At 61.8% G+C, this 115343-nt stretch carries 98 protein-coding genes, 1 tRNA gene and 2 pseudogenes (2 of these 101 only partly in view); 40 read left to right on the top strand and 61 right to left on the bottom strand.

Translation table 11 applies throughout. From position 1 onward, the window contains the following. From ACFSNN_RS16740 to ACFSNN_RS16730, 3 genes are all read right to left on the bottom strand, one after another. Positions 1-93, bottom strand: the 5' end (the start) of a protein-coding gene (locus ACFSNN_RS16740; RefSeq protein ID WP_134456785.1) for a sigma-54-dependent transcriptional regulator. It extends 1308 nt beyond the left edge of the window; only the first 93 of its 1401 coding nucleotides appear in the window; its start codon is at positions 91-93; its stop codon lies off the left edge, out of view. Between the two features lie 305 nt (positions 94-398). Beyond that, positions 399-665: a hypothetical protein gene (locus ACFSNN_RS16735; protein ID WP_134456786.1), complete on the bottom strand. Its 267-nt coding sequence runs from the start codon at positions 663-665 to the stop codon at positions 399-401. Between the two features lie 46 nt (positions 666-711). Next, positions 712-1029, bottom strand: coding sequence for an ElaB/YgaM/YqjD family protein (locus ACFSNN_RS16730; protein WP_106306284.1), 318 nt, complete (start codon positions 1027-1029; stop codon positions 712-714). Positions 1030-1401: 372 nt separating this feature from the next. Here ACFSNN_RS16730 and ACFSNN_RS16725 point away from each other — a divergent pair, with 372 nt between their 5' ends. The 3 genes from ACFSNN_RS16725 to ACFSNN_RS16715 all read left to right on the top strand — a co-directional run bounded on the left by ACFSNN_RS16725 (position 1402) and on the right by ACFSNN_RS16715 (position 3964). Continuing rightward, positions 1402-2460, top strand: a complete 1059-nt coding sequence (locus ACFSNN_RS16725) for a sigma-54 interaction domain-containing protein (protein WP_134456787.1) — start codon at positions 1402-1404, stop codon at positions 2458-2460. A gap of 359 nt (positions 2461-2819) precedes the next feature. Next, positions 2820-3398 carry a hypothetical protein gene (locus ACFSNN_RS16720; protein WP_134456788.1) on the top strand — a complete coding sequence of 193 codons (579 nt, stop codon included), beginning with the start codon at positions 2820-2822 and terminating at the stop codon, positions 3396-3398. Beyond that, positions 3395-3964: a hypothetical protein gene (locus ACFSNN_RS16715; protein ID WP_134456789.1), complete on the top strand. Its 570-nt coding sequence runs from the start codon at positions 3395-3397 to the stop codon at positions 3962-3964. The genes ACFSNN_RS16720 and ACFSNN_RS16715 overlap by 4 nt, the downstream gene beginning before the upstream one ends. Positions 3965-4063: 99 nt before the next feature. On the opposite strand, the gene ACFSNN_RS16710 is transcribed toward ACFSNN_RS16715, so the two are convergent. Continuing rightward, entirely contained in the window at positions 4064-5410 is a 1347-nt protein-coding gene (locus ACFSNN_RS16710) for an ABC transporter ATP-binding protein (protein WP_134456790.1), read from the bottom strand. 20 nt (positions 5411-5430) lie between these two features. Next, positions 5431-7182, bottom strand: coding sequence for an ABC transporter permease (locus tag ACFSNN_RS16705; RefSeq protein ID WP_134456791.1), 1752 nt, complete (start codon positions 7180-7182; stop codon positions 5431-5433). Between the two features lie 708 nt (positions 7183-7890). On the opposite strand from ACFSNN_RS16705, the gene ACFSNN_RS16700 reads away from it, so the two are divergent. Then, a complete protein-coding gene (locus ACFSNN_RS16700) occupies positions 7891-9582 on the top strand; it encodes a sensor domain-containing diguanylate cyclase (protein WP_134456792.1) in 1692 nt (563 codons plus the stop codon). A gap of 178 nt (positions 9583-9760) precedes the next feature. Then, positions 9761-10027 carry a hypothetical protein gene (locus tag ACFSNN_RS16695; RefSeq protein WP_134456793.1) on the top strand — a complete coding sequence of 89 codons (267 nt, stop codon included), beginning with the start codon at positions 9761-9763 and terminating at the stop codon, positions 10025-10027. A gap of 91 nt (positions 10028-10118) precedes the next feature. Here ACFSNN_RS16695 and ACFSNN_RS16690 read toward each other — a convergent pair whose 3' ends face one another. Further along, positions 10119-11438, bottom strand: coding sequence for an ATP-binding protein (locus ACFSNN_RS16690; RefSeq protein WP_134456794.1), 1320 nt, complete (start codon positions 11436-11438; stop codon positions 10119-10121). Further along, the gene (locus ACFSNN_RS16685) at positions 11422-12147 is read right to left on the bottom strand and encodes a response regulator (RefSeq protein WP_012432166.1); all 726 of its coding nucleotides are present in this window, start codon (positions 12145-12147) and stop codon (positions 11422-11424) included. Before ACFSNN_RS16685 ends, ACFSNN_RS16690 begins: the two co-directional genes overlap by 17 nt. A gap of 220 nt (positions 12148-12367) precedes the next feature. Between ACFSNN_RS16685 and ACFSNN_RS16680 the strand changes: the two genes are divergently transcribed. Further along, on the top strand, positions 12368-12898 hold the full coding sequence (locus tag ACFSNN_RS16680) for a Spy/CpxP family protein refolding chaperone (protein WP_134456795.1): 531 nt from the start codon (positions 12368-12370) through the stop codon (positions 12896-12898). Between the two features lie 199 nt (positions 12899-13097). Here ACFSNN_RS16680 and ACFSNN_RS16675 read toward each other — a convergent pair whose 3' ends face one another. Beyond that, the gene (locus tag ACFSNN_RS16675) at positions 13098-13808 is read right to left on the bottom strand and encodes a pirin family protein (protein WP_134456796.1); all 711 of its coding nucleotides are present in this window, start codon (positions 13806-13808) and stop codon (positions 13098-13100) included. A 696-nt stretch (positions 13809-14504) separates the two neighbouring features. Between ACFSNN_RS16675 and ACFSNN_RS16670 the strand changes: the two genes are divergently transcribed. The 4 genes from ACFSNN_RS16670 (at position 14505) to ACFSNN_RS16655 (ending at position 18473) form a co-directional block, all read left to right on the top strand. Next, positions 14505-15194: an ABC transporter permease gene (locus tag ACFSNN_RS16670; protein WP_134456797.1), complete on the top strand. Its 690-nt coding sequence runs from the start codon at positions 14505-14507 to the stop codon at positions 15192-15194. After that, the gene (locus ACFSNN_RS16665; RefSeq protein ID WP_106306248.1) at positions 15191-15904 is read left to right on the top strand and encodes an ABC transporter permease; all 714 of its coding nucleotides are present in this window, start codon (positions 15191-15193) and stop codon (positions 15902-15904) included. The genes ACFSNN_RS16670 and ACFSNN_RS16665 overlap by 4 nt, the downstream gene beginning before the upstream one ends. A gap of 46 nt (positions 15905-15950) precedes the next feature. After that, positions 15951-16730, top strand: a complete 780-nt coding sequence (locus ACFSNN_RS16660) for an ABC transporter ATP-binding protein (RefSeq protein ID WP_012432161.1) — start codon at positions 15951-15953, stop codon at positions 16728-16730. A 591-nt stretch (positions 16731-17321) separates the two neighbouring features. Beyond that, a complete protein-coding gene (locus ACFSNN_RS16655) occupies positions 17322-18473 on the top strand; it encodes a porin (protein WP_134456798.1) in 1152 nt (383 codons plus the stop codon). A 256-nt stretch (positions 18474-18729) separates the two neighbouring features. Here the strand turns inward: ACFSNN_RS16655 and glnK are convergent, their stop codons facing one another. Next, the gene (glnK, locus tag ACFSNN_RS16650) at positions 18730-19068 is read right to left on the bottom strand and encodes a P-II family nitrogen regulator (protein ID WP_074763377.1); all 339 of its coding nucleotides are present in this window, start codon (positions 19066-19068) and stop codon (positions 18730-18732) included. 126 nt (positions 19069-19194) lie between these two features. Continuing rightward, positions 19195-20895, bottom strand: a complete 1701-nt coding sequence (locus tag ACFSNN_RS16645) for an NAD+ synthase (protein WP_134456799.1) — start codon at positions 20893-20895, stop codon at positions 19195-19197. Positions 20896-21038: 143 nt separating this feature from the next. On the opposite strand from ACFSNN_RS16645, the gene ACFSNN_RS16640 reads away from it, so the two are divergent. Together ACFSNN_RS16640 and ACFSNN_RS16635 are read left to right on the top strand one after the other, a co-directional pair. Then, positions 21039-22208, top strand: a complete 1170-nt coding sequence (locus ACFSNN_RS16640; protein WP_134456800.1) for a GNAT family N-acetyltransferase — start codon at positions 21039-21041, stop codon at positions 22206-22208. 8 nt (positions 22209-22216) lie between these two features. Next, entirely contained in the window at positions 22217-22546 is a 330-nt protein-coding gene (locus ACFSNN_RS16635; RefSeq protein WP_134456801.1) for a GIY-YIG nuclease family protein, read from the top strand. A 42-nt stretch (positions 22547-22588) separates the two neighbouring features. On the opposite strand, the gene ACFSNN_RS16630 is transcribed toward ACFSNN_RS16635, so the two are convergent. Then, on the bottom strand, positions 22589-24688 hold the full coding sequence (locus ACFSNN_RS16630; protein WP_134456802.1) for an FUSC family protein: 2100 nt from the start codon (positions 24686-24688) through the stop codon (positions 22589-22591). A gap of 270 nt (positions 24689-24958) precedes the next feature. Then, the gene (gene ppa / locus ACFSNN_RS16625; RefSeq protein WP_134456803.1) at positions 24959-25486 is read right to left on the bottom strand and encodes an inorganic diphosphatase; all 528 of its coding nucleotides are present in this window, start codon (positions 25484-25486) and stop codon (positions 24959-24961) included. Positions 25487-25739: 253 nt separating this feature from the next. Here ppa and ACFSNN_RS16620 point away from each other — a divergent pair, with 253 nt between their 5' ends. From ACFSNN_RS16620 to ACFSNN_RS16605, 4 genes are all read left to right on the top strand, one after another. Then, positions 25740-27179: an aldehyde dehydrogenase family protein gene (locus ACFSNN_RS16620; protein WP_134456804.1), complete on the top strand. Its 1440-nt coding sequence runs from the start codon at positions 25740-25742 to the stop codon at positions 27177-27179. A gap of 43 nt (positions 27180-27222) precedes the next feature. Further along, complete coding sequence (locus tag ACFSNN_RS16615; RefSeq protein WP_134456805.1) at positions 27223-27981, top strand: SDR family oxidoreductase; 759 nt, start codon at positions 27223-27225, stop codon at positions 27979-27981. Positions 27982-28136: 155 nt separating this feature from the next. After that, positions 28137-29456 carry an MFS transporter gene (locus ACFSNN_RS16610; protein ID WP_134456806.1) on the top strand — a complete coding sequence of 440 codons (1320 nt, stop codon included), beginning with the start codon at positions 28137-28139 and terminating at the stop codon, positions 29454-29456. Positions 29457-29703: 247 nt separating this feature from the next. Further along, complete coding sequence (locus ACFSNN_RS16605; RefSeq protein ID WP_134456807.1) at positions 29704-30111, top strand: hypothetical protein; 408 nt, start codon at positions 29704-29706, stop codon at positions 30109-30111. 200 nt (positions 30112-30311) lie between these two features. Here the strand turns inward: ACFSNN_RS16605 and ACFSNN_RS16600 are convergent, their stop codons facing one another. From ACFSNN_RS16600 to ACFSNN_RS16590, 3 genes are all read right to left on the bottom strand, one after another. Next, positions 30312-30812 (bottom strand): lysozyme inhibitor LprI family protein, encoded by a 501-nt coding sequence (locus tag ACFSNN_RS16600; protein ID WP_134456808.1) that lies wholly within the window; start codon positions 30810-30812, stop codon positions 30312-30314. Then, positions 30799-31311, bottom strand: coding sequence for a lysozyme (locus ACFSNN_RS16595; RefSeq protein ID WP_166799244.1), 513 nt, complete (start codon positions 31309-31311; stop codon positions 30799-30801). The genes ACFSNN_RS16600 and ACFSNN_RS16595 overlap by 14 nt, the downstream gene beginning before the upstream one ends. 192 nt (positions 31312-31503) lie before the next feature. Then, positions 31504-32043 (bottom strand): PAAR domain-containing protein, encoded by a 540-nt coding sequence (locus ACFSNN_RS16590; protein ID WP_208949480.1) that lies wholly within the window; start codon positions 32041-32043, stop codon positions 31504-31506. Between the two features lie 958 nt (positions 32044-33001). On the opposite strand from ACFSNN_RS16590, the gene ACFSNN_RS16585 reads away from it, so the two are divergent. Beyond that, positions 33002-33775 carry a YkgJ family cysteine cluster protein gene (locus tag ACFSNN_RS16585; protein WP_134456810.1) on the top strand — a complete coding sequence of 258 codons (774 nt, stop codon included), beginning with the start codon at positions 33002-33004 and terminating at the stop codon, positions 33773-33775. A 552-nt stretch (positions 33776-34327) separates the two neighbouring features. On the opposite strand, the gene ACFSNN_RS16580 is transcribed toward ACFSNN_RS16585, so the two are convergent. Next, positions 34328-35332, bottom strand: coding sequence for a hypothetical protein (locus ACFSNN_RS16580; RefSeq protein WP_377689123.1), 1005 nt, complete (start codon positions 35330-35332; stop codon positions 34328-34330). A gap of 314 nt (positions 35333-35646) precedes the next feature. Between ACFSNN_RS16580 and ACFSNN_RS16575 the strand changes: the two genes are divergently transcribed. Together ACFSNN_RS16575 and ACFSNN_RS16570 are read left to right on the top strand one after the other, a co-directional pair. Then, entirely contained in the window at positions 35647-36135 is a 489-nt protein-coding gene (locus ACFSNN_RS16575) for a hypothetical protein (RefSeq protein WP_134456812.1), read from the top strand. A 588-nt stretch (positions 36136-36723) separates the two neighbouring features. Further along, positions 36724-37191: a hypothetical protein gene (locus ACFSNN_RS16570; protein ID WP_134456813.1), complete on the top strand. Its 468-nt coding sequence runs from the start codon at positions 36724-36726 to the stop codon at positions 37189-37191. Positions 37192-37340: 149 nt separating this feature from the next. On the opposite strand, the gene ACFSNN_RS16565 is transcribed toward ACFSNN_RS16570, so the two are convergent. Genes ACFSNN_RS16565 through hemC form a run of 3 tightly spaced genes read right to left on the bottom strand, consistent with a single transcriptional unit; the run spans position 37341 to position 41580 of the window. After that, the gene (locus ACFSNN_RS16565) at positions 37341-38531 is read right to left on the bottom strand and encodes a heme biosynthesis protein HemY (protein ID WP_134456814.1); all 1191 of its coding nucleotides are present in this window, start codon (positions 38529-38531) and stop codon (positions 37341-37343) included. A gap of 2 nt (positions 38532-38533) precedes the next feature. Then, positions 38534-40552, bottom strand: a complete 2019-nt coding sequence (hemDX, locus tag ACFSNN_RS16560) for a fused uroporphyrinogen-III synthase HemD/membrane protein HemX (RefSeq protein WP_134456815.1) — start codon at positions 40550-40552, stop codon at positions 38534-38536. Continuing rightward, positions 40552-41580, bottom strand: coding sequence for a hydroxymethylbilane synthase (gene hemC, locus ACFSNN_RS16555; protein ID WP_134456816.1), 1029 nt, complete (start codon positions 41578-41580; stop codon positions 40552-40554). Before hemC ends, hemDX begins: the two co-directional genes overlap by 1 nt. Positions 41581-41993: 413 nt before the next feature. On the opposite strand from hemC, the gene ppc reads away from it, so the two are divergent. Further along, entirely contained in the window at positions 41994-45206 is a 3213-nt protein-coding gene (ppc, locus tag ACFSNN_RS16550) for a phosphoenolpyruvate carboxylase (protein WP_134456817.1), read from the top strand. A 123-nt stretch (positions 45207-45329) separates the two neighbouring features. Here ppc and ACFSNN_RS16545 read toward each other — a convergent pair whose 3' ends face one another. Continuing rightward, complete coding sequence (locus tag ACFSNN_RS16545) at positions 45330-46082, bottom strand: class I SAM-dependent methyltransferase (RefSeq protein WP_134456818.1); 753 nt, start codon at positions 46080-46082, stop codon at positions 45330-45332. Positions 46083-46235: 153 nt separating this feature from the next. Between ACFSNN_RS16545 and ACFSNN_RS16540 the strand changes: the two genes are divergently transcribed. From ACFSNN_RS16540 to ACFSNN_RS16520, 5 genes are all read left to right on the top strand, one after another. Then, positions 46236-47048, top strand: a complete 813-nt coding sequence (locus ACFSNN_RS16540) for a helix-turn-helix transcriptional regulator (RefSeq protein WP_134458950.1) — start codon at positions 46236-46238, stop codon at positions 47046-47048. Positions 47049-47207: 159 nt separating this feature from the next. Next, positions 47208-48614: an argininosuccinate lyase gene (gene argH / locus ACFSNN_RS16535; RefSeq protein ID WP_012432112.1), complete on the top strand. Its 1407-nt coding sequence runs from the start codon at positions 47208-47210 to the stop codon at positions 48612-48614. Positions 48615-49065: 451 nt separating this feature from the next. Further along, positions 49066-49524, top strand: coding sequence for an energy transducer TonB family protein (locus ACFSNN_RS16530; RefSeq protein WP_244322762.1), 459 nt, complete (start codon positions 49066-49068; stop codon positions 49522-49524). A gap of 512 nt (positions 49525-50036) precedes the next feature. Continuing rightward, positions 50037-51344, top strand: coding sequence for an MFS transporter (locus tag ACFSNN_RS16525; protein WP_134456820.1), 1308 nt, complete (start codon positions 50037-50039; stop codon positions 51342-51344). Positions 51345-51559: 215 nt separating this feature from the next. Next, positions 51560-51739, top strand: a complete 180-nt coding sequence (locus ACFSNN_RS16520; protein WP_134456821.1) for a hypothetical protein — start codon at positions 51560-51562, stop codon at positions 51737-51739. 53 nt (positions 51740-51792) lie between these two features. Here ACFSNN_RS16520 and ACFSNN_RS16515 read toward each other — a convergent pair whose 3' ends face one another. Beyond that, on the bottom strand, positions 51793-51927 hold the full coding sequence (locus ACFSNN_RS16515; protein ID WP_012432108.1) for a hypothetical protein: 135 nt from the start codon (positions 51925-51927) through the stop codon (positions 51793-51795). A 711-nt stretch (positions 51928-52638) separates the two neighbouring features. Next, positions 52639-53643, bottom strand: a complete 1005-nt coding sequence (gene waaC, locus ACFSNN_RS16510) for a lipopolysaccharide heptosyltransferase I (protein WP_134456822.1) — start codon at positions 53641-53643, stop codon at positions 52639-52641. Between the two features lie 211 nt (positions 53644-53854). Between waaC and ACFSNN_RS16505 the strand changes: the two genes are divergently transcribed. Further along, a complete protein-coding gene (locus ACFSNN_RS16505) occupies positions 53855-55276 on the top strand; it encodes a chloride channel protein (RefSeq protein ID WP_134456823.1) in 1422 nt (473 codons plus the stop codon). Positions 55277-55524: 248 nt separating this feature from the next. Here the strand turns inward: ACFSNN_RS16505 and ACFSNN_RS16500 are convergent, their stop codons facing one another. The 6 genes from ACFSNN_RS16500 to map form a co-directional block, all read right to left on the bottom strand. Beyond that, positions 55525-55836 carry a YXWGXW repeat-containing protein gene (locus tag ACFSNN_RS16500; RefSeq protein ID WP_134456824.1) on the bottom strand — a complete coding sequence of 104 codons (312 nt, stop codon included), beginning with the start codon at positions 55834-55836 and terminating at the stop codon, positions 55525-55527. A 320-nt stretch (positions 55837-56156) separates the two neighbouring features. After that, positions 56157-56411 carry a cell division topological specificity factor MinE gene (gene minE, locus ACFSNN_RS16495; protein ID WP_012432104.1) on the bottom strand — a complete coding sequence of 85 codons (255 nt, stop codon included), beginning with the start codon at positions 56409-56411 and terminating at the stop codon, positions 56157-56159. A gap of 14 nt (positions 56412-56425) precedes the next feature. After that, positions 56426-57241 carry a septum site-determining protein MinD gene (minD, locus tag ACFSNN_RS16490; protein ID WP_007175863.1) on the bottom strand — a complete coding sequence of 272 codons (816 nt, stop codon included), beginning with the start codon at positions 57239-57241 and terminating at the stop codon, positions 56426-56428. Positions 57242-57344: 103 nt separating this feature from the next. Continuing rightward, positions 57345-58199 (bottom strand): septum site-determining protein MinC, encoded by an 855-nt coding sequence (minC, locus tag ACFSNN_RS16485; protein WP_134456825.1) that lies wholly within the window; start codon positions 58197-58199, stop codon positions 57345-57347. Between the two features lie 222 nt (positions 58200-58421). Next, positions 58422-58955 (bottom strand): GNAT family N-acetyltransferase, encoded by a 534-nt coding sequence (locus ACFSNN_RS16480; protein WP_134456826.1) that lies wholly within the window; start codon positions 58953-58955, stop codon positions 58422-58424. Between the two features lie 199 nt (positions 58956-59154). Beyond that, positions 59155-59940, bottom strand: a complete 786-nt coding sequence (gene map, locus ACFSNN_RS16475; protein ID WP_134456827.1) for a type I methionyl aminopeptidase — start codon at positions 59938-59940, stop codon at positions 59155-59157. Positions 59941-60342: 402 nt separating this feature from the next. On the opposite strand from map, the gene ACFSNN_RS16470 reads away from it, so the two are divergent. Continuing rightward, positions 60343-61320, top strand: coding sequence for a ferritin-like domain-containing protein (locus tag ACFSNN_RS16470; protein WP_134456828.1), 978 nt, complete (start codon positions 60343-60345; stop codon positions 61318-61320). A gap of 514 nt (positions 61321-61834) precedes the next feature. On the opposite strand, the gene ACFSNN_RS16465 is transcribed toward ACFSNN_RS16470, so the two are convergent. The 5 genes from ACFSNN_RS16465 to ACFSNN_RS16445 form a co-directional block, all read right to left on the bottom strand. Beyond that, entirely contained in the window at positions 61835-62347 is a 513-nt protein-coding gene (locus ACFSNN_RS16465; RefSeq protein ID WP_134456829.1) for a chalcone isomerase family protein, read from the bottom strand. A 1-nt stretch (position 62348) separates the two neighbouring features. Further along, on the bottom strand, positions 62349-63560 hold the full coding sequence (locus tag ACFSNN_RS16460) for an SAM-dependent methyltransferase (RefSeq protein WP_134456830.1): 1212 nt from the start codon (positions 63558-63560) through the stop codon (positions 62349-62351). A gap of 12 nt (positions 63561-63572) precedes the next feature. Continuing rightward, positions 63573-64436 (bottom strand): DUF1365 domain-containing protein, encoded by an 864-nt coding sequence (locus tag ACFSNN_RS16455; protein ID WP_377689122.1) that lies wholly within the window; start codon positions 64434-64436, stop codon positions 63573-63575. Next, complete coding sequence (locus tag ACFSNN_RS16450; protein ID WP_134456831.1) at positions 64421-65722, bottom strand: NAD(P)/FAD-dependent oxidoreductase; 1302 nt, start codon at positions 65720-65722, stop codon at positions 64421-64423. The genes ACFSNN_RS16455 and ACFSNN_RS16450 overlap by 16 nt, the downstream gene beginning before the upstream one ends. Before the next feature lie 641 nt (positions 65723-66363). Continuing rightward, positions 66364-66642 carry an RtcB family protein gene (locus ACFSNN_RS16445; RefSeq protein WP_166799245.1) on the bottom strand — a complete coding sequence of 93 codons (279 nt, stop codon included), beginning with the start codon at positions 66640-66642 and terminating at the stop codon, positions 66364-66366. Between the two features lie 340 nt (positions 66643-66982). Here ACFSNN_RS16445 and ACFSNN_RS16440 point away from each other — a divergent pair, with 340 nt between their 5' ends. Then, positions 66983-67621: an alkyl hydroperoxide reductase subunit F family protein gene (locus tag ACFSNN_RS16440; protein WP_134456833.1), complete on the top strand. Its 639-nt coding sequence runs from the start codon at positions 66983-66985 to the stop codon at positions 67619-67621. 196 nt (positions 67622-67817) lie between these two features. Here the strand turns inward: ACFSNN_RS16440 and ACFSNN_RS16435 are convergent, their stop codons facing one another. From ACFSNN_RS16435 to ACFSNN_RS16400, 8 genes and pseudogenes are all read right to left on the bottom strand, one after another. Beyond that, positions 67818-68768, bottom strand: coding sequence for an AraC family transcriptional regulator (locus tag ACFSNN_RS16435; RefSeq protein ID WP_134456834.1), 951 nt, complete (start codon positions 68766-68768; stop codon positions 67818-67820). 99 nt (positions 68769-68867) lie between these two features. Beyond that, positions 68868-69109, bottom strand: a pseudogene (locus ACFSNN_RS16430) (MarR family winged helix-turn-helix transcriptional regulator); the annotation flags it as partial. A gap of 60 nt (positions 69110-69169) precedes the next feature. Beyond that, positions 69170-69562: a VOC family protein gene (locus ACFSNN_RS16425; RefSeq protein ID WP_134456835.1), complete on the bottom strand. Its 393-nt coding sequence runs from the start codon at positions 69560-69562 to the stop codon at positions 69170-69172. Between the two features lie 143 nt (positions 69563-69705). Then, positions 69706-70152, bottom strand: a complete 447-nt coding sequence (locus tag ACFSNN_RS16420; protein WP_134456836.1) for an OsmC family protein — start codon at positions 70150-70152, stop codon at positions 69706-69708. A 142-nt stretch (positions 70153-70294) separates the two neighbouring features. Further along, positions 70295-70741, bottom strand: coding sequence for an OsmC family protein (locus tag ACFSNN_RS16415; protein WP_134456837.1), 447 nt, complete (start codon positions 70739-70741; stop codon positions 70295-70297). Between the two features lie 556 nt (positions 70742-71297). After that, positions 71298-71388, bottom strand: a tRNA-Ser gene (locus ACFSNN_RS16410). Between the two features lie 205 nt (positions 71389-71593). Continuing rightward, complete coding sequence (gene serS / locus ACFSNN_RS16405; RefSeq protein WP_134456838.1) at positions 71594-72889, bottom strand: serine--tRNA ligase; 1296 nt, start codon at positions 72887-72889, stop codon at positions 71594-71596. Positions 72890-73158: 269 nt separating this feature from the next. Beyond that, positions 73159-74472 carry a replication-associated recombination protein A gene (locus ACFSNN_RS16400; protein WP_134456839.1) on the bottom strand — a complete coding sequence of 438 codons (1314 nt, stop codon included), beginning with the start codon at positions 74470-74472 and terminating at the stop codon, positions 73159-73161. A gap of 370 nt (positions 74473-74842) precedes the next feature. Between ACFSNN_RS16400 and cytX the strand changes: the two genes are divergently transcribed. Beyond that, the gene (gene cytX, locus ACFSNN_RS16395) at positions 74843-76159 is read left to right on the top strand and encodes a putative hydroxymethylpyrimidine transporter CytX (RefSeq protein ID WP_134456840.1); all 1317 of its coding nucleotides are present in this window, start codon (positions 74843-74845) and stop codon (positions 76157-76159) included. Positions 76160-76241: 82 nt separating this feature from the next. Here the strand turns inward: cytX and speB are convergent, their stop codons facing one another. Then, complete coding sequence (gene speB, locus ACFSNN_RS16390; protein ID WP_134456841.1) at positions 76242-77231, bottom strand: agmatinase; 990 nt, start codon at positions 77229-77231, stop codon at positions 76242-76244. A gap of 171 nt (positions 77232-77402) precedes the next feature. Here speB and ACFSNN_RS16385 point away from each other — a divergent pair, with 171 nt between their 5' ends. Further along, positions 77403-78323, top strand: a complete 921-nt coding sequence (locus tag ACFSNN_RS16385) for a LysR family transcriptional regulator (RefSeq protein ID WP_134456842.1) — start codon at positions 77403-77405, stop codon at positions 78321-78323. 80 nt (positions 78324-78403) lie between these two features. Here the strand turns inward: ACFSNN_RS16385 and lolA are convergent, their stop codons facing one another. Further along, a complete protein-coding gene (gene lolA / locus ACFSNN_RS16380; protein WP_134456843.1) occupies positions 78404-79138 on the bottom strand; it encodes an outer membrane lipoprotein chaperone LolA in 735 nt (244 codons plus the stop codon). A gap of 363 nt (positions 79139-79501) precedes the next feature. After that, positions 79502-81814 (bottom strand): DNA translocase FtsK, encoded by a 2313-nt coding sequence (locus ACFSNN_RS16375; RefSeq protein ID WP_132375652.1) that lies wholly within the window; start codon positions 81812-81814, stop codon positions 79502-79504. A gap of 345 nt (positions 81815-82159) precedes the next feature. Between ACFSNN_RS16375 and trxB the strand changes: the two genes are divergently transcribed. The 3 genes from trxB to ACFSNN_RS16360 all read left to right on the top strand — a co-directional run bounded on the left by trxB (position 82160) and on the right by ACFSNN_RS16360 (position 84724). Continuing rightward, positions 82160-83161 (top strand): thioredoxin-disulfide reductase, encoded by a 1002-nt coding sequence (trxB, locus tag ACFSNN_RS16370; protein WP_134456844.1) that lies wholly within the window; start codon positions 82160-82162, stop codon positions 83159-83161. 170 nt (positions 83162-83331) lie between these two features. Continuing rightward, positions 83332-84090 (top strand): Smr/MutS family protein, encoded by a 759-nt coding sequence (locus ACFSNN_RS16365; protein ID WP_134456845.1) that lies wholly within the window; start codon positions 83332-83334, stop codon positions 84088-84090. Between the two features lie 13 nt (positions 84091-84103). After that, the gene (locus tag ACFSNN_RS16360; protein WP_134458954.1) at positions 84104-84724 is read left to right on the top strand and encodes a trimeric intracellular cation channel family protein; all 621 of its coding nucleotides are present in this window, start codon (positions 84104-84106) and stop codon (positions 84722-84724) included. A 67-nt stretch (positions 84725-84791) separates the two neighbouring features. Here the strand turns inward: ACFSNN_RS16360 and fliD are convergent, their stop codons facing one another. After that, entirely contained in the window at positions 84792-86300 is a 1509-nt protein-coding gene (gene fliD, locus ACFSNN_RS16355) for a flagellar filament capping protein FliD (protein ID WP_134456846.1), read from the bottom strand. 277 nt (positions 86301-86577) lie between these two features. Between fliD and ACFSNN_RS16350 the strand changes: the two genes are divergently transcribed. Together ACFSNN_RS16350 and ACFSNN_RS16345 are read left to right on the top strand one after the other, a co-directional pair. Further along, positions 86578-87237, top strand: a complete 660-nt coding sequence (locus ACFSNN_RS16350; protein ID WP_134456847.1) for a glutathione S-transferase family protein — start codon at positions 86578-86580, stop codon at positions 87235-87237. Between the two features lie 136 nt (positions 87238-87373). After that, the gene (locus ACFSNN_RS16345) at positions 87374-88291 is read left to right on the top strand and encodes a LysR family transcriptional regulator (protein ID WP_134456848.1); all 918 of its coding nucleotides are present in this window, start codon (positions 87374-87376) and stop codon (positions 88289-88291) included. Between the two features lie 81 nt (positions 88292-88372). On the opposite strand, the gene ACFSNN_RS16340 is transcribed toward ACFSNN_RS16345, so the two are convergent. The 4 genes from ACFSNN_RS16340 to ACFSNN_RS16325 all read right to left on the bottom strand — a co-directional run bounded on the left by ACFSNN_RS16340 (position 88373) and on the right by ACFSNN_RS16325 (position 92821). Then, entirely contained in the window at positions 88373-89488 is a 1116-nt protein-coding gene (locus ACFSNN_RS16340) for an ABC transporter ATP-binding protein (protein ID WP_134456849.1), read from the bottom strand. A 100-nt stretch (positions 89489-89588) separates the two neighbouring features. Continuing rightward, positions 89589-90446 (bottom strand): carbohydrate ABC transporter permease, encoded by an 858-nt coding sequence (locus ACFSNN_RS16335; RefSeq protein WP_007175884.1) that lies wholly within the window; start codon positions 90444-90446, stop codon positions 89589-89591. Next, positions 90436-91374: a carbohydrate ABC transporter permease gene (locus tag ACFSNN_RS16330; RefSeq protein ID WP_134456850.1), complete on the bottom strand. Its 939-nt coding sequence runs from the start codon at positions 91372-91374 to the stop codon at positions 90436-90438. Before ACFSNN_RS16330 ends, ACFSNN_RS16335 begins: the two co-directional genes overlap by 11 nt. Before the next feature lie 199 nt (positions 91375-91573). Next, entirely contained in the window at positions 91574-92821 is a 1248-nt protein-coding gene (locus ACFSNN_RS16325; protein ID WP_134456851.1) for an ABC transporter substrate-binding protein, read from the bottom strand. A gap of 545 nt (positions 92822-93366) precedes the next feature. On the opposite strand from ACFSNN_RS16325, the gene zwf reads away from it, so the two are divergent. From zwf to ACFSNN_RS16305, 4 genes are all read left to right on the top strand, one after another. Next, entirely contained in the window at positions 93367-94830 is a 1464-nt protein-coding gene (gene zwf, locus ACFSNN_RS16320; RefSeq protein WP_134456852.1) for a glucose-6-phosphate dehydrogenase, read from the top strand. A gap of 180 nt (positions 94831-95010) precedes the next feature. Then, a complete protein-coding gene (pgl, locus tag ACFSNN_RS16315; RefSeq protein WP_134456853.1) occupies positions 95011-95715 on the top strand; it encodes a 6-phosphogluconolactonase in 705 nt (234 codons plus the stop codon). Then, positions 95693-97609 (top strand): bifunctional transcriptional regulator/glucokinase, encoded by a 1917-nt coding sequence (locus tag ACFSNN_RS16310; RefSeq protein ID WP_106306061.1) that lies wholly within the window; start codon positions 95693-95695, stop codon positions 97607-97609. Before pgl ends, ACFSNN_RS16310 begins: the two co-directional genes overlap by 23 nt. 749 nt (positions 97610-98358) lie before the next feature. Next, entirely contained in the window at positions 98359-100032 is a 1674-nt protein-coding gene (locus tag ACFSNN_RS16305; RefSeq protein WP_134456854.1) for an alkaline phosphatase family protein, read from the top strand. Here ACFSNN_RS16305 and ACFSNN_RS16300 read toward each other — a convergent pair. From ACFSNN_RS16300 to ACFSNN_RS16255, 10 genes and pseudogenes are all read right to left on the bottom strand, one after another. Continuing rightward, complete coding sequence (locus ACFSNN_RS16300) at positions 100029-100454, bottom strand: type I restriction endonuclease (protein ID WP_244322763.1); 426 nt, start codon at positions 100452-100454, stop codon at positions 100029-100031. The two genes, ACFSNN_RS16305 and ACFSNN_RS16300, sit on opposite strands and share 4 nt — an antisense overlap. A 130-nt stretch (positions 100455-100584) precedes the next feature. Then, the gene (gene tssG, locus ACFSNN_RS16295) at positions 100585-101667 is read right to left on the bottom strand and encodes a type VI secretion system baseplate subunit TssG (RefSeq protein WP_134456855.1); all 1083 of its coding nucleotides are present in this window, start codon (positions 101665-101667) and stop codon (positions 100585-100587) included. A gap of 30 nt (positions 101668-101697) precedes the next feature. Continuing rightward, positions 101698-101949: a hypothetical protein gene (locus tag ACFSNN_RS16290; RefSeq protein WP_134456856.1), complete on the bottom strand. Its 252-nt coding sequence runs from the start codon at positions 101947-101949 to the stop codon at positions 101698-101700. A gap of 171 nt (positions 101950-102120) precedes the next feature. Next, a complete protein-coding gene (locus ACFSNN_RS16285) occupies positions 102121-102573 on the bottom strand; it encodes a hypothetical protein (RefSeq protein WP_134456857.1) in 453 nt (150 codons plus the stop codon). Positions 102574-102798: 225 nt separating this feature from the next. Then, positions 102799-103080: a PAAR domain-containing protein gene (locus tag ACFSNN_RS16280; protein ID WP_134456858.1), complete on the bottom strand. Its 282-nt coding sequence runs from the start codon at positions 103078-103080 to the stop codon at positions 102799-102801. A 72-nt stretch (positions 103081-103152) separates the two neighbouring features. Next, positions 103153-103971, bottom strand: a complete 819-nt coding sequence (locus tag ACFSNN_RS16275; RefSeq protein ID WP_134456859.1) for a lysozyme inhibitor LprI family protein — start codon at positions 103969-103971, stop codon at positions 103153-103155. Positions 103972-103979: 8 nt separating this feature from the next. Next, positions 103980-105695, bottom strand: coding sequence for a glycoside hydrolase family protein (locus tag ACFSNN_RS16270; RefSeq protein ID WP_134456860.1), 1716 nt, complete (start codon positions 105693-105695; stop codon positions 103980-103982). 27 nt (positions 105696-105722) lie between these two features. Further along, positions 105723-108497, bottom strand: a complete 2775-nt coding sequence (locus ACFSNN_RS16265; RefSeq protein WP_377689313.1) for a type VI secretion system Vgr family protein — start codon at positions 108495-108497, stop codon at positions 105723-105725. 12 nt (positions 108498-108509) lie between these two features. Further along, on the bottom strand, positions 108510-110450 hold the full coding sequence (tssF, locus tag ACFSNN_RS16260; RefSeq protein WP_377689311.1) for a type VI secretion system baseplate subunit TssF: 1941 nt from the start codon (positions 110448-110450) through the stop codon (positions 108510-108512). 589 nt (positions 110451-111039) lie between these two features. Beyond that, positions 111040-111449, bottom strand: a pseudogene (locus tag ACFSNN_RS16255) (transposase); the annotation flags it as partial. A gap of 354 nt (positions 111450-111803) precedes the next feature. Between ACFSNN_RS16255 and ACFSNN_RS16250 the strand changes: the two are divergent. Continuing rightward, on the top strand, positions 111804-112730 hold the full coding sequence (locus ACFSNN_RS16250) for a bestrophin family protein (RefSeq protein ID WP_134456861.1): 927 nt from the start codon (positions 111804-111806) through the stop codon (positions 112728-112730). A 39-nt stretch (positions 112731-112769) separates the two neighbouring features. On the opposite strand, the gene ACFSNN_RS16245 is transcribed toward ACFSNN_RS16250, so the two are convergent. Continuing rightward, positions 112770-113522 carry a lysozyme inhibitor LprI family protein gene (locus ACFSNN_RS16245; protein ID WP_244322850.1) on the bottom strand — a complete coding sequence of 251 codons (753 nt, stop codon included), beginning with the start codon at positions 113520-113522 and terminating at the stop codon, positions 112770-112772. Positions 113523-113524: 2 nt separating this feature from the next. Further along, positions 113525-115343, bottom strand: the 3' portion of a protein-coding gene (locus tag ACFSNN_RS16240; protein WP_134456862.1) for an arginine/lysine/ornithine decarboxylase. It continues 467 nt past the right edge of the window; the window shows 1819 of its 2286 coding nt (coding positions 468-2286); its start codon lies off the right edge, out of view — the gene reads right to left on this strand; it ends in the stop codon at positions 113525-113527.

Here is a 115343-nt window from a genome sequence, read left to right as displayed (position 1 = left end):
CGCGGTGGCGGTGGTCAGGCCGTCTTCCCCGATGATGGCGGAAAGTGCCTCGCGGGTACCGGCATCGTCATCGACAATCAGTACATGTGGCATCGCGTCTCGAAAGCCTGCAAGCGTAGGTATGGGAAAACATGCAAACGCGCATGTTGAAATGCGTGCCGTCGACCTGCGCTTCGCCGTTGCCGCGGGCTCTAATGTGAGCACCCACCAACTCTAACCCAACGCGCCAAGCCAACGACTTGATTCAATCTTGCAACAATATGAGGGCAAACCCACCCGCCCCCACCGCTATTGTTGTTTATTTACCTATTATAAGGCTTTATTGAGACAAATTAGCAAGGCATGCCGGGCGCCGCCCGTCACTGCGGCGAGCCGGCGATGCAGTGCAGACAAACTGCTCAACTACGCGGGAAGGGCCATGCGCCGCCGTTGTCATTCGGGTAAGCGGAGCCGTTGGCGCCATGCGCGCTTGGGCCCGTCTCACCCCCCGTGCTCGCCTGATTGGCCGTCGGCGCCGCGACCGCGCCGCCCTCGTTTTCCCAACGGCCCAACTCGCGCGCCACGGGAATTTGCGCGGCGCGGTTGCGCTGCTGCACGTAGCGCACTGCCAGAAAGCCGCCGAGCGCCATCAGCGCGCCGAAGATGCCGATTTTGGGTCGTGCCATCGTGAACTCCTTGTCGTCATGAAGCGGATTAAGTCCGGGACGCGCCTCAACGCGCGGTCAGCACGCCGAGTACAAAGCCGACACCCGCGGCGATGCCGATCGAACGCCACGGGTTCTGCCGCACGTAGCGTTCGGTATTGACGGTGGCGGCCCGATAACGCCGCTGCGCGTTTTCCTGCGCATCGCCAAGCGCCGATTGCAGGGTTTCGACATGCGTGCCGAGTTTGTCGCGCAGCACGCCGACGCCCTCGCCCGGCACATTGGCAGCAAGGCGCAGCATTTCTTCCGAGTCCTTCAGCAGCACCCGCAGATCCTCGACAATCTTCTGGCCGCCGAGTGCAAGCTGTTGCGTGGTGTCAGTCATCATTCACTCCTGGTCTGAGTTCGGCGTTGCGTGTGCGTTCCGGCGAGTGCGCATAACGCTGCAAATTGGCGAACGGCGATCGCCGCCCGAGCGCAACATACGCTATGCAATCGCGAGAAAAAGTACACGCGTGTCGGATGGATTTTGCAAACGCCGTGCCCGGTAAATTTGCCTTCCCCGCCGCAAGCAAACACCAAGCCAGGCACTTTCGACCGAACGTGCGCTAACGTGTTTTTTCAACCCTCAGATCGTTTGCCGAAAACGGTGCCAAAGTGGTTAAATCATTGTTTGAGAGATAGCGAGCTCGCTGGTTAATCTCGTTCCAGGCCTGCGCGCCGTAACAACAAACTCATTTGCACAGGACCCCCGTTTATGGCGTCAATCGACCTCGCCTCGCCCACCGTGTCCGGCGGAGGTAATGCTTCGGCAATGGCGAAGCAGCGCGTCGCGGACGGCATCGTGGGACTCAAATCGTACGGCTTGCTGTATGGCTCGTCGCCGGTGATGCTGGATTTGTATCAGCAGATCGAACGCGTCGCGGGTACTGACGCGACCGCGCTGATCATCGGCGAATCCGGCACGGGCAAAGAGCTGATTGCCCGCACGATTCACGATCAAAGCAACCGCAAGGAAGCGCCATTCGTCGCCGTGAATTGCGGCGCGATTCCCGACGAGCTCATCGAAGCCGAACTGTTCGGCCACGAGAAAGGCAGCTTCACGGGCGCGGTCCAAGGCCGCGTCGGCTACTTCGAACACGCGAACGGCGGCACGCTGTTCCTCGACGAAATTACCGAGATGGCGCCGGTGCGCCAGGTCAAACTGCTGCGTGCGCTGGAAACCGGCACGTTCTACCGGGTCGGCGGCAATGACCTGATCAGCGGCAACGTGCGCGTGATCGCCGCCACCAATCGTGACCCCGCAATCGCAGTGAAGGAAAACGGCCTGCGTGAGGACCTCATGTACCGGCTCGCGGTTTTTCCGCTGCGCGCGCCGCCGCTGCGCGAGCGCGAGAACGACCGCGAACTGCTCGCGCAACACTTCCTTGCGCTGCTGAATCAGCAGGAAGGCACGAGCAAAAGCTTCAGCAAGCGTTCGATCGAAACGCTGCGCACCTGGTCATGGCCGGGCAACGTGCGCGAGTTGAAGAACGCGGTCTATCGCGCGTTCATTCTCGCGGAGAAGATCGTGGAGCTGCCGCATCCGCATCTCGCGTCGCGCGTGAAAAAACCGATGACACAGGGCGACGCGATGAGCGTATGGATCGGCACGCCGCTCGCCGACGCGCAAAAGCAGATCATTCTCGGCACGCTCAAATATTGCGGCGGCGACAAACGGCGCGCGGCCAAAGCGCTCGGCGTGAGTCTCAAGACCTTGTACAACCGCTTGAGCGCTTACGGCGACGAAAGCGCCGAAGACGAACCCGAGCAATAAACTCATGCCGTGGCGCTTGTGGAGTGGCACGGCGTGCGTGCTTGCCTCGCGTGCCTGAATGATCGGGCGCATGCGGGCTTCAGCGGCTAACCGGCCGCTGCTGCAAAAAGCCGTCTTCCAGCGCCTTCAAACGCAGACCGAATCCGTTCGCACCGCCAATCAAATAGGCTCTGCTCAAACAGAAACCCCTTTGTCTCGCACCATCTTTTGCAATTGCTTGCATTTTCCCTCTGCCAATTACAAATAGCATCCTGCAAAATGCGGCACACGCATTGCTAGGTGGGGAACGCGTGTTACTCGTTCGCGCAGCGATTATTCGAGCGTGAACGAAAGGCACTTGCAGGAGCAGAGACAGGGAAATGCAAAAAAGTATGGTGTGGGCCGAATGGGCAAAACGAACAGCCAGGCGTGGACGTCCCAATGCAACGGCGCTCGTTGCTCTTGCTGTGGCGATCTCGTCGGCGCTGAGCGGCTGTAGCTCGCTCTATTCAGAAGGCGCCACCGCCGGCGCCGGTATCGCAGGCGCCGCACTCGCGGCGAAAGTCACCAGCAACGCGGCCGTCGCGACCGGCATCGGTCTCGGCGCAGTCGCCGCGGCACGTGCCGGCGTGCAGTATTCGGAGCGCGTGGTTCACACGAATACGCAGGACGGCATCGCCAAAATCGCCGGGCCGCTCGATGTCGGCGCAATCGCGCCATGGAGCGTGACCCATTCGATGCCGATCGAAGACGACGAGCATGGCCGCGTCACCGTCAGCCGCACGATCAGCGCGGGCGCGCTCGACTGCAAGGAAATCGTCTTCTCCGTCGATCAGGCGGCCACCAAGAACGTGCCGGCAAGCAGCGCGTTTTACGTGGCATCGATTTGCCGCGACGGCGACAACTGGAAGTGGGCGTCGGCCGAACCCGCCACGGAACGCTGGGGCGCGCTGCAATGACGGCGCGTTCGCATACGGCTGCCCTCACGGCGCGCCGCCCTCGCCTCGCTGCCTGGTCCGGCAACCGGCTGCGGCTCGTGCTGGCCGGCGCGCTCTGCGTCGGCGCGAGCGTGCTGACGAGCGGCTGCTCGTCGGTCGGCGCGGCGAGCGGCGCGGCAGCGGGCGTCGCGTCGGGGCTGGTGACATCCAATCCGGCCATCGGCATCGGCGTCGGCATTGCCGTGCAGGCCGCGACCGACGAGGCCGTTGGCCGCTACATGCGCACCATGCACACCGATCAGCAGAACATGATCGCCGCGTTGGCGGGCGCCATGCCGGTCGGCGAGACGCGTCCGTGGGCGGTCAAGCATACGTTACCGATCGAGAACGGCCACGGCCAGGTGCGCGTGACGCGCGCCTTCGGTTCGGCCCTCGCGCTTTGCAAGGAATTCGTCTTCTCGGTGCAGGACGGCGACGGCCCGAACGCGCATGAGGACTGGTACACGGCGAGCGCGTGTCAGCAGGACAAGGGCTGGAAGTGGGCGTCGGCGGAACCGGCCGTCACGCGTTGGGGCAGTCTGCAATAACTGCACGGCAATGAAAAAACGGCAGGGTCGCCCCTGCCGTTTTTGCTTTGAGCCGGCTTTGCGCGTCTTGATCGATACAAACGCGCAGCGTCCCCTCGCTTAAGACTCCACGTCTTCCAGACTGAAGATTTCGGTCTGGTCGTTGTACGAGAAGATCTCGCCATAACGGCCCCAGTTGATGACCGCGTCGAGCGTCTCTTCCGCGGCGCTGTCCGACAGAAAATCCTCCAGCTCCTGCTCGAAGCGCACGCGCGGCGCGCGATGCCCCGGCCGTTCGTTGAGCACCTTCTTGATTCGCGCGGCGAGCGGCACGTGACGCAGCAGATGTTCAGCGAACATCATCTTGCGTTCCTGAGTGCCGAACTCGGAGAACACACGCGCCGGCGGCGTCAGGAAAATGTCGCCCTCGCGGATATCCGCGAAACCGAGATGTTGCAGCACTTCGGCGACCGGGAACAGATCGTCGACCTCCAGATGCAGCGAGCGGGCGATTTCCGGCATGTCCGCGCGACCATGGTACGGCGCGGCGGCCAGCGTTTCGATCAGACCGGCCATCAGGTTGGTCGACACATGCGGCAGCCAGCTGTGCAGCTCGAGGCCCTTCTTGGTCTTTTCGTCGGTCTGACGCGCGGTCATCTTCGCGTAGATGTCGTCCACCAGCTTGCGGAACGCCGGATCGAGGCGATTACGCGGATGCTTGAACGGCACCTTGATCTCGGCGATCACGCGCCCCGGGTTCGACGACAACACCAGAATGCGGTCGCACATGAAGACCGCTTCCTCGATATTGTGCGTGACGATCAGCACGGCCTTGATCGGCATGCGGCCTTGCGTCCACAGATCGAGCAGGTCGGTACGCAGCGTTTCGGCGGTCAGCACGTCGAGCGCGGAAAACGGCTCGTCCATCAGCAGCAGCGTGGGGTCCACCACCAGCGCGCGTGCAAAGCCGACGCGCTGGCGCATGCCGCCCGACAGTTCGCGCGGGTAAGCGTTTTCGAAGCCGTCCAGACCGATCAGGTCGATCGCCGCCAGCGCGCGCGTGCGCCGTTCGCTGGCGCCGACGCCTTGCGCCTCGAGACCCGCTTCCACGTTTTGCAGCACGGTCAGCCACGGGAACAGCGCGAAAGTCTGGAACACCATCGCGACACCCTTGGCGGGGCCGTCGAGCGGCTTGCCCATATAGGTGACTTCGCCGTCGGTCGGCTCGATCAGACCGGCGATGATGCGCAACAGCGTCGACTTGCCCGAGCCCGACCGGCCCAGCAATCCGACAATCTCGCCTTCGCGCAGCGACAGGTTGGCGTCGTCGAGGACGAGCAGTTCGCCCTGCGACTTGTTGAACCCGCGGCACACGTCCTTGACGCGCAGGATCTCTTCGCCGAGGCGCGGCGGCTTCGGCGGGGTCTGGATCGGCGCGGCGGTCATAGCAGCTTTAGGATTTTGCATCGCGTTTGGCCTTCGTTTCTTCAATCAAGCCGGAGCTTGGCTTCGGCATAGGCGTACATCGGACGCCACAGCAGGCGGTTGAACAGGGTCACGAACAGGGACATCACGGCGATGCCCACGATGATCTTCGGATAGTCGCCCGCGGCGGTGGATTGCGCGATATAGGCGCCCAATCCGTGCGCGGCCACCTTGGTGTCGCCCCACTGCACGAATTCCGCGACGATGCTCGCGTTCCACGCGCCGCCCGACGCAGTGATCGCGCCCGTGACGTAGTACGGGAAAATGCCCGGCAGAATCGCCTGGCGCCACCATTGCCAGCCGCGGATGTGGAAGTTCTTGGCCGCCTCGCGATAGTCGTTCGGATACGACGTCGCGCCGGCGATCACGTTGAACAGGATATACCACTGGGTACCGAGCACGATCAGCGGCGACAGCCAGATGTCCGGGTTCAGATGGAAGCGCACGATCGCGATCACGAACACCGGGAACAGCAGGTTGGCCGGGAACGCGGCGAGAAACTGCGCGAGCGGCTGAATCTTCTCGGCAAGCGCCGGGCGCAAGCCGATCAGTACGCCGACCGGCACCCAGATCACGGAGGCGATCGCGATCAGCACAACCACGCGCAGCAGCGTGATCAGCCCGAGCACGAACACGTGCCAGACTTCATCCAGCGACACGCCGGTGCGCACATAGATCACGACGCGATACACCACGTAGACGGTCGCGAGCAGCACCAGTGTCGCCCACACCATATCGCCGACGCGCGAACTCTTCTGCATCTGCGGGATCTGGAAGCGCGGTCCCTGGAACGCCGGCAGACGGAACGGCACGCGCGCGGCCTTGGCGAACATCCAGCCGAGCGGCACCAGCAAGCGGTGGATCAGGCGGGTGCGGCGAATCAGATCGAGCAGCCATGATTCCGGCGCGTCGCCCGAACTGGTGTTTTCCATGCGGAACTTGTCGGCCCACGCGACAAGCGGGCGGAACAGGAACTGGTCGTAGGCAAGAATCACGACCGTCATGGCGAGGATCACCCAGCCGATCGCGTGCAGGTTCTTATCCGAGATTGCCTGCGCGAGATAGGCGCCGATGCCTGGCAGGATGATCGTTCTGTTGCCGACCGTGATCGCCTCGGAGGCGACCACGAAGAACCAGCCGCCCGACATCGACATCATCATGTTCCAGATGAGGCCCGGCATCGAGAACGGGACTTCCAGCTTCCAGAAGCGCTGCCATGAAGTCAGGTGAAAGCCGCGCGAGACCTCGTCCAGATCGCGCGGCACCGTGCGCAGCGACTGATAGAAGCTGAACGTCATGTTCCAAGCCTGGCTCGTGAAGATCGCGAAGATCGCCGCGAGTTCGGCGCCGAGCACGCGGCCCGGGAACAGCGCCAAAAAGAACGTGACCGTAAACGAAATGTAGCCCAGCACCGGCACCGACTGCAGGATGTCGAGAATCGGCACCAGCACCAGACCCGCGCGGCGGCTCTTGGCGGCGAGCGTGCCGTACACCAGCGTGAAGATCAGCGAGGCCACCATCGCCGCGAGCATGCGGAGCGTAGTGCGCATCGCATATTCAGGCAGGTTCGCCGGATCGAGCGAGATGGCTTGAGTCTTGAGCGTCGACATGGGCGCCAAGGTCTCGTGAAAGCCGATCGCCGCCATGGCGATCACACAGATGATCAGCGGGAAGGCGACGAAGTCCCAACGATTGGGCAGCACCCGCCATGCCGATGCATTGGCGGTGCGCTTCAGGTTGAAGCTGAAGTCCATCAGATACCCTCCCCGTCGAACCAGGCGTTCAAGAACAGCAAGGAGGCCGCGGCTTCGGCGCGGCGGTCTGAAGATCGGTCCGGAAAGCGGAAATCAGGCATGGCAAAACGCGTGGGCGCGGTAAATCGTTAGCGTTGGAGACACGTGAACCGGTGACGGATGTGTCATGGACGAAGCGCCCAGGACCGCAACCGTCAAGCCAGACTCCTGTCGCCGCAGGCGCCGCCCGTAAGGGCTGGCGAGCTTTCCTTGTTTTGGACGGCACGACACTACACCATCCTATGTTTCAGGCACAACCTTTCGCGGCAAATAGCGGTAAATAGCGGAGAACCCCCTTTCAACGCCCTTGGGTCTGCATGCGCCGAGCTTGCGCCGATCTTTTATCGTGGCGCGCCGGCCGCATCTTCGACCCTCGCGGCGGCTGCCGCGATGGCCAGGAACTGACCGGACAAACCCGAACCACCGTCAAGAATCCGGCCGGGCTGCCGTTAAGAACCTGATGGGCGCGGTGGACGCAGTTCGCATTCCCGCAATAAGGGTGGCGTCTGGCCCCATGACGGTTAAAATCAGGAGACGACGCCTGTTATCGGATTATCCCGGGCCACAGCGACGGCGTATTGCCGACCGCTTCCACAGCGGTGAAACTGCGCGAGCGCGCTGCCACGATTGAGCTAGTTGCATGTCACAGCCAGACGGATCAGAGGGTCGATGAACAGGACAACCTTGCGCCAGGCAACCGGGCCGGTCAGCTTCATGCTGATCGTCCTGGTTTGCTGGTTCGTGGCCGGCATGGTTGCGGACCGGATGGTACAGCAAGAGCTGGACGCAGCCCTGCGTGCGCAGCGGCAAATGTCCACCTCGATCGTGGACAACATGGCGGAGGTGATCGCCAGCGACCTTGCGATGTCTCGCGCCATCCCCGCCACCATGGCCGAAATGGACGTGGTCCAGCGCGCTCTGGTGCAATCCCAGAATTATGCCGTGAAGAGTGAAGTGACGGAACCCGTCCTGCGCGCCGCCTTGCTGAAAGACGCGCAGATGACCGCCGTGAGCAATTTCCTGCACGACGCGCAAGGCTTCTCCGGGCTCGACCAGATCTGGCTCGTCAACGCCAACGGTGTGTGCGTCGCCTCGAGCAATTCCATCAACAATCCGCTCGCGGCGGAGCGCTCTTTCGTCGGCACCGACATGCGCGTGCGCGGCTATCTGACGAACGCGCTGCTCGGTGCGTTCTCCGAAGCCTATGGGGTCGGCCGCTCGAGCGGCGAGCCCGGCATCTTCATCGCCGCGCCGGCTTACGCGGACGGCCTGCTGGTCGGCGTGGTCGTCGCCAAGGTCGGCATCGCGCGGCTGCGCCACTGGGTCGCGCACGCCGGCACCTTCGTCGCCGACGACAACGGCGTCATCATCATGGCGCACAACAGCGAGCTCGAAGGCCGCGCGCTGCCGAACTCGCGCGTCACGCACATGACGGCGGCCGAACGCAAGACCATCTATCTGCGCGACCAGATTCCCGACATCCAGATCAGCGTGGACTCGCAAGTACGCGAACAGGCGCCGTGGGTGCCGTCCGCCGTGGCCGGGCAACTGTTCGGCATGTCCGAGCGGCTCGTGCCGTCGCTCTATCAGACGCGCGGCGGCCTGAACTCGGGACTGTCGGCACATCTGGTCGATCCGCTCGTGGCCTGGCCGGAACTGCTGCGCAATCACAAGCGCGATCATTTGCTGGTGTTTCTGACGCTGGCCGGCACGGTCGCGCTGGCGTGGGTGATCACGGTGTCTTATGTGCGCGAGCGGCGCCACCATCGCGCCACGCGCGATCTCGCTGAACAACTGCAATCCGCCAACACGCTGCTGTCGGCCGAAGCGCGCCACGACGCGCTGACCGGCGCGCTGTCGCGGCGCTACTTCCTCGACCTGCTGCGCCATGAGATCGAACGCGCGCATGCGGGCAACGAACCGTTGTGCATGGCGATCGCCGACCTCGACCACTTCAAGCAGATCAACGACCGCTTTGGCCACGCCGCCGGCGACCGCGCGCTCGAACATTTCGTCGATACCTGCCGCGCCGAACTGCGCGGCGCCGACGCGATCGGCCGCTTGGGCGGCGAAGAGTTCGGTCTGCTGCTGCCGGCCACGGATCTCGCCGGCGGCCACGAAGTCGTCGAACGCTTGCGGCTGCGCCTGAAGGCCATGCCTTCGCCGAAGTTGCCGGCATCGGTGGGCTTGAGCGTGAGCATCGGCATTACCGAACTCTCGCCCGACGATCTGCCCGAGCGGATCATGAGCCGCGCCGACATGGCGCTGTACGCGGCGAAATCGGGCGGCCGCGATCGCACCGAGGCCTTGCCGCCCGACGACACCGCCCCGCCGGCCCGCACGGTGGCCAACGTCTGGTAATGCGTCCGGCAGACGCCGGACTCCGGCGTTTCAAGTGAAGCGCATACGGTGCGCAAACAGCGCGCAATCACGCCGCAAGCTGACGCAAGGCAAGAGCCGCCCTCGGGCATTCCTGACGAAGCAGGTATCATCGACCCTGATATCGAGGTTGCCGCTACCGCTTTAACGGGAGATTCGCATGAAGGGAAATTTGGTCATCGTCTGCCGCGATCAGGATGCTGACGCGTTCGACCATCTGCTGGCTGAATACGGCGCGTTTCAGACGCGTTTGTCGTCTACCACGTGGTATCTGAAACTGGACGTCGCGCCGGAACTCATTCAGGAAGAGATCCTGGCGCGTCTCGGCAAATACACCACGCACTATATTTTCGAAGCCGAAACGGTGACGTGGAATACGGTGGATAGCGAAGCGGCGAACGCGCTGAATACGTTGTTCTCGGACTAGCGCGCCGGCTGCCGGCCGCGTCTTGCGAATCTTGCGTTCGGATCTCAAGACGCGGCACGGACTGCCAAAGCCCGCGCCGCGCATCCACCTATCAACCCCAAGCGTTCTCCGAGGCCGCCGCGACCCGCGGCAACACTTCGAGCGGAAAGCTCATCAAGACTCGCAACCCACGGCCGCCGTGGTTGCCGATCTCCCACTCTCCTCCCGCACGCCGCACCAGCCGCTCGACAATGGCGAGCCCGAGGCCGCTATGGCCGTTGCCGCCGCGCGCGGGATCGAGCCGCACGAACGGCCGGCTGGCGTTGATCAGATCCTGGGCCGCGATGCCGCTGCCGCTGTCGCTCACCGACAAAGTGAAGCCTTGCGCGGTACGCTCCGTGGCCACGACGACCGGCGGCGCGCCATAGGCATGCGCGTTGTCGAGCAGATTCGACAGAATCCGGTCGAGCGTGGCGGCGGGCAACAGGAACGCCGGCCCCGCGTTGAGTTCGGTCTGCACGGTGGGGGTACCGGAGGCCACCGCGCGATAGCTGCGTACGATCCGCTCGCACTGCGCGTCCACCTCGACCGCCTCGCTGCGATCGGCGCCGTCATGCGCGAACACCAGAAACTGTTCGACGATATGCGTCATGGAATCGACGTCGCGCACCACGCCATCGCGCATCTTCACTTCGTCCATCATTTCGGCGCGCAGCCGCAAACGCGCGAGCGGCGTTTTCAGATCGTGCGCCACACCCGCCAGCATCACGGCGCGGTCGTTCTCCGTGCGCGCCACTTCCTGGACCATCTGATTGAAGCCGTGCGTGAGTTGACGCAACTCGCGCGGCCCGCGCTCCGGCACCGGCGGCACCGGCTGACCGCGGCCGAAACGCGCCACCGCCTGGGCGAGCGAGCGCAATGGTTGCTGTAGGGCCCACGCGGCGAACAGCGCCGCCATTACCGCGAACGAGAAGATGATGGCAAGCCACAGCACCGTGCGATCGAGCGAGCGCGGCGTGCGCAACGGCTGCACCGGCACGACGATCCAGCTTTTGTCGGAGGGCGCGCGCACCCATAGCGTGGGCGGGCGGCCCGGCTGGCCGACGCGCACTTGAGTGCCGGACGGCATGCGGTCGCGCGCGTCTTCGACGAAACGTTCGAGCGGCGGCGGCAAGTCCGCGACCTCCGGCGGCACTTCCGGGCTCGCCGGATCGACCAGTTTGACGCGCGACGGCAAGGGCTGGTCCGGCGACCGGGCGACGTGCTGACGCACCGCGTCGACGAGGAAAGTGGCTTCTTCGACCGCGTAGCGCGTTTGCAGTTGACTGCGCTCGAGGCGCATGAGCGCGTACCACGCGAAATGCGACAGCAGCAGCACCGCGACGACTAGCAGCGCCAGCCGTCCGAACAGCGAATCAATGGGCCGGCGCATGCTGTTCGCCGTCGGGCACGAACACGTAGCCGCGGCCGCGCACTGTTTGAATGAAGCGCGGCGTGGACGGGTCGGTTTCGAGAATGCGGCGCAGGCGCCAGACCTGCACGTCGATGCCGCGGTCGGTGCCGTCGTATTCCGGGCCGTGCAGCAGTTCGAGCAGGCGCTCGCGCGTGAGCGTGCGCATGGGGTGATTGACGAAAATCTTCAGCAGCGCGAATTCGCTGCCCGACAACGTGAGCGGCTTGTCTTCCAGATGCAGCGTGCGCGACTGGAAGTCCAGCGTGAAGCGGCCGAAGTTGAACGGCTCGCGCTGTTCCGGCGCCGCCGCCGAGGGCAGCGTGCGACGGCGGCGCAGCACGGCCTGCACGCGCGCCAGCAATTCGCGCGGATTGAACGGCTTGCCGAGGTAGTCGTCCGCGCCGAGTTCCAGCCCGACGATACGGTCGACGTCGTCCGCCCGCGCCGTGAGCATGATCACCGGGATGTCGTCGCCCGACGCGCGCAGCTTGCGCAGCGCGGTGAGCCCGTCAACGCCCGGCATCATCAGGTCGAGCACGATCAGGTCCGGGCGCTCGCGTTCGAGCCTGCGCTCGAGCGAGCCCGCGTCGTGCAGCACCGAAACCTCGATGCCCTGGCGGGCCAGATAGTCGCGGAGCAGATCGCGCAATTCGACGTCGTCGTCGACAACAAGTATTTGAGTAGCCATGGGATGAAGTTTAACGCGCAGCAGGAAGGGTTTTCGATTTCAAACCGGCCCCAAGGGTTACCGGGTGTTACGGTGAAAGGTGTGCGTAATCCCCCGTAATAGCCGCATCCTGCCACGTAACACAGCGATCTGCGCACTTCTCTACGCTGTGTCTTACCGAATGCAGGCCGTTCACTTTAACCGGTTGCATCGTCGGCTATTCCATTACAGGGAGTCTCACATGTCTACCAAAAAGATCTCGCGCGTTCTCGCCGTTGCCGCCACTGCTCTCGCCATCGGGGCGGGCGCTGCCTATGCCGCACAACCCAATGCCGACCACGGCGGCCCTGGCGGCTGGCACGGCCACTTCATGAAGGAACTGACGCAACTGCACGATCAACTGAAGCTGAACGCGGATCAGGAAAAGCAGTGGCAAGCCGCGCTCGACACCATGAAGCAGAACCACGAAGCCATGCGCGCCAATCATGAGCAGATCAAGAACCAGTTCAAGGCCGCGCAGCAGCAGCCGATCCTGGACCTGAACGCCATGGCCGCCGCGCACCAGCAGGTCGAACAGAAAGACGCACAACTGCGTCAACAAACCTCGGATGCGTGGCTCAAGTTCTATAACGGCCTGAACGACCAGCAGAAGACCACCGTCAGCACCGCCCTCAAGCAGCGCTTTGCGAAGATGGAGTCGCGTCATGAAAAGATGCGCGAGCACTGGGAGCATCGCAAGGGCGCGGCATCGGCACCGGCGGCCAATCAGTAAGCGGCTCGGTGTAGATGCACAGACGGCTCGCGCGACCGTCTGTGCTGCTGAATGCGAAAACGCCACGGAGGCTTGCCCTCCGTGGCGTTTTTTCTACCGCGCGACACGCTGCGCGCGGACTGCCGTGATGCATGCGTGAAGCGTGCTCGTTGCGGCTTCAACTATTCATTCAGTGAAAGCGCGACCGAGCGACGACGGCTCAACCGTTGAGCTGCCCCAGATCGAACAGCAGCACTTCGGCATTCTCGCCCCTCTCAAGCGTGACGGTATCCGTGTCGCTGAGCTTGGCGGCGTCGCCTGCACGGAGCGCTTTGCCGTTCACCGTCAGCGCGCCGCGCGCCACATGCACATACGTCAGACGTCCTTTGGGCTGCGCGAACGTCGCCGTTTCTTCGCCGTCGATCAGCGCCGCGTAGATCGACGCGTCCGCATGGATCGTCACCGAACCGTCGCGGCCGTCGGGCGAAGCGACCACGCGCAGGCGGCCGCGCTTGTCGGCGGCGTCAAAACGTTTTTCCTCGTAGCTCGGCTGGTCGCCTGCGCGCTGCGGAATCACCCAGATCTGCAACAGGTGCGCGGACTCGTCCTGCGACGCGTTGAACTCGCTGTGCTGCACACCCGTGCCGGCGCTCATGCGCTGCACGTCGCCGGGACGGATCGTCGAGCCGTTGCCCATGCTGTCGCGGTGGGCCAGCGCGCCTTCGAGCACATAAGTGACGATTTCCATGTCGCGATGGCCGTGCGTGCCGAAGCCCTCGCCGCCGGCGATACGGTCTTCGTTGATGACCCGCAGCGGGCCGAAATGCACATGCTGGGGATCGCGATAGTCGGCAAACGAGAAGCTGTGATACGAGTCGAGCCAGCCGTGGTTGGCGTGACCGCGTTCTTCGGAGCGGCGAATCTCGAACATGGAAGGACTCCTGGTGAGTAAATAGCGATGCCGAGAATGTATGGGCATGGCCCGCACTAAACAATCCGCGCGGGTGCACCGGATCGTTTCATAAATCCGCGCAATCTGGCGTGGTGAAAAAACGCGGCAACGTCGCGCTCGCACAACGCCCGCGCATGCGAGTTTGCCGCCGCCGGCGTCCCGGACTGGCGCCTCGTCCCTGTTCGGGTAAAATACCGCCCTTTTCGAGATTGCGTGGGCGCCGAAGGCGCGCCGGCGGGTCCGGCATGACGGGCTGCCATGGGTTGGCCGCCGGTTTCAGACCCGCGCCAGACTGCTTCAAGACAGCGAATGGACGTGTCCCGCTTCGAAGCCGAAACCCTGAGCGGCGCGACAATTTTGACCGCCTAGAATAGCGACGGCCAATCGAGTCCAGGCCCTGAATCGAGGAAACACAGGCAGCACCCACGAAACTCGGGGCTCGCCCGCATGGGCTTTCGCGAGGCTTCGTAATACAGTCGGCAGTAGATTCACCCGCAGTTTCACAACAAGAGTCGAAAAGCGCGCTGCAAGACCGGTAACGGCCATGCAGTCATGATTTGCACAGCGGTGCGCTGTGCGCCGCAGGTCACTGCGAGCCTAGGCTCGCGGCAAACGCGGCGCAGAGTTGGCCGCGTCTTTCGCGGTGTGTCGCAAACACATCGTCAAGGACCCCCCATGTTCCTTCAAGGCTACGGCCCGCTGCTCCTCAACGGCACCTGGCAAACCGTCAAACTGGCGGTGTTGTCGCTGGCGTTCGCTTTCGTGCTGGGCCTGCTCGGCGCGGCGGCGAAACTGTCGAAAAACCGTTTCTCCTACGGCGTCGGCACCGTCTACACCACGCTTGTGCGCGGCGTGCCCGACCTGGTGCTGATGCTGCTGCTGTTCTATAGCATCCAGATCTGGCTGAACAACCTGACCGACTTGCTCGGCTGGGAGCAGATCGACATCGATCCTTTCGTGGCCGGCGTCGCGGTGCTCGGCTTCATTTATGGCGCGTACTTCACCGAGACCTTCCGCGGCGCGTTTCTCGCGGTGCCGCGCGGCCAGCTCGAAGCCGGCGCCGCCTACGGCATGACCGGCTGGCAGGTGTTCTCGCGCGTGATGTTCCCGCAAATGATGCGCTTCGCGCTGCCTGGCATCGGCAACAACTGGCAGGTGATGGTGAAGGCCACCGCGCTGGTGTCGATCATCGGTCTCGCGGACGTGGTCAAAGCTTCGCAGGACGCGGGCAAGGGCACCTTGCGGTTCTTCTTCTTCACCCTGTTCGCGGGGGCGATCTATCTCGTCATCACCACAGTGTCCAACTTCGTGCTGATGTACCTCGAAAAGCGTTACTCGACCGGCGTACGAAAGGCGGATCTATGATCGAGATCATTCAGGAATACTGGCGCAATTATCTCTACACCGACGGCTACCGCCTCACCGGTGTGGTGATCACGCTGTGGCTGCTGGTGGTGTCGATCGGGCTCGGCTTCTGCCTGTCGATTCCGCTCGCGGTGGCGCGCGTGTCGAAGAAAAAGTGGCTCTCCACGCTGGTGTGGCTCTATACGTATGTGTTCCGCGGCACGCCGTTGTATGTGCAACTACTGCTTTGCTACACCGGCTTGTACAGCCTCGAGATCATCCGCAATCACGAACTCACCAATGCGTTCTTCCGCGACGGCATGCATTGCACGCTGCTCGCCTTCACGCTGAACACCTGCGCGTACACCACCGAGATTTTCGCCGGCGCGATCAAGGCGACGCCGTACGGCGAGATCGAAGCGGCGCGTGCGTACGGCATGTCGTCGTTCACGCTGTACCGGCGCGTGATTCTGCCGTCGGCCCTGCGCCGCGCATTGCCCTACTACAGCAATGAAGTGATCCTGATGCTGCACGCCACCACCGTCGCGTTCACCGCGACCGTGCCGGACATCCTCAAGATCGCGCGCGATGTGAACTCCGCGACATATCAGTCGTTCAACGCGTTCGGCATCGCCGCCCTGCTCTATCTGTGCATTTCTTTCGCGCTCGTGTGGCTGTTCCGCCGCGCCGAGCGCCGCTGGCTCGCTTACCTGCGGCCGCAAGGCAAGTAACCCAAGGCACCGCGCCCTCAGCAAGTAAGCACGCCCAAGGATCCTGATGAACAACAAGAAGCAGAAGCTCTTCGTCGACGAGCTTCACAAACAGTATGGCGACAACGAAGTGCTCAAGGGCGTGTCGCTCAAGGCGAACGCCGGCGACGTGATCAGCGTGATCGGCTCGTCCGGTTCGGGCAAGAGCACGATGCTTCGCTGCATCAACTTTCTCGAGCAGCCGAACTCGGGACGCATCTTCGTCGACGGTGAAGAAGTGCGCACGCAGATCGGCAAGAACGGCGCGCTGCGCGTGTCGGACCCGAAGCAGTTGCAGCGCGTGCGCACCAGGCTGTCGATGGTGTTTCAGCACTTCAACCTGTGGTCGCACATGAACGTGCTCGAGAACATCATCGAGGCGCCGGTCAACGTGCTGGGTCTGAAGCGCAAGGAAGCCGAAGACCGCGCGCGTGAATATCTGGAAAAGGTCGGGCTCGCGCCGCGCCTGGAGAAACAGTATCCGTCGCATCTGTCGGGCGGCCAGCAGCAGCGGGTGGCGATCGCACGCGCGCTGGCCATGCATCCGGATGTGATGCTGTTCGACGAACCGACTTCCGCGCTCGACCCCGAGCTGGTCGGCGAAGTGCTCAAGGTCATGCAGACGCTCGCCGAAGAAGGCCGCACAATGATCGTCGTCACGCATGAAATGGCTTTCGCGCGCAACGTGTCGAATCACGTGATGTTTCTGCATCAAGGCCGCGTGGAAGAAGAAGGCCACCCCGACGAAGTCTTCAGGAACACGAAGAGCGACCGGCTCAAGCAGTTCCTCTCCGGCAGCCTCAAATAACAACTGAGGCACAGCCCGCTATTTGGGTTGTAGTGAAAGTAGTATTACAAGGCGCTTACCAGCGCCTTTTTTTGTTTCGCTCACCTGCGCATTCCGTCGATTTCGGCCGCGAAAACCGCGCCCCGCAAGCCTCCCACCCCCGCTTATCCGCCCTACTCTGCCGCATTTGAAGCGTCAATAGTGGCAATCCTTAACGTTACCCGCGCCGATCCGTGATTCCCTTGTCGCATAAGGGTTTCCGCGTTTTTCGAAGCGGTTGCAACAGGTCGTCGCGCACATTGTTATTGCAATTTGGAGACATCGATCAAGGCAGGTACTAATTTCTTCTCCCAGTTCAGGGTATTTTTGATAAATTAGTAACCAAAGTAGCAAAACAAAGTTCATTAAAAGTAGTTTCACTTCAAAGCACAGAGGAGAACCGGTCGGCGAGGGATCGGCATGACGACCAGATAGCCCCAAGGCTACACGTCACGGCAGGAAACCCAATCCACCCGCTAATCTCCCTGGTACCGATTTCTGTTCGGCGCAAATCGCGGCCGAGCACCATTCGCAGTACTGGGTTTCACTTTTTGACAGGGTATGGAGGAGAAGATGAAGAAAGCTTTGCTCGCCGCTGCGCTGATGACAGCCGGTGTTGTTGCGCACGCCCAAAGCAGCGTGACGCTGTACGGCCGCCTTGACGCCGGTATCGAATACATGTCGGGCGTTCCGCAAGGCTCGAACCTGGCTGGCTCGGCAACGGGCAGCACGAGCCGCTGGCGCGCGGAAAGCGGCGACTGGGGTACCAGCCTGTGGGGCTTGAAGGGCGTTGAGGACATCGGTGGCGGCAACAAGGTCCTGTTCCAGTTGGAAGGCTCCTTCAACACCATGACGGGTGCAGGCCCTGGCGGCGGCGGTCTCTTCAATCGTTGGGCAACGGTCGGCCTGTCGAACGACGCATACGGTACGTTCACGATGGGCCGCATGCTGTACATCTCGAACGGCGTGTGGGACTTCGACCCGTTCGGTCAATCGAACTGGTCGTCGGCGTCGCTGGTGCGTGGCCGCAACTGGCCGCAATCGAGCAACAACTTCGCGTACCAGTCGCCGAAGATCGCAGGCTTTGACTTCTACGGTCAATACGCGCTGTCGAATGCAACGAGCTGGAACGGCAACGGCACGACCGCTCAAGGTCGCGAAGCTGGCGCACAGATCACGTACACGAACTCGCTGTTCCAGATCCGCGGTCTGTACGACGAAATCCGCAACCCGGCTAACGGCGTGCTGTACGGCCCGAACGCAAGCACGGTCAACCCGGGCAACATCGGCAACGGCGTATTCGCGGCATCGCGTGAATACTCGGCTCTCGTGAACGTGTTCCTGGGCCAGTTCAAGATTCAGGCTGCTTACCAGGCAGTCCGTTCGGCAGGTGCTCAAGGCGTTCTGCCGGGCCAGCCGACGACTCTGGATCACGAATGGGGCGGTGTGACGTGGCAAGCAACGCCGGCAGCGGCGCTGATTGCAGCGGTCTACCACGTGAACGGCAACAATGGTTCAGGCAACGCGACGATCTACACGGTCGGCGGTTCGTACAACCTGTCCAAGCGCACGTTGCTGGACCTCCAGGTCGCTCAGACGCGTAACAGCAAGACGGCTAACTACGGCCTGAATGCCAACAACGCTGGCACGTCCACGGCGACGGACAACCCGCTGCCGGGTCACAACCAGACTGGCGTGTACGCAGGTATTCAACACTCGTTCTAATCGAACGGTGTTCCCCAAAGGAATTTCCTTCGGGGTGTAATCAAGAGTTCTTCAAGAGAATCTTTTTCACGCTGCTGCGAGAGGCGCGTATCGGTGCGATGTCCGAAAGGGTATCGCACCGTTTTTTATTTGAGCGCACGGTTTTGCCGCTGCCTGAGCGCACCGGCGCGGTGCATTCATGGCTGATGTCGTGCAGTTGACTACGTTGGCAAATTCCGCCGCTCGATTTCTGCTTAAGACAACGAACTCAGCAGCGTCAAACCGCTGCTTCGTTTTCTTCACCGGTACGAATGCGGATCACGCGCTCGACTTCCGCGACGAAAATCTTGCCGTCGCCGATCTTGCCCGTGCGCGCCGCGCCGATGATCGCATCGATCACCTGGTCGCACTGATTGTCCGCCACCACGACTTCGATCTTCACTTTCGGCAGAAAGTCGACCACATACTCTGCACCACGATAGAGCTCGGTATGGCCTTTTTGCCGGCCAAAGCCTTTGACCTCGGTCACGGTCAGCCCGGTGAGGCCGACTTCAGCGAGCGCCTCGCGCACTTCGTCGAGTTTGAACGGTTTGATGACTGCAGTGATGCGCTTCATGGCGAACCTCGTCTCGTGTCTGGAAGAGTGAAAGGGAAATGGATGATTTTTATTCTACGCCGCGCCGGATGCGTTGCGGCAATCCGGCGCGCGCTTCGGGTAAGTCCGCAGCGGTTCGCTTAAAGCTCACTCCACCAGTTCGGTGTAGCGCGACGTGATCGGATAACGCCAGTCGCGCCCGAACGCGCGATGCGTCACGCGAATGCCGATCGGCGCCTGACGCCGCTTGTATTCGTTGATCTTGATGAGGCGCGTGACGCGTTTGACGTCGTCGACCGCATAGCCTGCCGCGATGATTTCGGCGAGCGAGCGGTCCTCTTCCATGTACATGCGCATGATCGCGTCGAGCACGTCGTATTCCGGCAAGCTGTCCTGATCGGTCTGGTTCTCGCGCAGTTCCGCCGACGGCGCGCGCGTCAGAATGCGCTCGGGAATGACGTCCTGTTTGTCGAAGGTAGTTGCCTGGTTGCGGTAGTGGCACAAGCGGTAGACGAGCGTTTTTGCAATGTCCTTGATGACCGCGAAGCCGCCGGCCATGTCGCCGTACAACGTGCAGTAGCCCACGGCCATTTCGCTCTTGTTGCCGGTGGTCAGCACGATCGAGCCGAACTTGTTCGACAGCGCCATCAGCAAGGTGCCGCGAATGCGCGCCTGAATGTTTTCTTCGGTGGCGTCTTCGGCGCGGCCGGCGAATTCTTCCGCGAGCGAGCTGCGGAACGCGTCGAACATCGGCGCGATCGCGATTTCGTCGTAGCGCACGCCGACGCGGCGCGCCATGTCGGCGGCATCCGTGGTGGAAATATCCGCTGTGTAGCGCGACGGCATCATCACCGCGCGCACGCGGTCCGCGCCGAGCGCGTCGCACGCGACGGCCAGCACCAGCGCCGAATCCACGCCGCCCGACAGGCCGATCAAAGCGCCCGGGAAACCGTTCTTGTTGATGTAGTCGCGCACGCCCATCACGAGCGCGGCGTAAACCTGCGCCTCGATCGACTGCTCCTGCGCGATTGGCGCGGGCAACGGCTTGCCGTCTTCGAATTCGACGACCGCGGTCGCTTCCTCGAACTGCGCCATCTTGGCGACCAGTTCGCCCTCTGCGTCGAGCACGAACGAGCCGCCGTCGAACACCAGTTCGTCCTGCGCGCCGACCATGTTCACGTAGACCATCGGCAATCCGGTCTCGCGAATCCGCGCGCGCAGAATGTCGAAGCGCACCGCTTCCTTGTTCAGGTGATACGGCGAGCCGTTCGGAATGAGCACCACTTGCGCGCCCGCCGCCTTCGCCATTTGCGCTGCCGACGCATGCCATGCGTCCTCGCAAATCACCACGCCGTACTTCACGCCATCGAGTTCGAACACGAACGGCTGCGGGTCCGACGCGAAATAGCGCTTCTCGTCGAACACCTCGGTGTTGGGCAAATCCTGCTTGCGATACGTGCCGCGCACTTCTCCGTCGACGATCAGCGAGGCCGCGTTGAAAGTATCGACCGGCGGCACGCCGCGCTCGATCGGCGCGTTTGCATTACCATGGCCGTGCGCCGCATTGTGCGTGATGTCGCGCAGCGGATGGCCGACGATCACATGCAGGCCGGCGAACGGCTTGAGTTGCGTGGCGAGGTCGGCCAGCGCCGCCGCGCTCGCGGCATAGAACGCGGGACGCAGCAGCAGATCTTCGGGCGGATAACCGGACAGCGCGAGTTCAGGCGCGATCAGCAGCTTCGCACCATCGTTGTGCGCGGCGCGCGCGGCAGCGACGATCTTCGCGACGTTGCCGGCGAAGTCGCCGACGGTGACATTGATTTGAGCAAGAGCGATTCGGGTCTTCATGGCAGGATCGACAGGCAAGCCGGCGTGGCTTGCGAGTACCGCGGCTGGTTAGCTCGACGGAATGGACAAATCGGATAAACGAACGGCGTGGCGCCTGATTACCACTAGCGCGCCGCGCCGCTCATTGGGAACAGTCACACAGATTGAACCAGGAACGCTTTGATTATCGCACGGGCATTCTGGCGTCGCCCTCCGAGGTAGACGCCGCCGAATGGAATGCCCTGCTCGCGCAGCAGTCGCAGCCCACGCCGTTTCTGCGGCATGAGTTTTTGAGCGCCTTGCATGCGACCCGCTGTGCGGTCGCGGATACCGGCTGGGCGCCGCAATTCGTCACGTTGAGCGACCCGCGCACGGACAAGCTCGTGGCCGCCGCGCCCGTGTATCTGAAAGGGCACTCATACGGCGAGTACGTGTTCGACTGGGCATGGGCCGACGCCTACAAGCGCAACGGCTTGCCGTATTACCCGAAGCTGTTGTGCGCGGTGCCGTTCACGCCGGTGCAAGGCAACCGGTTGCTGTCAGCGGATACGCATGCGCTCAGGCACCTGGCCGCGACGCTGATGGCGTTCGCCGAACAGGCCGACGTGTCGTCGCTGCACGTGCTGTTCCCCACCGAAACGGAAGCCGCAGCGCTCACCGACATGGGCATGATGCAACGCGAAGGCGTGCAGTTTCATTGGCTCAACGACGGCTATCGCGACTTCGACGATTTCCTCTCCACGCTCGAACAGAAGAAGCGCAAGAACATTCGCGCCGAGCGTCGTAAAGTGCAGGAGGCCGGCGTGACGATGCGCCGGATCCGCGGCGAAGACATTCAGGACGCGGACTGGCGTTTCTTCAGCAAGTGCTATCGGCAGACGTACCGCGAGCACTTTTCGAGTCCGTATCTGAACCTGGATTTCTTCCGCATGATCGGCGCGTCGATGCCCGAGAACCTGCTGCTCGTCATCGCCGAATACGAAGGCAAGCCGATCGCAAGTTCGCTGGTGGTGTATCAGCGCGACGCGAAAACCGGCGGCACGCTGTATGGCCGCTATTGGGGCGCGCTGGAACACGTGCCGTGTTTGCATTTCGAAACGGCGTACTATCAGCCGCTCGAATTCTGCATCGAGGAAAAGCTCGGCGCGTTCGAAGGCGGTGCCCAGGGCGAGCACAAGATGGCGCGCGGCTTTCTGCCCACGGTCACGCGCTCGGCGCACTGGCTCGCGCATCCCGCGTTCGCCGATGCGGTCGGCCACTTTCTCGACAACGAAAAGAACAGCATCCACGCGTATGTGGATGAGCTGCGCGAACACAATCCGTTCAAAGACTGAGCGCATTCATGGCCTGGTTTCTTTATCTGCTCGAATGCTCGGACGGCAGCGTTTATACCGGCATCGCCGTCGATGTGCAGGCGCGCTTCGACAAACACGTCAGCGGCGAAGGCGCGCGTTATACGCGTTCGCGCAAGCCGGTGCAGGTTCTGGCGTCGTTCGAATTGACGGACCGGTCTACTGCTTCGCGCGCGGAATATTGGGTCAAGCGGTTGTCGGCTTCCGAGAAGCGGGCGCTCGCCGCGGGACTGCGCACGCTCGAATCGGTGATGCCTTTGCCTGAACCCGAACCGGCTGTCGACGAAGAACAAGCTGAAGAACAAACCGGCGAGTCCTGACAACGCTTCAGCTTCGCCCTTCTTCCTGGCACCGCCGCGTAACTATCCCCTCGCCTCACGCATCCGCTCGTTGAGCAGCCGATGCATCAGCGCAAGCTCGCCCACCGCATCGGCTTCCAATGAAGTCAGCCGCTCTCGCGCGGGGAGCCCAAGGCGCACCGGCCGCAAGGTGCGGCTCAACGCGGCGTCGATGTCCGCGCTCACGGTCGTGATCCACGCGCCGAGTTCATCGTGCATGTCGCGCCGGTTCGTACTCAGACGCAGTTGCGTCGCGGTGCCGGCCATTCTTCGCAACAGGCTCAGCACGGTGAGCGTGACGGTGTCGACCATCGAGTCTTCAAGTTTTTCGAGGCGCATCCGGCCGATGGCTTCCTCCGCGTTATTGCTGCCCAGACCCGCGGCGCGGCGCAAGCGCTCCATCTCTTTCTCGCTGCGGCGAGGCGATGCCAGCGCGGCTCTCAGATAAGCGAGATTGGCGCGGACCGCCTCGCTCAAATACGCGCGATAGTCGATCTTTTCGCGCGTCGGCCAGAGATAGAACGTGGCCAGCAGCGCCAACACGCAACCGAGCACGTTGTTGCCGAGCCGCGTGAGCGCATAGGCGAATTCGCTGGCGCCCGGCGTCGCGAAGTCGGCGACCAGCACGAAGGTCGGCGTGAGAAACAGCACGAAGAGGCTGTAGCTCACGGGACGCAGCGCCATGGTCGCCATCACCAGCGGAAACACCGCGAGCGAAATGCCGAGCGGCGAATGGATCGCATAACCGATCGCCGCCGCCAGCACGCCGCCCACGATGCTGCCCGCCGCGCGCTCGATACTGCGCGGCCAGGTCGCGGCGATCGACGGTTGCAGGATCAGCAGCGTCGCCATGGTGGCCCAGTAGCCGAACGGCAGACCGAGTGCGCGGATCACGAGAAAGCCCGTGGTGGTCGTCACGCCGACGCGGGCCGCATGCCGCAAGCCGACAGACTCGATCGACAGGTTGGCCTTGAAGGTGGACCAGACGCGTGTGAAAAGCCGCGCGGCGCTGTCGCGCCAGCCTTCGGGCTCTGCATGCACCGGCGTGAAGTCGACGAGTTCGAAATCGGACTTCAGCGTCACCGGTTCCATCAAGGCGGTTTCGAGGCGCCGCGCAAAACGCCGCAAACGCAGTTGCAAATCGGCGAGACGGGCCCACTGTGCGTCGTTGGCGGCCGCGCCGATGCCGCGCAGCACGTCGCCCATGACCGTCAGCAGCCGGGCCGCGCGCTTCGCGCGCCATGCGTCGTCGGGCACTCGTTCACATGCGCCCGAGACGGCGATCAGATACGCGAACAACGCTTCGCTGTCGGTCAGCAAGCCGAGCAGCGTGTCGTAGGTTTCGCGGCCGCCCGTTCTCGACGCCGGCACACGCGCCAGCACTTTGCGCGAGCGCTCCAGCGCGGCGCGGGCATCGGCGCGAAATTTTGCGGCATGCGTGGCCCATTCGCCGCGTGCCGCGCGTCGTTCGAGCAGCCGCGCGCTGTCCACGGCGATATCAGCGAGACGCAGATACACGGCGCGCAACGACGAGCGACTCGTGCCGAATGGATGAATGCGCCAGACCGTCAGACTCAGCGCCACGGCAAACAGACATCCGATCAGGTAGATGCCGAGAAACGCCATGCCTTGCCGAACGCTGTGCATCGGCCGGTCGACCATCACGACGCATGCGGTGGCCGCGAGAATCGTCACCTGCGAAGTGGCCGCGCCCCAGATCCTGCCGAATGCGCCGAGTGTCGTGAACACTAGCACCGCAAGCGCGGCGAACACGGCGCCTGCTCCGGAAGCGTAAGCCGTCAGGCCGCCGCACAGCGTGGACAGCACCGCGAAGCCCATCATCGACGCAAAGCGGGCGCGGTTGGAGCCGCCCGCATCGGCGAGGCAGGTCCAGAACGCGCCGATCGCCGCCCACGCGAAGGCCGGTTCGTGCAGCACATTGCCGAGCGCGAGCATGGCCGTCGACGCACAAGCCGCTCGCAAGCCTTCGGAGAGACTCGCTTCGCTGGTCGAAAACGACACCATCCATACCGGCCGCTTGCGGTAAATCGCGCTGACGACGGCATACAGCCAGTTCGACCAGCGTTGCGATGAAGACGACGGGTTGGACTTGCGATTCAGCATCCGAAAGATGGGCTCCAGGGAACGCGGATTGGCGCTGCGTCGGCGCAGCGCGCCGGCCGGCGGCAGGCACGCGTATGCAGGCGGCCAATAATACGGGTTTACGCGTAGATATAAAAATGGCTTCGGTTCATCCTGTCGATGCACTGCGTCTATGCGTCCACGCTCCCGGACTAGGCGGCGCGCACCGGCCTCATGTTTCGACTAGCCATGAAAAAACCGCGCGGCCTTTGCAGGCTCGCGCGGTTTTCTATTCACCAGGTGTGACGCAGCTTACTTCTTGTAGTTCGCCGCGCCTTCGGTGATTTCCTTGTGCGCGGCTTCGATGTCCGCCCAGCCCTCGACCTTCACCCACTTACCCTTCTCGAGCGCCTTGTATTGCTCGAAGAAGTGCTTGATCTGGTCTTTCAGATGCGCCGGGACGTCGTCGATCGACTTCAGGTTGGCGGTCATCGGGCAGACCTTGTCGTGCGGTACTGCGACCAGTTTCGCGTCCACGCCGGATTCGTCGGTCATTTGCAGCATGCCGAGTGCGCGGGCACGCACCACGGAGCCGGCCAGCAGCGGGAACGGCGTGATCACCAGCACGTCGACCGGGTCGCCGTCGCCCGACAGCGTTTGCGGAATGTAGCCGTAGTTCGCCGGATAGCGCATGCCCGTGCTGATGAAACGATCGACGTGGAGCAGGCCCGTTTCCTTGTCGGCTTCGTACTTCACCGGATCGCTTTGCGCCGGGATTTCGATGATGACGTTGAAATCTTGCGGAAGGTCTTTGCCTGCGGGGACGTTATTGAAGCTCATGAGCGCTCTCTGGTCGGGATGGAATTCGGAACACGGCGCGCGGCGCGCTCGCTCGAACGGGATGCAACGTGAAACTCGCCTCGAGCAGCGGCGCTGCGGCCGGACAGTGCTGAATGCGCCATTATAGCCAATCGGCCAATGGCATCCGTCGTTGGATCGGGGCGATAATCGTCTGGCGTCTCTCGATTGTGCCTCTCGTTTGTGAACACCACGTCACCGCAGCGCGGTGCTCGTGACACCTCAAGGAGCATGCATGGAAGAAGCCCGGCATTTCATCGGCGGCGAATGGTCCGCTGCATCAGGCGGCGAGACGATCGCCGTACTCGATCCCTCGGACGGCCAGCCCTTCACCCAACTCGCGCGCGGCACCGCGGCGGATATCGACGCCGCCGTGCACGCCGCGCGCCGCGCGTTCGAAGGCCCCTGGGGTCAAGCCAGCGCCGCCGAACGCGGCCGCATCCTGTACCGGCTGTCCATGCTGGTTGCCGCGCGGCAGGAAGAACTCGCCCAACTCGAAGCGCGCGACACCGGCAAGCCGCTCAAGCAGGCGCGCGCCGATTCGGCCGCCCTCGCCCGCTATTTCGAGTTTTACGCCGGCGCGGCGGATAAGTTGCACGGCGAAACGCTGCCTTACCAGACCGGCTATACGGTGCTGACGATTCGCGAGCCGCACGGCGTAACCGGCCATATCGTGCCGTGGAATTACCCCATGCAGATTTTCGGGCGCAGCGTGGGTGCGGCGCTCGCCACCGGCAATGCCTGCGTCGTCAAACCGGCAGAGGATGCGTGTCTCTCCGTGTTGCGCGTCGCCGAACTTGCTGCCGAGGCGGGTTTGCCGGCCGGCGCGCTGAATATCGTCACGGGCTTCGGCCACGAAGCGGGCGCGGCGCTTGCGCGTCATCCGGGCATCGATCACATCTCGTTCACCGGCTCGCCGGATACCGGCAAGCTCGTCACGCAAATGGCCGCCGAGAATCACGTGCCGGTCACGCTGGAACTCGGCGGCAAGTCGCCGCAAATCGTTTTCGCCGATGCGGACCTCGACGCGGCGCTGCCCGTGCTGGTGTCGGCGATCGTGCAGAACGCCGGACAGACCTGCTCGGCGGGTAGCCGCGTGTTGATCGACCGGGCCATTTACGAGCCCTTGCTCGACCGGCTGAGCAGCGCGTTTCATGCGTTGCGCGTCGGCCCTTCGCAGGCCGACCTCGACTGCGGGCCGCTGATCAGCGCGAAACAGCAGCGGCGCGTGTGGGATTTCCTCTCGGATGCGCAGCACGACGGCATCGCCATGGCGGCGCACGGCGAGGTGATTCCCGAAGCGCCGGAAAGCGGCTTCTATCAGGCGCCGACGCTGCTGCGCGACGTGCCCGCGAGCCACCGCCTCGCGCGCGACGAAGTATTCGGCCCCGTGCTCGCCGCCATGTCGTTCAGCGACGAAGACGAAGCTTTGAAGCTTGCCAACGGCACGTCGTTCGGTCTCGTCGCCGGCATCTGGACACGCGACGGCGCACGGCAGATGCGGCTCGCGCGCCGCCTGCGCTCCGGCCAGGTGTTCATCAACAACTATGGCGCGGGCGGCGGCGTCGAATTGCCGTTCGGCGGCGTCAAGCATTCGGGCCATGGGCGTGAGAAGGGCTTTGAAGCGCTGTATGGCTTCACGGTGCTCAAGACCATTGCAATCAAGCACGGTTAGTCAGGTACGCGCATCACCATCCACAACACACAGCGGAGACATCATGCGGTTGACAGGTAAAACAGCCATCGTCACAGGTGGCGGCTCGGGTTTCGGTGAAGGCATTGCGAAGACCTACGCGCGCGAAGGCGCGAACGTGGTGGTCAACGATCTGAACGGTCCGGCCGCCGAGCGCGTAGCGAGCGAAATCGCGTTGGCCGGCGGCAAGGCGATCGCGGTGGCGGGCAACGTCGCTCATCGTGAAGACTGGCAGACGCTGCGCGAGGCCGCGCTCGAAGACTTCGGCAGCGTGCAGATCGTCGTCAACAACGCGGGCACCACGCATCGCAACAAGCCGGTGATGGATGTGACGGAAGCCGAATTCGACCGCGTCTATGCGGTGAACGTGAAAAGCATCTACTGGAGCGTGCAGGAATTCGTGCCGTATTTCCGCGAGCAAGGCGGCGGCTGCTTCATCAATATTGCGTCCACGGCGGGTGTGCGGCCGCGCCCCGGGCTCGTTTGGTACAACGGCAGCAAAGGCGCGGTGATTATCGCGAGCAAGTCGCTGGCGGTCGAGCTGGGTCCGGACCGCATACGCGTGAACTGCGTGAATCCGGTGATCGGCGAGACGGCGCTGCTGTCCGAATTCATGGGCGTGGAAGATACGCCGGAAAATCGCCAGCGCTTTCTTGCCGGCATTCCGCTTGGGCGTTTCTCGACGCCGCAGGACATCGCCAACGCCGCGCTTTATCTGGCTTCGGACGAGGCGGAGTTCATCACCGGCGTGTGTCTGGAAGTGGACGGCGGGCGCTGCGTGTAGCGCCGCGCCGTATCTGGTGCGCGAGGGTTTCGTGCGCAGCGGCCCTCGCCGCAGTCAGTGTTTTCCCCGGGTATCGATTCGTCATGCAGACGACGCAGCGCGGATAGAATCGATCGACGGCGGTACTTCAATTCCACAAGAAAAGAGGAGACACCATGGCTAGTCCCGCAAATCCGCTCCACCATCCCGGCGCGGGTGCGCCGCCTTCCACTTTCGAAGAGGCCACCTACCGCAAAGTCAGTTGGCGGCTCGCGCCGCTTCTCATGCTTTGTTACGTGGTCGCGTATCTTGATCGCGTCAACGTCGGTTTCGCCAAGCTGCAAATGACCAGCGATCTTGGGCTGAGCGATGCGGTGTACGGTTTCGGCGCCGGAATTTTCTTTGTCGGCTATTTCATCTTCGAGATTCCGAGCAATGTGATTCTGCATAAGGTCGGCGCGCGGGTGTGGATCGCGCGGATCATGGTGTCGTGGGGCGTGATCTCCATGCTGACCATGTTCGTCACTACGCCGACGATGTTTTATGTGATGCGCTTTCTGCTTGGTCTGGCTGAGGCGGGGTTCTTTCCTGGGATCATTCTTTATCTCACGTACTGGTATCCGGCGCATCGGCGCGGGCGTATGACTACGTGGTTTATGACGGCGATTGCGTTGTCGGGTGTGATCGGCGGGCCGGTGTCGGGTTATATCCTGAAGACCTTTAACGGCTTGAACGGATGGCATGGCTGGCAGTGGCTGTTTCTGCTCGAAGGGATTCCTTCGGTGATCGTGGGGATCATGGTTTTTGCCATGCTGGACGATAGGATTTCGAAGGCGAAGTGGCTGACTAAGGAAGAGCAACAGTTGCTTGAGCGGCATGTTTCCGCGGAAGAGGCGACCAAGCATGACATGCCGATTCGGCAGGTGCTGACGAGTGGGCGTGTGTTGATGCTTAGTCTTACGTACTTCTCGTTTGTGATGGGGTTGTATGGGGTGAGCTTCTGGTTGCCGACGATTATTAAGGCTACTGGGGTGACGGATGCTTTCATGATCGGGTTGCTTTCGGCGATTCCGTTCGCGGGGGCTGTGCTGGCGATGGTGTTTGTGTCGCGGAGCGCGGACCGGAAGCGGGAGCGGCGCTGGCATATTGCGCTGCCGGCGTTTGCGGGGGCGGTTGGGTTGGTGCTTTCTGTGGTTTGGGCGCATAACACTGTGTTGGCGATGGCTTCGCTTACGCTCGCGACTATGGGCATTCTCACTACCCTGCCGTTGTTTTGGAGTTTGCCTACGGCGATTCTGGCGGGGACCGGTGCGGCGGCCGGGATTGCGATGATTAATTCGATTGGGAATTTGGCGGGGTTTTTGAGTCCGTATGCGGTGGGGTGGCTCAAGCAGGCGACGGCTGCGAATGATTCGGGGATGTATATGCTGGCGGCGTTTATGGTGCTTGGGGGTTTGCTGGCGATTAGTGCGCCGGCGAAGATGGTTAATAAGTGACGAGCGACGCGCGAGCCTCGGCAATCATGCAGTGCTGAGGCTTTTCGGAGGTTGCCAAGAAGCGACCTCTTGGCCGCCGAGCATGTTGATTTCGAGGGATGCTGGCTGACTACTGCCGGGGGCGAGCGGCTGTAGTCGGCCAGTTTCTGCCGTTCGGCATTGCTGGCCGGATCGTCGTCAATTACCATCGAATTCTTTCAATCTGCCTGCTCCTGGCGGGATAGTTGCGAGCAAAGGTAGAGGACGAATGCCGACGAACGACACGGTCGCACTTATCGTAGATCCTGATTTCAGCGCTCGTATTCAAGAGGTGGCCGCCAGAGTGCGACATACATGGGTCGTTGCTACTCCTGCGAATGTTGCCGTTGCCGAGCAAATCTGGAGAGCGTCGCCAAACCCGCCCGGGCTCAACATGGAAGGCGGCGTTACCACGTTCATTCAATATGGGGTGGATCGAGAAAGCTGGTGCGACACAATCTTGGATTCTGTCGACGATCACCACAATTGTCACTCGAACAATCCGGGTTATTTGATCCTAGAGGTCTATGGCGTATCGCTTACTGAGCGACTGCGGTCTGCGCTCGTCGAGTTCGGGTTCTCGGTTTTTACGCCAAAGGATTGTGGTTTTTGCGCGCGCAAGCTCCAACCTGCTTGAGAGAGAGGGAGACCCGTGAACGGCCGCTTTGGGAAGCTGCGGCTGACCGCTGTGGGTCGATTTCGGTCCCCGCCCTTCCCACTCCCGGATACTCGCAAGACCACTATCGGAGGGAGCACTAGAAGTCACAAAGGTCCGTCAGATTACCTTGCGAAGTCCCCCGCCGAAGCGGGGAACACTCCCGACACCGTTGCACGTCGTCAGTCTTTCACGCTGTCCAGATCATCTAACCTTCCTTTCGTGATACGCGCCATGCAATCCCAGAACGACATATAACGCATTGACGCCTCTCCTAATGAGTACGTTTCGGCGTAGCACTGGTTGTCACGAAACTCGATCCATGCGTTTTGGCCTTTCTCGAAATACGGCGATGCTATAGGGTCGTCCTCGGCTTTCAGTTCGGCATCACCCTTTTTAAAACCATCTTCCAATGATTTAATTTTCGACCTTAGTTTCGCAAAAATTATTTCATAGTCCCTTTGACTGCACGCAGCAATGTCAGCGGTTGATGCGTGTTCACCCGTCTGGCAAAGATGATCAACCTCTTTGTGCGATTTTCCAGAAAAATACACCGATGATGGCGTAGCCTTTCTATAATCAAACTCAACGGAGTAGATCGTTTTTCCAGGTGCAGTGGAATGAAAAAACAAAGGGACCAGAACCATCAAAACTGACGCAGCAGATTTTCTAATGTGTCGCATCGTATACACCCTCAGCAAATATTCTGGCCTCCGACCTACGGCGCGGACGCAGCCTCGTACCACAACGGAAGTCCTTTATGGAATCAGGTACATTTTCATAGTCGCCTTGGTTCACTATCCTCGCCAGTTCGTCAGCGGCTTGACCCGGCCCGGAATTAAAGATAACGCTCACTAGCGCATCGTATTCACGTTGATACAATGGTACGTGTATCTTTGCATTCAACGCGCCGTCCATTCTCCGCAAATCTTTCTTCAGAAATTCCCGTGCGCGCTCAACGGTTATTGTCTGGCCGACCTGCAGGTTGCCCCCCGGCAGAACAAGGTGGCCGCATCCCACCGTGGGATTGCCAGCACTATCGGCGTACACCAACACAATAAAACCTTCGGATACCGGCACGTCTATATGCGAATGATCTTGAAAAAAATCCGCGTCATACCGTTCATTCTGCCACTTTCCCACTCGGCAATGAAACTTAATATTTGAATTGACGCTGCCCAAGGCTTGCAGAGTCTATCCGTTTGTACCTGTACGCAGGAATTCGGATTCGTGTTTGTTGTTGCAGTTGCAAGTGGTTGCGCCATTAAGCCTCCTGCATATGTCCAAGATAAATATGGATCGAGCGCGCATTATTAGTCGGATGGCTCTCAATTGTTGTATCGCCGTCTCTGAGAGCAAGTCTCTTAGACATGCTCAACCCTTGTGTCCGAGATAGAGCAAGATGTTTTGTGCCCCGTCTGTTTTGTATCGCATCGTGCGTCCCGCGCTGTCCGTTATACCGTGCGCTACCGAGCCGGACGGAAAGCGAACGGTGTAATAGCTGTTTGCAAGCGCACGCCCGCGCGCGTCGCGCAGCGTGAACTGTTCATCATGCCGTGAAGCGTGGTTCGACCCTGCGGCGAGTAACGCGGCGGCGGTTGCATTAGCGGCGTGATGTTCGGCTTCGTCATCGCACCATGATTCGCCCGCGAGTCTCGCGACGATCCGAGGTGGCGTTGCGCAGTTGCACAGAACGATGTCGCTGTCGGCGGCCGTCTCGCCCATGAAGTTGATGCGGCGTGGCCCTCCGGCCTTAGCAATAATGCCGATGCTTTTACACTGCTCGCAGTACGCGGCACCTCCTATAAGTGCGACTTGATGGCCTCCGTCGCCCCATGTACACATCGAGCCTGCGTAATGCAGGATTTGCCCGCCCGTACTGAGTTGATCGCCAACCACCGCGATTCGGCGCATGATGTCGTGCTCTCCTCGTGGCCGAGATAGATTGCGAATGGGTACAACCTGCCATTACATTCCTGCTGATCCGACATTTGAAAGTCCTTACTTTTATACGAACGCAACCGGCCGCGACGCAACCGGCACCCGGCGACAATTACGGCTTTAACTCGTCAACCATCTTTAGTCGACACCCGAAGAAGCCAGTATCGGATTGCTCCGAAAAATGAATGGCCTATGCGATGCGCATAAACTCACTACTTCAAGTTAATTCCGGGCGTTACATACCTGTCGCTGGATGATTAATCCGCGAGACTTTCATCTTCTTCATTGCTAAGTTCTCGCAGCTCGGCTACTTCTTCGTACCGCGATTCGTAGTCGTCAGTGCTCGCCTTGAGCGTGACGTCGTGTACGTTTGTCGCGCGAATTCCCGGATGGAGATGCCGTCGGCCACGATGCAAAGAGTTTTCAAAATCTGTAGCTACGGGAAAGACGCGGTGCCCAATTCCCCGCGGCTTTGACGGGCCGGCAAAGTATCTTAGGAGCGCGACCGGCAAGCCAAAGAGTTGCATGGCCGGCGTTCGCGCGTGCCTATTGAATTCCCAGATGCCATGGGGAGCCTGGGCGTGGTGCCCAGCGCGACGGCACAATCGCGCCGACATCAGGGATGTCTACCAAGATCATGGAGAAGCATCGCCGAACGGGTGAACAAACGCGAAGTTGATTGCCACCGTGCGGCCCGAGAATTCGCACAACTATGTGCAAATTTTTGTCGGGTGCTTCCGCTCTCGTGCGAACCCGGCTGACATCTGAAAAAAAAACGTCTTGCCTGTAAGAACGGCCACCTTCGAACGACTAATCCCAATTGATTGTGCTTGCCGGTAGCCACGCTTCGAGGGCGGACGCCCTCGTGCGTGCCTACCGGTCGTCAAGCTGGACAACCGGAACGCGTCGCGTGACGCAAGGGCTATTGGGCATGGATATCGATTTTGAGTGCACGATGTGTGGCAAGTGTTGTCACGATCTGCGTCTGCCGTTGACCGTGACGGAGGCGGTTGCATGGCTGCAGCGTGGCAACGATGTGCAGATTCTCTGCGAGGCGCTGCCGTGGCCCACAGAGCCGCCTGCAGAAAATCTCGTGGCAGCGCATAAACGTCGTCGTTCGTTTGCCGCGATGAGCGGGTCGTTGTCGACGAGGGTCCTGGTAACTCTGGCGGCCGGGTATGCGGGCCCTTGCCCGAATCTCCAACCAGACATGCGCTGCGGTATCTATGAACAGAGGCCGTTGGTGTGTCGCATCTATCCGGCGGAAATCAATCCATTCATCGAACTGGAACCAGCGCACAAGGCCTGTCCGCCCGACGCGTGGACACCCGGGTTGCCGTCGCTGCTGCGCGCAGGCAAGCTGGTGGATGAGGGCATGCTGGCGCTGATCCAGCAGTCACGTGATGCCGACGTGAACGATCTCCCAATCAAGCAGCAAGTGTGCGCGTTGTTGGGCATCGATCAGGCTGCGGTATCGAATGAAGGCTTTGTCGCGCATTCGCCTGATCGCTTCGACTTGCTCGCAGCGCTGCATCGGGCCAGCGACGAACGCGGCATGCCGGAGCTGCCGCAGACGTGGCGTTTCATATCCAACCGCAGACCCACTGTTGACGCGCTTGTTTCGGTCGGAGCGGTCGCTTCTCTCGTCAATGCAGACAGTAGTGTGGGCTTCGCATACTTGGGGTATTTCGCAGCATCCGAGTAAAGGCCGCTTCCGGCAATTTATACGCGTTGAGCGATTGGGCCCGCGATTCGACATCGCCCGAGTCGGCGGGCGCGGTTTTGGGAGGACGGGTTGAAGCCGACGTCATACCATCGCGTAACCGAGCCGCCCACGTATCCTCCGTGGGCGTTCCCAACCGCCGACGACCTTACTTCCAACTTCACGATGTGAATGGCCGTTGCGCACGCGAAGCTGCTGTCGGCGTGGTACCCGGTTCATCGTCCGCCGTGGGTCGGCTGCTGTCCTCTGCTTGACGCGCGGCTTTGGAGTCCTGCGTGCAGCGGCGTCGGGCAGAGTTCGGCCATGAGCGGCCGATCGAGGTGGTTGTCCAGTTTGAGTAGTCCAGTTCTCGTCCGCCCTTGCTGAATGGCCGGTCTCGGGCGAGCGAATTCCGGGTGGCACTGCTTCAACCCGGCCATGAAAAGACACCCGTCGAGGGCGTTCCCCGGACGCTCAGATGGCGGCTCACCGTCAGCAAGCAGTCGCACAAGGGTCGGCAGCTCGGAATGTGCTGACATTCAAGTGCTCTCGCGGTTACTTAAACGGATCATCGGTTGAACTCACCGATACATCGATGTACGTTGTTTCGCCACGCGTCGTACATGTTATCGTCCGCGTGGATTTTGAAGATCCAAGCGTGTAGGCCCCCAAATCGCTTTTGACCGGTGTAAGACCATCTACTGTACATCTGGCGTCGAGGTAAAACCGATCCAACGACTGTGCTGCGAGCGAGGCGTGATGATCACTGTTAACTTCTAGTAGGCCTCCATTCGCAAAAAATTTGGGCTTGTCCTCATCTTCGATATTCAACACGACACCATGACCGTCGTCTGGAGCGATCATGTTCCAGTCCAATTGCCGAGTCTGGTAGCTTCTGGACAGCGGACTAAATTTTATTTCGAAGTAACCATCAGGAACATGAACCCGCGCACCATCAGGTGCGGGTGAATATTGAAAGAACGGTGTTTCTTCTTCCTCGCCAGAGGCGTTTCCTAAAACATGGTGGAATATTCCAATTTGTTCTATTCGATTATTTTGAAACCCGTACATCTGTGTTTCCGGGAAAGAAGCGCCGCTGATAATTTCTTGAAATATTAGCGGACCTACTGCATACGTGGAGAACAGCGCCGTTCCTCCTGCGATTCCGTTGAAGGATCGTATTGGCTGAAGATTAAAGCCTTGCCCTCTTAACAAGAGGGCATGAGTAACCGGGTTGTCATTTTTATTGCATCCATTGATTTCATTTTTTTGCGAATACAATACTAGTATATCTGTGGAGACGTGATCTCGATCCAAATCCATTAGACTCGTTCCCCTAAGACAAACTGACGTTTGATGGTAATCTTCGACGGCCCTGAGGCCAAGCCAATCACGAATTACTGGCACTCTATATATCGTCTCTATCGCTGCCTTGTCAAATCCATGGTCTTGAACTCTCTTAGAAACGTCGTTGATTTGGTCTTCAAATTTAAGCAGAAAGCCTAGCAATGCAGAAACGGAAATCGCAAGTGCAATTATTTTTCCTTTGAAAGTATTCAAGAACGACTGCATCATGGCCTCGATCGAGAATCGAACTACTAGGGTTGTTAAGCGAAATGTAGACGATCAATGGCAAAAGGATGGGAAGAGGAACTACCTATAAGAGAATTGATTCTTAATGTGGGCAAAGCAACAGACAAGTTTGTTCAAATCGACCTTTCACGCGGCTTTCCACCAACCAGACCTGGTCGGTATAGCCCTTCTTATCGCTTCTTAGTGACGCTTAAATGCGCCATCGTGATACTCCCCAACAATATTGACAGGGCGAATCCACCCGTTGGATCATGCGTGGCACAGAACAAACAGGCCCGGCAATGGAAGAGACGCAATCCAAGATGTGGTTCAGTGGTGTCGCGGTGCTCCCATATCTCGTTTTGGCGGGGCTGTACACGTGGCTAATCCACGGCCACCGCAAAGATTTCATGGCTGCTGCCGTCGTGCTCATCGGTGGGCGCATACTTTATGCCGTGCTGGACAGCATTACGTCGTCGATTGCATGGCGCGTCTACGCCCGCAAGCGGACGACTGCCAAGATGCGCAAGCTGTTCGAGGACGAGGGCTTACCCATGCGCAGATATCCGGCCGAAACGTTGTCCCTTTATCTCCTTCGGATCGAGAACGATCAAGACGAACATCCCTATCCCGTGACGGTGAAATGCGCAGCGCGCGAGCTATCCACCCTGATCGAGCAAGCCAAGCACGACGGACTGGTGAAAGGCGCCCGCATGGAACGAGCGATTACTGACGCCTACGACCGGCACACAATCAGTAGCACCGTCCAGAACCCGTTGGGTGTCAATTAACAGATTGTGTATGCATGGCGACTACAATCCATTACCTCATCTCGACTATCCGACTTGCGGCGCTCTTGCAGATATTTGCCACGGTGATTTGCCGGGACGTTGAGGGGCAAATGCAGTCCTCCGAAATCTGTCCGCGTTTTACCAATCCGGGAAACTCACAGGGCCGGTATCGAATGAAGCGCCACAGGTCACAAGCGCCAGTCAGTCGCCTGCAAAATCGAGGTGGAAATGGGCCAGGTACGCACGATCACCCTGTCGCCCTACTAGCCCTTATCCCTTCAGCCAATCCCAACATTTACCCCCAAGACCAAATCCGAGATAGACCCACTCCCGTATAATTATCAAGTCTTCGGGAGACACCCGTTGACCAGGTTTAGCAGCCTGACCGTTACGTCCGCATTCCCACCCAGGTGGGGATGCGTCTACCTCTGCACGTCTATATTTCTATGGGCGGGCTGTGGTGGGGGAGCCGCGAGGCTCGCCGGTTTGACGTAACGCCGGTCTGCTAACCCTGCCACGTGCCCGCTCACCCCTTCCCCAAAAGATGCGTGTCCGGGCGACCCAAAGAAGCAACAGGGAGATCGCACCATGACCAGGTCCGTCAAAAATCAACCAGCTTCGCGTCCGCCAGTCGACGCACTCCAGTACGAAAAGCTAGCCCTCTCCGCGTTCGATTTATGCGACCGACAAGTAAGTCACCTGGAAACTCTGATCACACTCGCATCCTCAATAGTTAGAAATCCTGCAATTACCCACGAAGAAAGAAAGCGTCACCGGACGCTGCTCGAATTGCTGGTAGACACGGCCGAGCAGTACCAGCAGGAACTCGAATCCGACCGCGAGTTGTTCCAGGTGATTGCACTCGACGCGAAGGGCATCCCGCGCAGCCGCATCACAGCGCAGCACGCGACGAACCTGCTGGCTGAAGCATCGCAAAGAGCAAAAGCGCTCAACGAAGAATCAAACGCTTCGCGCCGCAAAAAACCGTCCACGAAAAGCGCGATGATCAAGTTGTCCTCCACCACCGCGCAACAACCATCCCCTGCACCGCACTAAGCGATCAAATCAAGCACCAACAAAACAGGCCCAGCGTGAAGCATGAATAAAAAAATGGCCGCAGCATCCGCTGCGGCCATCGCCTCATCAACCAGCAATCTCAAGCTCTCAAAACAGCACGCCAACAACAAACGCGCCGCTCAAAAAACTCAAACAATATTCATCGCCAACGCACTTTCCCGATAATGCTGGCTAGCCTTATCCGCATCGCCAAGCTGTTCATGCAACCGCGCCAACGCACGATGCGAACGAATCTTCAGCGTCTCGTTATCCGCGAGTTTCAGCGCGCGCTCAAGGAACGACTGCGCCTTACCCCACAACTGCTGATGCAGACACAAACGCCCCAACGCGAACATCAAGTCCGCATCTTCCGGCCGATCCTTCTGCCACCCTTCAGCCTTCTGAATCAGCGGCAACGCGTCGCCGCCAGCCGTATCCGGATATCGACGCAGCAAGCGCGCATCCCAGTTCTGCGCGAGCGCTTCCTCGACGATCTTGCGCGCTTCCTGCGGACGATTCAGCGCGACCAGCAACTCCGCGGCAAGATCCGCGAGACGCGGCGAATGACGCTCAGTAGCCGACAACGAATTCCACAACTCCAGCAGCGCATCGGCATTGTGACGCCGGTCACGCAGCAGGTTTTCCGCCGCGAGCTGGCGCAAACGCACCGCCACCGCCGGATGAATCGCCTCACGCTTTTCCAGCGTCTTGACGAGCTTGAGCACTTCGCCCCAGTTCTTCAACTGCTGCTGCGCGCGTAACATGATCTGCTGCGCGTGAATCCGCCGCCCACCCTGTGATTGCATTTGCGTCAGCGCGGTCAATGCGCCGTCCGCGTCACGGCCGTCAGCGCGCATATCGGCGGTGGCCATCAGGCGTGCATCCTGCCAGTCGGCCTCATTGATCTGCGAAAGCCACTCGTCACGCCGCGCATATTCATGCATACGATGCGCCGCCGTAGCCGCGATCAAACCCGCCGCGCCCTTGTTGTCGCCATTCGCGAGCGCATCCTTGGCGGCTTTCTCAGCGCGCGAAAAACGCCCGGCGTACAGATTGCCGATCGCATCACGCAGCGCCGCATGCGCTTTCGCAACGCGCGAGCGAGCGCGATAAGCAGCCACACGCTGCGGCATGCGCCAGATATTGCGGAAGATGCGCAGCAGCGCATACATCAGGATGAACAGCACCACCAACCCAACCACGAACAGATTCAGCGATATATCAACGCGATACGGCGGATAGATCAACAGCACCTGTCCCATGTCGAAGCGCCCGACCACCGCCAGCACCACCGCGATGACGAACAGCAACGCAAGCCATAGAAGTCCCCGGATCGCCATGATTAACCTCGGCTCCGGTATTGATTGACGGCCTGCAGGCTCGTGTTCAGATTCGGCAATTCAACCGCGGCCGAGCCCGCCTCCACCTGCTTGACGAGATCGGTCACGGTCTGCGTTTTCTTCGACGAGTTGTCGAAGTAACGCGTGAGCGCATTCTGCGCCGCCTGAAGGTCGGACTTCAGCGTGGTCTCGTTGCGCGAGAGCAAGGCGAGACGCGCCGACAGCAAACGCAGCTTGAGATTCTCGCGCACGAAGTAGCCCTGATCGGGCGTGACCAGCATCGCGTCGGCGTTGTCGATGCGGCGCACCTGCACGAGGCTCGTCAACTGCTGGCCGATACCGGTGCTCACTTCACGCCACCACACTTTCCACCGCGGCTCGCCGGTGGCCGCGGCCACCTTGGCCGTGTCGGCCCAGGTCGCGGCTTGCGGCGTGGCGTGGGCGATCGGTGCTTCGCCCGAAAGCGGCAGCTTGTCGACCTGGTCGATCGCGTTGTCGAGCTTGATGGCCATGCCCGTGAGATCGGTGGAAGGCGCGGCCTTCAGCTTGTCGATGTCCTGCGCGATGGCCTTGCGCACGGCGACCGCTTGCGGGCTATCTGATGCAGCGAGACGCGTGTCGGCGCTTTGCAGCGCGAACAGCGCGAGCTGCGTGTTGCCGGTGAGCTGCAACTGCTGGCTGGCGGCGGAGAGCATCTGGCCGACTTCGGCGAGCGTCCAGTCGTCGCGATTGCGCGCGAGATCCGCGTATTGCTGTTGCAGCGCCTGCTGCGAGGTTTGCGCATCGGCAAGCTTGCCTTCGAGTTGCGCAACCTGCGAATCCGACTGATGCACCGTGGCGAGCGCCTGCTCCGTCTTGATGCGCAGTTCGTTGGTCTGCGTGTCGTTGGCTTGCTGGCGCTGCACGAGCTGCTGCTCCGTGCGCTCCACCTTGCGATTGAGCGCATAGCCGCCCACGCCCGCGGCACAAGCAATGATCACGACGACAAACCACAGCAGCGGTCCGCTCGCGCTATGGCGCTTTTGCGCTTCGTAGGGCGTGAAGGGTTGATTCGGCGGCAACGCAGTGGTCGCGGCCGGCTGGGGTGAAGCGTTCGTGGATGCGTTCGTTTCAGTCATGCGTGATTTAGCCGGTGAATGAGCCGGGTTGGACGATACCGGTTGGACGACGGCCGGGACGGCGGCAATCAAGGCACGGGCAATGCGCTCATCGCCCGCGCCGGACACCGTCATGCTATCAAAACCCAATGCCCGCGCGGTCTGCGCGATACGGGGATGCGGCGTGACGAGCGCGGCGCGTTTGAGCTGCGCGATCTCGTCGGCGGTGAGGTGGTCGTGCGCCAGTTCGTTCAGATTGCGCACGCCTTCGGAACTGGTGAGCAGCCACGCGTGCGGCACGCCCGCGAGCAACTCGTGCACGCGCGCCCAGGCGCCGATCGACGGCTCCGGCACGAGGCGCCGGTATGCCGCGACCGTGTCGACTTCAGCGCCGGCTTCGCGCAGACGCTCGGCGAGCCATTCGCGTCCGCCGTCGCCGCGCACGATCAGCACGCGCTTGCCTTCGAGACTGGTCGCTCCGAGCGCTGTATCGATCGCGGCGAACAGACCTTCGGAATCAAAGCGCGCGGTGTCTTCATCCGAACCGGACGGCGGGCTGATCACGTTGTACGCCGGTGCGGCGACGCCATGGCGCGCGAGCGCCTGCACGCTGCCCGGCCCGACCACGCCGATCGGCAACGCATGCGGCCAGATCGAGTCGCTCTGAGCGAAGGCATGATCGACGGCATTCGGCGATACGAACACAACGAGCGCATAGCGTTCGAGCGAGGCCAACGCGGCGCGCAACGGCGCGTCGTCGGTGACGGGCGCGATGTCGATCAGCGGAAAGTCGAGCGTGGCGATGCCCGCGGCGGCGAGCCGCGCGATCAGTTCGTTCGACTGACCGGCCGGTCGCGTAATCACGACCGTGAACGCCGCCTTGTCGACGGGTGAAGGAGTGTTGCCTGGGATATCGGCCGCCATCACTCGCCGGTCGCCGCGCTGTCGGCCGCGCCGTCTTCCGCTGCGCCCTGCTTCGCCGCGGCGGGACCGCTGGCGCTGCTGAGCGCACGCACGATGTCCATCGCGCCCTGCTGTTCGAGCGCGCTTGCCACTTCCTTACCGAGCGCGACCGCGCGTTCGACGCTAGGCGCCGGCGCCGAGGCCTGCGCGCTCAGCACGCGCTGCCCGTCAGGCGTGGCGACGATGCCACGCAGATGCAGCGCGCCGTCGCGCCATGTGGCATAGGCGGCGAGCGGCACTTCGCAACTGCCGCCGAGCGCACGCGACACCATGCGCTCCGCTTCGACGGCGGCTGCGGTGTGGTCATGATGCAACGGTGCGAGCCATGCCGCGAGGTCCGCGCGGTCGGCGCGAATCTCGATGCCGAGCGCACCCTGACCTGCTGCGGGCAAGCTGTCTTCGGGATCGAGCAGCGCGCGGATGCGCTCGCCCAGACCCAGACGCTTCAGGCCGGCCGCGGCCAGAATGATCGCCGCGTAATCGCCGCGATCGAGTTTCGACAGACGCGTGTCCAGATTGCCGCGCAACGGCCGCACTTCGAGATGCGGATAACGCATGCGCAGCATGGCCTCGCGGCGCAGGCTGGAAGTGCCGACCACGGCGCCTGCGGGCAACGCGGCGAGCGAATCGTAATCATTGGAGACCAGCGCGTCGCGCGGATCTTCGCGCTCCATGATGGTGGACAGCGCAAAGCCTGCGGGCAACTCCATCGGCACGTCTTTGAGCGAGTGCACGGCGAGGTCGGCGCGGCCGTCGGCGAGAGCGGCTTCGAGTTCCTTCACGAAGAGGCCCTTACCACCAACCTTCGACAAAGTGCGATCGAGAATTTGATCGCCACGTGTTGTCATTCCGAGGATTTTTACGTCACAAGATGGATATAATTTGTGCAGCGCACATCGCACATGCTCCGCTTGCCACATGGCTAGGCGGCTTTCTCGCGACGCAATCACAAGCGTGTGGGGTGGCGTGGAAAACGTCTCGGTGTTCATTAGCTTGCTGATCGAATGACGGGATGTAATAACGAACAATGTTAGCACGCGCCCTTGCGTCTCAAGACGCGGCCAGGCGCCGTGCTGAAGCGGTATCGATGGAGGAGACGGGCTTCGCGCGGCGCGCGCCTGCCCTATCCCGGCATGTTCACGCACGGTCGTTCGCGCACCGCGCCGCCGCATGCGGGATGATGCGGTGCGGCTTGACCTGGCTCAGGTGCCGCACGCGCCTCGAACGAGTGTCGTGCAAAACGCGCGGCACCGGTCAGGCGCGCAGTCTTCTCTCAGGCGTATCGCCATCGGCGCATACCGTTTCGCGCAGTTCCCTTGCAGTTCACGTTGCAGTTCATAGTGCAGTTCCGCAGTAGCAGTTCATCACTCAACAGACCCTGGCTTCCCTGAGGAAACCCATCGTGACGTCTTCCGGATCGGCGCGCCCTGCCCGCCGCAACACTGCATTGCCCAACGCTCGCGCGGCCGACGCCGCCCAGCCCGCCGCTTCTGCCGCCTCGGCTACAACCGCCGCCAAGTCCACATCGGCCAAACGCGCCGGCAAACCCGCTCAGGCCGCTCACGCCGCCAAAGCCGGCAAGGCCGCCAAAACCTCCACGCCTGTCAAGACGGACAAGGCCGTGAAAGCAGTCAAGACGGGTAAGACGACGCAAGCCGCAGCCACCGTCAAGGCGCAGAAAACGGCCAAGGCCGGTTCCGCGAAGATCAAGGTCGTCGCCGAAGCGCCGCAAGCGCCCGCACTGCAGGCCGTGGCGGACGAATCGCCCGCGTCCGCAACCGCAGCCGCGCCGAGGGGCAATGGCCGCACGCGCGAGGACAAGGACCATCCGCTGTTTCAAGACATTCGCTATCTCGGGCGCCTGCTCGGCGACGTGCTGCGCGAACAGGAAGGCGACGCGGTGTTCGACGTCGTCGAAACGATCCGCCAGAACGCCGTGCGCTTTCGCCGCGAAGACGACAGCGCCGCCGCGCAAACGCTCGACAAGAAACTGCGCTCGCTGAGCCCTGAACAAACGGTCAGCGTGGTGCGCGCGTTCAGCTACTTCTCGCATCTCGCGAACATTGCCGAAGACCGCCACCGCAACCGCCGTCACCGGATTCACGCACTGGCCGGTTCGACCTCGCAGCCGGGCACGATTGCCCATGCGCTCGAACGGCTGGTCGAAGCCAACGCGGCCGCTACGCCGGTCCTGCAGCAGTTCTTCAACGACGCGCTGATCGTGCCGGTGCTCACCGCGCACCCGACCGAAGTGCAACGCAAGAGCATTCTCGACGCGCAGCACGACGTCGCGCGTCTACTCGCCGAACGCGATCAGCAGTTGACCGAGCGCGAACGCGCGCACAACGAGGCAATGCTGCGCGCCCGCGTCACGTCGCTGTGGCAAACGCGCATGTTGCGCGATTCGCGCCTCTCCGTGGCCGACGAAATCGAGAACGCGCTGTCGTACTACCGCGCCACTTTCCTCACTGAAATTCCGGCGCTCTACGCCGATATCGAAGAAGCGCTCACCGAGCACGGCATCGACGCGCGCCTGCCGCCGTTCTTCCAGATGGGCAGCTGGATCGGCGGCGACCGCGACGGCAATCCGAACGTCACGGCCGAGACGCTCGAAAACGCGATCACCCGCCAGGCCGCGGTGATCTTCGAGCACTACATGGAGCAGGTGCATAAGCTCGGCGCGGAGTTGTCGGTGTCGAACCTGCTGGCCGGCGCCAGCGAAGCCCTGAAGGAACTCGCCGCCGCCTCGCCCGACCAGTCGCCGCACCGCACCGACGAGCCGTATCGCCGCGCGTTGATCGGCATGTACACGCGGCTCGCCGCGAGCGCGCGCGTGCGCCTCGGCGAAGGCAGCGTGCCGGTGCGCAGCGCGGGCCGCGGCGCGGCGCCGATCCGTGCCAAGCCGTACGGCGACTCGTCCGAATTCGTGCGCGACCTGCACGTGCTGATCGATTCGCTCGCCGAGCATCATGGCGCGCCGCTCGCCGCACCGCGTCTGTCGCCGCTCGCGCGCGCCGCCGAAGTGTTCGGCTTCCATCTGGCGAGCATCGACTTGCGCCAGAGCTCCGACATTCACGAAGCGGTGATCGCCGAACTGCTCAAGCGCGCCGGCGTCGAGGACGACTACGCGGCGCTCACGGAAGAAGACAAGCTCAAGGTCCTGCTGGCCGAACTGGCGCAGCCGCGTTCGTTGCGCCTGCCGTACGCGGACTACTCCGACCTCGTGAAGAGCGAGCTCGGCGTGCTGGAGGAAGCGCGCATCACGCGTGAGAAATTCGGCGCGCGCGCGGTGCGCAACTACATCATCTCGCACACGGAGACCGTGAGCGATCTGGTCGAAGTGATGTTGCTGCAAAAGGAAACCGGCCTGCTGCGCGGACGTCTGGGCGATGCGAACGATCCGGCGCAAGCGGGCCTGATGGTGATCCCGCTGTTCGAGACGATCCCCGACTTGCGCAACGCGCCGCACATCATGCGCGACCTGATCGCGCTGCCGGGCGTCGACGCGCTGATAGAACATCAGGGCAACGAGCAGGAAGTCATGCTCGGCTATTCGGACAGCAACAAGGACGGCGGGTTCCTCACGTCGAACTGGGAGTTGTACCGCGCCGAACTCGCGCTGGTGTCGCTTTTCAACGAACGCGGCGTGACGCTACGTCTGTTCCATGGACGCGGAGGCACCGTGGGCCGTGGCGGCGGTCCGACTTATCAGGCGATTCTGTCGCAGCCGCCGGGCACCGTCGACGGCCAGATCCGTTTGACCGAGCAAGGCGAAGTGATCGCGAGCAAGTTCGGCAATCCGGAGATCGGCCGACGCAATCTGGAAACGGTGGTCGCCGCCACGCTCGAAGCATCCTTGCTGCCGCACGGCATTGCCCCGGCGCAACTGCCCGCCTTCGAAGAAACCATGCAGCAGTTGTCGGACGCGGCGATGGCGTCCTACCGTGCGCTGGTCTACGAAACGCCGGGCTTCAAGGAGTATTTCTTCGAGTCGACGCCGATCGCGGAGATCGCCGAGTTGAATATCGGCAGCCGTCCGGCCTCGCGCAAACTGCAGGACCCGAAGCAACGCAAGATCGAAGATCTGCGCGCGATTCCGTGGGGCTTCTCGTGGGGTCAATGCCGTTTGCTGCTGACAGGCTGGTACGGTTTCGGCAGCGCGGTGGCCGCGCATCTGGACAGCGCGCCGACCGACGCCGAACGCAAGAACCGTCTCGCGCTGCTGAAAAAAATGCACAAGACGTGGCCGTTCTTCGCCAACCTGCTGTCGAACATGGACATGGTTCTGGCAAAGACCGACCTCGCGGTCGCTTCGCGCTACGCCGCGCTCGTGTCCGACAAGAAGCTGCGCAAGCACGTGTTCGAGCGGATCGTCGCGGAATGGGAGCGCACGTCGAAGGTGTTGTCGGAGATTACGGGCAAGAACGAACGGCTCGCGGAGAACCCGCTGCTCGCGCGTTCGATCAAGAACCGCTTCCCGTATCTCGATCCGCTGAATCACTTGCAGGTGGAGTTGCTCAAGCGTCACCGCGCGGGCGACACCAACGCGCGCGTGCGGCGCGGGATTCATTTGAGCATCAACGGGATTGCGGCGGGGCTGCGCAATACGGGTTAAACACGCAAGCGGTTCACGGCGGCCAACTGAGCGCGCACATTGCGGCGCGCCTGGTCGGCTGCGGTATTTTGGCTAACCGCACAATCAGCCGGGCGCGACGCTGTTCGTCGCGCCCGGTTTTTTTCATTGCGCTTCGATCATCAACGCGTCGAGCTTGAATGAGCCGTCTTCCTGCACGTCGAAATATTGACGGACTTCGTCCGGCGAATTCGCCCACATCGAGCGGATCGCCACCACGCGCGGCTCCGGCGTGCGCATGCGTGCCACCCACGAGCTGAACTCGATATCGATGCGCCAACGCTCGCGAATCGACGCCTTGAACCCCGCCGCGGCAAATAACGCGAGCCACTCGTCGGCGCGGTAATCGCGGATATGCGAGCCGTCGCGCAGCAACTCGATGGCCTGAATATGCGTGTCGAGCAGCGGATGATCGATGCCGGCGATATCGATGAACAACACCTTGCCACCCGGCTTGAGCACACGCCGCACTTCGGCGAGCGCGGGCGGCACGTCGTGCCAGTGATGCGCGCTCATCCGGCTGATCACCCAGTCGAACGAATGATCGGCGAACGGCAGCACTTCGGCCGCGCCTTGCTGCGTGCGGATATTGGCAAGACCGCGCTCCTTCGCGGCGCCGTCCACCGTCGCCAGCATTTGCGGCGCGATGTCATAGGCGACCACTTCTCGCGCGTGCGGCGCGACCGCGAAGCTCGCATGGCCCGCGCCGCAACCCATGTCGAGCACCGTCGCATCCGGCGTCGCCGCGATCGATTCGGCCAGCGCGCGCAGATCGGCGCCGGTGGCATGGGTCGGGCTCGTCAAATAGGCGGCGGCGGTCGAGCCGAATGCGTCGGCGACCTGATCGTGATGCTTCATGGGAGGCTCCGGTTATGTATTTGGGGCACGCTGGAAGCGCGTGGCGCAGTTCCAGCCGCTACAATAGAGCCGGCCGTGTACCAGTACAAGTTAAGCAATTATTCTGGTATCGCCATTACCTCCCTCCCTTCGTCGACCTACCGCCCGCTCAGCATGACCACGCCGTCTTCCGCCGACAACCCGCCGCCGCTCGACGCCACCCCGGCCCGCGCGCTCGGCGACTTCATCCGCGCTCACCGTGAGCGGCTCTCGCCGCAAGCGGTCGGCTTGCCGCCGGGTCCGCGCCGCCGTACGCCAGGCTTACGGCGCGAGGAAGTCGCGCAACTGTGCGGCGTGAGTCCGACCTGGTACACGTGGATCGAACAGGGGCGCCCGGTCTCCGCTTCCGCCGACGCGCTCGCGCGCATCGCGGTCGCGTTGCAACTGTCGCGCGCCGAGCGGGCGTATCTGTTTGAACTGGCCGCCCAGCGCGACCCGGCGGAGCCCGATCCGGCCGCCGCCGACGCGCCCGCCACCCTGCTGGAAACCGTGCAGCTCGTGAGCGCGCCGGCCTATGTGCTCGACCGCCAATGGAATGCGCTCGCGTGGAACGAGCGTGCCACGGACCTGTTCGTCGGCTGGCTGGACGGCGCGCACGACCGCAATCTGCTGCGCTACACCTTCACGGAAGCGGCCGCGCGCGAGCTGATCGTCGATTGGGAAACACGCGCGCGGCGGCTTGCCGCCGAATTCCGCGCCGACTCGATCCGCCATCTGAACGACGCGCCCACCCGCGCGCTGATCGACTCGCTCACCGCCGCGAGCGACGCGTTCGCGCGCTTCTGGGCCTCGCAGGACGTGGGCGGCCGCGAAGGCGGACGGCGCGAGTTCAACCATCCGCGCGACGGCCGCATCGTGTATGACCAGATCACGTTCAAACCCGCGCATCGCGAAGATCTGAAGCTGGTGGTGCTGGTGCGCGAGTAGGCGACGGGAGACAGCCGCGGCGCACGGCGTCTTTAAGCCTCCCGGCCAGTGTTAAAATCCCTGTCTTTCCTCGCTTCGGCGTCACCTTTGCACGGCATGTGCATTCGCGTCGTCAGCCTCTTCACCGCTCGCTCAACTGCCGCTTAACTGCCCAACACCATGACGTCCCAACTGCACAAAAAAGGCGAAGCCTGGTCGGCTCGCTTCTCGGAGCCGATGTCGGAGCTCGTCAAACGCTACACGTCGTCGGTTTTCTTCGACAAGCGTCTGGCGCTCGTCGACATCGAAGGGTCGCTCGCGCACGCCTCGATGCTGGCCGCGCAAAAGATCATCGCCGCCGACGACCTCGCCGCGATCCAACGCGGCATGGCGCAGATCAAGGGCGAAATCGAGCGAGGCGAGTTCGAGTGGCAACTCGATCTGGAAGACGTCCACCTGAACATCGAAGCGCGCCTGACCGCGCTGATCGGCGACGCCGGCAAGCGCCTTCACACCGGCCGCTCGCGTAACGACCAGGTCGCGACGGATATCCGTTTGTGGCTGCGCGGCGAGATCGACCGGATCGGCGGCTTGCTGACCGAATTGCGCACCGCGCTGCTCGACATGGCGGAGAAGAACGCCTCGACCATCATGCCGGGCTTCACGCATTTGCAAGTGGCGCAGCCGGTCACGTTCGGGCATCACCTGCTCGCCTACGTCGAAATGTTCTCGCGCGACGCCGAGCGCATGATCGACTGCCGCAAACGTGTGAACCGTCTGCCGCTCGGCGCGGCCGCGCTCGCCGGCACCAGCTATCCGATCGACCGCCACGCGGTGGCGAAGACGCTGGGCTTCGACGGCATCTGCGCGAACTCGCTCGACGCCGTGTCCGACCGCGACTTCGCGATCGAATTCACGGCGGCCTCGGCGCTCGTCATGACGCACGTCTCGCGCTTCTCCGAAGAACTCGTGCTGTGGATGAGCCCGCGCGTCGGCTTTATCGATCTGGCGGACCGCTTCTGCACCGGCTCGTCGATCATGCCGCAGAAGAAGAACCCGGACGTGCCCGAACTCGCGCGCGGCAAGACCGGCCGCGTGAACGGCCATCTGATCGCCCTGCTCACGCTCATGAAAGGCCAGCCGCTCGCGTACAACAAGGACAATCAGGAAGACAAGGAGCCGCTGTTCGACACCGTCGATACGGTTGCGGATACGCTGCGCATCTTCGCTGAAATGGTCGCCGGTATTTCGGTGAAGCCGCAAGCGATGCGCGACGCCGCGCTGCAAGGCTTCTCCACGGCAACCGATCTGGCCGACTACCTGGTCAAGCGCGGCCTGCCGTTCCGCGACGCGCACGAAGCGGTGGCGTTGGCGGTGCGCGTCTGCGCGGATCGCGGCTGCGATCTGGCGGATCTGACGCTCGAGGAAATGCGCAAGGAGCTGCCGAATGTCGCGCATCTGATCGGCGAGGACGTGTTCTCGTATCTGACGCTGGAAGGTTCGGTGGCGAGCCGCAATCATCCGGGCGGCACGGCGCCGGAACAGGTGCTCGCGGCGGTGAAGGCGGCACGTGCGGCGCTGAAGTAAGCGGACGCACGGCGTGCGGTGAGCGCGCATTACGCGCTCATCTCATACTTGGCGCCTGCACGCAGCTTGCGGATAGAAAGGCGAACTCGTTGTCGGGTTCGCCTTTTGTTTTCGCGTCGCACGTACTTGCGCGAACCGCGCCGCACAAAGAAAAAGCCCGCGCGAAGCGGGCTAAATGAAAGACTTCCACCGATGCCTCTCGAAAGAGACCATCGAAGTGTAGGCGTGTTTTTCACCGTCAACCAATTCGCTCATATTTCAGCCTATTACAGACGGTTGGACCACATACAGCGGGCGAACGCTAATTGCTTCCTGGCGGATTTTGACTACCATCAAATCACGCCCTGTCCTTGCTGTTTCCCCGACCATGTTCACTCGCACGCGTCACCTTCGCCATTGCAACGAACGCGGCGTTTGCAGCGTCGGCGTAGGGCCCGCGCACGTGCGCGGCATGCTCCTCGTCGTCGGCCTGGTTATCGGCATGGGCATGGCGGGCTGCACCATCACACCGCCGCCGCGCGCGAGCGTACCGACGCCCGCTGCCGCCATCAGCAGCGCGACGCTCGATCAGTACCGCGATGCCGTGGCCAAACGCATCCTCGAACGCAATCCGTCTTATGTGCTGCGCGGCACGCCGCAAGCGATGCTGCGCTCGCTGGTTGTGGTCTCGTTCACGGTGGATAGCAATGGCCGTGTGCTGGAGTCGTCGGTGTATCGCACCAACGGCGACGACGAAGCCGAAAGCACCGCGCTCGCCAGCTTGCGGCGCGCCGCGCCGCTGCCGCAGCCGCCCGGCAAATTGCTGAACGGCCGTGGCCAGCTCGAGCTATTCGAAGACTGGCTGTTCAACGACAACGGCAAGTTCCAGCTTCGCGAGTTCGCCTCGCCGCAAGCGCAGACCATCGATTGAGCGCGCTTCGTTTCGCGCAAAGCGCGAGGCAAACCTGGCGCCGCCTTGCTGCGTCGCGGCCGCGCTCGCTATAATTTTTCGATTCCCTGCGCCGGAGCCTTCCGGCATGGCTCACGCCACCTGCTCACCCGCGGGCGCGGCATGAGCCCGATTGCAGCGCCGCCGCGCCATCCGCGAGCGCCGCCTGCTTGATGCATGAAGCGGCCCGCCGTTGCCCTGATCCCAAAACATCACGGCTTCGCGCCGCGCCGGCCGCTGCGCCTTACCTCGCACGCCGCAAGCGTAAGCCTCCCGCCTGGTTATTGCCCTGGTATGGCCGCTTTCGCGGGCGAACTTCGCCGGCTGCCGTTGTAAGCTGTTGCTTCGTTGTTTGCGTCGCCGGCGTCCCACGAGCCGCCACCGGCCCGCCGACAAAGCGAAACGCACGAATTTGAACAAAGATGCCGTCTCCACACGCACCACCGGCTCACGAACCGGGCGCCCGGCGGCATCACGACATTTGGAGACCCTGCATGTCCACTTCGCCGATTTCCGCGGCCCAGCCCAATGCGGCCGGGCAGAACAAGAGTTCGCGGATCATCTTCGCGAGCTTTATCGGCACCGCGATCGAGTTCTACGATTTCTATGTCTATGCGACCGCCGCGGCGCTCGTCATCGGACCGGTGTTTTTCCCGCATGGCTCGGCGACGGCGCAGGCCTTGTCGGCCTTCGTCACGTTCGGCATCGCCTTCGTGGCGCGGCCGATCGGCTCATTCCTGTTCGGCCACTTCGGCGACCGGATCGGCCGTAAATCGACGCTGGTGGCGTCGCTGCTGGTGATGGGCGTGTCCACCACGCTGATCGGTTTCGTGCCGGGCTACGACTCGATCGGCAGCCTCGCGCCGGTCCTGTTGTGCATCTTGCGCTTCGGCCAGGGCATCGGCCTCGGCGGCGAATGGGGCGGCGCCGCGCTGCTCGCCACCGAGAACGCGCCGGCCGGCAAACGCGGCTGGTTCGGCATGTTCCCGCAACTCGGGCCGTCGATCGGCTTTCTGGCGTCCAACGGCCTGTTCTTCGCGCTGGCGCTTTCGTTGAGCGACGAGCAATTTCGTAGCTGGGGCTGGCGGGTGCCGTTCCTCGTGAGCGCGGTGCTGGTCGCGCTCGGTTTGTACGTGCGCCTGAAAATCGCCGAGACGCCGGCGTTCCAGGCGGCGATCGAACGTCAGGAACGCGTGAAGGTGCCGATCGCCACGCTGCTGTCGCAGCACTGGGTGCCGACCCTGCTCGGCGCGCTCGCGATGGTGGTCTGCTACACGCTGTTCTACAACGCCACCACGTTTTCGCTGTCGTACGGCGTCTCCGTGTTGCATATTCCGCGGCCGACTTTCCTCGGACTGCTGTGCATCGCCGTCGTGTTCATGGCGCTCGCCACGCCGCTGTCGGCGTGGGCCGCCGACCGCTATGGGCGCAAGCCGGTGCTGATGGTCGGCATCATCGCGGCGATCCTGTCGGGCTTCACGATGGCGCCGCTGCTCGGCAGCGGACAGACGTCGCTGGTGCTGCTGTTCCTCGTCATCGAACTGTTCCTGATGGGCGTGACCTTCGCGCCGATGGGCGCGCTGCTGCCGGAATTGTTCCCCACCAACGTGCGCTATACCGGTGCCGGTGTGTCGTACAACCTCGGTGGGATTCTCGGCGCCTCCGTTGCGCCGTATATCGCGCAGATGCTCGCCGCGCGCGGCGGGCTGCCGTGGGTGGGCGCGTATGTATCGATCGCCGCGGCCGTCAGCATGATCGGCGTGCTGTGCATGCGTGAAACGCGCGATACGCAGTTGATGTAACGAAAGGCGCCGACCCCGGCGCCTTTTCTCTTCGCTCTTCGCTCGATGCCTATGCCGCCCGGCGCGATTCTCACGTCGCGGCGGCAGAGGTCACCTCCCCGCCGCTTCACGCCCTGCGCTTGCCGAGCATTCCTGAGTAAATCCCCTGCCTTGCACGTCTTTTTGACATGCCTATACTCGATTTAAATAACCCTTCAAATAGCGGGGAGGCAGGGATGAACATTCATCTTCACAACGCGGACATTGTGATGATCATTGCGCTGGCGCTGCTCTGTTCGCTATTGCTTGCATTGCGCTTTCGTCCGGCGACATGGAAAGGCATCGTGGTGGAAGCGCTGGCGGCGAATGCCGCTGCCATCGCAGCGGTCATCGCGTTCGAAATGCTGGTGGCCTGACGCGGACGGGTGTCGCAGCGCCATTGCAGACGCCGCGGCCTCAGTCGGTTGGATTACCGGTAGTAGTAGCCGCCGTGGTGGTAATAGCCACCGCCGCCGTAGTAGCCCGGCGCGGGCGCGACGATACAACCACCAAGTGCCGTTGCGAGCAGCGTGCCTGCGATCAGGCTGAGGATCAAGCGTTTCATCGTTATTCTCCATCGAGTCAGATTCATTCGAGCCGAAACCCCGAATGACTCGATTGAACACGACGGCGCCTTGCGCGAGCGTTGCGATTTGTAAGGGAAGATCACCAAGGTGTTACATGATCGACGCGCGCAACACACTGCGCTTCAGGCGCGATCATGCCGAATTCACATCCGAGGAAGACACCGCCTATACTGGTTTGAACGTGCCGGTCCGGCGCGTGCCTTACTGGCGGCGCATACGCGGTGCAAGGTGAATCCGCCGGACAACCTGCCTACGAATGCATGCTGCGCGCAGTCGCCTTATGACGGCGCGAAAAAATGCGTGGATAGCCAACCAGGCACTCAACGAAAAGCGACAGATTTAACAGGCGTGTAATGCGCGGCGCCTGTTTGAATCGGCGGCTATGGGGAAGCCGATGTGCTGCACGAAACCGTGCGGACATTCGCACCCTATCCCGCAGATGATCAGAAGTGAAACCCGGCCGGTCGCCAAGGCGGCGGTCGTCGCTTCGACACCGGGCGTGTCCGAGATGCCACCGCTCGGTGCGTGGTCCAGTATGTTGATTGCAACGATTCCTCTCCGCCCGCTGTTCCCCGACACGGGCGTTTTCGGAGGCGTTACGAGGCAGCGCTCAGTGGTTTGAGCGGACTGCGCGTCGCGCCTCTTTTCTTTTCAAGCAAACGATTGCGCAAGACTTCGGGACGCCGCGTTCAGACGGCAGTGGAGCCGTGCTGCACCGTGACGTCGTGCGCCTCGGTGTGAACGTAGTCGATCGCCTCGAGCGCGGCGCTGATGGGCGGCACCGACTGGCCGTCGCCGATGGAAATGGAGCGGTATGGCGATTCAATGCCGTAATGCGACGGCGGGGTCGCCACGAAGATCATGACGGTGCGCTTCTGCAGCGCGTGCGCAAGATGGACGAAGCCCGTGTCGGTGCCGACCACGAGCGAGCACGCGTCGATCATCTGCGCGATTTCGGTCACGCTCATTTTCGGCAGGACGGTTGCGCCCGGCAATTGCGATGCGATCTGCTCCGCTTCGAGCCGCTCGCCTTCCGAGCCCCACGGCAGCACCAGTTGAAAACCGCGCTGCGCGAGTTCGCGGCCGATCGCCACCCAATGGCCCACCGGCCACTTCTTGTCGTCTTTCGAGGTGGCGTGAAAGAACGCCGCGACCGGTGCGCCGTTCGACTCGAACGGGAGACTGGCGGGCTCCGGCAAGCGCAGATTGAACACCGCCGGGCCTTCTATCTCGTAGCCCAGTGCCTCGCCCGCGCTGATACGCATGCCATGCCACGCATTGCATTTCGGACGCGGGCCGAATCGCCCGGTATAAGCGAAGGCCGCGCCCCGCTCGCCGAGATCCGGAGCCAGGTAGCCGATACGCCGCGACGAGCGCGCCAGAAACGCAATGATCGCGCTCTTGTACACGCCTTGAATGTCGAGGATGAAATCGTAGCGATAGGCACGCAATTCAGCGATCGACGCCCAGATCGATTTGAAATCGGCCCAGCGGCGCGCTTTCTTGAAGCGGCGCAGCGGCGCGCACAGCACGCGGTCCACGTTCTCGCTCCAGTGCACGACTTCGGCGAATGCTTCGTCGGCGGCCCAATCCACCTGAACGCCGGGAAACGCGCGCTTGATATCGGCGACCACTGGCAGGGCCTGCACGATATCACCAAGCGAAGTGACCTTGACGATAAGGACTCGCTTCATTGAGGACCTATGAGTTGTTCGAACATCAAAGCATTTTAGCCGACCAAACCGATAATCTTTGCCGAATCGCGCAGCGCGCCGTTCGGTCATTAATACAGGGGTTGTTCCAACGGCTTACACGCCGCCCTTTTACATCATTTCAAAATACTTTCATACGGATTTACGGGGCCGGCGCGCCTTATACTTCTGCCTTTGCGCCCCCCGTACACTCATGTCCCGGTCCATTCCGATCCGATCTTCCGCCGTCGTTCGACGCGCGCGGCGACTGTGGCGCCAATACGGCGTCTTCTGGCTTGGCGCGATCGCAGTCGGGCTAACCGCGGTGCTGTACGCGAGACTGATCGACTGGGGTTACAACGAATTTCGCACCGTGCAGCAACAGCATGTGTGGGCGCCGCTGATCATCACCCCCGCGGTCACGGCACTCGCCGTCTGGCTCACCCGCAAGTTCTTCCGCGGCGCCGAAGGCAGCGGCATTCCGCAGGTCATCGCCACGCTTCATTCCCGGACGAGCGCATACGGTTCGCGGCTGCTGACCTTCCGGATTCTGTTCGGCAAGATCGCCGTGTCGTTTCTGGCGATTCTCGGCGGTCTCACCATCGGCCGCGAGGGGCCGACCGTGCAGGTCGGCGCCGCCTTGATGTTCAATCTGCGGCGGCTGTATCCCCGCTCGAACGCGCTGATCGAACGGCAACTCGTGCTGGCCGGCGCGGCAGCGGGCTTGTCCGCGGCGTTCAATACGCCGCTTGCCGGCATCGTGTTCGCGATCGAGGAATTGACGCGCAGCTTCGAAGCGCGCGCAAGCGGCGTGCTGATTACCGCGATCATCATCGCCGGCGTGATCGCGCTCGGCCTGAATGGCAACTACACGTATTTCGGGACGATCCAGATCGGTGCGCACTTTCCCAACGTGCTGGCGCTGGCGGTGCTGCTCACGGCGGTCGTCACCGGCCTCGCTGGCGGTCTGTTCGGCTGGCTGCTGCTGAATACCGCGCGCTGGATTCCGGCGCCGCTGCGTCAATTGCATAGCGAGCGGCCGGTCGCGTTCGCCGCGCTGTGCGGTTTCGTGATCGCGGGGGTCGGCCTGATTTCGGGCGGCACGACCTTCGGCAGCGGCTACGCCGAAGCGCGCGGCTTGCTCGACGGCCACGCGCAGTTGTCGGTGTTTTATCCGTTCCTGAAGATGATTTCGATGGTCGGTTCTTATTTGCCGGGCATCCCGGGCGGCATCTTCGCGCCGTCGCTATCGATCGGCGCGGGCTTCGGCGATCTGCTGCACCGGGTGTTCCAATCGATGGATCTGCCGATGCTGATCGCCCTCGGCATGGTCGGCTATCTGGCCGCCGTCACGCAGTCGCCGATTACATCGTTCGTGATCGTGATGGAGATGATCAACGGCCACGCATTGGTGATCTCGCTGATGGCCACCGCATTGATTTCGAGCCGCGTATCGCGCCTCCTTACGCCGCCGCTGTATGAGTCGCTGGCCGCGCGCTATACGACCCCGTTGCCGCAACCCGCGCCCGCACCGACGCCGGAAGTGCCCGAGGTCGAGGCGCCCGTCCCGGCCTCGGAGAACGTCGACGGTGAGCCGCTCGCCGACGCCCCCAACGGCAACGCACCACGTCAGTAGACGACGACGGCCGGCGCTCGCAGATACACCGGCCGCGCCGGCACGACGACGCAGCCGGCCAGCATGACCGCCAGCACGGCGATCAGAAGCAGATTCTTTTTCATCACATGGTTTCCTGAAGCACGCGCAGACGAGCGCCACGCAGAATGCGTGCGCGGCGTATGCATGTGTCTGTGCCTGTCGAAATGGAAGCAGCGGCACGCACAGCATTCACCGTGTCGTGCCGCGCATTGCCAACGCTCGTGGCGTTACGCCCAGTGGCCTTCAACCCAGTGATAATTCGGGCCGTGCGCGACCCAGTGTCCCGGCACCCAGTGATAGCCGACACGCTCGGCTTGCCAGTGACCGCCGATCCACACATAGCGGCCATGATCCCAGCGCCAGTGACCGCGATCCCACACGTAGCCGACGCGCGACGCGGGCACCGCTTCGTAGCGCACCGGCGGCGGCGCGGACGGCGCGATCACGACGACTTCCGCGGCCGAAGCCGATGCCACGGCAGCTGCGCCGGCGGCGAGCAATACGGTGTTGGCAAGCAGCAAACGCAAGGTCTTGTTCATGTTATCCCTCTGTAGATGGACACCGAAGGCGGCGTTATCCGTTTAATGCGCGAGGGGACGCAGCGGCTGACCGTGGACGTGTAACGCCACACGCTGAAGTGCAACGGATTATTTCGACGTGCAGCCGACGCGCGCGAGAAAGCCCATTCAACCAGACACGAGCACGCACACAGAGGAAGGTGGGAACAACGAAAAACGAAGCGGCACAACAGTGCGGCGCACTCGCGCGCCGCCCCGCATCACGTCATCTCGACGCAACGCGGCGAAGCGCGCAGCACGTCATATGAAACCGGCCGCGAGAGGACGCAGACCCTGGACGATCAGGCCTGCGGTATTTCGATCTTGACCTCGAGCACTTCGAGATCGTCCTGACGTTCGAGGCTCACGCGAATATCGTCATGGGAAATCTTCACGTACTTCGAGATCACGGCCACCAGTTCGCGTTGCAACGCAGGCAGATAATCGGCAGGCGCATGGCCGCCGGCGCGCTCATGCGCGATGATCAACTGCAGGCGCTCCTTCGCTACCGATGCGGACTTCTTCTTCTCGCCCAGCAAAAACGAAAGAATCGACATTACGTGCGCTCCCCTTACTTGGTGCCGAAGAGGCGCTGCAGCAGCCCGGGCTTCTGGTAGTCGGTAAAGCGAAGCGACTTCTGCTCGCCGAGGAAACGCGACACGACGTCTTTGTAGGCTTCGGCCACATCGGTGCCGTCCAGATGCACCGCCGGCAAGCCCTGATTCGACGCATGCAGCACCGCTTCCGATTCCGGAATCACGCCGATCAGGTCGATGCGCAGAATTTCCTGGATATCGGTCAGCGACAGCATTTCGCCTTCGCTGACGCGCTTCGGGTTGTAGCGGGTGATGAGCAGATGTTCCTTGATCGGCTCCTTGCCTTCGATCGCGCGCTTGGTCTTCGACGACAGAATGCCGAGGATGCGGTCCGAGTCGCGCACCGACGAGACTTCCGGATTCGTCACGATCAGCGCTTCGTCGGCGAAATGCATGGCGAGCAGCGCGCCCGATTCGATACCGGCCGGCGAATCGCACACGATGTATTCGAAGTCCATCGCGATCAGATCGTTGATGACCTTCTCGACGCCTTCCATGGTCAGCGCGTCTTTATCGCGGGTTTGCGAGGCCGGCAGGATGAACAGGTTCTCGCACTTCTTGTCCTTGATGAGCGCCTGGTTCAGATTGGCTTCGCCCTGGATCACGTTGATCAGGTCGTACACCACGCGGCGTTCACAACCCATGATGAGGTCGAGGTTACGCAGGCCGACGTCGAAGTCGATCACGGCGGTTTTGCTGCCACGCAGAGCGAGGGCCGATGCAAAACTCGCGCTCGTGGTCGTCTTGCCCACGCCACCCTTGCCCGAAGTCACCACAATGATTTTTGCCATTACCCTTACCTTGTGTTCGTCAAATGCGTCAATTATGTGCGGCCATATTTGCCGTGAAACGCCGCGTGCATCGGGTTGATCGACGCAGCGCGCTTCGCGTCGCTTAGGTAAGCCGCAGCGGTTCGATCATCAACTTTTCTTCTTCGAGCCAGATCTGCACGGGCTTGCCGAGCACGTCGGCCGGCAGCGGGTTCTCAGTCGTTCGATAGATGCCCGCGATCGAGATGAGTTCCGGCTCGAGACACGTGCAGAAAATGCGCGCGTCGTGATTGCCCTGCACGCCGGCCAATGCCCGGCCGCGCAGCGGCGCGTAAATATGGATGTTGCCTTCCGCGATCACTTCCGCGCCGTAGCTCACGAGGCCGAGCACGACCAGGTCGCCCTTGGCGTAAATGCGCTGACCGGAGCGCAACGGCTTGTCGACCACCATGGTTTGCGACGAGGTGGCCAGACGCACAGGCTCCGCGGCGGGAGCCGGCTCGACGGCTGCGGCCGTGGCCGGCGTGCCGTTTTCCGGTGTGCCGGCGGCGAGCTCGAACAGATCGGAAGGCGGCGTGGCCGTCGCGGCGGTGACTGCCGGCGCTGTAGCGGCGGCATTGGCGCTGTCTTCGTCCGCGGATTTGGCGGCGTTCGTGGCGCCACGGCGGTCGCGGGCTTCGAGCAGCGGCAACTGCGACTCGGCCGCCCACGTCTGCTGCGGGTTGGCGACCACGCCAACGGGGCGCATGCGCACGCTGTCGAGCAATTGCGCGATGTCGGCGAGCGGCACGCGTTCGTTCTCGGCGAGACGGCGCACGTCGATGGCGACGACGTCGTTAGCGAAAAACTCCGGGGTCGCCTCGAAGCGCCGGGTCAGTTCGGCACGCATGGCGTCGAGGTCGGTTGTCTTGACCACGAACAGGAGCGTGTCGACAGAGCCGCTGCGAAGTTCGAAAAAGGGCGATTTCTTGGGCGACATAGCGTTCGGCAAAAAATTTTGCGTATTTTACAGGCGTCGACGCGCGCGGCCAGCTTTTTTGCCGGGAGAACGGGCCGCCGCGATCACGACGCGGCCCAACGCAGGCAACGCGACGGCCTCGCCGTGGCCATTCGGGCCGCGCGTCGCGCCGATGATCCGGCGACAGACGCTGAAGAGACGCGGAAGGGAATCGAGCGGCAGACTGTTGCGCCGCTCGCGAGATCACTGCTGAAACACCTGAGACGTGCTCGGCACGTGGCGCACCAGCAGGCTTTCGGCCTGGTCCGGCGCGCGCGTGACGCGACGGTGCTCGCCGGTCGGACCGAAGCCGAGCGCCTCGTAAAAGCGCATGGCATTGCGATTGGCGTCGGCGACCCACGCGTAGATTTCCGTGGCGCCTTCGTTCGCGAGCCAGGCGGCCGCCGAATCGACCAGCAACTCGCCGCCCCGCAGATGACGCACGGCCGGCGCCACCCACAGTTCGCAAACGAATGCGCGGCGCGCCGCGCTGTCGTCGAAGTACGCTTCGATCAGTCCCGCCGGATGGCCCTCGGTGTAGAGGATGAACGTGGTGAAGGTGAAGGAAACCGCATGATCCGCGGCGGTGGCGTCGAAACTGGCGGCGTCAGCCGACAACGCGTCCTCGAGCGTGGCGCCGAAGGCATACGGTGCCTCCCGCAGCGACGCAGTACGGAGTTCGCGGAAAACAGCGCCCTGATCAGCGGCGATACGGCGAACGGTCAATGACGGACTCATGCAGACGAAAACCCCTTGAAACCCTAAGGCGTAGCTTTAACCGAACCGGCGCGAGAGTCAAATCATTCTTTACCGGAATGTGGCATGCGCCGCAGGAAGTCTCCTCGGGAGACGACATGCGAAGCGTATCCAGACTCAGCAGCATGTTGCGCGCCCACCGCCAGCGCAAGCGGCCGGACGCGGTACGCGCCACGCAGGATCACGGCGCTTCGTAGCTGCCGGTGCCGTCCGGCCACGGTGTCAGGAGTTCATAGCCGTCGTCGGTCACGGCGATCATGTGTTCCCATTGCGCCGACAGCGAACGGTCTTTGGTGACCACCGTCCAGCCGTCGCGCTGCACCGCCGTGCCGGCGCGGCCCGCGTTGATCATCGGCTCGATCGTGAAGACCATGCCCGGCTTCAGACGCACGCCCTGCCCCGGCTGGCCGTAGTGCAGCACTTGCGGATCTTCGTGATAGACCTTGCCGATGCCGTGCCCGCAATAGTCGCGCACGATCGAGAAGCCGTCGCGCTGCGCGACCTTTTGAATCGCATGGCCCACGTCGCCGAGCGTCGCGCCCGGCTTCACTTCGCGGATGCCGGCAAGCATCGCTTCATAGGTCGTGTCGATCAGCTGGCGCGCCACCGTGCTCGGCTGGCCGACGCAATACATGCGGCTCGTATCGCCGAAGTAGCCATCCTTGATAATCGCGACGTCGATATTGACGATGTCGCCATCTTTCAGGACCTCCGCGCGATTCGGGATGCCGTGGCACACCACCGAGTTGACCGAGGTGCAAACCGTCTTCGGAAAACCCAGATAGCCGACATTTGCCGGAATCGACTTTTGCGTATTGACAATGTAGTCGTTGCACAGTGCGTCCAGCTCGTCGGTGGAGACGCCGGCCTTGACGTGCTCGCCGATCATTGCCAGCACATCGGCCGCGAGGCGGCCGGAAATGCGCAGCTTGGCGATGTCGTCGGGAGTCTTGTAGGTAATAGCCATGAATTCGGTCGATATGGGTCGAATGGGAGGTCGATGTTCAATCGATCGGCCAATTGTACAGAGGATCGCAGCCGAGCCTGTGCGAGCCGCGCCAAACTTGCCGGACTGAACGGTCTGCGGCAGCCTCGGTCGGCATGCTCGACCGACTCCTCGCATGCAGCGCAATCGATGCTGCGCACGCCGACGGAAATCTTTTGCGAGGGCTGCATCTAGCAGAGTTCTCGCCCCGTAAAGGCGAATGAGGACTCGCTCTTCTCCCTTGATCATCTGGTTCTTTTCAGAAGAACGGAGGCCTCTTTGCGTCCGCGATTTTGCGTTTTTACAGCGCGAGAGAAACAGATGTACGCGCGAATACGCCGCGAATCCGCGGCATCGGCAGCGAACCATTTGAGGAGCATCGCCATGTCGGAGTCCAGCACTAAATCAGCATCCCTTATTGATGCATTCGATCGGCGCGCCACGCGCCGCCTGCAACGCAGACAGTTTTTTCGCAACGCCGGCGGCCTGGGTCTGGGACTCGTCGGCGGCACGCTGATCAGCGCGTGCGGCGGCGGTTCGGTTTCGAACGTATCGGCCCAGAGCGCGCCGACCGACGCGGAGATTTTGAATTTCGCGCTGAATCTGGAGTACCTCGAATCGCAGTTCTATACGTACGCGACGACCGGCGCCGGGCTCGCAGCGAGCATGACCGCCGGCGCCGGCACGATGGGCGCGGTGATTCCCGGGCAGCAGGTGCCCTTCCAGGATCCGGTGGTGAAGGCCTATGCCAACGAGATCGCCAATGACGAGCGCGAGCACGTCACCTTCCTGCGCAGCGCGCTGGGTTCGGCCGCGGTGGCCATGCCCGCGATCGATATCGGCGGCACGGATCCGAACGGCGCGTTTTCGAACGCGGCGCGCGCCGCGGGTCTCGTGCCTGCCGGCACCGCGTTCAATCCGTATGCGAACGACAACAACTTCCTGCTCGGCGCATACATCTTCGAAGACGTCGGCGTGACGGCTTATAAAGGCGCCTCGCCGCTCATCACCAACAAGACGTTCCTCGAAGCGGCGGCCGGCATTCTTGCGGCCGAGGCGTATCACGCCGGTCTGGTGCGCACGGTGCTGTACTCGAAAGGCATCGACATGACGAGTCTCGTCGCCGCAGCCAACGCGATTTCGGCTGCACGCAACAGCCTCGATCACAACGGCCACGACGATCAGGGCATCACCGGCGCGGCCGCCGGCACGTCCAACATCGTGCCGCTCGACAACAATGGGCTCGCATTCAGCCGCAACTACAGCAACGTCCTCAACATCGTCTATCTGACGAGTTCAGCGGCGGTCAAAGGCGGCTTCTTCCCGAACGGTGTGAACGGTTCGCTGAACATGAGTGCGTGAGCTGAGTTATCGGTGGCGTCAGTTGCACCGGCAACGGGACGCCGCGATGACGCTCGCGCTGAACCCGTTGACCGGCCGTCATGCGCATATTGCGTTGAGCGCTTGACGACGTACAGGAGCCGCCATGAGCGAAGCGATAAGCCAGAGCGCCGTGCGAGCAGACTCTATCCGAGGAGACCTGTTTCGTTCACCTCGCGCGGCGATTCTCGGCACGGTCGCAGTGCTGGCGCTCAATCTCATTCTGCTGCAGACGGTGGCGCGCAAGGCAACGTCTATCAGATGCGCAGGCAGCGGGCGAAAGCAGCGGTTGTGTCGTGCGATGGCTCGGTATCCGCATCAGCGCCCATTGCTGATACCGATTGCCAGAAGCAACAAGGCAATCTGGGCCACAGCGAATAAGCGTCGCAAAGCGCGTCGCGGGTCAGCGGCGACGCTGCCAGCGCTTTGTACGCACCTGATTCACGTGCTCGACTCGGTGCCCAACGGCAGACCTTCGCAACGCGTCGCGAACGAACTACCGCACCATGCCAAGCAATTGCTTGCGCAAAGTAGGCGCGCGTGTCGAGGGATCGAGCCAGATGCCGAAGAATGCGCGCGCGAAGGCAGGATCGTCGAACTCGCCAGTCATATGCTCGCCGGCGTAAAAACGCACGCCCTTGTCCGGCAGATACACCGCGCTCAACTGGTCGCCAGGGCTGACATCCACGAAGGCCTGCAGCATATCCGCGCGCCAGCGCGCCAGCGTGTCGTCCGGAATCGGCGCGCCCGCCAGACGCTTGATCTCGCTGATACCCGTGTCCGCAAGGCGCTCGCGTTTGATGCCGCGCGCGTACACGATGTGCAGCGCGAAGCGGGCGTCGTAATCGACCGGCACGCGTTCGCTCCACATCTGCGCGCGATAGAGCCGGAAGCCGAGCACGCTGAAATCACCTTCGCCGACGAGTTGCGCGGACTGGACGTCGTCGCGCCAGTCCGCGCAAGCGGTGCTCACCCACAACACCAGGACGAGAGCGACGAACGCCCGCACGTCAGTCCGCCTGCGAAAGCACGAACTGCATGACGTCCGTGCGCCCTTCGTCGAAGCCGGCTTCGCAATACGCCAGATACAGCCGCCACGTGCGCACGAAAATCTCGTCGAAACCCTGCGCGCAGATCGTATCCAGTTGCGCTTCGAATGCGCCGCGCCAGCGACGCAAGGTCTCCGCGTAATCGCGGCCGAACGCCAGCGACCTGCGCGCCGTGAGCTTGCCGCGCCGCGCGGCCTCCGCAAAACGCTGCGGGCTCGGCAACATGCCGCCCGGAAAAATGAACTCGCGAATGAAGTCGCTCGTCGCTCGATAAGCGGCAAAGTGCGAGTCGTCGATCGTGATGGTTTGCACTAGCGCGCGAGCGCCCGGTCGCAGACGTTCGCGCAGAATCCGAAAGTACGTCGGCCAGAATTTTTCGCCGACGGCCTCGAACATTTCAATCGATACGACGGCGTCGTACTGGCCGGTCAGGCTGCGATAGTCGCGCAGTTCGAGTTGCACGCGCTCGCTCAGGCCCGCTTCGTTCACACGCTGCCGGGCGAATTCGAGTTGTGCCGGCGAGATCGTCACGCCATGCACGTGAATGCCCAGACGCGCCGCATGCAGCGCAAACGCGCCCCACCCGCAGCCAATTTCCAGAATGTGCATGCCTCCGCGCAAACCGAGCGTATCGATGATGCGCTGATACTTCGCGTGCTGCGCGTCTTCGAGCGATCGATGGAAATTGCCGTCGAACACCGCGCTCGAATAGGTGAACGTCGCGTCGAGCCACTGCGCGTAAAACAGGTTGCCGATGTCGTAGTGCGCATGAATGTTGCGCCGGCTGCCCGAGCGCGTGTTCGGCCTCAGCTTGTGACGCAGTCCGTACCAGAGTTGCGCGAGCCAGCCGCCATACACCGTGCGTTGCAGAGCGCGCTCGTTGCGGATCGCGACGCGCAGCAGCGCGGCCAGATCCGGTGTATCGACCCAGAAAGAGCGCCATGCGTCAGCGAAACCAATATCGCCTTTGCGCAGAATCGCGCCGCACGCGCGCCAGTCACGCATTTCCAGACGCGCGCCGGGCGCCGCGTGCGGATCGCCGAACACGCGCTGCTGGCCGTCGGGCGTGATGAGGACCAGATGCCCTACCTGGATCCGCTCGAGCAAGGACAGAAACAGACGGCCTGACGCGGGGGCGGTTTGGTGCCCGCTCAGGGTTCTTGAAAGCGCCATGGCTGGATCTCCTCAATCGGACGAAATGGGGCGCGCGGCGGCGGATGGTTTGGCGGCTGCGGCGTGGTGGGTGGACGCGTCGCCGGTGCGGGCCGGCGCGGGGTTTTTGCCGTGGAACGGCGCTTTCTTGAGGGCGAGGCGCAAGGCCTGCCAGTGAATTCTCGCGACGACGCCCACGGTCAGGAGCGGCTGACGCAGCAGCGCGGCGAACGCGGCCGCACGCGTGAGCGGCGTGAGGCGGCCACCGAGCGCGGTGCGAATCAGCAGACCGTCGGCGTCGTGATAGTCGATGGAGACCGACGCGCTACCGGGCGCTTCAGTGACGCGAAAGGTGTAGCCGCCTTCCACACGGCAAAACGGCGACACGTGCAGCACTTTGCGGCACATGAGCCGCGTACTTGCCGTGATCGGCGCGTTGCCGTTTGCGCTGAGCAGATAGCTGTGGCGCTCGCCGAACGTGTTGCGCACTTCGGCCAGCAGCGCGCGCAATTGGCCATCGCGGTCGTGACAGAACCAGAAACTAATCGGATTGAACGCGTAGCCGAACACGCGCGGGAAAGCTTGCAGCCAGATCCGGCCGTTCGCTTCTTCAATGCCCGCGGCATGTAGTTGCTCGCGCATCCATGTGGCGAGGTCGCTGCCGTCGCGCGGGCCGTGGTCGCGTCGATACAGACAGAGCGGTCGCCAGCGGTCGATGCCGAACCAGCCGTTATCGAGCAAGGCCAGCCGATCAAGGTCGCATCGCACGTAAAACACGGGGTACGTGAAGCGATGATGCTTCGGCCGCAGACGTTCGTGCATCACCTTGCCGGTCAGAAGCCAGGCGGCTGGCTCTGCGCCGGCTTTGTCGCTCGACAGATTCATAGCCTGGCCCATGCCGGCGATGCGTCGAAATCGGCGGCGACGCGCAGCGCCGATTTCAGACCATCCTCGTGAAAACCGTAGCCTGTCCATGCGCCCGCGAACCACGTGCGGCGCTTGCCTTGCAGCGATGGCAGACGATGCTGCGCGTCGATGGCGGCCAGATCGAACAGCGGATGATCGTAGACGAAGCGGCGCAGTTCGGTGCCCGGCGCCGGCTGGGTCACCGGGTTGAGCGTGACGACGAGCGGCGTCCTGAACGGCAGCGGCTGCAACTGATTGACCAGATAACTGACGCACACCGGATGCGTGCCGTCGACACTGCGGCTGCCCAGATAATTCCACGCCGACCACACGCGCTGACGGCGCGGCAGCAGATTCGTATCCGTATGCAGCACCGCGACGTTCGGTTGATAGCGCACGGCGGCGAGCACGCCGCGCTCGTCCTGATCGGCGTCTTGCAGCAGCCGCAGCGTGGTCGGTGCGTGAGTGGCGAGCACCAGCGCGTCGAAGCGCTCGGTGCCGTGGTCAGTGAACACGTCGACGCCATCGGCGTCACGCCGCACGCCGCGCACTGCCGTGCCGATGCGAACGTCGTCGAGCGTGCTGGTTAGACGCTTCACATACTCGCGGCCGCCGCCGACCACGGTCCGCCACTGCGGCCGGCGATTCACTTGCAGCAGTGCGTGGTTCAGGCAGAAGCGCAGGAAAGTCGTGGCCGGGAACGCGAGGATATCGGCGGTAGCGCTCGACCAGATCGCGGCGGCCATCGGCAGCAGATATTGACGCTGGAACGCGCCGCCGTAGCCGCCTTCCGTCAGCAGTTCGCCCATCGACGCGCGCGTTTCAATTGCCAGTTCGAGGTTGCGTTGCGCGCTGCCGTTAAACCGCACGATGTCGCGCAGCATGCCGATGAAAGTCGGCGAAAACAGGTTGCGGCGCTGCGCAAACACGGTGTTCAGACTGGTGCCGGCCCATTCGAGACGGCCTTCGTCGAGCGAGACGGAGAAGGTCATGTCGCTCGGATGCGATTGCACGCCCAGTTCGGCGAATAGCGCAACCAGGTTTGGATACGTGCGTTCGTTGAACACCAGAAAACCGGTGTCGACGGGATGCGTGTGGCCGTCGAGCGTGACGTCCACGGTATTGGTGTGGCCGCCCAGGTACGCAGCCGATTCGAACAGTGTGACCCGATGGTGGCGCGCCAGCAGATACGCGCTGGCCAAACCCGAGATGCCGGCGCCGATGACCGCGACCCGCGAGCCGCGCGGTAGTGGTGAGGTCGGTGCGGAATGGGGCATGGGCGCGTCTCCTTGAGCTGGGGACACGCGTTGAATTCAAGAGGTGTGACGAGGGTTGCGGTCCTTGAGGGGATTTACGCAGCGCGGATCTGTTTGGATGCAGCAAGCCGGCATTGTGCTGACTCTGACGCTGACAGGTGACTGCACTGTTCGACGAACAGTCCGAAGTCGCATCGCGTCAGATAAGGGTTTGCGGGCTTCGAATCCCTCCGCTCCGCCCATTTCTCCGCCATACGCCATTACGTACCAAGGCTTTCCGGTCGGCTCGGGCAGCAAAAAGTACCCGACTTTTTGCCGCCCTGCAGCGCCTCTGAATCCATCGCCCGGTACCCATTCAGCCGGCTATCGGGAAGCCGCCGAAGACAAAAATGCCTGGAGACATGGAGAAAGATGGAACTATCAGGCTGAAAGCCTTGCTGCATAAGGGTTTTGCTATCCCCACGAGCGTCTCCAAAACACATATTTTCCTGGAGTCAGTTTGGAGACACTTGGGCCGGTTGTCAGCATGCATCGTTGGCGCCGTGTTCGCCCGGCATCGGGTCGCCGATGTTGCCGATCGTTCATGTACGCCGCACTGGGACATTACGGCGCACGAGAATCGCCGCGCTGCCGCAGATTGATAGCTTTCTCTATCAGCGGACTCACACTCTCGACCCATTGCGCTCGTTTAGAAACTCTGGACGACAGCGGTCGCTCTCCAACCAAAGCAGCCGTACAGCCGGTTTCTTCGGCGGCAGCCTCAACATACGAGTCAGACAGGCAATTACCTGGGGCAATGCTTGTTCGTCGATGGTGAATTGTTTGCCGATAGTCGCGCGCACCGCGTCGATCACGGCATCCAGGATGAACCAGACGCCGTCGTGTTCGCCGAGACATACCTCGATGAAGTGATTGCCGCTGCCGAGCGTTCCCACATGCACACGGTTGCTCGGGCGCACGTGGGAAGGATACTTGTCGATGAGGCGCTGAAAACTGGGCGTCAGCAGCTTCCAGGCATCTTCGACGAGCGGCCCCCACCGGGCGGGCAGTCGGCAGCCAGAGCAACCGCGGGGTGCAGTTCATGCTGCTGACACTGCCGCCGTGCGGGCATTGAGAGGCTATGTGCGATAGCGCACCAAAGCGCGCCGACGTTAGAGGAGAGCACGGCCCGGTATCCATCTTGATCCCGATGGCCGATCGGCGCTGCACGTTCTGCTCAGATTTATTTCGGTTCCCGCACTTCTTCACCTAACCTTATGAAGGTCGTTAGGGAATCGAACCATGTTAAGCGTCACTCTCAGATCACAGCTGCAGACATATCTGCGAAATATCCGCAGACCTGTCGAATTGATCGTTTCGCAGGGCGGTAGTCAAGAATCGTCCGAGATGCTGACGATGTTGAACGAAATCGCGTCCTTGACAGATCTGGTGACGGTAATCGAGGAGCAGCAAGGCGACGAACGCAAGCCATCATTTTCAATCAGGCAGACGGGAGCAAAACCCGGGATTCAGTTTGCTGCCACTCCGACAGGGCCTGAATTTTCGTCCCTTGTCCTTGCAATACTGCAGGTTGGAGGGCATCCCGTGATAGCGGACCGTAAGACTATGGAACAGATTCGAACGCTAGAAAGTAACTACTATTTCGAAACCTATATTTCGCTGTCTTGCGCAAGCTGTGTTGACGTTGTGCAAGCGCTTAACATGATGACGGTGACCAATCCGAAGATTCACAACATTACGATCGACGGGAGGCTTTTTCAGAATGAGGTGTCAGCGCGCGATATTAGCGTTGTGCCGACGATCTACCTGAATGGCGAGTTATTTGGCGAGGGGCGCAGCAACTTTGAGGAGCTCGGCGCGCGACTTTACGACATCGAAATGAGCATGAGAGCGGCACTTCACGCGGCGGGCAAGCCGTAGCACTGCCCTGCAGGATATCTCGGTGGCGAGCAGCCGCGGCAAATCCGCCAGCGGGGGTGCCGTTCTCCGAAACGCTGACAGTCCGCAACGCGTCGACGTCAGTCGACCGCGTTGCGCTGTTGTCGGTCAACAGGCGCTCGTCACATCAATCTCATTCCAAATAGCGACTACTTGATCATCGACGAAACATTGCCCCTTAAACCTTGGGGTGCTGCCGCCAGTCGCCGGGCGTCACGCCCATCCGCTGAGTAAATACGCGCCGAAATGCAGACACCGATTGATATCCGACCAGTTCGGCCACTGCCTCGGTTGACGAAGTGGATTTTCGCAGAGCATTTGCCGCTGCGCTCATTCGAATATCGGTCAGCAGATCCATCGCGGAGCGGCCAAGAGTGGCCTGGAAATGACGCCTGAAGGTGGCGCGCGACATGCTGCAAAGGCTGGCCAGTTCAGGAAGGGTCCATGCTCGTGCTGGATCGCTGAACATGGCAGCGGCCGCAGGCGCGAGCCGTGGGTGGGCGGCCAGAGCGAGTACCCCCGTGCGTGCCTGACCGGCCTCACCGGCCGCTCGCAGCGTCAACGCAAACAGCGCGGACGACAGCGCGTTCAGCACGGCGCCGCTGCCTACCTCGTTGTCCATCGCTTCAGCCCGCATGAGCGCGACCAGCCGGCTCAACCGTTCAGCTTGCGGCAAGGCTTGTGTGGCCGTGTCGATAGCTTCGGTGCGAACCACGAGTTCCAGCGGGAGGTAGCTTCGAATCAACCGGTCATGAGGCGGCGCGACGATAAATCGTCCGCACAACATATCGAATGCCTCGCCATCTCCGCTACTTTCGTTGACAAGGAGACTGCCTGAGGTGCGAACCCTGGTCGGCGCTGCTGTGACGCCACTGCCGTCGCGCAGCGCGTGCGCCGACCCTTGGGGCAGTAAAGCGATGTCGCCTGGCCGCACCAGGTAGGTTGCGCCGTTATCCGAGTTCTCGAATACGGCCCTGCCGGCCAGTACGACGTGGTACGGCATTTCCTGCGCCCCGGCCTGGGCATATTCGAGCGCCCACGGCACTCGCATTGCACAGCGAACGTCCACTGTCCCTGCGATGGTCACGAGTTCCATGAAACGGGTTAGCCAGTCGGTCTGATCTTGCATATCGGACCTCCTTTCTGATGCTACACCAGCCATCTCGGAGAGCTTCGTCTTCAGGGCTTTTCGCACAAGTATTCGCCGCCTTTTTGTCGGGAGGATTTTCATCCTGACGCTCGTCTTTGGCATCGATCTGCCTTTCCACATACCCCCTCACGTCGAGCTTCTTTGGCATCGGCGTGAGCGTATTCGATTCGAGAAAAAAGCTTTTCGCCCAGTCCGCCGATACTCTGATTGTCTGCCTCTCACAGCGCAACGATCGTGATGTACTGCGTGTAAGTTATTCCAAGTGCGTCCGGTATCGGCTTGTATGCCTGACCGAACGCAAGATTCGCCGAGTAGATCACAAGGCACGGGTATTCGGAGAGCTTGAGATTTGCGCGTGCCCGTGGATCGAGGACTTCATTTCAGTCAGGCGTGCGATACAGAGCGCCAAGCTTGTTGCCGTCCGGATCGCGCAGATAGGCGAGATAGAGCGTGCCATACGCCGTCTCACGAACCCCGGGCGGCGCTTCAGCCGAAGCTCCGCCATTGGCGACCCCGGCGGCATGCCACCGGTCGACCTGTTCGGTTGACCGGCAGGTAAAGCCGATTGTTCCACCGTTGGCGGAAGTAGCCGGCTGACCATTGAGCGGTTGGGTGATGATGAAAAGCACCGTGTCGGCGCGATAGACGTAGCGCCGGCGCTGATCGTTGTCATCGGCGAGGCCTTCGCCATAACCGAGCGGGCCTAGCACCGCATCGTAAAAGCGTTTCGCTGTCTTCAGGTCGTTGGTGCCGACCACTACATGGCTAAACATTGTGCCCATCCTGCTGATTAAATAAACGACGACCCGTCCGATCGTGCGCCCGCCGCGCACCAGGAGCGACAATGCGCGGCGGCTCCGCTGGAGGAAGTCACGGTCAAGCGGTGTATGAAGAGGGTATAGCGCGCCTCAACCAATCACGCGGTAACGATATTCGTGACGACGCCAATATTGCCGCGCACCGACTTTGAGTACGGGCAAATCTGGTGAGCCAGGTGAGCGATCGACTCGACAACTTCCGGTTCGACGCCTGGCACACGTACAGTGAACTCGGCACCGAGGATCCAGGCGGCACCGGTCTGCCCGATGTTAACCTTCAGGTCGATGGAATAATCGGACGGCAGCGTTACCTTTTTTAGTTGGGCCGCCATTCCGAATACGGTGGTGTAACAGGCCGACCAGGCGCCGGCAAACAATTGCTCCGCTCGCGGGTGCGGCTCGGTGGCGACGAATTCGAGGCTTTCAACACCGGGCGCCGTAAGTTTGAGGTCATAGACACCAAAGTCTCCGCGCTTCGCATCTGGATTGCGATTGACCGTGGCGCGTGTGTTGCCTGAGGCGAGGACTTTTTCGATCTTTTCCATGATGAATTCCTTTATAACGATGAATAGCAATTTTTTTAATCGTATACGATTACATCGTACGCGACTAATATGAGGGCAAAGAGGCCTCTCGTTGAACCAATGCTTCACAAGGCAGTGATTGGGGTCCGCACGTGTCGTCCGATCAGACCGTAACCACGTTCAGACCGACATCGATGTTGCCATTTACAGCCTTCGAATAAGGGCAGATCTGATGAGCGAGATGTGCGATCGCCCCGACGGTTTCCAATGCCAGGCCCGGTGCGCGGACGGTGAATTGCGCGCCGAGGCAAAAGCCTTTACCCACTGAACCAATGCTGACCTGGATGTCGATGGAATAGTCCGACGGAAGCGTGACCTTCTTCATTGAGGCGGCAATCTCGAACGCGCTGATGTAACAGGCCGACCAGGCGCCCGAAAACAGCTGTTCAGCCCTCGGGTGCAACTCCGTGCCGATGAACTCGTGGCTTTCACCGCCGAAAGCGGACAGTTCGAGGTTGAGGACGCCGTGCTCACCGCGTTGGATATCGGGGTCGTGATTGAACGTAGCATGGCTATTGCCTGAAAAAAGCACTTTTTCGATCGTGGTCATGTGGAACTCCTTCGATGCGTGGATAGGAGTCGCCACTTTAATTTCAGGCGCGACGCTCGCCGAGTCGCGAACGGTTCAAAGGCGTGCTCGAAAGGATCAATCCGTGAGCGGTCGTGCCTGTTCCACGCTTTGCCGACGACACCTCGGCCCTCGTCGACGGCGAAGACATATTGGGACTACCTCGAAATACAGTTCTTGTGGGTGCACGAAGACCACCGTGAAGCAGGTCTAGGATCAGGTTTGATGTCAGAGGCATTGGCGCGGCCGTCTTGCGAGACGTCTTTAAGAGCGCAGACACGCAGCGTATGCCAATTCGCCCAAGTGCCTTGCGCGGCAGTGATTTGAACCGCTGCTGCCAGCGGCATGGCTTCATACAGACTGACGAAGCGAGATGGAACATCTACTACGTGCGCCATCCGAACCGGAGCGATGCACGAAACGGCTAACGCGCAGTAGACGACCCAAAATGCGCGAAACTGTTTTGATAGTCGATTCATGAACCGAAAAACAAAAAACCCCGCAAGCCATTAACTTTACGGGGTTCTTTGAACAAATTTGGCGGAAAGGGTGGGATTCGAACCCACGGTACGGGAAAACCGTACGCCTGATTTCGAGTCAGGTACATTCGACCACTCTGCCACCTTTCCGGGTCTACTGAATCGCCGTGACTGCCGCCTCATCAGTACCAAGCGGGTCGATTGCTTGGGAGAAAAAGATTATAAAACAGCCTATTTCGGTTTGCCAAGCCCCTCGACCCAAAAAACTTCGGAAACGCCTGGCGCGCCGCACGTGTCTTGACGCGACATCAGCAGAGGATCGACGCAATTACGATCCCGTCGCTCATGGAGCCGCTCATCCAGCCGCCACTGCCAGCCGTTCAATGCCGCCCAGATACGGACGCAACGCCGCCGGCACGGTGACCGAACCATCGGCGTTCTGGAAGTTCTCGAGCACCGCCACGAGCGTACGCCCCACGGCCAGACCCGAGCCGTTCAGCGTGTGCACCAGTTCCGGCTTGCCCTGCGCATTGCGATAACGTGCCTGCATGCGGCGAGCCTGGAACGACTCCGTGTTCGAGCAGCTCGAGATTTCGCGATACGTATTCTGCGCCGGCACCCACACTTCCAGGTCGTACGTCTTGGCCGCGGAGAAGCCCATGTCGCCCGTGCACAGCGTGATCACGCGGTACGGCAACTCCAGCTTCTGCAGGATCGTCTCCGCGTGGCCGACCATCTCTTCCAGCGCGGCGTACGACGTTTCCGGCGCGACAATCTGCACCATCTCGACCTTGTCGAATTGATGCTGGCGGATCAGGCCGCGCGTGTCGCGGCCATACGAGCCCGCTTCCGAGCGGAAGCACGGCGAATGCGCGGTCAGCTTGATCGGCAACGCGTCCGCTTCGAGGATGCTGTCGCGCACCGTGTTCGTCAGCGAAATCTCCGATGTGGAGATCAGATACTGCGTGACCGTGTTCTCATCGCCGCCCTTCTCGACGCGGAACATGTCGTCGGCGAACTTGGGCAGCTGGCCGGTACCGTACAGAATTTCCGGATTGACGATGTACGGCGTGTAGACCTCCGTATAGCCGTGCTGCTGCGTGTGCGTGTCGATCATGAACTGCGCGAGGGCGCGATGCAGCCGCGCAATCTGGCCGCGCAACATGGTGAAACGCGCGCCCGAGAGCTTCGCGCCGGTCTCGAAGTCGAGGCCGAGCGGCGTGCCGACATCGACGTGATCCTTCACCTCGAAATCGAACTGGCGCGGCGTGCCCCAGCGCCGCACTTCGACGTTGCCGGTTTCATCCTCGCCCATCGGCACGCTGTCATGCGGCAGATTCGGCACGCCTTGCAGCAGTTCCGACAAACGCTTCTGGATGTCGTCAAGCCTGGCCGCCGACGCCTTCATCTCGTCGCCGATACCGCCCACTTCGGCCATCACCGCCGAGGTGTCCTCGCCCTTGCCCTTCATCGCGCCGATCTGCTTGGACAGGCTGTTGCGGCGCGCCTGCATTTCTTCGGTACGGGTCTGGGTCTCGCGGCGTTCCGCTTCGAGCGCGGCGAAGGCCGCCACGTCGAGGGTATAGCCGCGGTCGGCGAGGCGTTTGGCGACGCCGTCGAGGTCTTTGCGCAGCAGCTGAATGTCGAGCATGGGATGGGGCGGGTGTTCGTTGTATGAAGGTGGGATTTTAGCGCACCGGCGTAGGCGGCCGGTGCGTTAGATAGCCGGCGTGTGCGGAATGCCGACATGGCGCGCGCTAAGGCTCGCAGCGAGGCGCACGGCGACACGTGAAACAAGGCGTGCATCGAAGCACAAAGCGAAGCGCAAAACGAGGCGTACAGCCGGGCGCAAAACAAGGCCCGCAACGAGGCGCGAAACCAAGCGCGAAGCAAGCCGCAGCCCAAGAACCACCGCCAAACCTAACCCTTCTTCGCCTTGTTCTCGCTGCGCCACTGCGCATCGAGCTCCGCCAGACGCGCCATCTTGTCGCCGATCTTGCCTTCGAGACCACGCGGCGTCGGCTCGTACCAGCGCGGATCGCGCATGTTGTCCGGCAGATACGTTTCGCCGGCCGCGTAGGCATCTGGCTCGTCATGTGCGTAGCGATACTCGTGACCGTAGCCGAGTTCCTTCATCAGCTTGGTCGGCGCGTTGCGCAGATGCACCGGCACGCCGCGCGACTGGTCCTTGCTCACGAAGCGCCGCGCCTCGTTATACGCGTTGTACCCCGCGTTCGACTTCGGCGCGACCGCCAGATAGATGGTCGCCTGCGCCAGCGCCAGTTCGCCCTCGGGCGTGCCCAGGCGCTCATAAGTTTCGGCGGCATCGAGCGCGATGCGCGCGGCGCGCGGATCGGCGAGACCGATGTCTTCCCACGCCATGCGCACGATCCGGCGCGCCAGATAACGCGGGTCCGCGCCGCCGTCGAGCATGCGGCAAAACCAGTACAGCGCCCCGTCCGGGCTGCTGCCGCGCACGGATTTATGCAGCGCGCTGATCTGGTCGTAAAATGCGTCGCCGCCTTTGTCGAAGCGGCGCAGATTTTCGGCCAGCGCGCTGCCGAGCAAGGCGCCGTCGATCTCGGTGGTCTTTTGCTGCGAAGCCGCCCGTGCGACGATTTCGAGATTGTTCAACAGCTTGCGGCCGTCGCCGTCGGCGGAACCGATTAGCGCGTCGCGGGCTTCGTCGGTGAACGTGAGGCCGCCGAGTTCCTGCTGCGCGCGCTCGAGCAACTCGCGCTGCTCTTCGTCGGTGAGGCTTTTCAGCACGTAGACGGCGGCACGCGAGAGCAATGCGCTGTTCACCTCGAACGACGGATTCTCGGTCGTCGCGCCGACGAACACGAACAGCCCTGATTCGACATGCGGCAAGAACGCGTCTTGCTGGCTCTTGTTGAAGCGATGCACTTCGTCGACGAACACGAGCGTCTGATGCCCGTTCGCGCGATGAATCTGCGCGGTCTCGACCGCCTCGCGGATATCCTTCACGCCCGAGAGCACCGCGGAGAGCGCGATAAACTCCGCGTGAAACGCGTCGGCCATAAGCCGGGCGAGCGTGGTTTTACCGACGCCGGGCGGGCCCCAGAGGATCATCGAGTGGGCTTCGCCGGATTCGAACGCGACCCGCAACGGCTTGTTCGGGCCAAGCAGGTGCTTCTGGCCGATCACTTCGTCGATATTGCGGGGCCGCAGGCGTTCGGCGAGCGGAACATTGGCACGGGTTTCTTCAAACATGACGTTTTGGGGATAATCTCGGCTTTTCCGGACGCGGTCCGTGTGAAAGCGGCGTACTGCCGGTGAGCCACGCCAGCACGTGAAGGTGCGGGCAACGTCCTGCATTATGACAGTGACGGCGCCCGGGCAAGAATCGCCCGGCGTCTGGACGAGGGACGCGCGGCGTGCCGGGAACGATACAGGCGGGCCGAATCCGGTAATCGGTGAAGCAATCGGACGAGGCAGGCAACCCATGACCTAACCGCGGACATAACGGCAGACACAATCGTCGGCGCAGCTTCGCAGCCGGATTGGCAACCGCGTCGGCAACTGAGTCGCCAAACGAGTTTGTAAATAAGTCGGCAAGCACTATCAACAGGGACAAGACCAGATGGCACAAGATCCACTCGCCGGCGACGCCGGTTCCACCTACGCACCGCTCACGCCGGTGCCCGACGCGCGTCGCGCGTTCCGCACCGGCGACGCGTTCGCGCTCTGGTTCTCGCTCGGCATCGGCCTGCTGGTCGCGCAAGCGGGCGCCCTGCTGGTGCCGGGATTGTCGCTGCCGCATGCGCTGCTGGCCATCGTGATCGGCAGCGTGATCGGCGTAGTGCTGCTGGCGCTGGCCGGCGTGATCGGCACGGATACGGGGCTCGCGGCCATGTCGTCGCTGCGGCCGACGCTCGGCGTGCGCGGCGCATCGGTGCCCGCCGTGCTGAACGCGGTGCAACTGGTCGGCTGGGGCTCGTTCGAGGTGATCGTGATGCGCGATTCCGCCGACGCCCTCGCCAGGCAGGCCTTCGGCCTCTCCATGCCGCTCATCTGGACGGTGATCTTCGGCTTGCTCGCGACGCTTCTGGCGATCAGCGGCCCGCTCTCGTTCGTGCGGCGCTTTCTGCGTACGTGGGGCATCTGGCTGCTGCTCGCGGGCGCGGCGTGGCTCACGTGGAATCTGCTCGCCAAGCACGATCTGAACGCGTTGATGCAGCGTCCGGGCACGGGCGAGATGTCGTTCGGCGGCGCGATCGATCTGGTGGTGGCCATGCCGCTGTCGTGGCTGCCGCTGATCGCCGACTACACGCGCTTCGGCCGCAAGCCCGGCGAAACCTTCCGCGGCACGCTGCTCGGCTACGGCATCGCGAACATCTGGTTTTACGCGCTCGGCGCGGTCTACGGACTCGCGGCGGGCGGCGGCGACGCGCTGTTGACCGGCGCACTGGCGCAAGCCGGCGGCGGCCTCGCGCTGCTGCTGATCCTGATCGATGAAGTCGACAACGCGTTCGCGGACATCCACTCGGCCGCGGTGTCGACCGGCACGTTCTGGACGCGCGGCAGCGTGCCCATTTTGTCGGCGGCGTTCGGCGCGCTGTGCACGCTGATCGCCCTTGCCGTGCCGATGGCGAAGTATCAGAACTTCCTGCTGCTGATCGGCTCGGTGTTCGCGCCGCTGTTCGGCGTGGTGCTGGTGGATCACTTCATCGTGCGCAAGCGCCGTATCGAAGCCGCCGCGCTCGCCGACGTGCGCGGCCGTTATGGCTTCTCAGGCGGCTGGCATCTGAGCGCGTTCCTTGCGTGGGCGATCGGTATCGTCGCATACCAGGTGATCAATCAATGGCTGCCGAATCTCGGCGCGACCTTGCCCGCGCTGGTGATCGGCGCGGTGTGTTATCTGGTGTTCGTGTCGGCGCGCAAGACGGCGTATGCGTGAGGCTCAATTGAGTTGAGCATCAGCGTCACGTAAACGCAGAAAGGCCTGCAAATGCAGGCCTTTTCTCATCGCTCGAATCGTTTTAGCGCGTGGACGCCCGATACTCGACTCCCGGCAGAACGCACAGCAATTCGAACGCGAGATTCGCGCCGAGCAGCGCGGTCGTGCCGAACGGATCGTAAGGCGGCGCGACCTCGACCAGATCGCAGCCGACGATATTCAGCCCACGCGAGCCGCGAATGATTTCCAACGCCTGCGGCACCGTCAAACCGGCGATCTCCGGCGTGCCTGTACCCGGCGCAAAAGCCGGATCGATCCCGTCGATGTCGAACGTGATGTACACCGGGCCGTCGCCCATGCGCTCGCGGATGCGCGCCATCAACGGCACGAGCGACTGGTTCCAGCACGCTTCGGCCTGCACGACTTCGAAGCCCTGATCGCGGCACCAGTCGAAGTCTTCCGCCGCGTAACCCGTGCCGCGCAAACCGATCTGCACGACCCGATCGCAATCGAGCAAGCCCTCTTCCACCGCGCGGCGGAACGGCGTGCCGTGCGCGATCTTCTCGCCCATCATGGTGTCGTTGACGTCGGCGTGGGCGTCGACGTGAATCAGGCCGACCTTGCCGTGCTTGCGATGAATCGCGCGCAGGATCGGCAGCGCGATGGTGTGATCGCCGCCCAGCGTGATCGGTTTGCAATCGTGCTGAAGAATTTCATCGTACGCGCTTTCGATGCGCTTGATCGAATCGTGCAGGTTATACGGATTGATCGCGACGTCGCCGAGATCGGCCACGCGCAGCGAATCGAACGGCGCGGCGCGCGTCGCCATGTTGTACGGGCGCAGCAGTACCGATTCGCTGCGGATCTGGCGCGGCCCGAAGCGCGCGCCAGTGCGGTTCGAGGTGCCGAGGTCGAACGGTACGCCGACGAAGCAGGCGTCGAAGCCTTCGGCCGAGCCGACGTTCGGCAGCCGCATCATCGTCGCGATGCCGCCGCAGCGGGGCATGGCGTTGCCGGACAGCGGTTGCGGCCGTTCGCCGGCTTCTGGGGAAATGAAGGAGGAGGTATTCATCGTGTCTCGGCAATGAAAAGAGGGGCAGCAAGCAAAAACGTGCACACCGGCCGAGGAGAAGCATCAGAAGCGCACCTTGCCGGGCGAATCTCGATTCTTGAGCAGTTTCCCAGAAGTTAAAATACCGACGGAATAAACTTCACATTGATCTTCAACGATGTATCCTGACGTATGTTCTCCCAACTCACCGATCTCGACCTGCGGCTGATCCGCGTATTTCTCGCCATTGTCGATGCGGGTGGCGTCTCGCCGGCCCAGGCGACGCTCAACGTCGGCCAGTCGACCATCAGCACGCAACTCGCCACGCTGGAAACCCGCCTCGGCTACCGGCTGTGCGAACGCGGCCGCGGCGGCTTCAGCCTGACCGCGCGCGGCGAACAGTTCATCGACGCGGCGCGCGCCCTGCTGTCCGCCGTCGATACCTTCGGCATGCAGGCGCGCAACGTCGGCCGCAAGCTGGTCGGCACGCTCGATATAGGCATGATAGGCCACACGCCGGTGTCGGCGAGCGCGCGCATCAGCGACGCGATCGGCCGGTTCCGGGCGCGCGATCAGTCGGTGCGGTTTTCGATTCTGGTGCGCTCGCCGGGCGAACTGGAGGAGTTGCTGCTGAACGGGCGGATTCAGATCGGTATTGGCTATTTCTGGCATCGCGTGCCGTCGCTCGAATACACCGAGGTGTTCGCGGAAGACCAGTTCGCGTATTGCGCGAAAGGTCATCCGCTGTTCGAACAGGCGGGCGATGTGCCGCCCGTCGAAGCCGCGCAACACGAATGGGCGTGGCGCAGTTATCCGCTACCCGAAGCCGAAAGTTCGACCACGCCGCAGAACGTCACCGCCGTCGCGGACAACATGGAAGCGGTCGCAATGCTGGTGCTTTCCGGGCATCACCTCGGTTATCTGCCGGGGCATTTCGCGGCGCCGTTCGTCAAGCAAGGGCTGCTCGCCGCGCTGAATCCCGCGCAGATGCGTTACCGCGTCGCGTTTCATATGGTCACGCGGGCGCGGCAGCATCGAACGGATATCGTCGAAGCGTTTATCGACGATATGAAGGCCGCGCATCCGGTGCAGGTGCTGGAAGTGGACGAATAGTGGACAACTCACGCGCGCAATGAAAAAGCCGCGCTCACGGCGCGGCTTCTGTGCGAATAGCACACCAACTACGTAACGGCTTATCCGTTGATCACGTCCGCGCCCTTCGGCACCGTGAACTTGAACGCATCGGCCGGCAGCGGCGGATTCTTCTGAATGTTCGAGAAGGTCAGCAGCGTCACGTTGCCGAACACGTCGTGCAATTCCATTGCTTCGAGATTGCCGTCCTTGAAGCCGATTCCCACGCGTTGGAACTGCGTGTCTTTCGCCTTCGGCGTGAGTTCAAGCCAGTCGATGCCGGCCTTCACACCCGCATCGCGCAGCGTGAAGTTCTTGTCGAGATCGTTGCTGCCGAACAGGATCGCGGCCGGGCTCGCACCGAGTGCGCCGCCGAGGCTGCGCACCGTCACCTGATTCAGATCCTTGTCGTAGACGTAGAGCTTGTCGCCGTCTGCTTGCAGCAACTGGGCATACGGTTTCTCGTATTGCCAGATGAATTTGCCGGGACGCGCGAACGTGAAGGTGCCGCTCGACGTGCCGGTTTTGCCCGCCCCCTGGGTCGACAACGTGCCGCTCGCGCCTTGCGCCTTGCTCGGCGCCCGCACTTCCTGCTGGACGAAGGTGCCGCGCGCCGAATGCACTTGCGCGACGAACGCCTTCAGTTGCTCGGTGCCGCTAGCGAACGCCTGCGACGCGAACAGCACCGACGCGCCGATTGCCACGCTGCCTACCCCGCGCACCAAGGTGCGGGCGAACTGGCCGATTCGGCCGGATTGAGCATTCTCTCGAGCGTACTGCTGCGCGAATAGCTGCATGTAGTTTTCTCCCTTGATTGAATTCGTTGAGCGGTCGTGACCGCTTGCTCGTGCATTGGCAGTGTCTGCGTGCCCATATTGGCGGGGGCCTCACGCGATCTCAGCGAGCCCGCTACCCATTGGCGCTGTACTCAGGCCTGCCATGAGCAGCTTAGCCACCCCGCCTTAAACGAGCCTTAGGGTAGCGACCGGCCCTTCGATGCCGCAAAGCATGGCTCGCCAAATGAGACTTTCGACGGCGGTAGCAACGCCTCGACGCCACAAAGCGCTGCGTGGCTTGCCTTCGGTTGCGGTAAAGAAGCGCCAACGTCTCGCAGCCGACGGCGCACTCGCCGCCGCGCTGCGAACTCGCTGCCCTTCGCTCTATTCCGCTTCCCGCGCAGGCGCCAGAATCTCGCGATTGCCGTTCGACGACATCGCCGACACCACGCCCGAGTTTTCCATCTGCTCGAGCAACCGGGCCGCGCGGTTATAGCCGATGCGTAAATGCCGCTGCACCAGCGAGATCGACGCACGGCGATTCTTCAGCACCACATCGACCGCCTGGTCGTATAGCGGGTCCGACTCGCCGTCACCCGATCCGGTTCCTCCGGCGCCCGCGGAGCCTTCGTCGCCCTCGCCCGTCACGCCGCCTTCGAGAATGCCCTCGATATAGTTCGGCTCGCCCTGTTCCTTGAGCTTGTCGACGACGCGATGCACTTCCTCGTCCGACACGAACGCGCCGTGCACGCGCACCGGCAAGCCGCTGCCCGGCGGCAGATACAGCATGTCACCCATGCCAAGCAGCGATTCCGCGCCCTGCTGGTCGAGAATCGTGCGCGAGTCGATCTTGGACGACACCTGGAAAGCCATCCGCGTCGGCACGTTGGCCTTGATGAGGCCGGTGATCACATCCACCGACGGACGCTGCGTCGCGAGAATCAGATGAATGCCGGCCGCACGCGCTTTCTGCGCGATCCGCGCGATCAATTCTTCGACCTTCTTGCCGACCACCATCATCAGGTCGGCCAGTTCGTCGATCACCACGACGATGTTCGGCAGGCGCGTGAGCGGCTCCGGATCGTCTGGCGTGAGGCTGAACGGATTCGGCAGTTTTTCTTCGCGCTTGGCAGCTTCGTCGATCTTGTTGTTATAGCCGGCGAGGTTACGGACGCCGAGCTTGCTCATGAGTTTGTAGCGGCGTTCCATCTCGGCCACCGCCCAGTTGAGCGCGTGACCGGCCTGGCGCATGTCCGTCACCACCGGACACAGCAGATGCGGAATGCCTTCGTAGACGCTCATTTCGAGCATCTTCGGATCGATCAGGATCATGCGGACCTGCTCGGCGCTCGCCTTGTAGAGCAGCGACAGGATCATCGCGTTGATACCGACCGACTTGCCCGAGCCCGTCGTACCGGCCACCAGCAAGTGCGGCATCTTCGCGAGGTCGGCGCACACCGGCTTGCCGCCGATGTCTTTACCAAGACCCATGGTGAGCGGCGACGCCGCATCCGCATAAACCGCCGAGCCGAGAATCTCGGAGAGACTCACCGTCTGACGACGCTGGTTCGGCAACTCCAACGCCATGAAATTCTTGCCCGGAATGGTTTCGACCACGCGAATCGACACAAGCGACAGCGAACGCGCGAGGTCCTTGGCAAGACCCACGATCTGGCTGCCTTTCACGCCGGTGGCCGGCTCGATCTCATAACGCGTGACCACTGGGCCGGGATACGCCGCGACCACGCTCACTTCGACGCCGAAGTCCTTGAGCTTTTTCTCGATCAGCCGCGAGGTGAATTCCAGCGTATCCGCCGAGATGGTTTCCTGCGCGACGGGCGCGGCATCGAGCAGCGAGATGGGCGGCAAGGTGGAATCGCCCGGCAGGTCCGTGAAGAGCGGCACTTGCCGCTCCTTCTCGACGCGCTCCGACTTGGCCGGCGTGACGACCGGCGGCACGATCATGACCGGCTCGTGCTCCTCGATCCGCACGCGGCCCTTCTCGACCTTGCCCTCGCGCTTGACCGCAGCCGCTTCGCCCAGCTTGCGGTCACGGCCGGCCTCACGGCGCAGCTTGGCAAACGTCACCGCGGAAATGATCGATTCGCCGACCTTTTCCGACACCGACAGCCACGAAAAACGGAAATACAGCGACAAGCCGATGCCGAGCACGATCAGGAGCGCCAGTGTGCCGCCCGTGAAACCCAGCGCATGCGACACGCCGCGCGCAACCGCCTCGCCGATCACACCGCCCGGCGCACGCGGCAACTGCACCTTCAGCGACCACATGCGCAGCGCCTCGATGCCGTCGCAGGCCAGCAGGACCAGCATGAACGCGAACGCGTCGGCGAGCCAGCTTTCGCGCGGCACGTCTTCCTGCTCTTCTTCGTGGCGGGTGATGCGTTTGTAGTTCGCGGAAATATGGCGGCCGAGCAGCACGATCCACCAGTAAGCGGACAGGCCGAACAGCAGCAGCAGAATGTCGGACGTCCACGCGCCGACGCGTCCCGCCCAGTTGGCGATATGGTCGACCTGCGCGGCGTGGGTCCAGCTCGGATCGCGGCGGCTGTAGCTGACGAGCGCCATGAGCAGGAAAACGCCAAGCGCCACCTGCAGGATCCAGCGGATTTCGGTGAAAAGGCGCGACATGCGGTGCGGCAATGCCTGCGCGCTCGCGGAATAGGGAGCTTTTGCCATTGATCCTGTTGCGTGTGTGCCCGGTGTGTGCCCGGCTCCCGGCCTGAGTCGTGGTTAAGCCTCGCCCAGCGCGGCTTCGGGCCCGATCCCGGCTTCCGGGAACTTCGATCCGGCCTATTGTAAACGCAGTGTCCCGCGCGAGGCTGTAAATGACGGTAACTTGGCCGTTTGGCCACAGAAAGCCGTTGCGCGGCCCGCCGCCGACGCTATCGGCGTGATCGGAAAGCTTCATGGAGCAGGCCGGCGCCCCGCCCTTTATAATGTCGCGCTGATACCCATCTACAGTTTCAGCTCAAGTCGCGCGGCCTCGCATGGGCGAGCCGGGCGCCGTAAAAGGATTCGATCATGCCTGCAACTTCCACGAAACACGCCAAGGTTCTGATTCTCGGTTCCGGTCCCGCCGGCTACACGGCCGCGGTGTACGCGGCGCGCGCCAACCTCGCGCCGGTGCTCGTCACGGGTCTGGCCCAAGGCGGTCAGCTCATGACCACGACCGACGTCGAAAACTGGCCGGCGGACCCCAACGGCGTGCAAGGCCCGGAACTGATGACGCGCTTCCTGGAGCACGCCGAGCGCTTCAATACCGAAATCATTTTCGACCATATCCATACGGCCAAGCTGGATGAGAAGCCGATTCGCCTGATCGGCGACTCGGGCGAATACACCTGCGATTCGCTGATCATCTCGACCGGCGCATCGGCGCAGTATCTCGGCTTGCCGTCGGAAGAGGCGTTCATGGGCAAGGGCGTGTCGGCTTGCGCCACCTGCGACGGGTTCTTCTACAAGCAACAACATGTGGCCGTGATCGGCGGCGGCAATACTGCGGTCGAGGAAGCGCTTTATCTTTCCGGCATTGCCAAGAAAGTGACCGTGATCCATCGCCGCGACAAGTTCCGCGCCGAGCCGATCCTGATCGACCGTTTGCTGGCGAAGGAAAAAGAAGGCCTGGTCGAAATCAAGTGGGACAGCACGCTCGACGAAGTCACCGGCGACCAGACCGGCGTGACCGGTCTGCGTATCAAGAACACGAAAACGGGTGCCACCGAAGACATCGCGCTGCAAGGCATTTTCGTCGCGATCGGCCATAAGCCGAACACGGACATTTTCGCGGGCCAGCTGGAGATGAAGAACGGCTACATCATCACCAAGGGCGGCCTGAACGGTTTTGCTACCGCGACCAGCGTAGCCGGCGTGTTCGCTGCGGGCGACGTGCAGGACCACGTGTACCGTCAGGCAATCACCAGCGCCGGCACGGGCTGTATGGCCGCGCTCGATGCGCAACGCTATCTGGAAACCATCGACGAGATGGCCGGCGAGCACGCAATGAGCCAGGAAGCCGAGCGCTAATCGCCCGCGCCAGCCTGCGATCCGAAGCGCGACGGTAAAATGGCGGCAGGGCATGGCCCGGCCGTCAGCTTGAAAGAAGGCCGCGGCTGCCAAGCCGGCGGCCTTTTTGCATTCCGGTCGCAAGAAACCGTCGCGCGACCGATCTACTTTTTCTGCGTGTCTTACCCCATATGCCGAAGAACCAGCCCCATCCGAGCGAACCGAAGCGCGCGCGTGCCGTCGCGCGGCCCGCGCCCGAACCGGCTGCTCCCGCCGCCAAGCCGAAGCTCGATCCGGCGGCCGGGCTCGCCGGCCTCGGTGCATTGCGCGACGCGCTCAAAGTCGACACGCAACGGCGTGAACGCGAACGGGTAGCCGCGGCGGCCGCGCAGCGCGAAGCCTCGGCGGACGCCGATCTGTTTCGCCGCGAGATCGGGGCGGTTGCACCGCTCGCCGTGCCGCCGCGCGCTACGCTGCCGCGCAATCCTCCGCCGCCGCTGCCGGTGCAAACCAAACTCGACGAAGAAGCCGTGCTGCACGAAGCGATCTCCGACGAGTTCGACCCGGAGATCCTCCTCGAAACCGACGAGACGCTGTCCTACTGCCGCCCCGGCGTGAGTCAGGAAGTCGTGCGCAAACTGCGGCGCGGCGACTGGATCGTGCAGGCGCAAATCGACCTGCACGGCATGCGGCGCGAGGAGGCGCGCGAGGCGCTGGCGGAGTTCATCCGCGAGTCGGTGAAGCGCGGCTTGCGGTGTTTGCGCGTGATTCACGGCAAGGGCCTGGGATCGATCGGCAAGGAACCGGTACTGAAGGGCAAAGTCCGCGCGTGGCTCGTGCAGAAGTCCGAGGTCATCGCGTTCTGCCAGGCGCGTCCGCACGACGGCGGCGCCGGCGCGGTGGTCGTGCTGTTGCAGCCGGGCGCATTGCCGGCTCACGCCAAAGCCTGACGGAGCCACGGTGATCCATCCGAGGCTGACGCTCGCACTGACCATCATGGAGGCGCTGGCGATTTTCGCGTACGCCATTTCCGGTTTTATCGAAGCCAGAACCCGCCGGCTCGACGCCGTGGGAACGTTTCTGGTGGCGATCGCCACGGCCTTCGGCGGCGGCACGTTGCGCGACGTGCTGCTGGAGCGGCGGCCCTTCTACTGGGTCGAGCATCAAGATTATCTGATCGCGATCTTCGTGATGTCGCTGTTCGCGCCGACGCTTCTGAAAATGACGTCGCGGCTCTTTTCCGAGCGCGTTCTGCTGGTGGCGGATGCGATCGGGCTGGGGCTGTTCAGCATAGGAGGCACGTCGATCGCGCACGACGCGCAGATGCCGTGGTTCACCTCGGTGATGATGGGCGTGCTGACAGGCGTTTTCGGCGGCGTGATCCGCGACGTGTTGTGCAACGAAGTGCCGCTGATCCTGCGCGACTCGCGGCCGTATGCCACGTGTGCGTTCGTTGGCTGCTGGCTGTATGTGCTGCTGGATTACGTCGATTTCGACACGGTTTATAGCGTGCTGATCGCCACCGCCTTCATCCTGCTCGCACGGCTCGCGACATTCCGGTTCAATGTGCGCTTGCCGCATTGACCACATGAAGCGCCAAACGGCGGCGCATTGCCCTCTGACAGGCAACGCGCCCGCCGGCTCATTCGAACTACTTGTTGGTCGCCAGCGCGCCCGCGCTCTTCGAGCCGCCGAATAGCGCCGTCAGATAGGCCGAGTTGTTGTTCATGGTCGCCATCAACGTGTTCAGCGCGGTGAATTGGCTCTGATACTGCTTCGTCAATTGCGTGGCGTAGTCGCTCAGCTTGGTCTGCTGTGCGGTGACGCTCTTCAGGTCGGCGTTGAGCGCGTTGTTGCGCGTGTCGATAATGCCGCCCGTCCGCGTGAACTCGTCGATGCTCTTGTTCAATTTCGCGCCGACGCCGTCGGTCGAGTTGAACAACGCGGCAACTTGCGCCGGGCTGGTGTTGAGCGCGGTCGTCAGTTTGGCGTTGTCGACGACCAGCGTACCGTCGGCGGGATCGCCCTTCAGCGTGATGCCGATGTGCCCGAGGCTCACTACGGAGGTGCCCTTACCCACGCCGCCGGCGACGATCGACGCCAGCGCGTTCTTGACCGTCACCAGCGTCGAATCGCCAAGCAATGCGCCGCCCGTCTTCGACGATTTGTCGTACGAGGACAACTTGCCGATCGTGGTGACCACCGTGTTGTAAAGGTTGGCGAAGTTCGTGATGGCCGTGTTCTGCGCGGTGGTGTCGGGCGCGATGGTCAGCGTTTGCGGATTGCCGACCGACGCGCTCGACAGATTCAGCGTGACGCCGGCAATCGCATCAGTGACGGCGTTGTTGGCACTGCGCGCCGCGATTCCGCCGATGGTCAGCAACGCGTCCTGCGCCACTTCGCTCTGACGCCACGCATTGCCGGCGTCCGACGACACGATCGTGGACGCTCCGCCGTTCGCGCCGGGTGTCGAGGTCACGCCGAGGCTCGACAGGCCCGCGTCGTTCTGCACGTTGCTGGTGGCCACGTTGATCGTGTTGGCCGAGCCGGTGGTGGCCGAGCGCAGCACGAGGTGAGCGCCGCCGGTGCCGGTCACGATCGTCGCAGTCACGCCCGGATTGTTGGACGCCTTGTTGATCGCGCTCGCGATGCCGCTCAACGTGTTGTTGGTGCTGTCGATGGAGACGTCCATCGACTTGCCGCCGACCGAGATCGTCAACGTGCCGGTGCCGAGTTGCGTCGTTGCGCCGAACGCCGCCGACGCAAGACTCTGCGACGAGGCGATCTGCGTCACGTCGATCGCATAGCTGCCGGCCACCGCGCCGGGGCCCGCTTTCGGGTCAAGGCCCTTGCCGCTCGCGGTGGCCGCGAAGGTGGACAAGGTGGTCCCGTCCGACAGATTCTTGATCGCCGCCTGCAAGGCGGACAGCGCCGAAGTGAGCGCGCCGTACGCGGACAATGTGGTGTTGTCGCTGGTCTGCCTGGCCTGCAGCGACGCCGCCTGACCTGCCGTTTTGGCGTTGACGAGCGCCGAGACCAGGGACGACACATCCATCGACGAATTGCCGGTCGAACCGCTGATAATGGATTGCGCTGCTTGCTGGACCTGGCTTTGCGCGTTGGCCGTCGCGCTATTCACCGAGGACGTGATGCCGGACATGTGAAGCTCCCCGTACGTCGAATTTTTCGTTATTCGTTAAGCGACGTCCCGGGCTGCTTCTGTTGCGCGATTTATCCGGCTACGTCGGCGTCTCTTACAAAGTTTTCAAATGTTACACCATCTTTCTTCATAGTTTTGTGACGTTTTAACGTAGCGAATATTGGTTAGAGCAAGTGTCGTGGTTGTCGATTTGCGCGGCTCCCGCTCGTCGTGGGATAAAACGGCTGCTCCGGCCGTTCTCGTGCCACAGCAATCACCAACCCCCAAGGTGAAGATGATGCCCCTGAAGCTCTACGCCCATCCCTTCTCGTCCTACTGCCAGAAGGCTTTGACCGCGCTCTACGAAAACGGCACGCCGTTCGAGCTGCGCCTCCTGGCGCACGACGACTCGCAAGTCATGGCCGAGTTCGCCGCGCTGTGGCCGATCAGGCGCTTCCCGGTGCTGGTCGACGGCAGCCGGACCGTGATGGAGGCGAGCATCATCATCGAATATCTGGGCCTGTATCACCCCGGCCCGGTGTCGCTGCTGCCGGCCGACGCCCGCGCCGCGCTGGAAGTGCGCAGCATGGACCGCTTCTTCGACAACTACATTTCGACGCCGCAGCAAAAGATCGTCTACGACAGCATGCGCCCCGAGGCGGAGCGCGACCCGCACGCCGTCGCCGACGCGCGCGCCATGCTCGACACCGCGTACGGCTGGCTGGACAAGGTGATGGCGAAACGCGAATGGGCCGCCGGCGACGCCTTCAGTCTCGCTGATTGCGGCGCCGCGCCGTTCCTGTTTTACGCCGACTGGACGCACGCCATCGGCCCGGCGTTCCCGCACGTGCTCGCCTACCGCAAGCGCCTGCTGGCGCGGCCGTCGTTTGCCCGCGCGGTGGACGAAGCGCGCCCGTATCGCGCGTACTTTCCACTCGGCGCGCCGGACCGCGATTGAGGGCTGCGGCGCGGCCGTTTCGCGCAAAAAACGGTCGACCGCGCCACGCCAGCCCTAACGGTTTGCGACAACAATTTTCCCAACCTATACACTTCACTTCGAAACCTACTTCCGCCAATCAACCTTAAGGCAAAACATGGACCGTTTCGAAGCCATGGAGATATTTACGCGTGTGGTCGAGGCGAACAGCTTCACCAAAGTATCCGAGTCGCTCGACCTGCCCCGCGCCAAAGTCAGCCGTACCATCCAGGCGCTGGAGGAACACGTCGGCGTGCGTCTGTTGAATCGTTCGACGCGCCAGGTCAGTGTCACCGAAGACGGCGCGCTGTTCTACGAACGCTGCGTGCGCATCCTCGCCGAAGTCACCGACGCCGAATCGTCGCTGTCGAACAAGCGTGAGAATCCGGCGGGCACGATCCGCGTGGACACGTCCGGCACGCTGGCGCGCGCGCTGCTGCTGCCCGCGCTCGACGATTTCTACCGGCAGTATCCCGAGATCGATGTGCGGCTCGGCCTCGCCGACCGTAACATCGATCTGATTCAGGACGGCGTGGATTGCGTGATCCGCATGGGCACGCCGGAAGAGTCGAGTCTCGTCGCGCGGCGGATCGGCCAGGCGCGGATTGTCACGTGCGCGTCGCCGGCGTATCTGGAGAAATACGGCGAGCCGACCACGCTCGAAGAATTGAGCGAGCACCGCGCGGTCAACTACGTGTCGGCGCGCACCGGCAGAACGTTCCCGTTCGAATATCAAGTGGACGGCGAGATCGCCAAAGTGTCGCTTAAAAGCGTGCTCGCGGTGAACGACGGCTCGGTCTATATCGGTGCGGCCGCGCTCGGGCACGGCATCATTCAGCCGTCGCGCTTCATGGTCGCCGACCTGATCGCGCAAGGCGCGCTGAAGGAAATCCTCACGGGCTACACGAGCCCCAGTACGCCACTTTCTGTGCTGTATGCGCATCGCCGCAATCTGAGTTCGCGGCTGCGTGCTTTCATTGAGTGGGTGACCGAACTGGCGCGCAACAATCCGGATCTGCGCATTACCGAGCAGTAAAACGAAGCGCGCAAAACCAAAAAACCCCATGCGTTGCGAAACGCATGGGGTTTTCTGTTCTATTGCGGCAAAACTTCGCGATCAGGCAATCCGCTCTTCGTTCGTCGGATCGAACAGCACCGCCTTCGACGTGTCGAACAACAGCGTCGTGTTTGCCAGCGGTTGCGGATTCGACGCCGGGTGCACGCGGCTCACGATGCGCTTGCCGTTGACCTGCGCGAACACCAGCGTGTCCGGCCCGGTCGGCTCGATCACGTCGACCTTCACTTCGATCGGCTGCAGCTTCGCGTTGTCGCCATGCGCGCCGCGCGCGTCGGTGATCCGCTCCGGGCGCAGGCCGAGAATCACCTCACGGCCGACGTGCGACTTCACCTTCGCCGAATCGAACGGCAGGTTCAGTGCCGTGCGCGCAACGCCCGTATCCAGTTCGAGCGCGACGCCCGCGCCCTGCTCGACCAGCTTGCCCTGGATGAAGTTCATCGGCGGCGCGCCGATGAAGCCGGCCACGAACAGGTTCGACGGCGAGTCGTAGATTTCCTGCGGCGCGCCGAACTGCTGCACGATGCCGTCTTTCATGACCGCGATACGGTCGCCGAGCGTCATCGCTTCGATCTGATCGTGCGTCACGTAGACGATCGTCGTGCCGAGGCGTTGGTGCAGCAGCTTGATTTCCGAACGCATCTCGATACGCAGCTTCGCGTCGAGGTTCGACAGCGGTTCGTCGAACAGGAACATGACCGGATCGCGCGCGAGTGCTCGGCCCATGGCCACGCGCTGACGCTGGCCGCCGGACAGTTGACCCGGCTTGCGGTCGAGCAGATGCGTGATCTGCAGCGTGTTCGACACGCGGTCGACGATCTGCGTCTGCTCGTTCTTCGGCACCTTGCGGATGTTCAGGCCGAACGAGATGTTCTCGCGCACCGTCATGGACGGATACAGCGCATACGACTGGAACACCATCGCGATATCGCGATCTTTCGGCGACAGGTTGTTCACCGTCTTGCCGTCGATCTGGATCTCGCCCTTGGTCACGGTTTCGAGGCCGGCAATCATATTGAGCAGCGTCGACTTGCCGCAGCCCGAACCGCCGACCAGAATCAGGAACTGGCCGTCTTCGATGTCGATGTTGACACCCTTCAGGACCGGCACCCCGTTCGGGTAAGTCTTGTACACGTCACGGATGGAAAGGCTTGCCATGCTGTGAATCCTCTTTGTCTCTGGTACTGCTTGAAAACGTCTTCGGGTGACGGCGGCGCATCATGATGCGCCGCCGCGCTCGGATGGTTTAGCCTGGCGTTTAGCCCTTCACTGCGCCCGCGGTCAGACCGCGCACGAAATAGCGTCCGGCGATGATGTACACCAGCAGCGTGGGCAACGCGGCGATGATCGCGCCGGCCATGTCCACGTTGTATTCCTTCACGCCGGTCGAGGTGTTCACGAGGTTGTTCAGCGCCACCGTGATCGGCATGGAATCGACGCCGGAGAACACGATACCGAACAGGAAGTCATTCCAGATCTGCGTGAATTGCCAGATCAGGCACACCATGAAAATCGGCAGCGAGACCGGCAGCAGAATCTTCGTGAAGATCGTGAAGAAACCCGCGCCGTCGATACGCGCCGCTTTCACGAGTTCAGCCGGAATGCTGACGTAGAAGTTGCGGAAGAACATCGTGGTGAAGGCGATACCGTAGATCACGTGCACGACCACCAGGCCGGTGGTCGTGTTCGACAGGCCGAGGAAGCCTTCGAAGCGCGCCATCGGCAGCAGGATCGCCTGGAACGGAATGAAGCAGCCGACCAGGATCATCGTGAAGATCGGATCCGCACCACGAAAGCGCCAGTGCGTGAGCACATAGCCGTTGAACGCGCCGATGATCGACGAGATCAGCACGGCGGGAATCACCATCCGCACCGAGTTCATGAAGAACGGCTGCATACCGTCGCAACGCACGCCCGTGCAGGCGCCGCTCCATGCCTTGATCCACGGGTCGACGGTCCAGTGGGTAGGCGGCGTGAGCAGGTTGCCCGTGCGCAGTTGATCGATGTCCTTGAACGACGTGGACAGCATCACGTACAGCGGGAACAGGAAATACAGGGCGAACAGAATCAAGGCCGCATAAATGACGGCACGGCTGATCGTCATCTTAGGCTGCATTGCGGGTGCTCCTCGATTCCAGATACATGAGCGGCACGAGCACGGCCACGACGGTGGCGAGCATCATCATCGACGATGCCGCGCCGACGCCCAGCTGCCCGCGATTGAACGAAAACGTGTACATGAAAATAGCCGGCAGCGACGACGACGTGCCCGGACCGCCCGCGGTCAACGCAACGACCAGGTCGAAGGTCTTGATCGTGATGTGGCAGAGAATCAGCAGCACGGAGAAGAACACCGGACGCATGCTCGGAATCACGATCTTGCGATAGATGGTGGGCAAGCCCGCGCCGTCCATCTGCGCGGCCTTGAAGATTTCACCGTCCACGCCGCGCAAGCCCGCGAGGAACAGCGCCATCACGAAGCCAGTGGATTGCCAGACGGCCGCGATCACCACGCAGAAAATCGCCTTGTCCGGGTCGCCCAGCCAGCTGAACGAGAAGCTCGTCCAGCCCCAGTCGTGGAACACCTTTTCGAGGCCGATGCTCGGCGTCATGATCCATTGCCACGCCGTACCCGTCACGATGAACGAGAGCGCCATCGGGTACAGGAACACGGCGCGCAGCGCGCCTTCGTTGCGGATCTGCTGATCGAGCAGGATCGCGAGGAACAAACCGAGACCGATACAGATACCGATGAACGGGATGCCGAACCAGCCGAGGTTGGCAGCCGACGTCCAGAACACGTCGTTATCGAACAGTTCGCGATAACGATCCAGACCGACAAATTCATAACGTGGCATCAGTCGCGAATTGGACAGCGACAGATAGCCGGTAATGGCGATAAAGCCATACACGAAGATCAGGCTGATCACGACGCTGGGTGCGAGCACCAGCTTCGGAATCCAGCGATCGGCAAGGGCCGCCATCGGCGACGCGCGGCGGGTCACGGTGGCCGTTTTCCCGTTTCCGCTGATAGAAGCAGTCACTACTCGACTCCTGCTGAAACTGTGCCGCCGGGACCTTCACGCTGAAAAACGCGAGGCCGTAACGACATAGGGGTGACTCTATGAACCAGGGTGAAGCCGCCTGCCATGCAACGAGTAAAACCCCGGCAATCAGCGACACGAAGCGCGCGCCCGACGCCCGTTGCTGAACCGCCGGGCGCGCCGCTTCGTTTGTCTCAACTTACTTGGTCTTCGCTGCCTTCGCGAGCGCGGCAACTGCGCTCTTCGAATCCTGCTGCGAGTTCATGAACTTCGTGACCACGTCCGAGATCGCGCCGGCTGCTGCATCCGGTTGCGCCATGCCGTGTGCCAGCGAAGGCACATAGCCGCCCGACTTGATCGCGACTTGTTCATCCGCGTACGACTTCTTCGCGCAGTCGTCGAACTTGGCCATCGACACGCCCAGACGAACCGGGATGGAACCCTTGTTCAGGCTGAACTGTTCCTGGAAGTCCGGCGACATGATCGTCTTCGCCAGCGCGAGTTGACCCGGCGTGGCCGCCTTCTGGCCTTTCTGCTGGAAGAACACGAACGAGTCGACGTTGAACGTGTAGGACTTTTCGGTGCCCGGCACAGCGGCGCAGATGTAGTCCGAGCCCGACTTCTTGCCGGCGTTGGCGAATTCGCCCTTTGCCCAGTCGCCCATGAACTGCATGCCGGCCTTGCCGTTGATGACCATGGCCGTTGCCAGGTTCCAGTCACGGCCCGTGCGGCCCGCGTCGAAGTAGCCCTGGATCTTGCGGACCGTGTCGAACACGCCGACCATCTTGTCCGAAGTCAGCGTCTTCTCGTCGAGGTCGACCAGCGCCTTCTTGTAGAAGTCCGAGCCTTGCGACAGCACGACGTCCTCCCACAGCGTCAGGTCTTGCCACGGCTGGCCACCCATCGCGATCGGCTGGATGCCGGCGGCTTTCATCTTGTCGGCCACGGCGAAGAACTCAGGCCACGTGGTCGGCGCCTTGCCGCCCGCCTTGTCCAGCGCTGCCTTGTTGATGTACAGCCAGTTCACGCGGTGCACCGAGAACGGCGCGGCAACATAGTGACCGTCGGCGTGCATGATCTTGTCGATTTCCGGCGGCAGGTTCTTCTTCCAGTCGCCAGCGGCCGCGTCGATCGGCACCAGCACGCCTTGCGACGCCCAGTCCTGGATCAGCGGACCCTTGATCTGCGCAGCGCTCGGTGCGTTGCCCGAGATCACCTGCGTCTTGAGTGCCGTCATGGCAGCCGCGCCCGCGCCACCCGCAACCGCGAAGTCCTTCCACGTGTAACCCTGCTTCGTCATGTCGTCCTTGAGGACGCCGACGGCTTTCGATTCGCCGCCCGAAGTCCACCAGTGCAACACTTCGATCGACTCGGCGGCTTGCACGGCCGAGACGCCACACATCAGACCTGCGGCGCACAAAGCGCCCATGATCGCGCGAAATTTCATTGCTTATCTCCTCCAGACACCTGAACAAAAAACAAATGGCCCCTGATGTCGCCAGGGTGCTGTGGTTGGTTCAAACAGGCAAAACACTGGGCGATCGAGCACGGTCGGGCGCATGCGCTAGGCATGTGCCGGCGGACCAATGTCCGGCCGCTGGAAGCTCAAGAGATGAGTGGTTCGGGATGCAACTGACTGTCTCCTCTTTTGATTTTTGCCTGCCCGCGTTTCGCGCGGCAGACTCGAGGTGCCTTGCACGTCAACCTGGTGCCGACCATTACGGAAAGCCGCTCAACTCCCCGGCTTTCCGTAAAGGCCGCCGGGGCATGCTGGCACGTGCCGACACGCAATGTCCGTTAACATGCAGGGGACGCCTGCCGATTCGGGAAAACGCGCATCTTGACGCTTAGCGCACGCTTTTTTCATCGAATTAGCGCTACCTCTTGATTTGGATTGTAGTTAAACTACAATTCAGTGTCAAAAAATATTTTATCGGACTACGGTCGCGCTTTTGCTCAACTTCCGCGGCCCCAGGACATCGACGGAGACTCATGCAAACCGATTCAAGCTTCACCTTCGTTCTCTTCGGCGGCACCGGCGATCTGTCGATGCGCAAGATCCTGCCCGCACTGTTTGAAGCGCACCGTGCAGGCGGCATGCTGGCCGACAGCGGCAAAATCGTCGCGGTGGCGCGGCATGCAACGAATCGCGGCGAGTACATCCAGTGGGTCAACGAGCACGTCAAACCGCATGTGTCGAAGAACGGTGTGGATGAAGCGGCATGGGCGAGCTTTCTGGAGCGCATCGAGTTCGTGAATATCGACCTCGGCAAAGCGGAAGACTTCGTGCATTTGCGCGACGCCATCCAGGACTTGCCCGGTATCCGCGTGTTCTATCTGGCAACGGGTCCGTCGCTGTTCGTGCCGATCTGCCATGCGCTGGCATCGGTCGGGCTGAACGTGAATTCGCGCATCGTGCTGGAAAAGCCGCTCGGCTACGACCTCAAGTCGTCGAATGCAATCAATGATGCGGTCGGCGAAATCTTCGCTGAAGAACAGATCTATCGGATCGACCACTACCTCGGTAAAGAACCGGTGCAGAACCTGCTGGCGCTGCGCTTCGGCAATGCGCTGTTCGAACCGTTGTGGCGCCGCGAGTGGGTCGAGAGCATTCAGATCACCATTGCCGAAGAACTCGGCGTGGAAGCGCGCGGCGACTTCTACGACAATACCGGCGCATTGCGCGACATGGTGCAGAACCATTTGCTGCAACTGCTTTCCATCGTGGCGATGGAACCGCCGCACTCCATGGATTCGGATTCGGTGCGCGACGAAAAGCTGCGCGTGCTGCGCGCCTTGAAGCCCATCGATCCGCGCGATATCGGCAAGGTTGCGGTGCGCGGGCAGTATCATTCGGGCGTGATCCGCGGCACTGCCGTGCCGGCGTATGCAACGGAGCCCGGCGTGAAGCCTGAAAGCGCGACCGAGACGTTTGTCGCGCTGAAGGTCGAGATCGAAAACTGGCGTTGGGCCGGCGTGCCGTTTTTCCTGCGCACCGGCAAGCGCCTCGCCGATCGCGTCGCCGAGATCGTGGTGAACTTTCGTGCGGTGCCGCATTCGGCGCTCGGCGCTTCCGCGTTGCGCGCCGGCGCGAATCGTCTGGTGATCCGCCTGCAGCCGAATGAAACCATTCGCCTCTACTGCCTCGCGAAGCAGCCCGGTGAAGGCATGAACCTCGCCAGCGTCCACCTCGACCTCGCGTTCGACCAGTTCTTCCGCGAAGGACAGATGGAGGCGTATCAGCGGTTGCTGCTCGACGTCATCAACGGCCGGCTCGCGCTGTTTGTGCGGCGCGACGAGCAGGAAGCCGCGTGGCGCTGGGTCGAACCGATCCTGAACGAATGGAAGGCGTCGAACAAGCCGCCCAAACCGTACGCATCGGGCACGTGGGGACCGGCTGCATCGAGCGCGATGCTCGCGCAGCACGGCACCTGCTGGCTTGAAGAAGAGAATTGAATCACGGCGGCACGTCGTATTGAATGGAATATGACGTGGCGCCCGTAAGACCCACCGACGAACTGAACGGAATGGCGCCGGTATGACGAGGGCGCCTGCAGGTCATCCATCTTGCAGGCATCGCGTAAGAGCAGTACGGCAGATTCCGCAGATCACACAAAAAAGCAGCACGGAGGAGAAGTGATCGAGCTTCACGCTTTCGACGATCAACGCGCCCAATCCGACGCGTTGGCGAAAGCGGTCGGCGACGCGTTGCATGCGTCGCTCGCCGCACAGGCCGCCGGTTCCGCCACCGCGCGCCCCGCAATGCTTGCAGTGTCCGGCGGCAGCAGTCCGCGCCCGTTCCTGCAGACCTTGTCCACGCAGACCTTCGATTGGGCGCGCATTGCCGTGACGCTGGTCGACGACCGCTGGGTGCCGGAGACGGATAGCGCGAGCAACTCGCAGCTGGTGCACGCCACGCTGTTGCAGAACGCCGCGAAGGATACGACCTTCTGGGCGCTCGTGGACACCACGCAAGATCTCAACGCGCATGTCGCCGCGCTGAACGCCGACGCGCGTTTTAGCAACGTGCCCGACGTCGCGATTCTCGGCATGGGGGAAGATGGCCACACCGCGTCGATCTTCGCCGACTCGCCCGAATGGGATCATGCGATCACCACCACCGAACGCTTCGTCGCCGTGCATCCCGGCAGCGCGCCGCATGCGCGCGTGAGCTGGTCGATGTCCGCGCTGAAGGAAGTCAAGCATCTGTTCTTGCTGATCGCAGGACCGCGCAAGATGGACGTGCTCAATGCCGCGTCCGCTTCGCTACAAAAAAATGCCATCTCGCAGTTGGCAAACGACAAGGGAGTGAGACTCGATGTCTACTGGTGTGCAAACTAAGGCTGTTCCGGGCGCGGGCCAGCACGCCGATGGACCGAGGCTGCTGGCCGACATCGGCGGCACCAATGCGCGCTTCGCGCTGGAGACGAGCCCGGGCGAAATCGGCTCGGTGAAGGTCTACCCGTGCGCGGACTATCCGGGCGTTGCCGAAGTCATCAAGAAGTATCTGAAGGACACGAAGATCGGCCGCGTGAATCATGCGGCGATTGCGATTGCGAACCCGGTCGACGGCGATCAGGTGAGCATGACGAATCACGACTGGAGCTTTTCGATCGAGGCCACGCGCCGCGCGCTGGGTTTCGACACGCTGCTGGTGGTAAATGACTTTACCGCGCTGGCGATGGCGTTGCCTGGCTTGACTGACGCGCAGCGCGTGCAGGTGGGTGCCGGCGCACGTCGGCCGAATAGTGTGATCGGTTTGCTCGGTCCGGGCACCGGCATGGGCGTGTCCGGTTTGATTCCCGCTGATGATCGTTGGATCGCGCTCGGTAGCGAAGGGGGGCATGCCACTTTTGCGCCGGCCGACGAACGCGAAGATATCGTGTTGCAGTACGCGCGCAAGAAGTGGTCGCACGTGTCGTTTGAGCGCGTCGCGGCGGGGCCGGGTATTGAAGTGATCTATCGCGCGCTTGCGGGTCGCGACAAGAAGCGCGTGGCGGCGAATGTCGACACGATCGAGATCGTCAAGCGTGCGCTGGAAGGCGAGCCGTTGGCGGCCGAATCCGTCGATGTGTTCTGCGGCATTCTCGGCACGTTCGCGGGCAATATTGCGGTGACGCTTGGGGCGTTGGGCGGGATCTATATCGGCGGTGGTGTCGTGCCGCGGCTTGGCGAGTTCTTCTCGCGCTCGTCGTTTCGCAAGCGCTTCGAGGCTAAAGGCCGGTTCGAGGCTTATCTGCAGAACGTACCGACGTATGTGATTACCGCTGAATATCCGGCGTTTCTCGGTGTGTCGGCGATTCTTGCCGAGCAGTTGTCGAATCGCGCGGGTGGCAGTTCATCGGCGGTGTTCGAGCGGATTCGGCAGATGCGCGATGCGTTGACGCCCGCCGAGCGACGTGTTGCCGATCTTGCGCTGAATCATCCGCGGTCGATTATTAATGATCCGATTGTGGATATCGCGCGTAAAGCGGATGTGAGTCAGCCGACGGTGATCCGGTTTTGTCGCTCGCTCGGTTGCCAGGGGTTGTCGGATTTCAAGCTGAAGCTGGCAACTGGTTTGACGGGCACTATTCCTGTTAGCCATAGCCAGGTGCATCTTGGCGATACGGCGACGGACTTCGGCGCGAAAGTGCTCGATAACACCGTGTCGGCGATTTTGCAGTTGCGCGAGCATCTGAATTTCGAACAGGTCGAGCGGGCTATCGATCTTTTGAACGGCGCGCGGCGGATCGAGTTTTATGGGCTCGGGAACTCGAATATCGTCGCGCAGGATGCGCATTACAAGTTCTTCCGGTTTGGTATTCCTACTATTGCCTACGGCGATTTGTATATGCAGGCGGCGTCTGCTGCTTTGCTTGGGAAGGGGGATGTGATCGTTGCTGTGTCGAAGTCAGGGCGTGCGCCTGAGTTGTTGCGGGTTCTTGATGTGGCTATGCAGGCTGGGGCTAAGGTGATTGCTATTACCTCTAGTAACACGCCGTTGGCTAAGCGGGCTACTGTGGCGCTTGAGACTGATCATATTGAAATTCGTGAGTCGCAGTTGTCTATGATTTCGCGGATCTTGCATCTGGTTATGATTGATATTCTTGCTGTGGGGGTCGCTATTCGGCGCGCTGTGCCTAGCGCTGATGTGGCGGAGACTGTTGCCAAGGCCAGGCAAGGGGCTGATGATGATGCCAGCGCTGTGCTCGATTGGTTGAGTCATGGGGCGGCTTCTTCGGCTCGGGATTGAGGTTTGAGGTTGTTGGCTGCGCCGCAGGTGTCGATGTTGTGGTGGTGTTGTGTTGGCCTTTCCTTTCTTAGTGGTCTATTAGCGTTGCCCCTATGCGGGGCGGCACCTACTTCTCTTTGCCGCCGCAAAGAGAAGTAGGCAAGAGAAAGCGGCTCACACCGCTAATTCTTAAGCGGGTCCCCCGCGCAGCCACGGTAGTGGTGCATCTGGAATCTGTGTTCTCGCACATTCCGCGTGAGTGACAAGGCAGTCATTCTTCCGGCGGCGCTGCGCGCGCCGTTACGGTCCTTCCTCCCGTTGTCATTGATTCGTGTGCGGCCTTCGTCGGTCGCCTCGGCGCGCCTTTTCCACGGGCGGCGTCGGATGAACCGGTGTTTCGGATTATGTCGTGCACTGCAACCGTTCGTTGCAGTCGACGCCGACCTCCCCGTTGCCGCTAATCGTCGACGTTATCGCTTATCGTGCCGGCACAACCGACGAACCATTATGCGAACAAAATTCGTTTTCATCTCGAGCCCTGGATGAGTTGCAAAGGCTGTTTTGAAAACGCAATAGCGTCGAAATAGACCACTCAAAGCTTAAGGAAACCTTAAGCACTCCCACGATCTTCAATGAATCTTTTGAGGCAGAAATAAGGCTCACCGTGCGTCAGTCAATCGAAGGAAATCATTCATCTGGACGACTTAATTTAACTTCACATTCACGGACTATTACTAAAAGTTTCCCCATCACTTTTAAAGGAGAAGGACGTGAAGACGATCAGGAGATGGCAGCGTGCGCAGAGCGTTATCGCAGGTGGTGTCGCAATGCTCGCCGCGCTACATGCAGCAACGGCGCTGGCGGGCGACGCCGACGACCACTCGCGCGAGCATGAAGGAGTCAAGCATGTGCTGTTGATCAGCTTCGACGGATTGCATGAGCAGGACGTCGCGCGCTGCATCGGTTCGAATTCATGTCCGAATCTGGCATTGCTCGCGAAGGCGGGTACGAACTACACGAATGCGCATACGCCAGGCCTGTCCGATTCATTTCCTGGTTTGGCTGCATTGGTGACGGGCGGCTCGCCGAAGTCGGCCGGTCTGTTCTACGACGTATCTTATGATCGAACGCTCTACGCCCCTTCCGATACGGGCTGCACGGGCAAACAAGGCTGGAATGTCGTATTCGACGAAACAACCGGCGTCGATGGGGAGAATGGCGGCGCGCTGACGCATCTCAACGGCGGTGGCGCTTTCAACCCGCAGGCTATTCCTCACGCACTGGTCAACGGCGTGTGCCAGCCGGTCTATCCGCATAACTACATCAAGACCAATACCGTCTTCGAAGTCATCAAGGAGAACAAACGGGACGCGCGCACCGCCTGGGCCGACAAACATGCGTGGGGCTACGATTGGCTGAACGGACCATCCGGTATTGGTGTAGACGATCTTTCACGCACGGAAATCAATTCGATCGATCCGGCGACTAACACCAATTACACCGACATCTACACGCACACGGAAAAATTCGACAACTTCCATGTTCAGTCGCTGATTGCCGAGATCAACGGCCGAGACTCCACCGGACAGTCGCGCGCCGATGTCCCCACGCTGTTCGGCACCAACTTCCAGACGCTGAGCGTTGCTCAGAAGGCCACGGTCGCGACGGGCGGCGGCTATCTGGACGCGAGTTTCACGCCGGGCCCGCAGGTCGCCGGCGCGATTGCCTATCTGGACGACGCGTTGGGTCGTATCCTCGCTGAACTCAAACAGCGCGGGCTTTATTCGTCCACCGCGATCATTGTCACGGCCAAGCATGGCCAGTCGCCGACCGACCACTCGAAGCTGGTGAAGAACGGCGACACGCTCACGAAACTGCTGGAAGCCAACAACTATCTGGACCCGAATGGCAACTTCGGACAGAACGCGACCAAGAGCGGCAATCTGAACGACGGCACTGGCCTCGTGGATACCGGCATGGTTCAAACGGACGACGTCGGGCTAATCTGGCTGCGTGATCAGAGTCAGTTGCCCGCAGTCGTCAAGACGCTGAAGAGCAACCTCGGTTGCAACGCTCCGGGCATCTGCGCCGACGGTCCGCAGGCGTACATTCTGTACGGACCGCAGCTTGCCGCGCGCTTCGGCAATCCGGCACGCGGCCGCACGCCCGATATCGTCGTGCAGCCGAATCCGGGTGTCATCTATACGTCGAGCACGTCGAAAGACGAAGAGCACGGCGGCAACGCGCCCGACGACAGCCATCTAGGTCTCGTGGTCTCCGTTCCGGGTGCTCGTCGAACGGGACAAACCATCGACGAACCGGTACTGACCACCCAGGTCGCGCCAACCATCCTGCGCCTGCTCGATCTCAGACCTGAATTGCTGCATTCGGTTGCGCTCGAAGGAACGCGTGCGCTGCCGGGCTTCGAGCGCGACCGCTTCTAGACTCGAGGGAACGTCCACAGCGGCGCCCCAAGCATGCTCAAGTGAGCGACGCAGTCGTTCGGAGATTGGTGAGCGGACGGTTGCGTCGCCGGCATAGTCCGGCGACAGCCGGCGGGCATATGAAAATACCGGAAGAGCTGACTGGCATGATTGATGTCTAGATCGTCGCCGGACTTTTTGCACTCGAACAGCATGATTGGTTTGCCGTCTTTCAGGATCGCATAGTCCACCTTCTCGCCTTTCTTCGTGCCGACGTCAGCGATCAGTTCGGGCGTTACCTCAAGAGGATCAAAGACGTTGTATCCCAGCAGATGGATGAAAGGCATCACCATAGCATTCTTGGTTGCCTCTTCGGTTTGCACCATATCCTTTGCTGTTGCGACGCGTGCTGCCAAGGCCCTCACTTCATCAATGAAATCCATATTGCTCATCTTCTCTATTTGAAGTAACAGTTACCCGTGAGTGGGCTGAAAACTTCCCTATAAGTTGATTCGGTAGACAGCCAGGACACGCACAACACCGGAGCGCGAACAATCGCACAGCCGGAGAGCGCTACGCGGCCATGTCGCTTGAAGCCCGGGCTTTCGCCTTCTGCCGCAACTGGCGCACGTAGTTCTCTGGCTCGAAGCGCATTCCGGTGATGGGCTTCCACTCGGGTGACCGGCCCAGCCAGCTCGACCAGCCGAGCTGCTGGGGGCCGCCCATGACCGATGGCGTCGCGCTTGCCAGCTTAAGCAACAGCTCAAGCTCCCAGGAATACTCGCGGCCGACAAAGGTCCAAACGAACTCGATGAGCTTCAGCAGGTCGGAGGCCCGCGGCGTAAAGCGCTGATACTGTTCCATATCGAGCGGCCCGAGCACAATACGGAAACGGTGCCTGCGGTCAGGCACGACCTGCCCGAGCGTTGCACCCATGGCAAGGCACGACGACATCTGCTCTCCACTGAACCGGCTCTCACGCCCCGGCTCAATGGCCATCCAGTGCAGCTCAAACTCCTTTATCTCCACCGGCACACCGAAGAAGTGCGCCAGCGTGGCACGCAGCCCATCAGGATTGCGCGACTGTCGCACCAGGTGTGGTGCGGCAGACAGACGCGCATGAGACGCAAGCGGAAAGGGCCGCTCGCGCCGCCGGCCATCTCCCAGCAGCGAGGCCACGTAAAAGGAAAAATGATCGTCGTCGGCCCGGTCGAGGCTCACCGCCGACTGCGACCACTTCCACGCCCGAAACATCAGCGAGAGAGAGCGGTGATGGAAGATGTCGAGGAAGTTGCAGAGTGTTGGATCGCGACGGCTCTCCTCGCGCTCGCGGGCAATCTCGGTGACATGGATTGGCAGCGGGCCGTTCGGGCCCAGCATGCCGAGGCTAAAGAGCCGGATGCGGAGCCTGCCGTCCTTAAGCGTGGCATCTGCAATCTCGCGTGGGGCAAAGATCAGGCTCGGTTTCTGGCCAAGCCGGAATGTCTCGGTGGTGGCCAGTGCAGCCGTGCCAACCGGATCAATGGCCGGGTTCGCGTTGATGCGGCGCATGAGGGCAATGAACCCGTAACGCCACGGCTCGGCCTCCAGGTGTGCAATCAGCGCCTGCGACAACGGCTGCACAGCCGAAACCGTATCAGGTGATTCAGACTTCATGAGGTCGTCTCGCGAGAGGGAAGCGCATGGCTAGTGCAGCACGCGGCGGGCAGGCGCCGGGCCGCCAGCCGGGCACCGCAGCCCGGACGTGCTGACGAACGGATTGACAAGGATATCCAGCCCGTCGCATAGCGGTGTCCCGTCCGCAGCGGCCTGACGCCAGAGATCTGCATCAAGCGGGCACATGACCAGTTCGGTGGGTGGTATGTCGAACTGCCTTTCGAATCCGACGATCGCCTTCTCGATCCACTGGCGGAATTCGCTGATTTCTTCGTTATTCATAAATCGCACGCCGTAATTTCTTGATGTTCAGATGCGCAATCAGCGCTTGCGACAGCAGCCGCTCAACCCGCCTTGCTGACGGGAGGGCACGCAGGCCGCAAGTTCCCCGGACTCCGCTTGATCTCATGCGTGCATTGCATCGAATACCCCGAGGACCGGCACAAAATGCCATTACTGGCACTCCGGATCAAACACGGCGAACTGGTCAAAATCAGGATCCACATGATCCACCTGCATAACCGGCACTTCGCGCCACGCGCGTCGCGCCATCGCCTGAAGCGCGTTCGCATCCGAGGTAAAGAACGCCTGCAAGGGCTCCCGCCATGCGAATAGCCCCGCCTGCTCGTGGACTGCATCCATCAGTCGCATGGTGGTTTCGAACGGTGCGGCCATCTCATCCCACGACTGCGGACGCGGTGTCCCGAAGGCCACCGTATCCGGCGTTCCGTCGGGGCGCAACAGGATTCGTCCGTCGCGTGCCCGCCATCCGGCATGCAGGAAAATGGATGCCCGCTCGCTTGCTCCGCCCGTCCATGAATCGGGGGTAAGGTCGGTGACCTGCAGCACCTGGATACGCTCTCGCTCACACCGCATGACATCGAGAAGGGCGTCAAACAGCGACAAATAACAACTCAGCCGCCTTTCCCCCGCTTACGTCCACGTTGCCATGTAACGTCACTGCCTTTTCATGTTCTTCCACTGCCACGACGTAGATCGCATTTATGTGGTCCCAGCCTGCCGCGCCCATTCAATTCCTCCCTGAAAGCAGCCGTATTTCCGGGCCACTCATGCATCCACACGTGGCGTGATGGCCCTGTTGTCCAAACGACAAAAGAAAACACAAACACACTAATCTCCAACGCTCGCCATCGAACTAGCGATCAATGTGCAGCCACATTCGGAATGGTGCCCATGCAGCGCAACCTGTTCGCCACCGATCGTGAACGCTGGGTGAGCCTCGATGATTTTATTCACCCCATGCGGGCGGCCGTCTGGATATTTTTCCGGGCAATCGACGAGATCATGCAGGCGAGCTATTTTTCTTCCGCCAATCGTATGAAGCTCTGATCCGGTAATGACCTTGCCGCCGTGTGAGGTTGAATCACCAACAACGATAATCTTTAGCGCCATGTCAACTCCTCGTCTAGATTCGCCTAACTGTGAATATCTACACCACGAATGCTAGGTATCGCATCACGCTGATCAATCGCCGTCCTGATCCGGTTCCTGCGCTGGATACGATGGATACGCGCTCGATATCCTGCTCTTGATAAAGCGAATGCGCGAACTGTATGCAGCGAATAGACATGCCGGATTCTCACACTTATTGCGCACGTTCCTCAGCCAGTCCAGTTGCCCATTTCTCACAGGGTCCTCGTAAGAAATCTCCTTAGAGTCGGTTAGCAGCATGCCAACATAGCCACGACTAACGGTCGCGTCCAGTTTCGCAAGTTCCGGGTTATTGCAAATCAGATGCTCAACGTTTGTGGCCGCCTTCTTGCAATCGAAACTCTCCTCGGCATTTACTGGCGCATGTGTCTGGCGTTCAAACAGGTACGCCCAGGAACCGTCGAGCAGCACAATTTCATCAGGCGATTTGTAGATTGTGGCGTAGCGTAGCCCCTCGCAGAGTGGCGCATCGGCGGCACTCAGAACAAAGGTGTCGGTGAATGTGCTAGCTTTCGCGTGAAACTTTCTGCTCAAGAATGAATTAAAGTTGTCGAAGGATCCGAACGAGCGCGAGATAATGGGGTCGACATAAAAGCTCACTCGCTTATCGACCTTAACACTACAACTGTTTCCGGTCTCGTGATACACGAATGTATTGCTGTCGAATGTGAGGGATCCTGCCATCACCGGATTAACCGGAAACGACAGGCGGTGAAAGTCACTTCCGCGCTCGAATTGCGCAGCACCAATCATCCGATAGGTGTCTTGAGCTACTGCATAAGTCGGAATCACGAGCGCCAACATCAGAATTGTCAACCATTTCTTGAGTGGTTTCATTGTTAAAATAGACATTGTTTTATTCAGTGATTCGAGTTGTAAACATTCAGGCAGAACACATCGTGCTCTCGTTCACGTCGTGTCCTGTTCTCAATATCCAGAAACTCGACAGGAGCCCCGGCGTAGTCGCCGCTGTTCAGTTTGCGACACAGGCTGGGCGCTTTGCTGAGGCTTCCCATGTTATAGGCGAGCGAGACAAGTGCATCGTATTCGTTCTGATAGAGAGGGACGTTGATCGCGTTTTTTACGCGGCCCTCGATTATCGTGACGTCGTTTTCGAACAGCGTCTGTGCTTCCGCAACGGTGATCTTGCTCGACATCGCGACGTATCCATTTGCCGTGCAACTGCTTTCCCCGATCAGATGGCCCCAGCCGACTGTGCAATAGCCCTTGCTGTCGTCGTAGTAGTAAGTGTGCGTCTTAGTTTCGTCGTAATAGACTCCCTCCCAGCCCTTGATAAACGCCTTGCCCTGTTCAGATATTTTCAATTGCCCGATAGGAATTCGCTGCCCAGCAGGCTGCAATGGCGGCGCGTCAAGAAAGATCGCTCTGTAACCTTCCTGCAGGATCGCTAGAGAATCGATTAAATCAGAGCGCCGGTGAAATGGCCCCGGCAGGTCGCCGCCATTGAGTTTGGAACTGGAATTAAAGCCATTTGCTCCCGAATATGCTTCGAAGTGAAGCATTGACACGTTTTCATTGCCTACTACGTGCAGCGGCGTGCCGTTCGGCTTTAGCAGTGTGCCGCTGACGGCAAGGATCTGCCCTTGGCTGACTGGGTCCCCGACTCTCACCGCGATTGATGATTGTTTAACCTCACCATACAGCGCAATGAACTCGCGACCGTCGGCGGTCTTGTGGTGAATGCTGATCTGCCACGTATGGCAGTAGAAAAATTCGCACTTTATGACGATGCCAGGTGCGATCGAGACGATCGGCGTATCGGCCTTCACATACAGATCTCGCGCAGCATGCTTGCGGCCTTCTGACCTGTTCGCACCGAATCTCGCCTGGTCGTGGCCTCCACCGTTCAGCTGCTTGGCCCAAGTGAAATCACGCGACCGCGTACCGTAGATGCCGTCTTCGTCATTGAGAGGTCGCGTCTGGATCGGGAAAATAATCGGGGGAACACCCCTGGGGGGCGTGGTTGTCGGCGCACCATGATCATTGGTGTCGTGATTGCTCGTCGGCGGCGTTCCCCTTGGCGCGGGCATTCTGGGCGCAGGTTGCTCGGACCTCCTGGACTGCACAGGTGGAACCTTGAGCACCTGACCAACCAGGATCACATCGGAGGTGAGGTGGTTGACATGCTTGAGCAGATCAACGCTCGTATGATATTTCCTGGCGATTGCTGTGAGGTTGTCATGTGCCTTGACCTTGTAGGTCCCACGCCAATAGTCACCGCCTGCCGAGTTATCCGTTTGGGTCGGCAAATCATGTTGCGTTTTCGGACTTGTCAGATGAAACTTGATTTGAGACAACGTCGCCTTGAGTCGCGCCACCTCCTTCATGGAATCACTGGTCCAACGCTTTACATGCACGGACAGATCATCCCCTTTCCGGGCAACAAACTGTACGGCACCGCGGGCATCCGTCGACGCCGCGTGATAGACGTGGCTAGCCTGGTCCCCGAGACCTCTAATCTCGAGCTTCAGATTTTTGATCGGCACGCCAAATTGATCTTTCAGGAAGATCGTTACTGCGGACCTGTGATCATTGGGATTATTCGAATTCTGCATTCTTTCCTCGAATCACACTCTGACTATTTATTCGCTCAAGTTGACGTAGTGATAGGGATCCTCAGGCAGTGGGTCGTCCGCTCGCGCTGCCGTCGTATCTCCTTCAACTTCAACCAGCCATGCTCCCCGCGTTCCAGCGAGCACCTGAACGGTTTCGGCCTGGTCAGTCAAAATACGCGATGTCCGGCCATCCTGATCAAGCACACCCTCTGCAATGAGATCACCATTGGCTCCGCGGGCCATATACTCAACGTCGTTAAAATCCCTGAGCCAGTAGATGTCGTAAGCGTCGAGCCGGTTACTGAATGCCTTGGGCATGTCCATACCTGGCAGCGAGGAAGACAAGGACTTTGGCCCCGGCAAGGCGTGACTGGCCGCGTGGGCGACCCAGTTTGCAGGCGTGCCGTGCTCGATACCCGCGCCATTGATCCGGATATAACTGCCCCGAGCCTGCAACAGGATTTCTTCCGCCGCCGTAATTTCGATACGCTTCTTTGCGCTGATCAGCTTCAGCACCTGATCGGCGATGATCTCGATGTCGTTGCTCTGCGATTGCAGAACCACCGGTCCTTTCGCGGCGAAGAATTTCACCGCCTCCTGGTACGCGAATATCGACACCGCGCCACGTGCCGCGACGTGGTATGAACGCCCGGCCGAGAGGCTGTAGTCGCGACCGGCTGTCACCACATAGTCGTTCATGCTCGCCACGTGCGTGCTGTCCGTCGCGGTCATCGCAATGCCAGCGGCGCTCGCGACCACCACATCGGGTCGCGTCATTTCGGGCGAAGGGTTTTCATAACTCTTCGGCCCCCCCCGGATCGCGTCGTTCTGCAGCTTGATCGTGCGGTGGGCATCGGTCTGGCCAGCGTCCAAGGTCTGTGCCTTGTGCTTTACAGCAAGCGCCGACAGGTCCTCATGCTGCTGGCGGGCCTGTGTGAGGCGCTGGACCGTCTCACCCATGTCCTTCACCGGAGCCGTCGCGCCTGTGCGCGTCTCCGATGTGACCAGCACTCCACGGTTCGCCCGCATCACCGCGTGCGCATCGGTGGCCACCTCGATGCCTTCCCCACGCGCCTCCGTGCGCCCCTTGTTGCCGTCAATGCGGGTGTTGAAGCCCGCCACGAAGCGCGAGTTCGCGTGGTCGCTCGTCACCTGCACCTGGAGCCTGCCGGGCGTATCATCCGTCACGACACTGTTCGAGGCAGACGCACTTTTCCTGCCAATGTCCTGGCTGCGCCAGCCCGACAGCGCCTCGTTGGCGGGCAGGTCCCATGGCACCGTGTTGTCGTTCGTCGTATGGCTTGCGAGGATGAACGGGCGGTCCGGGTCCGAGTTGTAATAGCCTACGTGGACGTGGTCATCCACGCGCGGAATCCAGATCGCACCACGGCGTGTGCCCTGCCACGGCTGCGCGAGTGGCACCCAGCACGTGGCCTGCCCGTCGCGCTGGCCCTTGCGGTCCCAGGTGAACCACAGGCGCAGCCGCGCGAGCGGGTCGGTGGTCACAACCGAATTGTCGTAGCCCGTCACGATGGCGGTCTCGGCAAACGCGCGTGGCTTCTTCGCCTTCAGCGGCGTGCGGTACACCTCGTTGGCGTCCTGCGCCGTAAACTTCGTCCTGCAGGTGTACGCACGCTTGAGCCCGCCGCTCTGGGTGATGGTGTCGTTGTTCACGATCTCGATTGTCGTGCCCGTTACCACGTACTCGGCGTTCGCTGGCTGGTACGGATAGCCTTCGAGGAAGAACGAGTAACCCGTCATCAGGCCGCGCAGGTTGCCTTCCCCCTTGATGCGCATCGACCTGCAGCGGTGCGCATCGACGCGCACCCGCGCCAGGAAACTGGCCTCATACTGTTCGTCGTTGCGCCGTCCGTTCACGCCCATCGCCCCCTGCAGCGGCTGCGCGTAGTCGGCCTGGATGTACTCCTCGGCGTTGTCGTGCGCGGCGTCGCGATGCATCTTGACCGTGTACGTGCGATGCGACTCGCCCAGCATGTAGTCGTAGTCGGTTACGGTCGTCTGGCCGGTGGTCAGCGCACGTGAGAGCTTCACACTGTGAACATGTTCTTCATCAATGCGCTGGCCGCCCCGGTCGAGGTACTGGATGGTCCGGTACGCGGGACCGTGCTTCTTCCAGCTCGCGTTGTCGAACAGCACCAGGGTGTCGCCATCTTGAAAAAATGTCACCCCGAACTCCTGCCACAGCCTGTCGAGCAGGGCCCAGTCACTTTCGTACCACTGGCGTGTGAAGTCCCTTTTCGGGTAGTAGCTCTTCTGTCCGCCGGGGCCACTGAGGCGGTAGCGCACTTCAATCGGGTATTTCTTCAGGACCTCGCGCGTGATCTCGATGACATCCTTGTCCATGAACGCCCGGTTTTCTCGGTTCAGGCTGGTGAGCCAGAGCGCGGGCCGCAGGCGGAAGCGGTAGAACATGCGGCGCGGCTGCTGCGCTCCGAGGCACGTCGCCTCGGTGATCACGCCCGTGATCTCACGGATGTCGGCCCCGACGTTCACACCGCCACTGTCCGGTGTCTGGCCATTCTGCCAGGTGCCGTTGCCTTCGATGGCAATGCGCACCGTCATACGCCTGCCCACCAGCTTGTTGACATCGACCAGCTTGTGCATCTCGCTGATGTACAGGCCATCGGCCTCGATGGTCGAGACATCGACCTTGTAGTCGTAGAGACGGCCGAGCTTTTCCGTGCCTGTGAGGCGCGTGGCCACGAACACCGGCTCGCCCCGGTAAGTCGGAAACGCCTCGCAGCTCACCTCCAGCGTGCGGGCTTGGGTATTCCATGACATCAATGCACCTCCCTACAAGACCTCGCGCGTGCCGTCGCGCGCGGGCCAGGTGAAAACCGCGCCACGCTGCTTCGTGCTAAACGTGGTGCGCGTAAAGGAATGCCGCGAGACGTGGCGGGCCACGTAGCGCTCCAGCACGAGGGCAAACGTGAAGGGCGACCAGCCGTCGAACGCCGCCTCATCAAACTCCAGCGTGATACCGATGCCACGCATGAACTGCATGTCACCCGCGATCCGGTGCCAGTCGTTCACCGGCACAGCCTGCGCAGCGATGAGCCCGTCGAGCTGGTGGCGCATCTGCGGTGCGCCTGCAGTGAGGTACGGCTCCAGCATCATGCGCAGCCCCTCGCCGGGCCACGGCTCGTCGTGTTCGTCGTCAAACACCCCGTATTCGAGGTTAAGTTGCCGCAGAAGCTTCCAGGCTGCCTCGCCACGCGCGAGCGGTGGCCCGGGCATGGTGGGCCCCCGCACGAAACCCACACTGGCGACTGACTTCGCGCCGTGCACGATCAGGTCATCGCGGCCATTGCGCGGCAGGGTGCAGGGCAGATCGCCGTTGGTCAGCCACGCATCGAGCGACAGGTAACGCACCCCGGAGTCGTCCGGCTGCTGGTCGTGTCGCAGGAGCGTCAGCCACGTATGGGTGCGCACAAACGGCTGGTGGGTGGCGTAGCGGCGCACGTTGTCCGCTGGCAGTTCCAGCTCACGCCGCACGGTAAAGCGGCGCACATCGCGACGCTCGTCGTTCGGCAGTGCCACGTCCTGCGGCACAAAGGGAATCGCCTCCGATGTCGCGTCATCGTCCACCTGGCCGATAATGTGATTGACCGAATGAACCAGATGATCGTCGGGCGCGGTCACCTCGGGCACGAGCCGGTGCTCCCTGTCCTGCGGGTCCACCTTCAGCCGCTCGGACGTGCCCGGATACAGGTTGATCGCGGGAACACAGTGCAGCGCAAACTGCGAGGCATCGACATGCTGGGCCAGCGCCCCCGCCTCACGCGAGAGCAGCAGCACGATCTCGGCTTCCGGTCCGTCGATGCGCGACAGCCCACCGGCCAGGCCCGCGAGGGTAAGGAACCAGAACCGTTGCGGGAAAACCATGTACTCGTGCAGCAGGTTATGGCCGTGCATGCCCTCATGGACGGGCGGCAGAAGACTGCGCTGCGCCTCCAGCCCCTCATACTCGACGGCGTGCTCGATACGGCCATGGCGCATGCCGTCCTGGAACACGCCGTGCAGTTCGCCCGTCGCAAACTCGCCCGGCACGCCGGTGACGCTAGCCACGGTCGCGGTGTGGATCAGCTCAAAGAGCTGCGAGGCAATCCGCTCCGCGCCGCACAGATAGACGGGCAGGCGGTCCAGCCCGGACAGCGCGCGGATGGGCCCGCCGTGGGTTGTACGGATGCGCAGGCGCAGCGAGCCGCGCACCTGGGCATTGCCGGTCACATGGCGGTAAAGGTTGGGAATGTCGGGAGGAATGCCGCCCGCGATGACGGCGGCAATCGTCAGTGGCTGGACGGTCACATCGAAGGCGGTGCGCAATTCCACCGCCGCCTGACCTTCCTGCGCGTGCGAGACAAGGGGCGTGCCACGCGGCAGCGTCTGTGCCTCGCCACCCTGTCCGGCACTTTCACCAGGATGGAACTGCACGAGCGCCATCGACGGCAACGGCGTGACGTAGTTCGGATGCACGCTCTGGAGCAGGCGCAGCGTGAACGGATCGGGCGCACGGTCGATGCGCATCTGCGTACGGGCGTTCACGAAAGCGGAGGCCTGGACCAGGCGTTCGACATAGGGGTCACCGATCTCGCCCGCCTGCATGCCCAGCCGCGCCGCGATCTTCAGATGCCCGGCAGCGAATTCCTGTGAACGGCTGCGTGCATAGAGCAGTTCACTCGTGTAGTAATCGAGCAGTTCGGGGTCTGCGGGCGGTTGATGCGGCTTCGTCATGTCATTCGTTTCGTCTGGCAGTCCGGTCCTGAATCCCGTCGATGCGGGTCACGTCCGCGTCACCAGACTCCAGCCCGGTGCCAGAGACCCTTTCGTCTGCGGAATACGCCCGCGCGATAGTCCCACGATCCGGCCCTCATGGCCGTCAAGAAGTATCAGATTCGATGTGCACACAACGAAATTCTGAAAATCGGATTTGTCCGATTACGCCGCGATTGATGGCGGCGATAAGGATGAGAGGCGGCACATACTGACTTGGCGTTCGCGCCGCACGACAAGCCCTCCGGCACCCTCATGGACGACCGATCAATGGATATTTCCTGTCCCGTTTGCGCTGAATCAATCCTGCTGACGGTTTCATCGCTGCTTCGCGATTCCGGGCTTATGTGTCCGCTCTGCCGCTCAGTGGTCCCCGTTAATACTGAAGATCTTTCACGAAGTGCAGATGCCTTTCAGAGAGCGCCCGCGTACTTCGACAGGTCGCACAGCCGGGCTCACAGCGAGTCTTAACCCTTCATGACGTAACACGGCCGAGGCCGTGTAAAAACGCGTGAGCCGGCAGTCTGTCGAGCGACTGGTGAGGATGCGCTTGTGTGAACAGCTTCAGGCCCCGGCATATCATCACGAAGCGACGGCACACGTTGCGAATGCCTTCGCCATTGCTTCGCCTGAACTCGGCAATCGTCTTGAGGTCTGGCGCAAGCCGGCCGGTCAGCCACATCAATTCAACATTGCGCTGGCACTCCCGCTCCAAGCGTCGGCTAGACTGCACCCGATTGAGATAACCGTAGATATAGATCTTGAGCAGCACGCCCGGGTGGTAAGAAGGTCGGCCGGTGCTCGCCGGCGTGATTCCTCGAATCAGAGGGACGCCAGTTCGAGTTCTTCGACGAATGCGTCAACAATCCGCATAGTGTTGTCTTCAGCGATGAAGTCATCGAGACACTCTGGCAATAGTGTGGTCTGACTGCGCTCCGCACCTTCGACAAATCGCCCCATCTGCGCCTCTCGTTTCAGCAGGTTGATTCAGTCTAGGTGATCACACGCGTTTTTACACGGCCTCGGCCGGTTCACGGCGCGAGGACTATTCGAGGACAGTTCGCGCTGCAAACCGCAGTGGACCGGAGATACCGGAGTGTACTTAAGGCATTGATTTTTGGACAAATTAACTCTATCACACCGCTGAAGACTAGTCCGTTGCCCGGCACAGGGGCAACGCTAATAGACCACAAAGAATTCAAGCAAAGGCCAAAGGCCAAAGCCCGAAACCCACCCTCAAACATCCGCCAAAAAACCCAAAAAAGCGATAATAGACGTTCCGAAAGCGCCGCAGGCAAAAAAAAGCAAACCCCGATGATCATCCGCCCCCACCTCCATTGGTTCCGCATGCTGCTAGCCTGGCGGGGCTCCGTCCTCCCGCAATTACTACCGCGCCTTGCGCTGATCTTCTGCATTTCGATAGTCGCAGTGGCGGCGCACGACCACCTCCTCCCGATCTCGCTAAACCTGAACACGACAGCGCCCTTCTCGCTAATAGGCATAGCGTTAGCGGTATTTTTAGGCTTCAGAAACAACGCCAGCTACGACCGCTGGTGGGAAGCCCGCAAACTATGGGGCCAACTGCTGAACGAATCACGCTCACTCATCCGCCAGGCGCTCACCCTCCCGACAAAACAGCTACAAAAAGAAGACCTGAAAGAATTCACAGCAGCACTCAGCGCCCTGCCGCACGCACTGCGCCACCAACTCCGCAAGAGCGACCCAACCCAAGACCTCGCCGAACGCCTGCCGCCAGCCCTCTTCGCCCGCGTCACAGCCTCGCGCTACAAGCCAGCCACCTTGCTGCTTTCCCTAGGCGAATGGGTCCAACGCCAAGCCAAAACAGGCGCACTCGACCCAATGGCCGTCATCGCCTTCGATAGAAATCTGAATGGAATCTCGGATGTAATCGGCGGATGCGAGCGCATCGTTTCAACGCCGCTGCCGTTCGCCTATTCGGTGATGATTCACCGCACGGTGTATTTCTTCTGCGCGTCACTGCCATTCGGACTGGTGGACAGCATCGGCATTTTCACGCCCGTCTTCGCGGTCTTCGTGGCGTACACGTTCATGGCGCACGAAGCTATTGCATCGCAAATCGAAGAGCCTTTCGGCATCGACGATAACGACCTCGCGCTCAACATGATGTCCGTGGCAATCGAAGACGCGGTGCGCGACCTGCTCGGGGAACCCGCCATCAAGTTGCCAAGCCCGGAAGCAGAAGGCTACACGCTCGATTGAGCCCGCTTCGACGAAAGCGCATCGCCGGCCGATCGACGCTCAGCTATTGCCAACCGTCTCCGACAAACGCTTGAGCGTCGCCACCCGCGCGCCGATGATATCGATACGCCCACGCTCATCGACCACTGGCGTCGTAGCGTTCAGATACGCGGTCCACGCTTTCTGCGCGCGCGTCAATGTCGAACGCGAACGCACCGGCATCTTCGACTGCAGACGCCGGTAGTAGCGATTCAGATCGAACATCGCGTGTTCGCACTGTGCATCCGCACCGCACGCCCGCACCCGGCGCGGCGGATCGCCGCCGGCGCCCGCCTTCGCCACCGCGCTGCGCAACGCGAGCGCGCGGTCACGCACTGGCTGCAATTGCATATCGGCTTCGGCGAGCACGTACATCGAGCCGCGTGTCGTGACGAACACCGCCGCGAGCAATTGCTTCTCGGCGTCGCGTGACGCCAGCCAGCTCGTCTGGCTCTTGTCCCACTGCTTGCGCTGCGCGGGCGGCAACTTCTGCTGAAGCTGCTGCCACGCGTTGTCGAGCGCGGTCTTCCAGCCGATCCGCGCATTGTCCATGCATTGCACTTGCCCCATCGTCGACGACATGTCGCTGCGCGCGAGGCACGTACGCATCGACGCATCGATCGGATCTGCAGCGGCGACTTCGGCATGCGCCGGCAACGACGCCGCGCCGAACACCGCCGCCGAAGCCAGCGTCAACGCGCCGAATGCGCCGCACACGCGACGCGCGCCGCGAGCGCCGGCGCCGGCCGTCAATAGGGACGCCACCCGCAACATCATCAGCCGCGAACGCAATCGACGAAGTATTCGATGCGCCCATTGATCGTTTCGCCGACGAGCCCATGGATATCCGTGTGGAAACCCGGGAACCGCTCGTTGAATTCGCGCGCGAAACGCAAATAGTTGACGATGGTCTTGTTGAAGCGCTCGCCCGGAATCAGCAGCGGAATGCCCGGCGGATACGGCGTCAAAAGGATCGACGTGACACGGCCTTCGAGTTCGTCGATGGGCACGCGGTCGATCTCGCGGTGCGCGAGCTTGGCGAACGCATCCGACGGCTTCATGGCCGGTTCCATGCTTGACAGGTACATCTCGGTGGTCAGACGCGCGATGTCGTTCGCGCGGTAGACGCTATGAATCTGCTGGCACAGATCGCGCAGACCGACGCGCTCGTACATCGGATGATGCGAGACGAACTCGGGCAGTACGCGCCACAACGGCTGGTTGTTGTCGTAGTCGTCCTTGAACTGCTGGAGTTCCGTGACCATCGAGTTCCAACGGCCCTTGGTGATGCCGATCGTGAACATGATGAAGAACGAATACAGCCCGGTCTTCTCGACGATGATGCCGTGCTCGGCCAGATACTTCGTGACGATCGCAGCCGGAATGCCGCTCTCGCCAAAGCCGCCGTCCATGTCCAGGCCCGGCGTGACGATGGTCGCCTTGATCGGGTCGAGCATGTTGAAGTTGTCGGCGAGCGGGCCGAAGCCGTGCCACTTGTCGTTCGGGCGCAGCATCCAGTCTTCGCGCGAGCCGATGCCTTCTTCGGCGAACTGGTCCGGGCCCCACACCTTGAAGAACCAGTCGTCGCCGTATTCGGCGTCGACCTTGATCATGGCGCGGCGGAAATCGAGCGCTTCGGCAATCGATTCTTCCACCAGCGCGGGGCCGCCCGGCGCTTCCATCATGGCCGCGGCCACGTCGCACGAAGCGATGATCGCGTACTGCGGGCTGGTCGACGTGTGCATCAGATACGCTTCGTTGAAACGATGCTTGTCGAAGCGGCTGTTCTTTGAATCCTGCACGACGATCTGCGAAGCCTGCGAAATGCCGGCCAGCAGTTTGTGCGTGGAGTGCGTGGCGAACACCATCGCGCCGATCCGCGGACGGCCCGCGCCGATCGCGTGCATGTCCTGATAGAACTCGTGGAACTCGGCGTGCGGCAGCCAGGCTTCGTCGAAGTGCAGCGTGTCGAGCCAGTCGCCGAGCATTTCCTTGATCATCTCGACGTTGTAGATCACGCCGTCGTACGTGCTCTGCGTGATGGTCAGAATGCGTGGCTTGAGGTTCGGGTTCTTCGCCAGCGCTTCGCGGGCAAACGGGTTCGCCAGGATTTTCTTCTTGATGTTTTCCGGCTCGAACTCGCTGCGCGGAATCGGCCCGATGATGCCGAAGTTGTTGCGCGTGGGCGTGAGGAACACCGGAATCGCGCCGGTCATGGTGATCGCGTGCAGGATCGACTTGTGGCAGTTGCGGTCCACCAGCACGATGTCGCCCGGCGCCACCGTGCCGTGCCAGACGATCTTGTTCGACGTGGACGTGCCGTTGGTCACGAAGAACACGTGGTCGGCGCTAAAGATGCGCGCGGCGTTACGTTCCGAAGCCGCCACCGGACCCGTGTGGTCGAGCAACTGGCCGAGTTCGTCGACGGCATTGCAGACGTCCGCGCGCAGCATGTTCTCGCCGAAGAACTGATGGAACATCTGGCCAAGCGGGCTCTTCAAAAACGCCACGCCGCCCGAGTGACCCGGGCAGTGCCACGAGTACGAACCTTCATCCGCGTACTGCACCAGTTCCTTGAAGAACGGCGGCGCGAGC

This window comes from Paraburkholderia dipogonis (genome assembly GCF_042680985.1).
GTDB classification, from domain to species: domain Bacteria; phylum Pseudomonadota; class Gammaproteobacteria; order Burkholderiales; family Burkholderiaceae; genus Paraburkholderia; species Paraburkholderia phytofirmans.
This window is presented reverse-complemented; position numbering and strand designations above follow the sequence as displayed.

Excerpts from the sequence above, each read along its gene's own strand:
- ACFSNN_RS16735 (WP_134456786.1), bottom strand. The coding sequence starts at position 665 with ATGGCACGACCCAAAATCGGCATCTTCGGCGCGCTGATGGCGCTCGGC.
- ACFSNN_RS16730 (WP_106306284.1), bottom strand. The coding sequence starts at position 1,029 with ATGACTGACACCACGCAACAGCTTGCACTCGGCGGCCAGAAGATTGTC.
- ACFSNN_RS16725 (WP_134456787.1), top strand. The coding sequence starts at position 1,402 with ATGGCGTCAATCGACCTCGCCTCGCCCACCGTGTCCGGCGGAGGTAAT.
- ACFSNN_RS16720 (WP_134456788.1), top strand. The coding sequence starts at position 2,820 with ATGCAAAAAAGTATGGTGTGGGCCGAATGGGCAAAACGAACAGCCAGG.
- ACFSNN_RS16715 (WP_134456789.1), top strand. The coding sequence starts at position 3,395 with ATGACGGCGCGTTCGCATACGGCTGCCCTCACGGCGCGCCGCCCTCGC.
- ACFSNN_RS16710 (WP_134456790.1), bottom strand. The coding sequence starts at position 5,410 with ATGCAAAATCCTAAAGCTGCTATGACCGCCGCGCCGATCCAGACCCCG.
- ACFSNN_RS16705 (WP_134456791.1), bottom strand. The coding sequence starts at position 7,182 with ATGGACTTCAGCTTCAACCTGAAGCGCACCGCCAATGCATCGGCATGG.
- ACFSNN_RS16700 (WP_134456792.1), top strand. The coding sequence starts at position 7,891 with ATGAACAGGACAACCTTGCGCCAGGCAACCGGGCCGGTCAGCTTCATG.
- ACFSNN_RS16695 (WP_134456793.1), top strand. The coding sequence starts at position 9,761 with ATGAAGGGAAATTTGGTCATCGTCTGCCGCGATCAGGATGCTGACGCG.
- ACFSNN_RS16690 (WP_134456794.1), bottom strand. The coding sequence starts at position 11,438 with ATGCGCCGGCCCATTGATTCGCTGTTCGGACGGCTGGCGCTGCTAGTC.
- ACFSNN_RS16685 (WP_012432166.1), bottom strand. The coding sequence starts at position 12,147 with ATGGCTACTCAAATACTTGTTGTCGACGACGACGTCGAATTGCGCGAT.
- ACFSNN_RS16680 (WP_134456795.1), top strand. The coding sequence starts at position 12,368 with ATGTCTACCAAAAAGATCTCGCGCGTTCTCGCCGTTGCCGCCACTGCT.
- ACFSNN_RS16675 (WP_134456796.1), bottom strand. The coding sequence starts at position 13,808 with ATGTTCGAGATTCGCCGCTCCGAAGAACGCGGTCACGCCAACCACGGC.
- ACFSNN_RS16670 (WP_134456797.1), top strand. The coding sequence starts at position 14,505 with ATGTTCCTTCAAGGCTACGGCCCGCTGCTCCTCAACGGCACCTGGCAA.
- ACFSNN_RS16665 (WP_106306248.1), top strand. The coding sequence starts at position 15,191 with ATGATCGAGATCATTCAGGAATACTGGCGCAATTATCTCTACACCGAC.
- ACFSNN_RS16660 (WP_012432161.1), top strand. The coding sequence starts at position 15,951 with ATGAACAACAAGAAGCAGAAGCTCTTCGTCGACGAGCTTCACAAACAG.
- ACFSNN_RS16655 (WP_134456798.1), top strand. The coding sequence starts at position 17,322 with ATGAAGAAAGCTTTGCTCGCCGCTGCGCTGATGACAGCCGGTGTTGTT.
- glnK (WP_074763377.1), bottom strand. The coding sequence starts at position 19,068 with ATGAAGCGCATCACTGCAGTCATCAAACCGTTCAAACTCGACGAAGTG.
- ACFSNN_RS16645 (WP_134456799.1), bottom strand. The coding sequence starts at position 20,895 with ATGAAGACCCGAATCGCTCTTGCTCAAATCAATGTCACCGTCGGCGAC.
- ACFSNN_RS16635 (WP_134456801.1), top strand. The coding sequence starts at position 22,217 with ATGGCCTGGTTTCTTTATCTGCTCGAATGCTCGGACGGCAGCGTTTAT.
- ACFSNN_RS16630 (WP_134456802.1), bottom strand. The coding sequence starts at position 24,688 with ATGCTGAATCGCAAGTCCAACCCGTCGTCTTCATCGCAACGCTGGTCG.
- ppa (WP_134456803.1), bottom strand. The coding sequence starts at position 25,486 with ATGAGCTTCAATAACGTCCCCGCAGGCAAAGACCTTCCGCAAGATTTC.
- ACFSNN_RS16620 (WP_134456804.1), top strand. The coding sequence starts at position 25,740 with ATGGAAGAAGCCCGGCATTTCATCGGCGGCGAATGGTCCGCTGCATCA.
- ACFSNN_RS16615 (WP_134456805.1), top strand. The coding sequence starts at position 27,223 with ATGCGGTTGACAGGTAAAACAGCCATCGTCACAGGTGGCGGCTCGGGT.
- ACFSNN_RS16610 (WP_134456806.1), top strand. The coding sequence starts at position 28,137 with ATGGCTAGTCCCGCAAATCCGCTCCACCATCCCGGCGCGGGTGCGCCG.
- ACFSNN_RS16605 (WP_134456807.1), top strand. The coding sequence starts at position 29,704 with ATGCCGACGAACGACACGGTCGCACTTATCGTAGATCCTGATTTCAGC.
- ACFSNN_RS16600 (WP_134456808.1), bottom strand. The coding sequence starts at position 30,812 with ATGCGACACATTAGAAAATCTGCTGCGTCAGTTTTGATGGTTCTGGTC.
- ACFSNN_RS16590 (WP_208949480.1), bottom strand. The coding sequence starts at position 32,043 with ATGCGCCGAATCGCGGTGGTTGGCGATCAACTCAGTACGGGCGGGCAA.
- ACFSNN_RS16585 (WP_134456810.1), top strand. The coding sequence starts at position 33,002 with ATGGATATCGATTTTGAGTGCACGATGTGTGGCAAGTGTTGTCACGAT.
- ACFSNN_RS16575 (WP_134456812.1), top strand. The coding sequence starts at position 35,647 with ATGGAAGAGACGCAATCCAAGATGTGGTTCAGTGGTGTCGCGGTGCTC.
- ACFSNN_RS16570 (WP_134456813.1), top strand. The coding sequence starts at position 36,724 with ATGACCAGGTCCGTCAAAAATCAACCAGCTTCGCGTCCGCCAGTCGAC.
- ACFSNN_RS16565 (WP_134456814.1), bottom strand. The coding sequence starts at position 38,531 with ATGGCGATCCGGGGACTTCTATGGCTTGCGTTGCTGTTCGTCATCGCG.
- hemDX (WP_134456815.1), bottom strand. The coding sequence starts at position 40,552 with ATGGCGGCCGATATCCCAGGCAACACTCCTTCACCCGTCGACAAGGCG.
- hemC (WP_134456816.1), bottom strand. The coding sequence starts at position 41,580 with ATGAACACCGAGACGTTTTCCACGCCACCCCACACGCTTGTGATTGCG.
- ACFSNN_RS16545 (WP_134456818.1), bottom strand. The coding sequence starts at position 46,082 with ATGAAGCATCACGATCAGGTCGCCGACGCATTCGGCTCGACCGCCGCC.
- ACFSNN_RS16540 (WP_134458950.1), top strand. The coding sequence starts at position 46,236 with ATGACCACGCCGTCTTCCGCCGACAACCCGCCGCCGCTCGACGCCACC.
- argH (WP_012432112.1), top strand. The coding sequence starts at position 47,208 with ATGACGTCCCAACTGCACAAAAAAGGCGAAGCCTGGTCGGCTCGCTTC.
- ACFSNN_RS16530 (WP_244322762.1), top strand. The coding sequence starts at position 49,066 with ATGCTCCTCGTCGTCGGCCTGGTTATCGGCATGGGCATGGCGGGCTGC.
- ACFSNN_RS16525 (WP_134456820.1), top strand. The coding sequence starts at position 50,037 with ATGTCCACTTCGCCGATTTCCGCGGCCCAGCCCAATGCGGCCGGGCAG.
- ACFSNN_RS16520 (WP_134456821.1), top strand. The coding sequence starts at position 51,560 with ATGAACATTCATCTTCACAACGCGGACATTGTGATGATCATTGCGCTG.
- ACFSNN_RS16515 (WP_012432108.1), bottom strand. The coding sequence starts at position 51,927 with ATGAAACGCTTGATCCTCAGCCTGATCGCAGGCACGCTGCTCGCAACG.
- waaC (WP_134456822.1), bottom strand. The coding sequence starts at position 53,643 with ATGAAGCGAGTCCTTATCGTCAAGGTCACTTCGCTTGGTGATATCGTG.
- ACFSNN_RS16505 (WP_134456823.1), top strand. The coding sequence starts at position 53,855 with ATGTCCCGGTCCATTCCGATCCGATCTTCCGCCGTCGTTCGACGCGCG.
- ACFSNN_RS16500 (WP_134456824.1), bottom strand. The coding sequence starts at position 55,836 with ATGAACAAGACCTTGCGTTTGCTGCTTGCCAACACCGTATTGCTCGCC.
- minE (WP_012432104.1), bottom strand. The coding sequence starts at position 56,411 with ATGTCGATTCTTTCGTTTTTGCTGGGCGAGAAGAAGAAGTCCGCATCG.
- minD (WP_007175863.1), bottom strand. The coding sequence starts at position 57,241 with ATGGCAAAAATCATTGTGGTGACTTCGGGCAAGGGTGGCGTGGGCAAG.
- minC (WP_134456825.1), bottom strand. The coding sequence starts at position 58,199 with ATGTCGCCCAAGAAATCGCCCTTTTTCGAACTTCGCAGCGGCTCTGTC.
- ACFSNN_RS16480 (WP_134456826.1), bottom strand. The coding sequence starts at position 58,955 with ATGAGTCCGTCATTGACCGTTCGCCGTATCGCCGCTGATCAGGGCGCT.
- map (WP_134456827.1), bottom strand. The coding sequence starts at position 59,940 with ATGGCTATTACCTACAAGACTCCCGACGACATCGCCAAGCTGCGCATT.
- ACFSNN_RS16470 (WP_134456828.1), top strand. The coding sequence starts at position 60,343 with ATGTCGGAGTCCAGCACTAAATCAGCATCCCTTATTGATGCATTCGAT.
- ACFSNN_RS16460 (WP_134456830.1), bottom strand. The coding sequence starts at position 63,560 with ATGGCGCTTTCAAGAACCCTGAGCGGGCACCAAACCGCCCCCGCGTCA.
- ACFSNN_RS16455 (WP_377689122.1), bottom strand. The coding sequence starts at position 64,436 with ATGGGCCAGGCTATGAATCTGTCGAGCGACAAAGCCGGCGCAGAGCCA.
- ACFSNN_RS16450 (WP_134456831.1), bottom strand. The coding sequence starts at position 65,722 with ATGCCCCATTCCGCACCGACCTCACCACTACCGCGCGGCTCGCGGGTC.
- ACFSNN_RS16440 (WP_134456833.1), top strand. The coding sequence starts at position 66,983 with ATGTTAAGCGTCACTCTCAGATCACAGCTGCAGACATATCTGCGAAAT.
- ACFSNN_RS16435 (WP_134456834.1), bottom strand. The coding sequence starts at position 68,768 with ATGCAAGATCAGACCGACTGGCTAACCCGTTTCATGGAACTCGTGACC.
- ACFSNN_RS16425 (WP_134456835.1), bottom strand. The coding sequence starts at position 69,562 with ATGTTTAGCCATGTAGTGGTCGGCACCAACGACCTGAAGACAGCGAAA.
- ACFSNN_RS16420 (WP_134456836.1), bottom strand. The coding sequence starts at position 70,152 with ATGGAAAAGATCGAAAAAGTCCTCGCCTCAGGCAACACACGCGCCACG.
- ACFSNN_RS16415 (WP_134456837.1), bottom strand. The coding sequence starts at position 70,741 with ATGACCACGATCGAAAAAGTGCTTTTTTCAGGCAATAGCCATGCTACG.
- serS (WP_134456838.1), bottom strand. The coding sequence starts at position 72,889 with ATGCTCGACATTCAGCTGCTGCGCAAAGACCTCGACGGCGTCGCCAAA.
- ACFSNN_RS16400 (WP_134456839.1), bottom strand. The coding sequence starts at position 74,472 with ATGTTTGAAGAAACCCGTGCCAATGTTCCGCTCGCCGAACGCCTGCGG.
- cytX (WP_134456840.1), top strand. The coding sequence starts at position 74,843 with ATGGCACAAGATCCACTCGCCGGCGACGCCGGTTCCACCTACGCACCG.
- speB (WP_134456841.1), bottom strand. The coding sequence starts at position 77,231 with ATGAATACCTCCTCCTTCATTTCCCCAGAAGCCGGCGAACGGCCGCAA.
- ACFSNN_RS16385 (WP_134456842.1), top strand. The coding sequence starts at position 77,403 with ATGTTCTCCCAACTCACCGATCTCGACCTGCGGCTGATCCGCGTATTT.
- lolA (WP_134456843.1), bottom strand. The coding sequence starts at position 79,138 with ATGCAGCTATTCGCGCAGCAGTACGCTCGAGAGAATGCTCAATCCGGC.
- ACFSNN_RS16375 (WP_132375652.1), bottom strand. The coding sequence starts at position 81,814 with ATGGCAAAAGCTCCCTATTCCGCGAGCGCGCAGGCATTGCCGCACCGC.
- trxB (WP_134456844.1), top strand. The coding sequence starts at position 82,160 with ATGCCTGCAACTTCCACGAAACACGCCAAGGTTCTGATTCTCGGTTCC.
- ACFSNN_RS16365 (WP_134456845.1), top strand. The coding sequence starts at position 83,332 with ATGCCGAAGAACCAGCCCCATCCGAGCGAACCGAAGCGCGCGCGTGCC.
- fliD (WP_134456846.1), bottom strand. The coding sequence starts at position 86,300 with ATGTCCGGCATCACGTCCTCGGTGAATAGCGCGACGGCCAACGCGCAA.
- ACFSNN_RS16350 (WP_134456847.1), top strand. The coding sequence starts at position 86,578 with ATGCCCCTGAAGCTCTACGCCCATCCCTTCTCGTCCTACTGCCAGAAG.
- ACFSNN_RS16345 (WP_134456848.1), top strand. The coding sequence starts at position 87,374 with ATGGACCGTTTCGAAGCCATGGAGATATTTACGCGTGTGGTCGAGGCG.
- ACFSNN_RS16340 (WP_134456849.1), bottom strand. The coding sequence starts at position 89,488 with ATGGCAAGCCTTTCCATCCGTGACGTGTACAAGACTTACCCGAACGGG.
- ACFSNN_RS16335 (WP_007175884.1), bottom strand. The coding sequence starts at position 90,446 with ATGCAGCCTAAGATGACGATCAGCCGTGCCGTCATTTATGCGGCCTTG.
- ACFSNN_RS16325 (WP_134456851.1), bottom strand. The coding sequence starts at position 92,821 with ATGAAATTTCGCGCGATCATGGGCGCTTTGTGCGCCGCAGGTCTGATG.
- zwf (WP_134456852.1), top strand. The coding sequence starts at position 93,367 with ATGCAAACCGATTCAAGCTTCACCTTCGTTCTCTTCGGCGGCACCGGC.
- ACFSNN_RS16310 (WP_106306061.1), top strand. The coding sequence starts at position 95,693 with ATGTCTACTGGTGTGCAAACTAAGGCTGTTCCGGGCGCGGGCCAGCAC.
- ACFSNN_RS16300 (WP_244322763.1), bottom strand. The coding sequence starts at position 100,454 with ATGGATTTCATTGATGAAGTGAGGGCCTTGGCAGCACGCGTCGCAACA.
- tssG (WP_134456855.1), bottom strand. The coding sequence starts at position 101,667 with ATGAAGTCTGAATCACCTGATACGGTTTCGGCTGTGCAGCCGTTGTCG.
- ACFSNN_RS16290 (WP_134456856.1), bottom strand. The coding sequence starts at position 101,949 with ATGAATAACGAAGAAATCAGCGAATTCCGCCAGTGGATCGAGAAGGCG.
- ACFSNN_RS16280 (WP_134456858.1), bottom strand. The coding sequence starts at position 103,080 with ATGGCGCTAAAGATTATCGTTGTTGGTGATTCAACCTCACACGGCGGC.
- ACFSNN_RS16275 (WP_134456859.1), bottom strand. The coding sequence starts at position 103,971 with ATGTCTATTTTAACAATGAAACCACTCAAGAAATGGTTGACAATTCTG.
- ACFSNN_RS16270 (WP_134456860.1), bottom strand. The coding sequence starts at position 105,695 with ATGCAGAATTCGAATAATCCCAATGATCACAGGTCCGCAGTAACGATC.
- ACFSNN_RS16265 (WP_377689313.1), bottom strand. The coding sequence starts at position 108,497 with ATGTCATGGAATACCCAAGCCCGCACGCTGGAGGTGAGCTGCGAGGCG.
- tssF (WP_377689311.1), bottom strand. The coding sequence starts at position 110,450 with ATGACGAAGCCGCATCAACCGCCCGCAGACCCCGAACTGCTCGATTAC.
- ACFSNN_RS16250 (WP_134456861.1), top strand. The coding sequence starts at position 111,804 with ATGATCATCCGCCCCCACCTCCATTGGTTCCGCATGCTGCTAGCCTGG.
- ACFSNN_RS16245 (WP_244322850.1), bottom strand. The coding sequence starts at position 113,522 with ATGTTGCGGGTGGCGTCCCTATTGACGGCCGGCGCCGGCGCTCGCGGC.